This window comes from Pseudoalteromonas sp. P1-26 (assembly GCF_001401795.1).
Classification (GTDB): Bacteria; Pseudomonadota; Gammaproteobacteria; order Enterobacterales; family Alteromonadaceae; genus Pseudoalteromonas.
The window spans coordinates 1-102,888 of sequence record NZ_LKDX01000012.1 but is presented as its reverse complement, the minus strand read 5'-3'; the positions used below and the strand labels follow the sequence as shown (position 1 = coordinate 102,888).

Here is a 102,888-nt window from a genome sequence, read left to right as displayed (position 1 = left end):
GCGAGTTGCGAGTTGCGAGTTGCGAGTTGCGAGTTGCGAGTTGCGAGTTGCGAGTTGCGAGTTGCGAGTTGCGAGTTGCGAGTTGCGAGCAATAGTTTAGGTGCGGCTTTATGCCGCGCCATACACAAAACATAAAATAGTTTCACACTTACCTGTAGCAGCGGCTTTATGCCGCGTCATTTAGTAAAACTATAATGCGGCGTAGACCCGCTGCTACTTTCTAACTTTCCCCTTTCTAACTTTCCCCTCGCTAACTTTACTCTTGCTAACTTTACTCTTGCTAACTTCTTCCCCTGTAAACCCCCTTTACAGTCAAAATGTGAGTAACTCCTTACATACATTTTTCAAATATCGGACATTAATCCAAAAGCAGTTAGTAAAAAATCGGTTTATAGCCAAAATCAGTAACTTGAGTTAGTAAAAAATCGGTTTGTGCCGCTAAAAACCTAGCTTCAGTTAGTAAAATTTTGGTTTGTGAGGATGTTGAGTTGGTAAAAAATCGGTTTATAGCTTGGGTGAGTTAATAAAAAATCGGTTTGTAAATCACAAGATTTTACAAAACAGCATTAAATTGCCGTTTATATGACCTAATTTTAGCCATTCTAGAGGCTGTGCTCTGCCAATAAGCCCTAAATTAAGGCTTATAACACGAAGGTAGTTAAATCCTGATCTAAAATCCTTAGGCTGGTAAATGCGTGATCTGTATTTTTATAAAGCTAGTAAATGGCTGATCCAAGACTTGGTTAAAGAGTGATCCGAGATGCGAGATGCGAACTGCGAGTTGCGAGTTGCGAGTCTGACGGCTGATGGCTGATGGCTGATGGCTGATGGCTGATGGCTGATGGCTGATGGCTGATGGCAACAAATGAAAAAGGGCCCGAAGGCCCCTAACAACATTATTGAATAGCTATAAAGGAAATTACAACTTGGTTAGAACTGGTTCATGGTATTTGCTTCACCACCGGCTTTAAGTGCATTTTCACCAGAGAAGTACTCTTTATGAGTATCACCAATGTTTGAACCTGCTAGGTCTTGGTGTTTCACTGATGCTTGCTCACGGCGGATTTCTTGACGTTGTACGTCGCGAACATACGCTAGCATACCTAGGTCGCCGAAATAGCCTTCTGATAGAATATCAGTGCTTAGCGCCGCTGTATGGTAAGTTGGTAGCGTGATTAGGTGATGGAAGATACCCGCTTCACGTGCACCATCTTTTTGGAAGTTTTGTACAAGTACGTCTGCTGCCGCTGCAAGCTCTGTGTCATCCATTTCTGGCGCCATTAATGCTTTATTGTCATCGATGCTTGGGTAAGCAGATAAGTCTTTACCTTGTTCTTGCCACTCAGCATATACTTGCTCACGGAATTTAAGTGTCCAGTTGAACGACGGTGAGTTGTTGTATACCAGCTTAGCATTTGGTACTTGCTCTTTAACGCGGTTTACAAGCTCAGCGATTTGTTTAACGTTTGGCTTTTCTGTTTCAATCCACAGTAAGTCTGCGCCTGATTGTAAGCTAGTTACACAGTCTAGAACTACGCGGTCTTTCTCTGTGCCTTCACGGAACTGGTATAAACCATTATCTAAACGTGTTGGTTTGCAAAGCTGACCATTCAGCTTCATTGCTGTGTCGCCTTCATTTAAGTCATCTACACTGTTTACTGGTGTTGTTTCAAGGAACGACGTGTATTGGCTAGCAAGGTCGCCAGGTGTTTTAGATACAGGCACTTTTTGAGTAAGGCTTGCACCTAATGAGTCAGTACGAGCAACGATAATACCGTTATCAATACCAAGCTCTAAGAATGCGTAACGAACAGCGTTAATTTTTGCTAGGAAATCTTCATGCGGTACAGTTACTTTACCAGCTTGGTGACCACATTGTTTTGCGTCAGATACTTGGTTCTCGATTTGGATAGCACATGCACCCGCTTCAATCATCTTTTTAGCAAGTAGGTAAGTTGCTTCTTCGTTACCGAAACCCGCATCGATATCAGCAATAATTGGCACAACATGGCTTTCGAAGTTATCGATTTTATTTAGTACTGCTTGAACATCACCGCCGTTTGCTTTCGCTTCGTCTAGGTCTTTGTAAAGGTGGTCAAGTTCACGTGCATCAGCTTGCTTTAAGAAAGTGTAGATTTCTTCGATTAGCGCTGGAACAGATGTTTTTTCATGCATACTTTGGTCAGGTAATGGACCAAACTCAGAGCGAAGTGCCGCAACCATCCAGCCACTAAGGTATACATAGCTGCGTTTAGTTGTTTTGTTATGACGCTTAATTGCCATCATCATTTGCTGTGCAGTGAAACCATGCCAACAACCTAATGATTGTGTGTATTGGCTGTGGTCAGCATCATAGGCTGCCATGTCTGCACGCATAATGTCTGCAGTGTATTGAGCAATGTCTAGACCCGTACGAAAACGGTTTTGTAAGCGCATACGGCTTGCGTATTCAGGGTTGATTGACTGCCACGTTTTGCCTTGTGTTTGACATAAAGTAGCTAGGTTATCGGTTTCGCGTTGATATGTTGTCATAATAAAAATCCTTCGAACGGGTTATCTATTTTTTGTTAGTGAGAGTGGCTACTTGGCGTTTGCTTCGTAGCGCTTAATTCAACATTAGGCGGATTTTTTGGATTTAGTAAATTTATAGTTGTTATTGCCACTATATCTTTAGTGAATGGTAAATAGCCTGCTTATTAGCCTTTTTTACGATATGGTTGAACCATGAATGATCAAATTAAGCTCGTTTAAAGGACATTATTATGACCACTCTCTCACTTAACGGTTTAAGCGTTGATCAACAACTTGCACAGTTTGTTGAACAGCAACTTTTACCTGGAACAGGCATTAGCACAGACACCTTTTGGCAAGGTTTTGCTGATATCGTCAATGAACTAACGCCAATCAATCGTGCGCTTTTAGAAAAACGCGAACAACTACAAGCTAAGATTGATGACTACCATAAGCAGCAGCCGGTATGGGATGCAACTAACTATCAAGCATTCCTTGAAGACATTGGCTACCTCGTTCCTGAGCCAGCTAGCTTCAGCATAGAAACAGACCAAGTAGAGCCTGAAATCGCAAGCACTGCAGGGCCGCAGCTTGTTGTGCCAGTAAGCAATGCACGCTTTGCCTTAAATGCAGCAAATGCTCGCTGGGGCTCTTTGTATGATGCGCTATACGGCACTGATGTGCTGAGTGAAGACGACGGCGCTGAGAAAGGCTCTACATACAACCCTGTACGTGGCTTTAAAGTGATGGCTTATGCCCGCCAGTTCCTCGATAAAGCATTGCCTTTAGCAAATGGCTCACACATCGAAAGCACCAGCTATTCGGTGGTAAATAATGAGCTCTTAATCACACTACGTGACAGCAGTCAGGTTCGTTTAGCAAACCCTGAACAACTTATTGGCTACCAAGGTGAAGCGCAAAACCCAAGCGCTATCTTATTGAAAAATAATGGCTTACATGTAGAACTGCAAATTGACCATCATCACCCAATCGGCCAAGCAGATAAAGCAGGTCTTAAAGATGTACTACTTGAAGCAGCCCTCACTACAATTATGGACTGTGAAGATTCTGTTGCTGCCGTTGATGCCGAAGACAAAGTAAACGTTTATCAAAACTGGCTTGGTTTAATGCAAGGAAATCTTGTAGAAGCATTTAACAAAGGCGGTAAAACCATTGAGCGCCGTTTAGCACAAGACCGCCAATACCAAGCTTTAAGTGGTGAAACAATCACGCTAAAAGGCCGTAGCATGATGTTTGTGCGTAATGTTGGCCACTTAATGACTAACCCAGCTATCCAAGATAGTGAAGGCAATGACGTGTTTGAGGGCATTATGGATGCCATTATCACCAGCACTGCAGCACTTCATGACTTAAAAGGTACAAGCAGCCTTAAAAATTCAACAGCTAATAGCATTAATATTGTTAAACCAAAAATGCATGGCCCAGAAGAAGTGGCATTTACAAATACTCTATTTACGCGTGTGGAGCAGCTGTTAGGCTTACCAGCAAACACCATTAAAATGGGTATTATGGATGAAGAACGCCGTACATCAGCTAACTTAAAAGCCTGTATTTTCGAAGCTAAAAAGCGTGTTGTATTCATCAATACCGGCTTCTTAGACCGCACTGGTGACGAAATTCATACTTCAATGCAAGCAGGTGTAGTACTGCCAAAAGGCGCTATTAAACTTGAGCCTTGGATCAGCGCATACGAAGACCGCAACGTAGATATTGGTCTTGCAACAGGCCTTAGTGGTAAAGCACAGATTGGTAAAGGCATGTGGCCAATGCCAGATAAAATGGCGTTAATGATGGAACAAAAAAGTGGTCACCCGAAAAGTGGTGCAAATACCGCGTGGGTGCCCTCTCCTACTGCTGCAACACTGCATGCTATGCATTATCACGATATTGATGTATTTGCTTGTCAAAAAGCGCTTATGGACCGCAAAGAAGCAAGCCTTACAAGCTTGCTCACTCCGCCGCTTATGAAAGATGCCAGCAGCTTAAGCAAAGAAGATATTCAAGCCGAACTTGATAACAACGCACAGGGTATTTTAGGTTATGTTGTGCGTTGGATTGACCAAGGTATTGGTTGCTCAAAAGTACCAGACATCAACCATGTAGGCTTGATGGAAGACCGTGCCACACTGCGTATTTCAAGCCAGCACATGGCCAACTGGCTATATCATGGCGTTTGTTCTGAAGAGCAAATTAGAAAAACCATGGCACGCATGGCGAAAGTTGTTGATGGTCAAAATGAAGGTGATCCGGCCTACAATAATATGGCTGATTCAGCCGAAACTTTAGCACAAAGCGTTGCTTATCAAGCAGCTTTAGCCCTTGTATTAGAGGGAGTTAAACAACCTAGTGGCTATACTGAACCATTATTGCATGCGTTCCGTATAAAGTATAAGTCGTTAAATTAGCCACTACACAACTCCCCTTCGAGTTTCATGTGTCGTTCATAGCAGCCCTAGGGCTGCTTTTTTTATTAAACTCATAACGACAGTGAATAGCCACCATTCATGGCATAATAAAAATCTATTAAAAAAGGGGCATTTGTTACCAAATGCCCCTTTTTACGTACTAATTTTTTAAAAATTAGTTTTTTACAACCGCATTGTGATAAACGTTTTGCACGTCATCACAGTCATCAAGCATCGAAATAAACTTTTCAAAGTTTGCGATATCATCTGGATCAGTGATGTCAGTATGAACTTGTGGAACAAACGTGATTTCGTCTACTTCAAAGTTAATACCTTCAAATGCTTCTTCAAGAGCAGTTTTTGCTTTGTAGTACTCTGTATGTGGAGCGAAAACTGACACTTTGCCATCTTCTACTTCTACATCCGTTACGTCTACATCAGCCATCATTAGCGCTTCAAGTACAACTTCGTCGTCATCACCTTCAAAGCCTAAAACAGCTAAGTGATCGAACATATGCGCAACGCAACCCGGTGTGCCAATTTTTGAATCTGTTTTAGTGAACGGTAAACGTACATCTTTGATAGTACGGTTAGGGTTATCAGTTAAACAGTCTACAATTACCATACAGTTACCAGGGCCATAGCCTTCGTAACGTGCTGGAGAATAGTCTTCCCCTGCTCCACCGGCTGCTTTTTTGATTGCATTATCGATTACGTGTGCTGGAACTTGGTCTTTTTTTGCACGCTCAATAATACGTTTTAGCGCTTGGTTAACTTCTGGATCTGGTTCGCCATTTTTAGCAACAACGTAGATTTCTTTACCGTACTTAGAATTTACTTTAGTTTTTGCATTGGCTGTTTTAGCCATGGCGTTTTTGCGGACTTCAAATGCTCTGCCCATCTTATGCCTCTATGAATACATTTGATAATTGCCGATATTTTAGCAACTCATGACGACTTGGGCTAGTACTAGGACATTTTGAAAAATAAAAAACTAACAAAATTACTCAGGAAAAATTAAAAACAAGGCTATTTAACATAACACCTTATTTTCTTGGAATGAGTCAACCAAAGTAGGTAGTTCTGAAAAATGATGCATTACATAATCGGCTTGATTAGCATACTCAGGAATTTCATCTGGCGCGTACAAGCAAGCACGCATATTGGCATTATGCGCAGCCTGAATATCAAATAAGTAATCGCCAACATAAAGTAACTCTGATTGATCAAGCTCCCATAATGTCGCAATAGCATTTAAAGCACTTGGATCAGGCTTAGCTGGCGCATCAGAGCGAGTCAGCACAGTTTCTATTGGTAAGGGGTTATTCTTTAATTTAATAGCAGCTGCACGGTCGTAATTACGAGTAACAATCGCCATCGGGATGTTATTTTCTTTCAGCCTAGTAATTGCCTCAGCAACACCTGGCAATAAATGAGCGTGTTGTGCATCTATGAGTTCATGCTGATGAACTATGTTCATCGCTTCTTCACGCATGTAAGGCGAAGGTAATGATGCAATGTAAGCAAGTAAGTCATTCTCAACAGGACAGCCTACCTGCGCTTTGATCAGTGAAAAATCTAACTCTGATGAAACCAAAGTACCATCTAAGTCAAAGATTACACCACGGATATTGTTGTCATGGATAGTCATATAAATCCCTGTATATGAGAATTGGGAAAATTTTGAAGCCCATTAATAAGATAGTTTACGAAATGGGTTAATTAAAGGATCAAAGGATTAAAAAAGGAACTTTTTTAATCCTTTAGGATTGGAATTACTCTGGATTGACCGACTCAAACCTTGCCTCAAGCCAGGTATCATCTTGGCTAAAGGTCAGTGTTTTTACCTTTCCTTTGCCTTCAATATTTACCATATTCACTTGTGCTGGCCATAGGTCACGAAGTGCTCCGTTGCTCATACGAATGCCATGAATTCCCTCAGGTATCGTGACTTCTTGATAAACCCAAAAGAATTTACCATCAACTTGCGCACCCACATCTTTAAGTTCAAGTGGTTTGCCACCTAAAGTTTGTAGAGCAATATGTGACTCAACATAATCAGCAAAACGCTTTTGATCTTCTTTATTACTTAAGATATCAGCATTACCGTCAAACAAATGTTCAACGGCGTGTTCTGTATCATGTAAATAAAAACGATGCATCAGCTCTATGTTGTTAGTCCGTTTGTTAAATAACACGGTAGTCACAGACGCTTTTAACTGGTGCGCCATGCTTGGCGCACTCAGTAATAAAGCAAAAATAATGGCTGCAAAGCGCATTATTGTTGCTCCTGGGCATCTTTATCGTCGTCTTTTTTCAGCTCAGTTTTAATATCTTGCATGATATCGCGGCTAACTTTCGCTTTACTCTTCTCACGTTTGTACACTTCAATGCGTGATGGAATAATGCGACGCGGGTAGTTGTTGTTTTCTACATCAACATCCGCTGTTTCCCAGCGTGGATCGACTGTAACAGACACTAGGTTTTTACCTTTTTCTGTAACAATTAGCTTTTGTACATGCTTGTGGTTACGACGCCAGATTTCAGCCGGAATGTACTGTTCTTCTTTCGTACCATCTTCATAAGTAAGCTCAAGTAAGATAGGCATGACTAAGCCACCTAAGTTTGAGAACTCAAGTACGTAGTAGTTTTTATCTTCTTTGATTGCACGCTCAAACGTTTTACGTTCCCAAGGCTCTAAACCCTTAAGGAATTTGTTATACGCGTTGCGCTCTTTGTTAGTTACTGTGAAACGGTCGTTTTCGTCGTAGAAGTCAGTTACGTCGGGGTTTTCTTCAACCCACAATTTTTTGCCTTCTTCTTTATTCCGTTTTACGAATAACGGCATTGGCTTGTCAGCTTCGATATCACGTAAACGATTAAAGTCGATATCAGGGTTTTTGGTATCTAAACGAAGTTGGTAAACCTTGTCTAGAGAGATATCAACGTGATCTGTAGTGTAGAACCAACCACGCCAGAACCAATCAAGGTCAACACCTGATGCTTCTTCCATAGTGCGGAAGAAATCAGCAGGAGTAGGGCGCTTGTACTTCCAACGCTGTGCATATTCTTTAAATGCAAAGTCGAATAACTCACGGCCAAGGATCACTTCACGTAAAATGTTAAGTGCAGCAGCAGGCTTAGTATAAGCATTAGGGCCTAAACGTAATACGCTGTCTGACTGTGTCATAACCGGCACTTGGTTTTCAGACTTCATGTATGCAACAACATCGCGAGGCTCAACACCCCAAGGAATTGTGTGGTCCCATTCACGACCAGCAACACCATCTAAGAAGCTGTTAAGGCCTTCATCCATCCACGTCCATTGACGTTCATCAGAGTTAACCACCATAGGGAAGTAAATGTGACCTACTTCGTGGATAACAACGCCGATTAAGAAACGCTTTTCTGCTTGTGAGTAAGTACGTGTACCGTCGTCTTGTAGGTCAGTACGCGGGCCATTGAAGGTGATCATTGGATATTCCATACCACCTACAGGACCATTTACAGACTGAGCCACAGGGTAAGGGTAGTCAAACGAGAAGCGAGAATACACTTCCATTGTATGAACAACAGCTTCAGTAGAGTACTTTTTCCACAGGTCGCCACCTTCTTTCGGGTAGAAAGACATCGCCATTACTAACGGCTGATCTTTACCACCTTGATGATAGCCTTTTGCATCCCACATAAATTTACGTGAAGAAGCCCATGCAAAGTCACGTACATTTTCAGCTTTGAAGTGCCATGTTTTTGTTTTGTCTGTGCCTTCTTTCTCGTTTTCTAACGCTTCTTCTTCAGTCACGATGAAAACAGGGCGCTTAGCATCTTCAGCTTGCTCAAGACGCTTACGCTGTGTACTAGTCAGAACGCTGCTTGGGTTATCAAGCTTACCTGTTGCCGATACGATGTGATCAGCAGGTACTGTAATTTCTACATCATAATCACCAAACTCAAGCGTAAACTCACCGCTGCCTAAGAAAGCTTTGTTAGTCCAGGCTTCATAGTCAGTGTATGCAGCAAGACGAGGGAACCACTGCGCTAATAAGAAGATATCGTTACCATCTTCTTCAAAGTGCTCATAACCTGAACGTGCACCAACGGCGTCTTCTTCAACAATGTTAAAGGCGAAGTCCATGCTGAACTCAACGTCTTTACCCGGTTTAAGCGGCTCGTTTAAGTCGATACGCATTAAGGTATCTACTACAGTAACTTTAAGCTCTTTTCCGTCTTCGTCTTTAACATTGGCGATTTGATAACCCAGCTCGTTGTCGGCCATGAATTGCTGACGACGTAACTGACCTAGACTCAATTTAGTTGATTTTGGCTGAGGGTCACCTTGCAATGTTTTACCATTGAAAGTAGATGTCATTTCAGCAATTGAGTCAGATTTAAAGATATTTTGGTCTAGTTGTAACCAAAGATATTTTAAGGTGTGCGGCGAGTTATTTTTGTATTCGATAGTTTGGCTTGCTGTTAAGCGGCGTTTCTTTTCATCAAGCTTTACATCGATGTCGTAGTTTACTTGCTGTTGCCAATAATTTTCAGCGGGTGCCCCTGCGGCACTGCGGTAAACATTTGGGGTTGGGAGTGCTTCATCTAGCTGACGGAACTTGTCAACGAATGAGCCTTTAGTTTGCTCAACAGATGACGCCATCACAGCTGAAGATACTGCTAAAGGCAATACCAAAGCACTCAATTTGAGAACTGCTTTTTTCATTGTTAATCCTGTAATTAATTTGCCAGCGTACCATCGCAAACTGCTAACAAAGTTGCAATAAAATAACGATAAAGTGCGGGATTTTTCGGGTAGTATTCGATGTTTTAATGAAGACCTATTTTTCACAAAAAAATTGCCTTGATTAACACCATGTAAACCCCCTTTACAAAACACTGGTTAATTTTAGTTCAGCACTAATTCATCCCAAAGTATTACAGTTGATAAGTAGATACTCTGCTTAAATTCTAGTTAATGATGAAAGGGTGATTAGATGAAGTTTTATATTGTAAAAAAAGACTCTCGTTTAGCAGCCATTCCTGCTCAAGAATCAATTCTAAACGAGTACAAAGAACGCGGATTTGAATTTGTCGAAGTGATTGCAGCTTGTGATGAGTCAGATGCATTATCTCGCACGAACCCTAGTGTAAATGGGTCTAAAAAGTGGCTAATTTTCCCAACTGCACTGGTAATTTTATCCTTAATTACCATTATTTTTGCAATAAATTAAATTTTGCGACATTTGCTATTGAAATTTACTGCCATTTGTATTTAAAATCGCCCACTTTTTTGATTTTGGGGTCTGCGAAGCATGCATTTTAAACCCCAAAATGTTTGGTAATCAGCATAGAATTCGGTGAGCGTATGGATTTCTATATCCTAAAAAAACAACAAGAACTAATTGCAATTCCAGCGGACGAACAAAATTGTAAACAGTACCTAGATTCAGGGTATTTTTATATAGACAAAGTAGCGGCATGTAATGAAACAAATGCCCTTAAGATTTTACAAGCTAAGCAAACCAAAGCGCTTAAAGTACCTATGATAATGGCATTGTTAGCATTGCCTATGGTGGTTTTTGCTTGGTATAGCTTAAGTTAACAAACCAGGCTGGGCATCTTGGCTCAGCTTAGGTATATTGACGCTCTTAATAAATAATAAGAGCGTTTAATGAAAGTCCTTCATACATCTGATTGGCATTTAGGCCAACAATTCTACGAGCATTCCCGATTCGATGAGCATCAAGCATTTCTAGCTTGGTTAACCGATACGCTTGTGTCAGAACAGATCGACTTACTACTGGTTGCGGGTGACATTTATCATACGGCAACGCCACCTGCCAGCGCAGAAAACCAACTCTACCAATTTATTAAAACCACTAAGCAACATTGCCCCGACTTACACATAGTGATTATTGCTGGCAACCACGATTCAGCAAATCGTATTATGGCAGCAAAACCTTTATTGGCTCAGTTTGATACCCATGTTGTTGGCCGCTTTGATAGCAACGCTCCTCATGAAGTGGTCCTGCCAATCAGCACAAAAAATGGCGATGCGAATGTTGTTGCTATGCCATTTTTACGTAGCAGTGATTTAAGCAGTTATAACCGCCAACAAGAGCAACCGTTAAGTTACAACCAAGCAGTTGCCCTTGCCTACAAAGATGCATTGCAAGCAGCAAGCGAATTACCAAGCGCGCCATTAATTGCCATGGGCCACCTGCATGCAAAAGGTGGAGACATCTCATCTGATTCTGAACGCAATTTAGTCATTGGCGGTGAAGATGCGATATCGGCAAGCATATTTACTGATCAGCCTGATTATGTCGCGCTAGGGCATCTTCATAAAGCTCAGACCGTCGCGAAGAAAGAGACCATTCGCTACAGTGGCACGCCAATGCCGATGTCATTTTCTGAAAGACGCTATCAGCATCAAGTTGTGATAGTAGAGATTAGTGACTCAGGTACATCTGTAAACCCCCTTTACATTCCTAGCTTTTGTAAAGTCATGTTGCTACCAGAAAAAGACTGTGTGCCTCTGAACGAACTCTGTGAGCTTATAAAGCAACTCGATTTAACGGATGAAGATTTAGCGCCCTATCTGCGGGTTAAATTGAGCGCCCACGACACTGACACCACTTTCAGAGAACAAATAGAACAAGCCCTTGAAGGTAAGCAGGTTAAGTTTTGTGGCATTGAAAGAGTACGTCAGCAAAGCAACCAGCAAGACGATGAACAAACCCTATTTGAAGATGTATCGCAGATTGAAGCGCTAAACCCACATTCACTTTTAGAGCAAGCATTTGCAAACAATAAAGATATGGCAGGGCAGGCGGTGCCAAAAGAATTAGAAAGCTTACTAAGCCAAGTGATCGATGAGTTGAATGCAGAGGACCTACTATGAAAATTTTAGCGATTCGTGTTCATCAACTAGCCTCTATCTTAGACGCCGAAGTCGACTTTAGCGCTTCACCATTAAAAGAAGCAGGGTTGTTTGCCATCACCGGTGATACTGGCGCCGGTAAAAGCACATTACTCGATGCCATTTGCTTAGCGCTTTATAATAAAACCGCAAGGTTACGCGGCGATACAGGCAATAAAATTGACTTTAACGGCGACAATATAAAACTCAATGACTCGCGAAACTTATTACGCCGCGGGGCAGGGCAGGGCTATGCCGAAGTCGACTTTATTGGCCAAGATAAACAACAGTACCGAGCAAGGTTAAGCTTTAGCCGAGCGCGTAATAAAGCCGATGGCAAGTTACAACCTGCACAACATAGCCTGCACTCTTTACCTGATGAAACCCTAATCGCTGATAGGAGTGCTGCAGGTAAAGAAATCGAGCGTATTATTGGTTTGAGCTTTGAGCAATTCTCAAGAGCAGTACTTCTTGCGCAACATGAATTCGCGGCATTTTTAAAAGCAACAGGGGATGAGCGTGCGCAACTACTTGAATGCTTAACAGGTACCGATAAATTCAGCCGTATTGGTCAGCGAATTTTTGAACGCCATCGTGAGCAGCTGCAAGCATTAGAACAGTTAAAGTTAAGTTTAAGTAACTATCAGGTTTTAAGCCCTGAACAGGTCGAAACTAAACAAGCAGAACAAAAAGCGCTTGAGGCTAAACTTGCTGAGCTGCAAAAACAAATAAAACAATTTGAACAGTACCAAGGGTGGTATAAGCAAGCATCTCAGCAGCAGCAACAGCTAAACCAAGCTGAGCAAGCAAAGCAAGAATTACAGCAACAAATGCACGCGCTTGCTGAAAAAGCCACCGAAGCGAAACAAGCCCAGCAATGCCTAGAAATAAAAGATAACCGCGAACGCGTCACTTCGATTGCTGCTCAACATGGGCAACTTATTAAAAACCGTGAGCAGCTTTTAAATGTTGACCATGAAACACTGATCAAAGACGCTGAGCAAACACTTGAGAAGCAAACCGCGCAACTAAATCAAGCAAAGCAAGCACAAAAAGCCGCGCAGCCTATTATTAGCCAGGCCCGTGAGTTAGATAAGCAACTTGCCGTATTAAACCAGCAAGCAGCAGCGCAAAAATTACAAGCAGAGAAAGCAAAGCACCATCATCAAGAGCTGACTAATACACTAAATAGCCATAAAGCAGAGCAGCAAAAACAGCTCGATCAACAAGCACAAATAAATAGCTATTTAGAAACACATGCACAATGGCAACCATTAGCAAAAGACTGGTCATTCTTTAAAAGTGAGTTAACCCGCTTTAGCCAGCAACAGCACACAATTAGCCAATCACAGCAAAACATAAAAGCTCTTCAACCTAAGATTGATGAGCAGCAAACAGCCGCGCAGCAGTGTAAAACTCAATACCAAGCCCTTGAGCAAGAAATTAAGCGCCTAAATGAGCAAGATACCGCCTTTAAATCGAGTTTAAACACCCAATCAATGGCGGATATTGATGCGGGGCTTGAGGCGATTAAACACCTGATTGAAAAGCGCCAAGTGTGGCAAACTAATCAGCAGCAGTTAAAAAACTGGCAAACCCAGCTAAACACATTAAGCCAAACTGAGCAGCAACTACAAACGGCATTAAAAGATGCGCAGCAAGGGGCAGAGCAAGCACAGCAGCAGGTTTCGTTTTGTGAGCAAAACTTACAGCAAGTGCAGTTAAGAGCCAGTGAAGGGGTCAGCCAGTTACGTGCCACCTTAAAAGCAGGAGAGCCTTGTGCTGTATGCGGCTCAAAAGAGCACCCCTTTATGCATGAAGAAATGGTTAGTGAGCAATTTAGCCAGCTTATTAACGACTTTACCAACCAGCTAACTAACGCCAAACAGCATTTAAAAGCTCAGCAAGCATTACAGCAAACTAAAAGTAATGAGCTGGCGGCATGCAGCCAGCAGATAAGCTCGTTAAACGGGCAAGTATCAGAACTGAGCGCTCAACAACAGAGCCTCAAAGAAACCATGGCGGCGAATCGTACTGAGCTAAATGATTTAACCGAAGATCAGTTAAACGAGCGTCAGCAACAGCTCAGCTTGCAAAAACAGCAATACTACAAAACCCTCGAGCAGCAACAGCAGCTGCAAAACACGCTTGCGACTAAGCAAGCTGAGTATAATCAGCAAGGGCAAGCGCTACATAGCAAAGAGCAGCAGTTAAACGAATTACAGCAACAGCTGAATAATCAGCAAACACGTTTAAACGAGCTCAATGATGAGCATCAGCAGCTTTATACGACACTGAATCAACAGTTCACTAGTGCACCTTGGTGGCAGGCACTCAATACACAAAGCATTTCTTTAGAGAACATTGCAGAACACGTTGAAGCTTATCAAGCTTCGCTGCAAACGGCAGATGAGCTTAAAACTAGCTTAAAAGCCATTGAGCAGCACCTTGCACATGTAACGCCGCAGCTTAACGAAGCACATACCTCTTTAACTCAGTGCAACGAGCAACTAAGCCAAACTCAAAACGAACTCACGCAGATACAATCAAAGCGCGAGGGCTTATTTAGTGACGCAGCAATATCGGTAGATGAGTTTATTGCAGAGCTTGAAAAGTCGATAGATTCAGCGCAGCAGGCACTGCAACTTGCCCAGACAAACCATAGTAATGCAGTGAAGGCGCGTGACGAACAAGCCATTCAAATCGCCAATATTGAAGAACGTGAAAAAGAGCTCACCGCTGAGCAAGCAGCGCTTAATGAGCGATTTAGCCTGTGGTTTAACGATTTTAAAGCGCAGCACCCAAGCTTGGATGAGCAAGCAGTTAGTCAGCTATTAACGATAAACCACGCTGAAATAAAACAAACTCTGGCAGATTATCACACCGCCGAGAGTAGCTTAAAAGACGCAGAGGCGCTTTTAAAACAACGACAGCAGGCTTTGGCTCAGCATCAAAATGATAAGCCAGCTCTCGGTGAAGATGAGCTGCAATTACAGCTTAATCAAGCCACAGAGCAACAAGTACAAGCGAATAACGCATTATTGCAAGTTGCGACTGAGCTTAAAACCCATCAACAAAATAGCGAAGCGCTGGCTGATAAGCAAAAGCAATTGGTTGAACAGCAAAAAAGCTATGAGCACTGGCATTTACTCAATAAGGTGCTCGGGGATGCCAGCGGTAAAACCATGCGTAATTTAGCGCAAACACAAACTTTAAAAATACTGCTGCACTACGCGAATAGTCACTTACAGACACTAAATAAACGCTACAAATTAACAGCCATAGGGCAAACGCTCGATATCGCAATTATCGATAAAGACATGGCCGATGAGCAGCGCTCTGTTAATACGTTATCGGGCGGCGAGTCATTTTTAGTGTCGTTAGCACTGGCATTAGGGCTTGCTTCGTTGTCGTCGAATAAAGTGCAAATAAACTCTTTGTTTATCGACGAAGGGTTTGGTACGTTGGACAGTGAAACGTTAAGCATCGCGATGGATGCTCTTGATTCACTACAAGCACAAGGCCGCAAAGTAGGGGTTATTTCTCACGTATCAGAAATGACCGAACGTGTTGCCACGCAAGTGCATGTAGCGAAAAAACCAGGTGGTTATTCGACCATCTCAGTTATTTAAAGGATTAGCATGCCAACTTTTAATCACGAAGAAGCAAATCACTACGACGAACGCATTTTGCGCCTAGTTCCAGGTTATGAGCTATTACATCAAGCAACCGCAGCCCAATTAGCAACCACGCTGAGCGATGATGCGTGCATTTTAGTAGTTGGTGCCGGAACTGGTAAAGAAATCATCGAATTAGCGGCGCTAAAACCAAGCTGGCAATTTATTGCTCAAGATATTTCACAAGACATGCTCGATATTGCCGAGCAACAGTTTGGCCAGCATAACATTAGCGATCGCGTAACAGTACACTGCGGTGATATCAAGGACATCGACACTCAATGTGACGCCGCACTGTGTTTACTGGTAATGCACTTTGTTGAAGATAACGGCGATAAAAAAACGCTATTAAAAGCGATTCACAGCAAGCTTAAGAAATCGAGCGACTTATACATTGCCGATTTAATGCGCCCAGAAACCACTTTTGAGCGCGAATCTCAACTACAGCTGTGTACACAGTTAGGTTTAACCGAAGTCGGCGTAGAACGCATGCGCCACAACCTAGAGCACGAGTTTTACCCATTAGACCGAATTCGTTTTGCAGAGTTAATGAATGAAACCCGCTTCAGCACCCCAAAACAGTATTTTAAAGTGCTTGGTTTTGCAGGGTATGTGGTTGGGAGTTAGGAGTAACTAGAGCTGTGAGCTTTCAGCCGTCAGCTCTCAGGTTGAAACCAACAAGTTAGCGAGTTTCAAGGGGAAAGGGGAAAGTTAGCGAGCTACAAGTGGAAAAAGTAAAGTCACATCGCGTAGGCGCGAAATTTATTTCGCACGATGTTTTGTAAGTTAGCTAGAGCAGAGCGAAACCCAACAAGTTAGCGAGCTAAGAGGGCTGTCAGCTTTCAGCCGTCAGCTCTCAGATTGAAACCAACAAGTTAGCGAGCTACGAGGGGAAAGAGTAAAGCTACAACACGTAGGCGTGAAATTTATTTCGCGCGATGGCTTGTAGGTTGGGTAGAGCTCAGCGAAACCCAACAAGTTAGCGAGTTTCAAAGGGAAAGAGTAAAGTTACATCGCGTAGGCGTGAAATTTATTTCGCGCGATTTATGTTATTTAACTCTTTTAACTTGCTGATTTTACAGCTTAATAGTTTAGCAACTAATACCGCTATAATTTGAAATGGAATGAGAAAAAAGCCACCTACGAAGTAGGCTTGGATAAAGTGCTCACTGAATAGTCCTGGCACGATAAAATAGCCCATGAAAACAACATTTAGAAGCAATAGCACTAGAGCTTTTGAATTGGGGAATTTGCCTTTAAACAACAAGGCTATATTGATCACAAATATCAATGGAGTCGTTAAGTAAGTCAATACAAGTATTTCAGTTCCCATTTCCTGTTACCTAACGCTCAACTAAGAAGCAAAAAATAGCTGGCTATAATTGGCGATGAAGAGACACAAGCCAGCGGTTTTGTGTCCTTTTGAGTTACTTGTTAAGTAGCCGATTTCCACTGAGCTACAATGCTTTCATATTTTTTTTCGACCAACTCATTATCATCTGGACAAGAAAACAAGACAACTTGAAGCGCATTATAGGATTTTGGAAACGCTGAAAGTTCTTCCATTATACCCAGTGCTTCGGAGTCTGAGACCTCAGTTTTGTTGATGTATGAAAGAGAAGCAGCTTCAACGATGTCCTGCACTGGGCTGGCAAACGATTGCTTCCAATATTTATATATTTCCATATGCTTTGCTTGATCTAGTTTCTCCGAGGCAGGAACTCTGCATATTTCGTGAAGCACTAGAAAAGGCGCGTCTTCACCTATTTCAATTGATTGATCAATAATTTGCTTCCACTCCCATTCTTGATGGTAAGGAAACTTGCAATCAATACTGTAATAAAATTCTTTGTAGGTCATTTCAATGCCTTACTTTCCTTAGCTACCAAGCTCCAGTAGGGGCTACTTTTAAGCTTGGCTAAACATGTGTTACTGCCCCAACGAACCCGCAAGCGGTTTAAGTAGTTTGTTATATGACAATGCCTAAAGTTGCCTAGTTAAATAAAAAACTAGAAGTATTTCTAAGCCCATAAACAAGACACTCATAATAATGTCAAAAACCTTCCATACTGCGCCACACTTTGAATACTCAATGAGAACTCTTTGCTGATATGACGACGATAGAAAATATAGCCAGCCACGGTAGACCCACTTAAAACTGCTCCCAATTTCAGAAATAAACTCTAGCAATCAACAACTCCTGACACATAAACAGCATAAGTAAAATTTGGAAACTGTTCTTCCTGACATATAACGCCGTGTTAAGCAGCACAAAATCCTTGGCTAAAATTAGCGGTGAAGGAGCGTTAGCCAGGCTTTAGACATCCATTAATTAATGAGCTTTAATATGTACTTTAATCTTTATCTGTGGATAAGTAATAAAGTATTTGGAGATAAATCCATACTCCAATTAACCCAACTATTGAAGCAATGAATACGATAGAATTATCTTCGTAAGTTAGGCAAGCAACGCAAAAAAGTAATGAAGCTATGATCTTATACGTAATTTTAACTTTTACGCTAATTGAGTTTTTAATAGCTAGTTTAGTCTCAACACGTTGCATTAACTTTTTGAACATACTTTTATCTGGCAAGCGCTAAAACCTCCTCACCGTTAAAGTTAACACTTAATTGATTACAACCTTCAGATATTATTTGAACATCGACAAATGAATCTTGAGCTGCACTATACATTTTTGCATCCCAATTTGCTGAAGTTAAACCAGACTTAAGGCCTTTTAAAACTACTAACCCGACTGCTTTAACATTGTTATCATGAGAATGAACAGAGATTTCGCCTTTACTTAAGTCGACTAGCAATTTTGCTGGCTTAGTTGAATGTTTCCAAATACCAGAGATATCGCAGTCAGCTTGAACCTCTGTGGAATAAATTGAGGTTACTAAAAGAGAACTTAAAACTAAGAATCTGAGCATGAATATCCTTTGCATGTAACACCCGATTTGCGGGTGAAAATATGGGCTAAAATTAGTGACAAACGAGCGCAAGCCAAGCGTTCGTATCTATTTCAAGCTTCTTGTTAGGCGCTACTTTGAAAACACACCTTTTAGTAACTTACCATCAGCTAGGTCTATTGTGCATGTATAGCCTGCAAAATTATTTACGACAACCTGATTACCGTTTAAGTCTATACTTGTAAAGTTAACATAAGCATCTGTACTCTGAGTTGTAGGGTTTTCTGCTAGCCATAATACAGAGCCATCTAGATTTATACATTGGAAATTTTGTGCTACGGAATTTTGGGAAAACTCCATGTAGTCGAAAATAACTAAAATGCTCTGGTCTAACTCCTTGGCTTCCAAAATTGAGTATGGCAATTCAACAATATTTCCATTTATCTCGATTCTATTTTTATTAATCTGCATCATAGAGTATGCCTACTCCCCCATAAAGGGAGAAGGTGCTGCGCTATAATTGCGAAGCAGCGCCGTGTTTTTGTCTGAGTGGCCGAAGGAAACAAGTTCATACGGTTGTTATAAGTCACTTAATCCTGATCAAATTTCCATCATCAAACCCGACAGTAACAACAGGAACATGATTAAGAATGTTATCAGCGTTGTCAGCAATAATTTCAGAAATGGACTTTGAAACTAAATCTAATAAAGTTTCCCAACCAAGTTCGCTTGTACCGGGTAGCTCAAGATACCTATATTCTGGTACAAAATCTTCATTACATGCCCAATCATCATCTTCTGGATCGTATTCAAAAGAACCGATCAAATATGCTTGATAAACACTTCCAGTTTGAAACAATCCTATGTTTATTGCCTTAACCTCGGGACGATCACTTATCTGCTTAATCCATGCTTCAATTTCAGACTTCACTGCGATTCCTATGTGACTTTAATAGCGCGCGCTTCGCACATCTTTTTGTCGATATCACGCTCATATACTTAATAAATCTATTATTAACAAATAACGGAATGCATTGCTAACTGTAAATTTTTATTGGTACTAAATATATTCAGAAAGAAAAATGGCTCTACGCTGATTCTGATCATATTTGCAGGGTATGTGGTTGGGAGTTACCGAACCATGAACTATCGCGTGAAATAAGTTTCACACCTACGCGATGTAAAATCGCTGCTACCTCAAAACTCGCTAGCTGATGGTTTTGAATCTGAGAGCTGACGGCTGATAGCTGACAGCTCTTTTAACTCGCTAACTTTACTCTTGAAACTCACTAGCTTGCTGGGTTTCGCTCCGCTCTACCCAACATACGGGCCATAAACCATCGCGCGAAATAAATTTCACGCCTACGCGATGTAACTTTACTCTTTACTCTTGAAACTCGCTAGCTGATGTTTTTGAGTCTGAGAGCTGACGGCTGATAGCTGACAGCTCTTTTAACTCGCTAACTTTACTCTTGAAACTCGCTAACTTCCGAGAACCTAATACCCAGCGGCCTGTCCGTCTTTACGGGTTTCAGATGCGCCGTAATAAACGCCGGTTTTCGGGTCTTTCAATATTGCTTGATAACCACCGTATGGGCCAACGGCGTCTTGTAAGGTGTGACCTTTTTTCATTAACTCACGGCGGGTTTCCATTGAAAAACCTGACTCTAAGCTAACAAAACCGCCGTCTTCCATGATCTCACCGGTTGGCTGCGATGAACCTGTGTGCAGAATACGTGGTGCATCACCAGCTTCTTGCAGGTTCATGCCAAAATCAATCATGTTGATAAGTATTTGAGCGTGCATTTGTGGCTGTGTTGCGCCGCCCATTACGCCATAACTCATATATGGCTTACCATCTTTGGTAACAAACGCAGGAATGATTGTATGGAATGGTCGTTTGCCTGGCTCATATTGGTTCATGTGGCCTTTTTTAAGGGCGAACATTTCGCCACGGTTTTGCAATACAAAACCTAATTTTGCAGGTGTCATACCTGAGCCCATGCCACGGTAATTACTTTGAATAAGCGAAACCATGTTGCCGTCTTTGTCGGCGGTCGTCATATAAATAGTATCGCCTTCTACTGGGCCTGCGTGGTCACGTTTTGCAGCTTTGTTAGGGTCTATCAGTTTGCGTCTTTGGTCAGCATATTGCTGCGAAATAAGTGTTTGTACGGGAATGGTGTTAAATGCTGGATCGGCGTAATACTTTGCACGATCTGCAAACGCGAGTTTTTTCGCTTCAACAAAGGTGTGTACGTATTCAGGGCTATCAAAACCCATTGCTTTGATATCGTAACCTTCAAGAATATTCAGAATTTGCTGTGCAGCAATACCTTGGCCATTTGGTGGCAATTCCCAAAGCGTATATCCTCTATAATCGGCGCTCACAGGCTTAACCCATTCACTATGGTGGGCAGCTAAATCTTCATACGATAAGTAGCCGCCGTTTTCTTTCATATAGCGACCAATTTCTTTAGCAATATCGCCTTTGTAAAAGGCATCGCGGCCGCCTTTGGCAATTTTGCGATAGGTGTTTGCAAGGGCAGGGTTCTTAAAGATTTCCCCTTTTTCTGGCATTGCCCCATCAGGCATATAAACATCTTTAAAGCCTGGGTATTTACCTCGTGCAGCCACACTTTTTTGCATGTAATAAGCAATCAGTTCAGACACAGGGAAGCCATTTTCAGCATAGTCGATAGCTGGTTGGAGTAAGGCTTTCATTGGTGTTTTGCCAAACTTTTTATGTAACTCAAACCAACCATCTACTGCACCAGGTACCGACACAGGCAATGGCCCATAAGCAGGAATGTAGTCACCTTGTGCTTTTAAAGTATCAAAAAACAAGCTTTGTGGTGAACGACCAGAGGCATTTAAACCGTAAAGTTGCTTGCTTTTGTTATCCCAAACAATGGCAAATAAATCGCCACCAATTCCACACCCAGTCGGTTCAACCAGACCAAGCACTGCATTTGCCGCAATAGCTGCATCAATGGCATTACCACCGTCTTTTAATACTTGTAAGCCCACTTGCGTAGCCAACGGCTGTGATGTTGCAACCATACCTGATTGTGCGATGACTTCAGAACGACTAGCAAAGTTATGGCCTGTGATTCGATCGTAAGCTTGAGAGGCGCCTGTTGCGCCTAGGCATACTGCTAGCACTAAGCTTTTAAATAGTGGAGTTGGTTTCATAATTTTTTGCCCTTTTTGTTATTTTTATCACTATAAAAAGCAATTAAAGATGAGGCAATGGCTTTGCGTTCTAGCGCGAAAAATCACGATTGACTTCAAAAATAAGAAAAACAGCGGCTAACTTACCTAAAACCACTCCAATTTAGTAAATAGCAGAACCATTTAAGCACTGCTGTGCAACTGTCAATGTTTCGCCGTGAGAGTGCATATCCTCTGCTACAAACTGATCAACAAGAGAGTCAATCAGGTTTTCTTCCTTCATGGTATCGAGGGCGTGTTGCAGCTTAGTTACCACCTCTGGCGATGTGTTTTTGTTAAGTGCTAAGTAATTACCCACTAAGGCAGGATGCTTTAACTCAAATACCGGCGTGACTTGGTCTGGGCTCATACCTACATTCATCAACTGTGATGAAAGAGTGAGAGAGGAGCCAATCAGCAAGTCATGCTTGCCTTGCTTAAACATTTTTAGCTCTTCAAACTTTTTTGAGTAAGTTAAAAATTGCTGGCCTTCAGCAAGGTTAAAATCAGCAAGAACTGTTTGATAAACATCACCACGAGATACGCCAATGGTGTAGTTTTGCAACGACTGTGTACTTGTCACTTTAATGTCGTTACGGTTATTTAAACGGTATAAACATGAATGCCCAGATACCAAAGGACCAACCCAGTAAAATTGAGTTTCTCGCTTTGCGGTGCGTGAAGTAGAATAAATTCCAGCATTGGGTTGGGCGAGTGTTAGTGACATTGCGCGCTTCCAAGGCAATACACTAAACGTACAGCTCAACTTGGCTCTTTCACACAAAGATTCCATGATTTTGGTGTTAATACCGGTGAGTTGATTGTGCTGCACAAAGTTATAGGGAGGGAATACTTCGGTGTATAAAGTCAATTGTTCAGCACTCGCCATGGCAGTGCTGGCAGTGAATAAACTCACTATTGTTAAATGCTTAAACATCGCTCTTAACTCCAGTTGTTGCAGGTTATTCTGGTTTAACAATTCGACTTAACTGCTTTTGCAGTGTATTTAAACAAAAAGGCTTAATAATAAAACCGTTCACTTTTGCTGTGATCATCTCGCTTACTGTTTGTTTACTGTCTTCGCAGGTTACCATCAATACAGGTAAATCACTTAGGACTGGGTTTTCGCGAATATGATTAAGCAAACATTTGCCATCCATTTTCGGCATATGCAAATCAGTAATCACCAGATCAAAGCAGTGTTTTTCGAGTAAATCAAACGCTTGAGCGCCATCTGTCGCCTCCGTTATATCCTTATATTCAAGCCTACGCAACATGTTTATCAACACGTGGCGCATAAGTGGCATATCGTCGACGACCAATATTTTCATCTAGAGTACTATTAAGTTTTACAGTATTTAAAGCTTAGTTTGCTAACTCAATAACGCAATAAACCAGAAACTAAGAAAAAATATCTGCAACTAGCTGGCTAAGTCGTGCAATTTTAATGTTGCTCAACTGGCGGTAATCAAAATAGGGGCAAACAATCACTTTATCAGATTTACTAATAGCAAATTCATCATCAAGCCATATTAATTGGCAATCCAAAAACCCGTCATTTATAAGCTGCTTAGCATGGGTTCGCCCTGCAATTATATGTAATTGCTCTGGTTTGCCTAATATCGGTGGGCTAAACAGTAATGCAGTTTGGCTATGTACTTGCAGTAGTTGTCCATCGCGAAAGCTCTGCCAATCAGCCGCTCTTTTAGCAAAATCATAACATTCACTTGGTAGTGCAAAAAGTACTTTGCCATACACATTAAAAACTTTGCGCCAACCATTGCCACATGCTTGGTTTATTTCGTTTATTTGGCCGGGTTGCATTGCATGTAAATGGTCAAGTTGTTGCCAAGCAGGCATCGGCGGGCGCTTTTCTAAATAAACAGCGACTTTAAACTCCTCATCACCAAAACCTTGCAGTGGCCCACTATTATCGATACTCATGACTTTTTAGCGAGGATTCTGTCTAAGTTATTTGCAAAGTTTTGGCGGTCAGCTTGGCTTAACGGCGGAGGGCCACCGGCCATTTCAACGCCACTTGAGCGCATTGTTTCCATAAAATCACGAACGTTTAAACGTGAGCGAATATTTTCGGTCGTATATAACTCACCGCGCGGATTAAGCGCTTGTGCGCCTTTTTCGATAACTTCAGCTGCTAAAGGAATATCACCGGTGATCACCAAATCATTTGGCTCGATACGTTTAACGATTTCGTTGTCGGCAATATCAAAACCAGAAGATACCTGTAAACGGCTAATATACTTTGAAGGGGGTACTCGCATCGCATGGTTCGCCACTAATGTGGTAAAGGTTTGCGTGCGCTCTGCGGCACGAAATAATATTTCTTTAATAACGACGGGGCAGGCGTCTGCATCAACCCAAATCTTCATGCTGTTCTCAATCTTTAATTTTAGACATTAATAGTTTACCGTAATTGAACTAAATTAGTGCTATTAACGTATTAATTTGTTTAATTTTTTAGAGGGAGTAAAAACGTGCAAACATCATTAAAGTTAATCGGGGTTTTATGCATCACAGCCATTTTATCTGCGTGTACAGGCGTGCCAGACAACATCAAACCTGTCGATAATTTTGAGTTAAACAAATACACAGGGACCTGGTACGAAATTGCACGTTTAGATCATTCATTTGAACGCGGCCTTGAAGGCATTACCGCTGAATACTCTATTAACCCTGATGGCAGTGTAAAAGTTATCAATAAAGGTTACAGCGCTGAAGATAAAGAATGGCAGCAAGCTGAAGGTAAAGCGAAGTTTGCAGAGCAACAAGACATAGGTCATCTAGAGGTATCATTCTTTGGGCCATTCTATAGCTCATATGTAGTGTTTGAATTAGATAAGCAAGACTATCAATACGCTTATATTACTGGCTATAACAAAGAGTATTTATGGTTTTTGTCGCGCACTCCTAACGTTACAGAACAGCAAATGCAGGACTTTATAAACACAGCAAAACAATATGGTTTTAAAACAGACGAGCTTATTTATGTTGACCATGAGAGCTTGTAAAGGGGCTTTACAACTGTCTTTAAACTATCACGAATGTGCAACACAACTGTAATGGATACTAGGCAAACTTAGCGTCGTTAATTTGAAACAACATGTGATCCCCCAATTTAATCCCCTGCTTGGGTAGGCATTGCCTACCCATTTTTTTTACTATTTGCTCAATTAAGCATTATTGCAAATTGGTATCAGATCAGTTTTTTACTAACTACACTACAAAATCATCACCGAAAAGCCACTCAACAGCAAAACAGACATAGTTAATACACTGACATGCTTTACCCATGAAACAGTAAAACTGTATAAAATCATGAGCATAAGTACACTTAAAGCCATATAACCGCAAAATAGCAATGCGCCGTACCCAGCATCTGACAGCACGCAAAGCACCAAACTTAGTAAAATACTGATCCAGCCGCTGAATAAAAAGCTACTTCGCTGTTTTTCGGTTAATTTCTTTTTAAATACATCACGAAAGTGATTGAATTTTGCAAGAGCAAAACAATTAAACCCAAAAAAGCAGAGACTAAATTGCAGTAACTCCATCATCCTTGTTGCTCCTTTAACAGCTTGTTTTTATTTAATTTAGTCTTATTTGTAGCGGTTTTATGCCTAGGTATTTTTTTGCTTTGTAGTAAAAACAGCAGCCCAGCACAAATAAACGCACTATCAATACCGAATAAGTCCCACTGCTGAGTTAGTAAATATGTGATCCAATTGCCATCTGTTGTCAGCGCATTTACCACAGGTACTAATAAACAAGCAGCAGCGTTAAGCCATGCACAATAGCGCCAATGATGTTTTTCTATAATACTCACAGCCGGAAGCGCAACCGCAAGCCAAGTTAAGAAAAACACGAGTATTTCTTTATCGGCACGCCCAGCTAACTCTAAAGGCAATAAACGATTAGCAATGAAGAACGCTGAAGTTGCTAGCGGTAAGCCCATTAAAGTTATTAAATTAAGACTTTCAACAAGCTTTAAACCAAAGCTTGGTTTTTGCTCTGCTTTGAGCCTCTCGCGTAAGCGCCTTGCCCACATGATGCAGCCTGTAGCTATCATTGCACAGCCAGCTACGCCACAGAAAAAATACAACCAACGCAGCAACGGCTCGGCTAAACGACCGCTATGCAATGCCGTCATTGAGTCATAAAACTGCGCCGAAGCGCTCCAATCTTCCCCAGAACTCGCTTCAAGCTCACCTGTTACACCACTAAATAAGTAGCGTGGTCCGTTATCTACAACCTCTTTGCCAGTTGCCAAATAAACCACTATTTGTGAGGTCGCTGTATTGGCATTTCTAACAAACACGTAGCTAATGTCGGCATTCGGTGACTTAGTATAAATCTGATCTAACACATCTTTGATTGCCACCATAGGGCGCTGCTCTTCACTGGGCTTTGCACGTTTATTAATAGGCAATGCCTCATCAAACAATTGCCTTAAGCCATTTTCATATACAGTCTCGGCAGGATAGGGGAACAGCATAAATATCAGCGTGATAATCCCCGTGTAGGTGATCATGATATGAAATGGCAGTGCCAGCACTGACGAAACATTGTGTGCATCGAGCCAGCTTCGGCTGCCTTTGTTTGCTCTAAAGCTAAACATATCTTTAAAAATACGTTTGTGGATCACGATGCCTGTTATAAGCGCTACCAACATAAATAATGAGGCTAAACAAACAATTATCCGTGCAGTAAATACATCTATGTAATGTAAATCAAAGTGTAAGCGATAGAAAAAGTTACCCCCCTTAGTTTCCCGAGGTTCGGGTAATTGCTCTAAGGTATTAGGGTCTAGATGTGTATAGTTGAAAGGTGCTCGGCGCTGGCCTGGCTGTTTAGGCTCAGCATACCCATAGCTTAAAACAGGGTTACGTGGCTCAGGTAAGTTTATCCGCCAAGATAATGAATTAGGTGCCTGTTGCTGTAATTGCGCAAACACATAATTAATTTGCTCGGCTTGAGACTGAACCCGTTGTGCTTGATGCTGCACATAGTGCGTTTCAGGCTTGGCCCAAATAGTGATTTCATCTTTAAAAAAGCTGATGGTGCCAGCAAAAAAGATTAAGAACAGTAACCAGCATACCAGCAAGCCAACCCAGGTATGAAGCCAAGTCATTGAGCGGAAAAAGCTCTCTTTCATAACCAATCCTTAATCAATGAAAGGGCCAGCAATTGCCCACCAGTTGTTAGTAAAATAGTGATCCAAACAGTCTTTAAAGACTTAACTGCAAACACCCAAATAAATACACAACAGTAAAAAAATACCGATAGAGTCGTGGTTAACAGCACGCTGTCGAGTTTATTAAGTGGTAATAACACAGCTAGTAATGAAATAAGCACACTGGTAAAGGCGTAACCACCAATGATGGCTGCAACGAAACGCAAAAACACAGCAACACGATAAGATAGGCTTACAGAGCGCTTTTTAGCTGTATTTTTAGGGCGATTGGTAGTCACTGCATCTAATGATTGAGAATGCATGATAATCCCTTAAAAAATAACACGAGAAGAAAACCCCGTATTATATCGTCGACAAACAGAAAAGATAGTAGTTATCATTTGCATGCACGTATTAAATAATGAAACACAACCAACTAAATCGATCTGTTAGTAAAATAATGATCTGCTAGCTTTGTTCTGTGCAATATCATATGGTGTTAAGTAAATAAAAAGGGAGCTGCAATGAAAACAATAGGCTTAATCGGTGGCATGAGTTGGGAGTCTACACAAAGTTACTACCAGCTTTTAAATCAAGGTGTTAAAAACAAACTTGGGGGGCTGCATAGTGCCAAGATAGTACTCGTTAGCCTCGATTTTGCCGAAATAGCTGTGCTTCAACAGCAACAAGATTGGCCACAGATGGCCGAGATACTGATTAAAGCCGCTAAGCAAGTTGAAGCCGCTGGCGCTGATTATTTATTAATTTGTACCAACACAATGCATAAACTCGCTGAGCAAGTACAAGCAACTGTTACAATTCCTTTGTTACACATTGCAGATGCAGTTGGTGAAAACCTGATCCAACATAACTTTAAAAAAGTGGCTTTGTTGGGCACCCAGTTCACTATGGAACAAGACTTTTACAAGCAACGCCTAGCTGATAAATTCGCCATAGATGTGTTAATTCCTGATACACAGGGGCGTGAAACAGTGCATCGTGTGATTTATGATGAACTATGTAAAGGCATCATCAGCCCAGAATCTAAAGCTGAGTATTTAACCATTATTGATGATCTAACTCAGCAAGGTGCTGAAGCCATTATTCTTGGTTGCACCGAAATAGCGCTGTTAGTTCAACAATCAGATACATCTGTTCCATTACTTGATAGTACAACACTTCATTGCGCTATGGCGCTTGAGAATAGTTTAAATTAGGAGCACACCATGTCGAACCACCATAGCTTAAATTATGTTGAATTTGCTGCTAAAGATTTAGCCGCAACAAAGGCATTTTTTCATCAGGTTTTTAAGTGGCAATTTACCGACTATGGCCCTGAATACACGGCCTTTAGCGCTGAATCAGCGGGCCTTGATGGCGGTTTTTATCAAGCCCCATTAACTAGCTTAACCAATAATGGCGGCGCGCTACTGGTGCTTTATTCAAATAATATTAAAGAGACTCAAGCACAGGTAGAAAAACACGGCGGCACAATTATTAAGTCCTTGTTTGATTTTCCTGGAGGCTGTCGTTTTCACTTCACAGAGCCAAGTGGTAATGAGTTAGCAGTTTGGTCAAAGCAAGCATAGATCATCTTTTTACTAACTTATGAGTACTCAATCATTATTAGAACAAGTTAGTAAATGCGTGATCTGCGAACCTCATTTACCACTCGGAGCGCGGCCCGTTATTCAGTTTAATCCACAGGCTCGCATTTTAATTGCTGGTCAAGCACCGGGAATTAAAGTACATGAAAGTGGCAAACCTTTTAATGATGCAAGCGGGCAAAGGCTTCGTTCTTGGCTTGGTGTAACAAGCGATGAGTTTTACGATGAGCGCAATTTTGCTATCTTGCCGATGGGCTTTTGTTACCCGGGCAAAGGAAAATCAGGTGATTTACCGCCAAGAAAAGAGTGCGCGATTGCATGGCGTGAAAAGCTCTTAGCGCAACTAAATAATATTGAGCTCACCATTATCTTAGGTAAGTACGCGCAGGCATATCATTTACCCCACACTAAGCAGCTACCCTTAACTGAGTTAGTAAAATCGTGGCGTGAATATTGGCCAAATTACTTGCCACTTCCTCACCCAAGCCCTCGCAATAATATCTGGCTAAAGAAAAATCCGTGGTTTGAGCAACAAGTATTGCCTGAGCTTAGTAGTAAAATACGTGCAATTTTAGCAAGGTAAAAAATGGAAAATAACTTTTTTGCTGAAAACGGCTACTACCATGTAAAGGGCCTTTACACAGAGAGTGAGCTTAGCAAGGTAAGGGCAATTCTCAATAAATTTCATCATCACTGGTTGCAAGAAAACCAATCTTTTTACCAATCCAGAGGGATTAATAGCTCAGGTTTGACTGGTGCTGCATGTTTAAGTATTGAGGAAAAGTTTACTCTTTTTGAGTTTGTCAGCGCCAACACACTATTGAAACAGGTTAAGGGCATTGTTGCTGAGCCCCAGTTTATGAATACTCAACTATTCTTTAACCCTTACAACCCTAAACAGGCAAATTATTGGCATCGCGATATGCAGTATCACTTAGAGCTTGATGCGCAAAAGGCCGCTCTTAGCGGCCCTGAAGTGTTACATTGCCGCGTTGCTTTTGAAGATGAACCGGGAATAGAACTAATACCAGGCAGTCATAAAAACTGGGATTCTGATGAAGAGTTAACAGTTAGATTAGAACAGCAGGGCGCTCGAAATAGTGACTCACTAACTCGTGGTAAAAGTGTAGCACTCAAAAAAGGTGACTTACTCATATTTTCGGCAAATATGATCCATCGGGGCTTGTACGGTATGAATCGTTTTGCCCTAGATATTTTGTACTTTGAACGTCACCCAAGCCTTAATGAATTTGTACAAACTGGATTTTTACCAACTGCACAACAAAAGCAGCATCTAAAAAACGCTATGGTATTCAAGTAAGCATAAAAAAAGCGGCTCACTCGCCGCTTTCTTTATTTGATAGTGCTGTTACTGCAACATTGCGAACAGTTCTTTTAACTGCGGCATATACTGCTTAACTAAGTTAACGTTACTTTCGCTAACATCTGCTGTTGCAGTACTTGCTTTAACACCTTCTAAAGCACCTGCCATTGAGCGAGTACCCGCATCAGATGATGATGCCGTAAGGCTTTGTAAACCACTCATTGCTTGGTTTACACGTTGCTTGTTCTCTTCTGACATACCCGCTTTAAGGTTTTCTAAATACGCCATTGATACCTCTGAGCCAACAGTAACTAACTGCTCTGGCGTGAAACCATATTGTTTGGTAAGGGCTTCGAACTCAGTATAAAGCTCATGCTTTTTGATGTGACCCAGCGCATCCATAACTGACGAACTGTCAACACCATCAGAACTACCTAGCATACCACCAAGGTTTACAGTATCTAACTCAGATTGGCTTTGTGACCAATTAACGACTGCAGGAAGGGCTTTAATGTAACGCTGTAGCTGATTTTCAGAAATATCTTCTGCGAAGCTAGAAAAACTCATCGCAAGTAGGCTCATAGAAATAAATAGTGCTTTCATCGTGATCTCCTTTCTTTCAAAATGGTTAGCAACCGGCGCAAATAGTCGAGCTATTATGTTTAGCCAATTACAAATGTTACAATACCTTTTTTACCATAGCTAACTGAACCTGATGTTAATTATTTCTAATACCGTCACAATTGATGAATGGGAACTCGACTTTAGTGCGATCCGCTCGCAAGGCGCAGGCGGGCAGAACGTCAATAAAGTAGCTACAGCTATTCATCTTCGTTTTGATATTAATCGCTCAAAGTTACCTGACTTTTACAAACAACGTTTACTTAATTTAAATGATTCTCGAATTACAAAAGAGGGCGTTATTGTCATAAAGTCGCAAAGTCATCGCACGCAAGAAATGAACAAAGAAGATGCGCTTAATCGTTTGAAAGAATTAATCATTAATGCAACACAAATACAAAAGAAACGAAGAGCAACAAAACCAAGTAAAAGTTCTCAGAGAAAGCGCATGGACTCTAAAACAAAAAGAGGACAAACAAAAGCATTAAGAAAAAATGTAAAATTCTAACTTTCACATCAGAAGAACGTGTCAAAAATAAGCAGAACTGTAAAGAAGTGTAACTTGTTAACAAAGTTAATTGATGGTTAATCCTGCTGCGTCTATAATAGTAATACAATTTCACTGCTAATTAAGGAGCCGGGTATGGGCCAGAAATCACGCATTGTTGCCGCTGCAATGATAACGCTGTCAGCTTTGCCTATGTCGAGTTTTGCTGTAGATTCATGGCAAGCCGGAAGCGCGTATCCGCAAGGTAGTGAAACCTGTTATAACGAAATTCTTTATAAAGCCAGATGGTGGGCAACCCCAGGAGAAGAGCCGGGCAGTTCACAATGGGGCGCTTGGGTTGCAGATGTCGCCTCAAAAACGTGTGTACAGAGTGTCGTAAAAAAACAAGACGATTTACTTAAGTCTTTACCCACGATTTTCGAACCAAATAACAATAAAAAAGGGAGTTCTGATTAACTCCCTTTTTTAATCTTTAATCAAACGTGTGATGCCTAGTTATTGCAAAGCGATTTAAGATGTGATGCATTATATACACCGCACATAAGCTCAATAGTATGGCCACAGACACCGACGAAAAACGATAGAGCGCACTGTAAACCAGATCTTGCCCCGGCCCTAATGACTGGCCAAACAAAATACCAAATGTGGTGATAATACCAAAGCCAACACCCGGAATACCGCCACCAATTATGTGATAACGACTAAAGATAAAGGTCAAAATCCACAGAATTAACGCAGGAAATATCAAAATATCTGTATGGTTATACAAAAATAACTGTGCCACTAACGCTAAGTTACAACCAATTAAGGTGCCTATCGCGCGCTGCCATGCAGCCATACCTGCCGCTTTCCAGCACAATGAAAACAATATCAGTACCGAGGCCGCTTGAGCAGAGATAGAATCTTGTAAATCAAATACCTGAAATACAACAAATGATAAAGTCGCTACGGTTGAACAAAGTAAGACTTCATGGCGCACACTTTCTTTTGCTTTCTCTGGCATTACCCGACCTTGGCGTGGTGCAACATCAGGGAATAAACCATGCATTAGCATCGAAAACAGCACAGTAACCACAACGGCAACAGCGTTACTAATGATCAGCGGATAAATACTGACACCACCGCCGGTGTAGGTCGAAAAATGCAATTGAATCGACAAGCTCACCACGGTTGTGGCGCCAAATAGAAAGTTAGCACCACGGCTCATTTGATAAAACAAAAAGGCAAAGGCTATAAAGCTCATCATTGTCATTACAACAGGCAAGTGTGCAAACAATCCTTGTACAACCAATACAAATAGCGCACTGAACACCGCGCCTGCGTAAAACTGACGAATAATATGCATGTTAAGCACAGGCACTAAACCAAGCAGTAGCATAGGGTAAACAGTGAAAAAGATGCCATTCGGCCAGTTCATCAATTTTGCCAGTGAAAACCCTAATGCTGAGCCCGTAGCAATGCGTAGCGCTTGGGGTAAGCCATTACCATCGAGTTGCAATACAGACATAACTCACCCAGCCTTAGTAAATGAAGTGCAGAACACTAATGAAGCGAATTTGCATGCTTGCAAACCAGCTGCCAATACTAGAGTCAGGCAGAAGTTGGACAGTTGCACGCGCACCACTTGGAAATTTTGCCAGCATCTGGTGTTCATCTAGCTGAATATGGATACGTTGACGCTGTGCATCTCGTACCCAACGGTTACTGCTTTCAGTGGCACTGAGTAAACCGTTAGCATTAAGCTGGCCATCACTCACACCCGCTTCAAAACTAACAATTTTGCCTGTAAACACTTTGCCCGGTAGCGCATCAAAGCTGACTTTTGCAGTGCTACCAACTTGTACGTGAACTAAAGACTTTTCACGAAAATCAGCCACTAAATCAGCTTTATTAGCAACAATCGCCATTAACGGCTGGCCCTTATTAGCATAAGTACCCGGTGTTACTTGTAAGTTTGCAGTTTTACCGTCGGTATCGGCTTTCACAGTGATGTACGACAGATTTAGTTTCGCTTGTTCAAGCTGGTTTTGAGCATGGCGAAGCGCTAAATTGTCATCCCCTATTTTACCGCGCGCTAATTTAGCCTCGCTGAGCTGTGCTTCAATTGCAGCCACATTCGCTTTGCTTGATTGATAGTTCGCATTGATTGTTTCGTACTCTTGCTCTGAAATAGAACGTTTTTTCAATAGCGACTCACCGCGTTCGAACAGTAATGTTTGCTCATGTAGCTTAGCTTGAGCAGCAGCAAGTTGTGCTTCTATTGCCTTCACACTGCTATCTAAACGTTGGTTTTGTAGTTTTGCATCATCATAAGCAAGTTCAGCTTGTTGAACGGCAAGCTCAAACGGCTCGTCGTTAATCTTAAACAAGGCTTGCTGTTTTTCGACAGCTTGATTGTTGGTCACTAATACGTCAGTCACGCGACCACTTACTTGCGGGGTCACTTGCACGACAGGGTGATAAACACGAGCCTGCGGTGTGACAGGCATATACAAATCGGCAATCACAAAATATAAAAATAAAACAATAAAACCCGCTAAAGAGATTTTAACGTAACGGGCAAACTTTTGATCTGGTGTCATAACGTTACTTATCTCCTGAATAATGACGGATACACTGACGGGCGTTTTGCTCCATCTGAATTAAACCATGCGCCATGGTATCGAGTTGCTCAGTGGTTAAATCAGCATAAAGATGCTGTTTCACATCGGCAATAATCACCTGCAATGTGTCTAACAATTGTAGACCTTGCTCAGTGAAGTACAGACGTTTACTGCGTTTATCTTCAGCATCAGCTTTACGAGCAATAATCTCTTGCTGCTCAAGCTGCTTAATAGTGCGAGTTAGTGAAGGCATTTCAATGCCTAAGCTATTTGCTAACTCTTGTTGCGTACAACCTTGGTTTAGATGAAACAGGTGCATCATCGCGGTCCAGCGAGATTGGGTAAGACCCAAAGGCTCAACCGCCAAAGTGACAGCATCGCGACATAAACGATGCACACGGCCCATACTGCCGCATAATGTTAAATCAAGAGTTTCGTGAAAAGGGGGAGTGGAAGACATGATGCGCTCCATTTACTTAGCATGCTAACTATTTTAATGTAGTTAGCATGCTAAGTAAATATTAGTGCAATTAATAAAATAGATAGCTGTGTTCGATAAAAGCGAACAACTGCAAAAGTTATCTACCTAACCACATTATTTAGCAATTAACTCTTTGATATGGCTTTCATAGAGGTCTAATTTATCAGCTACAAAGCCTGTGTGTTGGAACCTGACTACGCCTTCTTTATCGATTAAAAAGCTGCTCGGCATCCCTTTGAGTTGATATTGCTTGCCAATAACAGCGTCTGGGTCGTAAATAATATTAAAGTTCACTGCAAACTCAGTTAAAAAAGCATCGGCATCACTGCGCTCAACATCAATGTTTACAGCAATTACTTTAAGCCCTTGCTGTTGATACTTGCTCTGCATGGCTATAAACCAAGGAAACGAGCGTCGACACGGGCTGCACCAAGACGCCCAGAAATCGAGTAACACGACTTGCCCTTTGTATTGATTCAATAGTTTAGACAACTGCTGCTGACTTGCAGCTAAAGGTGGGGGGGAAGGGTGCTCTGCCATAGCAGCAGAGCTCGTAATTAAAAGAAATGCAATTAAGGCGTATTTGATCATTGGTAATTTAATAAATTCGCTGGTGAATATTGGTCAGTGAGCACCTTAGTATCCGCTGGCCAATCTTGATTACCCTTAGTATAAAACAAATGCTCGCTGAGTAACTGCAAATCAACATCGTAAGGGGTTAACTTATTTGCGAGTTTGTTGACGCGTTCGGCTAACTGTTGCTGGCTAGGCATAGTCTCGAAGCCAGCTAAAATAATGCGATTAGAGTTTTCATCGGTCACAACATTAACAAAGTCACCAAACACATCGAAGTAAGTTGCCGACTCATGCTGGTACAATTTACTCGATGAAAAAGTATTTGCCGCGACAATTCCGCCATCAGCTAAAACACTTTTTACTTCCGCAAAAAATTCCTTAGTGAGAAGGTGCTCAGGGATATAATCGCCGTTAAAGGCATCAAGAATAATCCAATCGTACTTTTGTTTTTTAAGTGCGGCACGTTTAATAAAAATACGGCCATCTTGCACCTTAGACGTTACGTTATCAGTTTCTACAAAGCTAAAATAATCACGGGCAACTTTTATTACCGCGGGATCAATTTCGACATTTTCGATATGAGCGCTAGGGTAAAGCTCATGAATGGTATTAGAGAGTGAACCTCCCCCTAAACCTATGATCAGTACATTTTGAGGGTTATCAATAAATAGTAAGCTTGCAAACGTCATTTTGGTGTAATTAAACACCAGCTTTTTAGGCTCACTCTTATACATACAACTTTGCGTGCTTTTACGGGTTTTTTCGTTAAATTTTAAACACAGTAAATCGCCAGACTTCTCCACTAAAATATTTCGATAAAGCGAACGCTCTTTATGTATTACTTCGGCTAAGCTGCTAAAAGGCAATGTCATGATCAAACAAAGTGTTAAGACTCTAAACATACAGTACGCTCCTTCGTTTTTATTTGACTAACAGCAATAGCAAGCAAACCAAGCGCGCCTAATACCGCTGCAAAGGTTTTAATGATGTCGTTAACATCAAACGCTAACACCATATAAAAAGAGGTAATAATCGTGCCAAGGGCGCTTCCTAGGGTGCTCACAAAATACAAACCACCGGCAACCTGACCACTTTTTTCATGATCGGTAACCAATAATCGCACTGAGTAAGGTGAGATCATGCCGAGTATTGTTGTAGGGATAAAAAACAACGCCGTTGATGCCAGCAACGAGCCGTAACGACTGTCTTCAATATGGGTGAAAATAAAGGTCATAATTGGCTCAGCAAACAATACTATTGGCACTACCATAATGCTTGCTACAAAGAAAATGAGACCATATTTAGTTAACGAAGGATTGCGGGTTGAGAGCTTACCGCCAAGTAAATAGCCGAAAGATAAGCTCAACATAAATACAGTGATAATACTGCCCCATATATGCACACTGCTACCAAAGTACGGCGCTAAAATTCGCCCGCCTAAAAGCTCAATTCCCATAATACAAAAGCCGCTACTAAAGGCTAAAAAGTAGATAAGCGCATTGATTTTATTCATTAAACACCCGCTGATTTTGTTGTTATTTTACCCATCTTAACCTGATGCAGATAAGGATGCCATGACTGTTTTTTAAGCTGTAAAGGCCGTTGACAAAATATAGTTTTTTTAAAATAAATAATTAAAAAGGCTAGGTTAAAGTACGCATGCTCTGGTATTTTACTGGGAACAAAATAAGCAAGGAAAAATGCAATGGATCAGCAAGTAACGAAGATCAATATAGACAACCCAACAACTTTATTTGGCCTCAAAGTTCGCACCAGCAATATGAAAGAAATGAGTGGGGAAGGTGCCAAAATCGCTGGCTTATGGCAGCAATTTTACACAGACATAGCGCCAAATTTAACGCCATCTAGCCAAGTTTATGGCGTGTATACTCATTATGAATCTGATGTCACAGGAGAGTTTGATGTATTTGCATGTACTGACATGCAAGTCACGTCATCAGAGGTAGAACAAACTACACTCGCTACAGGTAACTATCTTCGCTTTAGCGGCAAAGGTGCAATGCCACAAACCGTTATCGATGTTTGGGGCCAAGTTTGGCAGTACTTTAGTAATGAACAGTGCCCGCATATTCGAGCATATAAAACTGACTATGAGTTTTATAAAAGCAGTGAAGAAGTTGAAGTATTCATTTCAGTTGAATAACGCCAAACCCTATTTTTAGTGTAAAGCCCCATTACAGATAAAGCCGCTTATTGCGGCTTTATCTGTAATGGGGCTTATTGCGGCTTTTTCTTTGCTAAAAGGTATATTAATCTTTGTTGTTATCTTCAAGAATAAGATTCTTTAAAATGGGTCGTACAACGACCAAGATTAAAGTAATGAGTACTATCGCGGCCGTTATTATGCGAACTAATCGGAGAAACCATTCAGTTTGATGAATAGGCCTATTTTCCTTTGCTTCTTGTGATTCAAGTAAGGCACATGCTTGCGGTATTGAACTAAATGTATCTTTATTTGGATAATCAAAGACGAAACCTACTTTAGCAAGTGCTAGCCTTGCTTGGTCTGAATGAAGAACATCAACGTACAAAATATGATTTTTAATATCAGCCTTGTAAGGGATCTCTTCAACGTCCAGTACATCAACTATCTTGACGGCATTGACTAAGCGCATATCTTGTACCAAAGGCCGGTATTCAGGAGCTCGAGACCATATAATTACAAATATAGCGAATACCAAGGATAAGCATAATAACCCCCACAAGGTGTAACGCTTAGGCAGAAACTCTAATATATGCGGCGGTTTATTGCTCATTATGACTTCCAATTCAATAAGTTAACTTTCATAATATAAAAGTTTTGATACGTAAAAAAGTAGTTATATACAAATAACCATCATTTAAGTTACTGTGGTTTAGTAACTTTTAGTCACCAATAAGGATGTTGTTGTGTATAAATTACTACTCTTTGCCAGCCTATTTCTCGCTGTTTTTTCTACCAGCGCAGCGAAAATTATCGATGATGAACACGTCATAAAAGAAACAGACTGCTTTACAGGTATCTTTGCTGACTATGATTCGTGGCATCAATTTATTGCGCAAAAGAATAAACGCAAAGCTAAAAACGAAGAAGCATACTTAAAGCGCATTAAAGCCTTTGAAGAAACCTTTCCACAAGATATGTTCGATAACTTTAAAACAAATTTAACCTGCCATAATTTTAAATATCAGGTCGATGATGTTGAGGTGCTTGGTTATATCATCAAACCTAAAGTCATCAAGAATAAGCTACCTGTGTTAATTTATAACCGCGGCGGTAACGGTAATTTTGGCAGTGTTTATTTTGCTGCAATGATGCGCAATTTATTTCCTTTAGCAGAGCAAGGTTTTGTGGTTATCGGCAGCCAATACCACGGTACATCAGCTAAAAATGATGACTTAGATGAATTTGGTGGCAGAGATGTTAACGACGTACTTGCGCTTATTGATTTTATTCCGCACATAGCAAGTGCAGATGAAAACCGTATTGGTATGTTAGGAGTAAGTAGAGGCGGCATGCAAACCCACCTTGCCATGCAACACACAAACAAGGTTAAAGCCATTGCAACCATTGCGGGGGCGACCGATTTAGTCAAAGAGCTTACGTTTAGACCTAACATGGAAAAAAACGTGTATGTGCGTCGTATTCCCAATTATAAAGAGAACAAACAAGCAGAGCTTGAAGCACGCTCCGTGATGAACTGGGTTGATAAGCTATCGCCTAAAGTGCCCATATTACTTATTCATGGCAGTGACGATAAACGAGTATCGGTCGATAACTCAATTCAATTTGCCAAAGCGCTAGATAAGTATCATATCCCCCATAAACTTGTGGTGTATGAAGGTGATAACCACTTTTTAATGAACCATAAAGAACAACTTGAATCAGAGCTAGTTAATTGGTTTAACACCTATTTGTAACTTTGTTTTGAAAGTAAAAAGGGCTAAATAAGGCCCTTTTCATTACACGCTTCGCTCGATAATCCAATAACTCGCAGCCGCCATTGCCAGCACAGATAATGTAATTCGAATAGCACTATAAAAATAAGTTCTGGCAAGCATTGCTAGCACGGGTACTACGCAAATAACGATCAGCAACTGCACAGTTTCAATACCCAGATTAAATGCAACCAATGCAACGATAATAGCCTGAGTATCAAACCCCATATGGCTCATTTCAATCGCGAATGCTTGCCCATGGATAAGCCCAAAAATAAATGCTATCCACATAGCTGACTGCGAAACAATCGGCCTGATTGCATTCAACGCCGAAACTAAAATAGAGGTCGCTACCAAAATCTCAATTGGCTATGCAGGAAATGAAATATACCCGAGCGTCGTCAGGGCTAACGTTAATGAGTGTCCGAGTGTAAAAAAGGTGACAATTTTAGCTACAGATATAACACATTGGCGCACAGGTGCCACTGATTGCCAGCGCTTATTGGCACTAACAAGAGGGGCTGGCAAAATTAAGCACAGTAAAAACAGCAAGTGATCTATACCGGCTGCAATATGGCTCATACCATTTAAAAACATCAGCTTAAACTGAGACCATGCAGTGATTTTTTCAGGCTCTATGAATAAGGTTTCGCGCTGATAGCGGATCAGGCCTATGGTTGCTATGTCTTGGCTTGCTTTAAGTACTTCATGCATATCGTTGCGATACGAAACATAAATTTTGTGAGTAACAACTCGGTGTAAAATGGCATTGTAATGCAAAGAAAAACCGCTGTTATCAAAATTATCTGGTTTGATAAAGTGCATTTTCATTACCATGAACAGTACGTTATCAAATTCATGAATAGCAAAATCATCAACCTTTTGCGCTGTTAACGGCTGAGAATTTTGTGTTGTGATACTCACATGTGTTTGCATGTAGTCTTGTAAAGCCGAGAAATTAACCTTCTTTAAATCATCATTTTGTGAAGGAAATAGGCTTTCATCAGCTAAACGTAATTGATCGAGGGGTAAATAAATTTCGAGTTCAATCTGTGCTTTATGTGTATCAATAAACACAGCACTCGTTGAAGCAGAATGAGCAAAGGCTTTTGTACAAAAGAGGCTGACCAAAAAGGTCAGCCCAAATAGGAGATTAATTACTGTTTTCATGGCTTATAAATTATTACCATAATCCCAGCTCTTATCCCTGAACATTGTATGGTAATGAGTTTCATCACTGATAATCACCCCATTTTGACACGCCACCTCAATCCAAAGGTTAGGGCCATCAATACGCATATAAGTCCCGGCAACATCCACATCAACACCTGCCGATTCAGTGCCAGCCCAAGCAATATAGGTATCTGCATAAGCAGAACTCGTTACATAGCTAAGCGTTAAGTTTTCAACCACTTCTTCAGGGTAGTCGTTGATCCACTGCTCAATTGCCGCTGTAACCAATGCTTGTTGATCCTGCGTTAAACTTGAAACAAGCAACCCTTTGCGATTATCACCTGTAGGGTAATCAGTTGGTAACGTACCACTTCCATTATCTGGACCTACTAATACATCAGAATAGCTTTCACCGCTTAAGTAGGCTTCTTCAAGTTCTGATTCACTTAACGAATCAAACATAGCAACGAGGGCGTCACCTTCATCAGCAAGTGGAGCATAGCTTGCTGAGTCTATTTCAAAGCTGACTTTAGGTTCAGTACCAATATGGTTTGGCACAGGGTAACCGTCACCATTTAAATAAGTAATGTTATAAGCTAAGTGGTGACCACCTAACTGCAACATCCAGTCACCGCTCACATCTGGGTCGCCAAAAAACGCTAGATAATATTTACCAGATGAGTAAGCAGAACCGCCACCTAGCTCATTTAAGTAATCATCCGCAGCAATAGTACCTAAGAAATCTTGGTAGCCATCATCACTCAGTGCCGCTCTTGCAACCATCATCGCCGCTTCAAGTGATTCATCGTCTAATGCGCCAAGTTCAATACCATTACGACTTACATTGCCCGTCGGTAAGTTTGACCACACAGTTCTTGCTTCAGAGTCTGAGTAATCAAGCTGTAAATCAGCAAGTTCATCTTCATCTAATGTGTCGATTAATGCATTTGCAGCACATACCAGTGATTCAAGGCTGGTATCAAGCTCACAGTCGCCTAAACTGATATCGCTGAAATCACTGACACTAAGTGAGCCTGAACTGCTATCACTACCGCTGCTATCATCGCCACTATCGTCACTTCCGCTGTTATCAGAACCACTGCTATCACTGCTACTATCGCTTGTCGATGTATCTGTATCTGATGACGATGATGAGTCACTGTCACCACAGGCAGCTAAGTTTGCTAATAACGCAAGCACTACCAATGATTGAAAAAAGTTTTTTCCTAATTTCATAACCAAATTCCCTACATGAATTATTGATTAAAAAATTACCATATAGCCAAGATTGAAAAGTGTAGAAAATGTGTAGATCAACAAGCAGATTATGGGGTTTTATTCATGAATTAAGCCCATCTAATGAAGCCTAAGGTCTAGTTTCATACTTTTAAATTGGTGCGAGTTATTTTGTGTTGCTCAATGCGAGTAGCCCAAAAAGTATCGCTTTTTATCTGTAACGGGGGTTTACAGTTTGCATAAAAAAAACCGCAGCTTAACGTCTAAGCTGCGGTTTTTTTAATAAAGCATATTTACTTGTTAAGTAAATGCTTTTCGAAGAAGTTAGCCATCATAGTGTGATAGTGCAGGGTAGTGCCTTTACCTTCTCGTAGGCTGTGAGAACGGTTCGGGTAAGAGAAAAACTCGAACTGTTTATTGTGCTTAACTAATTCGTTAATTAAACGCTCTGAACCTTGGTAGTGTACGTTATCATCTCCGGTACCGTGGATCAGTAGCAACTTACCTTGCAGGTCTTTTGCAAAGGTGATCGGAGACGTGTTGTCGTAACTTTCAGGATCGGTATTTGGGTTACCTGCATAGCGCTCTTGGTAGATAGTATCGTACAAGCGAATATCTGGCACTGGGGCTGAGGCAATCCCAACTTTATATTTATCACCATGGCGGAATAACAAATTAAGCGTTGAACTACCACCACCTGAGTGACCCCATACACCGACACGGTCAGTATCAATGACATCCCAACGTTTTGCCATCGCATCAAGGGCGTCAACTTGGTCAAGTACGGTAATAGAGCCTATTTTTTTGTAGATAGACTTACGCCAATCTCTGCCTTTTGGTGCGCGCGTGCCGCGGTTATCAACTGAGGCAACAATAAAGCCTTGCTGAGTTAGATACGACTTGTATAAGTAACTGTTACCTTCCCAGCGGTCTTGAACTGTTGAACCCCATGGCTCACCATAAACATAGAAAACGATTGGGTATTTTTTACTTTTGTCCATATTCGCTGGGAACATGATGTAGCCATCAAGCTCAACACCATCGCGCGCATTAACCGTAAAGAACTCGTGAGTCGGTAATTGCTCAGTCGCTAATTTCTCTCTTAATGCTGTGTTCTCAACTAAGGTTTTCACATTACTGTGATCGCTTACTTTGATGATCTCTTTCATTGGTGGAGTGCCAAATTTAGAGAAAGTATGCATTGCCCAAGAGGTATCTTTAGACATGTAATAACTGTTTGAACCATCGAATGACTCAGGCGTTACGCGCATCGGTTTAGAGCTGCCATCAAGCGAGGTACGGAATAAATAACGCTGACCGGGATCGTCCGGTGATGCAGTAAAGTACATAACGTTTTTATCTTCGTTGAGCGCTAACATATCAATGATGTCGTACTCGCCTGGTGTTAAATCAACAACCGTTTTGCCATCGCGAGATACACGGTACAAATGACGCCAGCCATCACGCTCACTGTGCCAAATAAAGAACTTACCGTCTTTTGACCAATTTGCTTTATAAAACCACTCAATAAAGGCATCGTCTTTATCTTCAAGAATTTTAGTCAGTTGCTGTTTTTGCCAGTCGAATAACCAAACCTTGTTGTGGCTTTGCGGACGGTTAAGATCTTGGATCATCAAAGATTCACCTGTGCCTGCCCAGCTAATACGTGGAATATAACGATCGCGATTATCACCACCTAGTTCAGCCCAACGGGTTTTCTTGTCATTAAGACTAACCACTCCCACTTTAACCGCTGAGTTCATCTCGCCGGCTTTTGGATACGGGAATTCTTTAAGGGTAGGGTAGAGATCATCGGTGTTATTGATCATGGTGAAGTATTTCACGCCACTGGTATCAAGCTGCCAATAGGCAATTGATTTGTTGTCTGGACTCCAGCGGAAACCATCACGAATGGTAAATTCTTCTTCGTAAACCCAGTCAAAATTACCATTAACAATGGTGTCGTTACCGTCAGTGGTTAAAGCAGTCACAGCCTTGCTGCCCACTTTTTCCATGTAGATGTTGTTATCACGCACGTAAGCTACTTTTGAGCTATCTGGTGAGAACTTAGCAAACATTAGCTTTTTCGCTTCGATGTTTTCGCCACCTAACTGATATAGCGAATCAGTTTCGAGGTTTAAAAGCCAAAAATCACCACGGCTACGTGAGCGCCACACTTGCTCGCCATTGGTAAAAACCATCAGCCATTTACCATCTTTAGACCATTGATAGCTTTCAACGGTGAGTGGCTCTTTATCACCTTTGGGAATTAATTTTTCGTAACTAACAAGTACCTTACGACCCGTCCCATCGGCGTTATAAAACACAATATCATTGCCTTTTACGCCGTGCTCATCGTCTTTAGCTTTGTCGTCTTGGTTGTTTTTATCGCTTTCGCGCTCTTCGAGTACCGTATAACCAGTACCATCATCGAGCCACGTAAAATAGGTGCTACGCTCAGATTTAAAGTCTTTTTCTTTATAAATTTGTTCAAGCGAGAGCGGATTAGCCGTTGCGTTCACTGTTGCTGATGGGGTGCTAGCTTGCTCTGTACTTGAGCATGCCTGCAAACCTAAACCCGCAACCACAGCAAACGCAAGGGTTGATGTTTTTATTAAGTTCATTTTGTTGTTCCTAGGTTTTAACTTACCTAGCGTACCAAAATAAACTTATAAAATCTGAGTCTTTGTCGTGTTATCTGGGGGGTTGAACTTAAACTTAATCGTCCCACAAGAACATACTGGCTTGCTTGTTGGCAATACGTAGTTCGTAGATATCACTACAAGGGCGCATCGCCGCACCATAGCAAACATGTAATGGTAATAAGTGCTCTTCACGAGGATGACTAAAACGCGCCGCAGGGGCCATTTGCCATTCTAATAACTTAACTTGTCGCTGTTTTTCACTCAGCTCAGTATTGCCACACACATCGACTAACCATTGCTCAAAAGCCATATTTTGCGCTTTAATTTCAGCGGTTTCAGGGGTGAAAAATGCGCGCATATTATGAAAAGTAAAGCCAGAACCAATGATCAATAAATTATCGTAATCAAGGTGTTGTAAAGCCTCACCTATCGCTAGGTGTAAGCTTGGCTCAAGGCTTGGATGTAACGACAATTGCACACAAGGTATATCTGCTTTTGGATACATAATCTTCAAAGGCACATACATACCGTGATCAAAGCCACGAGATGGGTTTAATGCGCTATCGATATTAGCTTTTGCCAATGCCTGATGTACTTTTTCGGCAAGGGCAGGTTCACCTGGGCTTGGGTACTCAATACTGTAAGCAGGCTCAGGAAAACCATAGTAATCATAAATTAGCCCAGGAGCAGAGCTCGAAGTGATACTAATTGGGTTCGCTTCCCAGTGTGCACTCACCATCAAAATAGCAGATGGCTTTTTAATTTTTGCGGCAATAGACTGTAAACAAGTGACCATATCGGCATGACTTGGATCGCCAAGTAAAGGCATAGGACCGCCGCCATGTGAAACAAAGAAAACGCGTGGCTTTTGCATAAATGTACTCCTTAAATACGCTAATCACTATAGTGCACGCACAGAGGTACAATAACTAGCCACAAAAACGCACAGCTAGGGTGTGAATTTACACACCACTAGTTTGTAAGTACTAACTTAAATGCCAAGCTACGTTCATGGCAGGGACTTGCCCTTTTAAGCCACCTTCGAGAGGTTCTTTGCACAGTAATGTTAGTTGATAAAAAGCATCGTAGTGCTGATGTAATTCATCGGCGACCACACTAAACGGTGGACCCGAAAACTCACTTTGCTGATATTCAAATACCACCACTAACTGCGTTGCTCTATTGGTTAATTCAAGTAAATGCTGGGTATAGCGAATGCGCACTGGCTTTGGTAACGCAACTAAGGCGGCACGGTCATAAACCGCGTTGATAGTGCCAAGTTCATTCGCGGTAAGTGCAAAAATATCACCCACCCAAACGGTTAGATTTGCGCCTTGGTAACGTAATAGTTCACCGTGTTGGCTAACTTCGGGTTCTAGCTTTAACTCATCAAATAACTGCTTAATGGCAATCTCACTAAGTTCTGCCCCAACAACACGCATACCTTGCGCTAGCAAATAATGAATGTCGTGAGTTTTTCCGCACAGTGGTACAAAAACAGTATCGCCTTGCTGTAAATTCAAGTTAGTAAAATACTGATCTAGATAACGGTTAACGTCTCCTTCATGAAAACCAATTTCGTTATTTTCCCAACGTTGATGCCAATGCTTTGCGTCCATTACATACTCCTAAATAAATTGAATGAATTGAGCTGATAAATATATTCCGACACCAAAAAGTAGGTGAGTTACAGCACTTTTTAAACGGGCTTGGAGTGGGTTTGCGGTTTTCGTAGCCATTATCCCCATCCCTAAAGCGGGCTGCATAACAAAAAATGGCATACATACGCTAGCTAATCCAAATATACATGCAGCGATTAAGGTGGGCTGTTCAAGCCAAGCAATACCGACCAGTAATATAAATAGAAACGAAAATAAAACACCAATAAAGTAGTGTAAACACCACCCAAACACGCACTCAAACTGCTTAACTGGACTAGTTGCTATATTCAGGTGCTTAAACTTTCCATCTAATAAACCCAAGCCCCAACGGCCAACTAAACAAAAGTTTAATGACGGTATCTTAAACACTTTAGCCAGCACAAAAGCATAAAGATCAATGAACAAAGTCGCCGCTATGCCTACAAAAGTTATCACATAAATATCATTAACACTCATAATTAGATGCTCTTAAATGATTTAATAAAAGACATGATATCTAATTGCAAAAATGCTAAAAATAGCAAGATAAACAAACTATGATTGCATAAATGAGAACATGATTGACGATATTGCCCTATTCATACAGATTGTTAAACAAGGCGGCCTACGTAATGCGGCTGAGAGCTTGTCGTTGCCTACCGCAACTGTATCGAGACGCTTGCAACGACTTGAGCAACGCCTAGGCGAACAGCTTTTGAATCGCTCAGCAAGGCAATGTACGTTAACACAAGCAGGAGAGGTATATTTTCAAAGTTATGTTGAATTAATTGAGCAATTTGAACAAACTCACCGCCAGCTTAATGATCAAAAAGCACAATTATCAGGAAAGCTTAAAGTTTTAGCACCTCTGAATATTAGTCATGGTTTCTTAAAGCCGATGTGGCTCGCATTTACTAAACAATACCCTGATATTCAACTTGAGCTATTGCTTAATAATAAACTTGAAGATCTGAGTAAAAGCCAAGCTGATATAGCAATAAGAGTAGGGCCGCAGGCTGATTCTATGCTCCATCAGAAAAAGTTAGGCAGTGTTGATACCTTATTTGTTAGCACTAAAGCATACCTTAATTCGGCATCTGCCATAGAAGAGCCTGCTGATTTAAAACAACATAGGTTAATTGGTACCACGTTGCGAAATAAGTGGCAGCTAACCAATACACAAACGAATGCAACTTATACTCACATGTGCCGATTTGCTAGTACTTTTAACGATACTGGATTTGTAAAATACTTAGTTTGTGATGAGCAAGGTATCGCCTTGTTACCTCGGTTTGAGGTTATAGATGAATTAAAATCTCAGCAGCTAGTTCAAGTACTGCCACACTGGCGAGGAGAAAACCGCGACATTTATGCAATCTGGCCAAGCGCACGTTTACTGAGTAAAAAGGCTGCCTGTTTAAAACAGTTTATAACCGACTATATTGCTGAACAATTATAAAGTCTGCCATTGATATTCCATCTGTTTGGCAGTCAGTAGGGCGTGTTCGTAACTAATAAACTCAGCGACTAACGCTAGGCTCATATCAATGCCAGCAGAAATTCCCCCAGAGCTGGTAAACTTACCATCGGTGATCCAACGAGTATCTGAAATCACATTGAGCTCAGAAAACAAAGCAGCCAACTCTGGTTGATCTTGCCAATGAGTCGTGACATTTTTACCGTTCAAAAGCCCTGTTTTAGCAATCAAAAATGCCCCCGTACAAACAGAGGCAACACGCTTGGTGTTAGTGGCTGTGTGTTTTAACCAAGTAATAACCTCTGCTTTTTCTAGCTCTCGTGTATGGTCGCCACCAACCACAACAAGGAGATCAAGCGAAGGGCAGTCAGCAAAGCTGTAATGGGGGTTTACACTATAACCACCACGGGCAAGTACAGGACTATCACTTTCGGCAATTAAACTCACTTGCCAGTCATTATTCGCTAGGCGCTTGGCTGTACTAAACACCTCAAACGGACCTGAGAAATCGAGAACTTCGGCATCATCATAGATGTAAATTCCAATATTCATACAATTGTTCCTATTATGTGGATTTATTTCTCAAGTAAAAAAACGTACTATGCCATTTTTGCAGTTCGTTAATGACATATTATTAAATTGCGCACTGTATACAAACAAAACTTCAAGGCATTGTTAATGCGTTTTTTTTTATTATTGAGCGTGCTGCTGGTTGGTTGTAAAACAACACAGCAAAGCGTTGCTGAAATTAGTGAAGTGTCGCCGGGCACTATTTATTTTCAGGGCGAAACATCAAAGCAAAATGTTGAAAAGTTCGAACAGTTATTAGTAAATAGCGATCAACAAATCAACACCTTAGTTATTAATAGCCAAGGTGGTGATGTGATGGTGGGTTTACATTTAGGTGGCTTAGTTCATGAATATCAACTCGATGTTGTGGTACACGAGCTTTGTGCATCGTCTTGTGCCAACTATGTACTTACCGCAAGCCCACATGTCCTCGTTGAAGAGCAAGCCGTTATCGGCTGGCATGGGGGCTCATTACAGCCATTATACGTGCCCATGGAGCAACCGCCTGAGGTCGCTAGCTATATAGCAAAATGGCAAGCAGCAGAGCGACAATTCTTCGATATCATTAATGTTGAACAGGCGGTTACTATCATAGGTATGATGCCTGGTATTACAGAGAAACGTGATTCTGCTATTTATAGTTACGACGCTCAAACCCTAAAGCGTTTAGGGTTGCATATTGAGTTTGCTGGTGCGCAAACAGGGATGTCAGCAAGTGGCGAAAAACTAGCGCAGGTTTTCGAACTTGAAGAGTCTGTACTTAACCACTTTTTGATGCTCAACGATATTGTTTCAGCAGAACTTATTAACTAATAAAAAGCCCACATGACGTTGGCTTTTTATTAGTTATGTTGGCTAAGCCAAGAGTGGATTTGTTTAGCACTTCTTGGTGACACTATTTCAGCACGACGTTTTAATTCTTTATGCCACGTCAGATCATTTAAAGCCGCATCACTTAATGGTGCATTTCTATCTGTGTTTTTTAGCACATAATAAGCATCTGCAACATCCGCAAGGCTTACATTGTTATTTACCGCAAAGCGCTTAGACATTGGCGCTAAGGGCATATTCAACGAACTATTAGCCGATAAAGGGATGAAGCTGTCCGCAGGGTATGATGATGCAATACCATCGTTTTTCATCGCTGGCCAAACAGTGTATGTGGAGCCCGGTTTTTGCTGCTCAAGTAATGCAATTACAGAACTAAAAGGCGAAGTTTGATTGTTTATAACTACCGGCTTTTTAAACGTGTGAAATGCACCAAAGAGTAAGATTGCACGGCGATGCTTAGCGACAACATGCTGATTTATTGCCTCTAAATAGCCAGTTTCACGGCTACTTTCTAGCTTTTGCCAATCCTCTTTAGAGAGGGTTTGCCAGTTCATTGCAGGCTCAGCAAGGACAAGACGAACTTTATGTTCACGGGTACTATTAAGCTGTTTTAACTTTAAAACTAATTGCTCATAAACATCATATTGCCATGCCATAAAATACAAGGTGTCGCGCCAAATGTGCCTTACGTCATCAATGCTTATATTCTGTTTGCTCAACAAATATTGATCAGCTAAATCTTGATACCGCGCATTACCAAACTCAACGACAAGATCATCAAGCTGCTGCCAGTTACTAGGCTCATCTAAGTATTTAATAAGCCTAGTAACAACATGCTCGCTGCCATGAACATCACCAATTGCAACGAGTTTATTAGCGTGTAACGCTTTATTAAGTTGGCTGTCGTAATCATAATTTGCAGCTTTGACAGTACTTGCAAAACATACATATGCGAGGACAACAAACCCGATGCGCTTTAAAACCTGCATATTAATCTAACTCTAATTGGGCCTTTTCAACAGTTTCCGCGGGTAACTCTTTTTGAACAGAAACCCCCAACTCTTTGAACTCAGAGGCCTGCTTAATCAAGTTCCCTTTACCACGATACAGCTGAGAAAACGCTTTATCATAGCTTTCTTTGGCGCGGTCTAATTGCTTACCAACCCCTTCCATACTGGTTAGGAAACCATTGAGCTTGTTGTAAAAACGCTCAGCACGGGCGGCAAGCTCTTTTGAGTATTTAGTTTGCTCTTCAAAACGCCACAATTGTTTTACGATGTTCAAGCTAGTCAATAAGGTCGTTGGAGTTGCAACTAAGATATTTTTTTCGATTGCTTGCTGATAGATATCACTCTGGTACTTAAGCGCTTCAACAAATGCTGACTCTATTGGTACAAACATGATCACCACTTCAGGTGAGTTAATACCTGGTAGTCTGTCGTAGGCTTTGCTTGCTAATTCGTTTATACGTGATTGCACCGCAGTGACATGCTCTTTAAGCGCTTGCTGCGCCTCAAGCTCTGTATCGGCATTTACATAGCGTGTATACGCGTTTAAAGAGGTTTTAGCATCGATAACTAAATGACGTTGCTGAGGCAAATACACCACAACATCTGGGCGTAAACGGCCATCTTCGGTGTTAAACGATACTTCTCGCTGATAATCTACTCCAGCACGCAGCCCTGCGCTGTCTAATACATTTTCAAGCATTAACTCCCCCCAATTACCTTGGGTTTTCTTTTGCCCTTGTAATGCGGTGCTCAGCCTATCAGCTTGTTCGGTGATGGCTTGGCTTTTAGCCTGTAAATGCAATAACTCAGTTTTAAGTGCTGCACGCTGCTTTAGATCTTCCACGTGGATCAATTCCATCTTATCGCGAAAGCCTTTTAGCTCACCCTGAACCGGTTTTAAAAGTTGCTCAATACTCTCTTGGTTTAAGGTTTTGAAACGTTGTGATTTTTCTTCAAGGATTTGATTAGCGAGGTTTTCAAACTCTTTTTTGAGTTGCTCTTTGCTTTCTTTGATATGACTAAGCTGCTCTTTAAAATGCAGTTCTTTTTGCTCTATAGTGCTTCGTAAGGTACTTAAATCAACATCGCGCTGATTAAGTGCAGCTTTAGTATCAGCAAGCTCAGCTTCAACTTGACGCCAAAACTGGTTGTATTGTTGTGCTTGCTTTTCTTGTTCTACAAAGCGGGTTTTAAAGTGTTGAGACTCATCACGTTGCTCAGCGTAATCTTGCTGTAACTGCGCAAGCGTAAGTTGGCTTTGTTCAAGTTGCAGCTGCTTTTGTTCTAAATGATTTTGCTGGATTTGCTGACTATTTTGCAGTTCGGTTAACTGATTTTTTAAGCGAATTTTTTGTAAGGCAAAAATAACACCACTTGCAACAGCACCTACAGCAGCACCAAGCACACCACTTTGCCAATTAATCTGTGCAATCAGCTCTGTAATCATAACGAAAACTCAATAACTTAAAGACACATCATCATAACGAATTAGTGCTCAGCAGAGTAGGGGGTTTAGGCATAAAAAAAGCCAGCTCAAAGTGAGCTGGCTCTAACATTACTAAAATTTAGTAACCAAATGGGAAATCAACATAATGCTTATGTAAACTGCAATTTAACAACAAGCATAATAATAGACGCCCCAAAATTTGATTAGTTCAAAAAAACTTTAAAAAAATTTAATTTTTTATCAGAGCAAGCATTTGCTCTTCATCAAATTGAGTAAAACTCATTGATTTTTCAGTAAATAATGCATCAACAAGAGCTTGCTTATGCTGCTGCATTTTAAATACTTTTTGTTCAATTGAGTTAGCCATAATCAATTTATAAACAAACACAGGGTTAGTTTGGCCAATACGGTAGGCACGATCTGTCGCTTGTTTCTCAACAGCAGGGTTCCACCAAGGATCAAAATGAATCACAGTATCGGCTTGAGTTAGGTTTAGCCCTGTACCACCGGCTTTAAGGCTAATTAAGAATACGGATGTATCACCTTGAGTAAACTCTTCGATAACACGGTCGCGGTGTCTTGTTTGCCCGGTAAGCATACTAAAACTGATGCCTAATTCATTTAATCGCTCTGCTATGACATCAAGTGCCATGGTGAATTGACTGAATATAATCACCTTACGACCTTCTCTAAGCATGATAGGCAAATGCTTAGATAACCATTCAAGTTTGGCGCTGCCAGCCTGTGAACTAGGGTCGATCAATTTTGGATGACAACAGATTTGTCTGAGCTTTAATAATGCATCTAAAAAGGCTAGCTTACTTTTTTGTACACCTTGCTGTGCAAATAGGTCGACTAATTTCTGTTCTAAAGATTCAGTTATACCGGTGTAAATTTCCTTTTGTTTGCTCTCAAATTCAAACTCTTTAACTAGCTCAGTCTTCTCTGGGAGCTCTTGCGTTACCTGTGCTTTAGTACGACGCAAGATAAATGGCATGATCAACGACTTAAGTTCATCAGCTCGGGCAACGTCGTTATCACGCTCAATAGGCGTTTGAAAATAGCTCTTAAAATGTGCTTGCGAACCAAGTAAAGAAGGCATTGCAAAGTCGAGCAAAGATTTAAGCTCAAATAAGTTATTTTCTATAGGCGTGCCGCTTAAGCAGAGCTTAAAGTCTGCATTAAGGCGCTTAACCAAGCGTGAAACCTGCGCAGCGTCGTTTTTAATATATTGCGCTTCATCAAGAATGATGTTTTCAAAATACAGCGGCGAATAAAAGGCAATATCACGCTTCAATAGAGGATAAGTTGTTAAAATACAATCTGCTTGCGACAACTGTTGTAATTGGTCGCTGCGCGCAGCACCGAAGACGGTGGTAATTTTTAAGTTACTCGCAAATTTATTAATTTCACTTTGCCAGTTACCAACCAAGCTGGTTGGGCAAACAATTAACGTGGGGCCTGCTTGTGGTGATTGCTTGGCATTAGCTAAAAAGGCAATAACTTGTAGGGTTTTACCTAGCCCCATGTCATCAGCCAAAATACCACCAAGCTGGTGACGCTTTAAAAAGTTAAGCCAATCAACACCGTGTTGTTGATACTCACGCAATTGCACACCCTGGTTTAAGCCTTGAATATCGGACTTTTTAATAAGCTGTTGTGAGCTATTTAATTCCGATAGATAAGCATCTAGAGCATCGTCAACAATATTAACCTTAATTGCTTTTTGCTCGATGAGCTTAGGCAAAAACGACAAAGGCATTAAGATTTCGTCACGGGTTTTAATATGCTCAAAACGTTCACGATAATCATTAAGCTGCATCATCGCGGCCTTTTCAACCACAGCAAAGCGTTTTCCTACAGTAAAGTAATAAAAGCGCTCACTTTGTCGATTAAGCGATTGATAAGTATTGTTATCAGTGACAAACAACTGTTGAGTTTTAACACCAGAGATCACGATTTTACTAACTATCTGATGGCCTTTACCACGCTCAACTTGCAGTGAAAGTTGTTTAAGGACTTTGCCGACAGCTAACTCATCATTAATTTTCCAACCACGTTTTAATAAGTTTGGAATTATTTCAAACTTTAACCAATGTTCATGAATAACTGATTGTTTATTAAAGATAAACTCTGTTTGTAAAGCCCCTTTACATAATTCAAAGCCAAGGTTAGTTAATTCATTTACAACGGTATTTTCTAATGATTGGTTTAGTATTTCAGCTGGCGCCTGGCTTAAATCATACAAAGAGTTTTGATAATTAAACTGCAATCCTAAGCGGATTGTGCCCTCGTCATTATTGATACTGATGACAGGGAATACAGTTCGAGCTAGGCTTTTTTTGCTTTCCTTAAATGCATGAGGGATCACACCTTCACCAAAATTATCATTCAGCTGTTGATAAACGCGGTCAAAGTTCTCTGTGTGAATAGCAGGCATATTGGTAAGTAACGCTATTTCATCAGCCGTTAACGGAGTACGAATTCGGCCTACTTTTAGCTTTTCAGGGTCAAGGTAAGTAGGGGGGGTTGTTTTTAACAATAACCAATTATCTTGCCCAGCAAGCGTCATGCTCAATGACGTTAAGTCTTTGTTTTGTTTCCAATCAAACTCTAACGCTTGCATACTGTCAGCTTTAATTGCTTGGCGCGAACGGCCTAAAAACAAACGCTGGGTGGCAATTAATTGCTGTAGTGCTGCAAAGCCCCATTGACCTTTAAGCTCTAGTTTACCAAGGGCATTCTGAGAACGGATCCAGCTATATAACCGAAAGTCAGATTCTAATAAATCAGTAGGGGTTACAAAACTATTTAATTGCTGCTCGGTAAGATTACGACCAAGAGTATAGTTATGCTCAGCGTCATAATTAGCTATTTTAGGGGTAAGGGTTACAACAGATTTCTCTACATCAAGAACAAATAATAGAACCTGTTTGGCATTGTCATTAGTAACCTGCTTAAGGGTTTTTAGCTCACTAAACCAATCGTTAATGATGTAGTCTTCGCCGTAGTCACCTGAATGTTCAATTTTGAGTTTTAGGAGCACAGCTGCAATATGACGGCATTTAGTTTTAGAACCACAAGTACAATGCGAATCGACCGAAAAACCACTTGGTAATTTACTGATCTCAATATGCTGAGTAAAGGTATTCCCTTCGTTACCAAACATAGATGCATCAATAACGCTAAAATCACTGTTATGTTCTAACCAGTTGATTTGGCCGTTCTGGTGATACTCTTTTGCTTTACTTAACACATGCGGCTTAAATAGCTGTTTGATGAAGCGCTCAGACAGAGGAAACTGAGTTTCTTGCTCTTGTTTGATTTCTTCAAAGATAGCTAATAAGTCATTTTTGGATAAGTTAGCAGACATAACGCTTTTGGCAGTAAAAACAAAAAATAATTCTGCCAGTATATGATCTATCGGCCCAGAGCTAAAGCACTATTGAGCAATATTGGACTGGTTGGAGCTGATAACTTGGTAAAAATCTGCTTTAAAATAAAATCAAAGCTGAAAACTGACATGCTGAGCATTTAACAAACAACAATCGCACAAGATATAAACAGGTTAATAACAAGGCAGGGGCTTTACAGATCAATTTTTTACTAAGCAATCTAATTATGAGAGTAAAAAACCTGTAAAGGGGTTATTAGTTGGTAAAAAACTGATCTGAGAGTGTAATAAGTACCAATTTTACTGGTAATAGATCACTATTTTACTAACGAAAGGGAAGGGGGAGATCACGCTTTTACTAACAGCAAAAGCGTGAGAGATCATTCTTTTACTAACTAATTAAAGCTATTTAATAGCTTAGTTAGCTGCTCTAAGCGTTTGTCTGTCATCACTTTATTATCGATTTTCACAGATAAATCACCGCTTTTAATGTTCCGTTGTACGCTCACAAATTCACTATCAATAAGGGCTTCACGACGGCTTGGCGCTGCTGGCTCAGCAGTTAATAGCTTGGTAATTGCAAGAGCACGTTTATCATCGCTGCTGATTTGCGCTATTTCGCTATCACTACTTACGTCATTTACAAGCTTGGTAAACAGCTGCTCGTCACGCTCTTTGGCACTGATAAGCTTTTTAGCTACTTCACGGCCAACATGATTCGCAGTAGGGTAAAGACTTAAAACCTCAGAAGGTAGATTCTCATACGCTTTGATAGCGTCAGCAATCGCAGTGTGTGATACACCTTCAATTGCCGCAATCTCTCGATAAGAGCCTTTTTTACCATCAGCAATAAGCTCATCACGGGTCTGTTGATATGCTTGACCTAGCTCCCATAGACTTGGGGCAATGTATTGATCAGATGATACAGCAAGAATTTTAGCATCTTGATCTGTGAAATCTTCAGAGCTTAAAACTAAGTAATCAGAGTTACTTAAGATACATGCTTTTCGACGACGAGAACCTGCTAATACAAGCATTTCATCACCTTTATCCCAACATAGGGCAGGGTGCTGGTTACGGCCGTCTTCGGCAATTGCAGGAAGGATATCGGCAACTGACTTTTCATTTAGTAATGATTGTACACGGCGGTTTTTACCATAGACCTTTGTTTTAGCTTCAATTTCTGAGCTTGGAATAACCTTACACACCAAAGTAATTTGACGTGTAGGATCGCTTGGAGCAGGCATACTGATAACATCACCAGCTGAAGCTTGCTCTAGCAAAGCATCTAAACTGCTACTTTCGATAGACGTTGAAAAAGGGTCTAAGCTGGTATCATTTTTACGTTTTTTAGCCATTTTTATTAATTACCTTACTTAGCTGTATTTAGAGACGATTGAGTTGACTGCCAATTAGAACGGATCAGCATTTCAAGTTCATCAACAACATCTTTGATATTTTCTTGCGCACGAAGTAGTGACTCACGACTAGCTAAGCTATCTGACGTTTTTTGATCAAAAATGGTATTAAAAGAAGATGAGCTGGCGGTAATTGCCGAGCTATGATTGATTGGGTAACTCATTACTTGACGACCAAATGCACTACGAACGTCTTTAACGATGTCGCGCTGTGAATGATTCCCTTTAACATAGTTAGTTACTAAGAATTGCATGAAGTCCCAACCTTGGTGGCCAAGGGCAGCAACTGTATGGTAAATCTCGCCTAATCGCTTTAAGTATTTATTGTTTGCATCAAAGTCTACAGCTTCAGGATGAACTGGAATAAGCATCGACGTAGAGGCCATTAATGCATTATAAAACATAAAGTTAAGTGATGGAGCTGTATCAATTAGAATAATATCAAATTGATCTTTTACCGGTTCAATAACTTTTTCGAGCAATTTATGATAGTGACGAGTTTTATCATAACTAGAGCTATCTTTTAATAAAGTTGCAGTTTCATGCTCGAAGTAAAAATCATCCATACCTGAAGGCAAAATACGAATATTAGGTATATGGGTAGGTAAGAAAGAGTTCGATACTAACTCATCCCAGGTTTCGTTTTCATCGAGTTCGATACAGTCACGCATTAAGTCACCCACAGTAATTGGGTCTGGCTCACTAGGTGGGAAAAAGCTTGATGAAGAACCTTGTGGATCAAGGTCAATAATACCAATTCTGTATCGTTTAATATTGGTAGTAGCAAGTGCAGCGGCAATGTTTACCATGCTGGTAGTTTTACCACAACCACCTTTTAACGAGTTAATAACTATAACTTGTAATTTATCATGAACTGTACGGTGATCAGGCTTAATATCCATGATATCAGCCATAGCAAAGATATTTACCAAGGTATAAGCGTAGTGGCCATTTGCACCACGTTTGATATCAAGTGCATCAAAGTCACCATTATCATGACGTCGTTTTAAGGTACGATTATTACAGCCTAATAAGTCAGCGGCTGCTTTTTGCGTATAAGTACGAAGTTCTTTTTCTTCAGACTTTAAATGGGCACGATAATGTTGAATACGTCCTTCTAACGATTTTTCAGCAACTTCTGCTGTCGCTTTTAGTAACCTATAAGTGGCTAGCGCATTATTATTGATAGACATACTTTCTTCCTCAAAGTTATGCTTTAAGTATAATGTCCATTCAAATTGCTGTAAACAAGTATTTAAGGCGACATTCCTTTTATTTATAAGACATTTAATAAAAATTTGTAACTTTACTGATGCTAAGTATAAATAAGTAAGTTTAATATCGGTTAAGTATATAGGTATATAAGGTTAAGATGCTAAAATAGTGAAATATATGTCTGATTTCGTTGAATATTTAGTAAAAAGCCAGATCGTGTTTTTACTTGGTAAAGATCAGATCTTTAATGACTCGCAGATCAGCCAATTACTAAGCAAAAAATGAGCTTTCGACTTATGCACAGTTTAACCACTGCTTTACTCACAAAAATAGTGGTGTAGATCAACTTTTTACTAACTAAATTATAAAGTTATGCACCGAGAGCATGACTAAAATGCACAATAAGTTAGTATGGATCTGATCTATAGTTGGTACAGATCAGATCTATGCTAACTTAAGAGCTGTTTATCCACATGGAGTTTTAAAAAAGCGATTTATGTCGTGTTAAATCGCTTTAAAAAGGTGATTAACACGACATAATTTGAACTGAGTTAGTAAAATCGCGACCTATCAACTATAACTTAGTAAAAATCTGATCTGAAAATCAGCAATTACGAAACAGTTAGTATAAAACTGATCCGAAGAAATAAATTATGATCGGATCAAGTTTATACTAACTTAAACATTTAACTTTTGAAGTTTTATGTGTTGTTATTAACTGTCGAAGAAAAATTGGAAATAAGAACAATGAGCCGAAAGGTCAACATCTCGGTAGATAACTTACCCGATACATTACGCGGGCAGATCCACGGGGTGGAAAGTGCAATAGATAATGAAAGTCTTGCACTATTTACAGACAACAAAGATGTGCGTGTTTCAATTGAAAATGCTGCACATGGTTTGAGAGCTTACTCAAATACATTTAATCATTATGATCTATGGGGACGATTTGTCCGTTCTGGTCATAAGAAGCTTCCGGTTGAAGAAGCACCAAAGAAAACCATCGTTACACGAAAAATCTCTGAAAAAGTAGACGGCATTCTATATGATGGTGAAATCAAAATTACACCTGCGGTAGTAAGCACAAGAAAAGATGGTGAAGATGTTGAATATCTTGTTTGGCCATCTGATCGTGAAGAAAAGGTCGAACGTGCCTTAATTCGTTTAGCCTCTAAAGGGAAAATTGTAAAAATCAATTTTAAGTCTGGTATTCAATACGCAGTTGTTTTTTCAATGAATGAATTAGCACAAGAGCTGAAAGCTGTTGGCCAGTCGATGCCTTATCCGCAAATCAAAGAATCATTAGAAGCATTACAAGGTTCTAAGCTTTCTTTTAAATATTCAGCAACAGATACTCGTAACTCTGATATTGATGACTCATTTTACGAATCGAACATGAACTTTTTATCGTCACTTCATTTTAGTGGCAAAAAAGGTCAGGGTGGTAACGTAAAATGTGTAGCTTGTTTAAATGCCTTCGTTCATAACATGATCGATAATCTTGAATACAAAGGTTACTACTTTAATAGTGCTCAAGAATTAAAACGTGGTTTATCTCGTTGGATGATGCTTCGTTTATATCATTTATGGCGTTATGCGGCACCGGGTAAGACCTACCATTTCCGACTATTATCGATTATGGAAAAATATGGCTCTATTTATTCAACAGACGAAATTACCGAGAATAAATTAAAAGCTTTGCGTCGTGATATGACAACGACAATGAAAGACTTAATTGAGAAAGGTGCAATCTCTGAATATAACATTACCAATGTCAAAGATGACAAAACGGGTAATATTATTGATTACACATATGAGATGCATCCATCTGATCAATTTTGTGATGAGATTCTTACGCTTAATAAGCATAACAAACGAATCGAAATTCAAGGTGGTAAGCGCATTGTTGAAAATGCTGTTTTAATCGATGAAGATAAAATTGAAGAAATAGTAGAAGACTAAATTTTTAAATACTACTAACTATAAAGAAAAGGCCACATATGTGGCCTTTTTAACATAATCAATCTGTTACTTGTTCTAAGTAAAGTCTATCAACTAAGAAATCATATTCTCTTTTTCGAGGATGACTTTCTGGTTTTTGATAATCAGATAATGTTCCAAGTTTTACATCTGGTTCTGGGTTTATCAAAATAAAAGGTAAAGCAGCACTAACATGATATCGGTTTTGAGCTGTATACCTTACATTAACTTGTGGACTAACTCTTGTTGGTCTACGAATTCGTAATTTTTCTTTATCACCTAAACTTGCAACACGACTTTGCTCTTGTGCAACTAGTGCTTGCCAAGAGTGTTGGTCTATCATTCTTGGATTAGAATAACTAGCCGATTTATCGAGCATTGCTAAGGCCATTTTTTTAGTTAGCGTTTTAGTTGCGTGTTTGTGCATCCAAGTAAAACGAACAGAGTAGGGCGATTCAGTTTCAAAGTGGATCTTACGATATGCAGCAAGTGTAATGAGATTAGGCACAGCATTGTGAACCGCTTCAAATCGCGCATCATTATTATCGATAGCTATTACACTATTTTTAAAATCAGCTTTTGCTTTATTTAACTGATTTATCCTTGCAATGAAATGTTGCTTATCGACATCTTTTAAAACTAATAAACCTGGATGTCTTTTTAATACTCGACTACTTAATCCTGTCTTTTTATAAAAATCACCAAATGAATTTAGAATTAACTTATGAGCATCATCACCTTCAATTTTTTGTACACTAATTGAAGAAGGTACTTTCTTTTCGTCGTTTATATCGATATCTGGCAATTGATAATATGATGCCTTATGAAAACCCACTTCCTTTAATTCTTCACAAAACAAATGAGTTAACTCACTTACTAAATCAAACTGACTGCGTATTTCTAATTTTGTACTCATAGGAACACATCTTACTTATTGTTGGTACAATTGTAACTTTATCTCCTGCCGCTTAATAGTAAATTTTCTTTAGCTTGCTGACCTCACCTTTTAGTTCAATAAAGTATGATGTGTTCCTTGTATTCTAGTAGTACAAGTTTTTAATTTGATCAATGTAGGGCTTAAAAAGTATATTTTAAGTATGTAAAGCTGAGGTTACAGTAACGCTTTAACTAGGTAAGATGTGTTCTTAAGCTGTGCGGTAACGAATTAGGTGGTCAAAAAAGTGTAACTGACTGGTTTGAAACAATAAAATATTGAAACCCTAATTGTTAATATCGAAACTATTTATCAAATAACGAAATAATCGTAAATAGCTGAATATTGTCCTTGAACTTAGTACGTGCAATAAGTTAGTTTTCGTTAACGGTCTATGTTAGGAATGAGGAAAGAACATGCAATCGTGGAACCCAGACAGCTGGAGAAAACTGCCGATACTTCAGCAGCCAGAGTACCCAGATCAAGAAGCCCTTAAATCTGTTGAAGGGCAATTAAAAAGCGCACCACCTTTGGTATTTGCCGAAGAGACGCGTAGCTTATACAAACAACTAGAAGCTGTATGTGAAGGTAGAGCCTTCTTATTACAGGGTGGTGATTGTGCAGAGTCATTTAGTGACTTTAATGCCGCAAATATCCGCGATACATTTAAAACACTTTTACAAATGGCCGTTGTTTTAACTTATGGTGGTAAATGCCCTGTAGTTAAAATTGCGCGTATGGCAGGTCAGTACGCTAAGCCTCGCTCATCAGATTACGAAACAATCGATGGTGTTTCATTACCTTCGTACCGAGGCGATATCATCAATAATTTTGAATTCACAGAGCAAGCCCGTGTACCTGATCCACAGCGATTGATGACTGCATATCATCATAGTGCTGCAACGCTAAATTTATTACGCGCATTCGCGCAAGGTGGTTTAGCCGATTTACATCAAGTAAATCGCTGGAACATGGGCTTCGTTGCTGCAAATCCACTTAAAGAGAAATACCAACAGCTAGCTGACAGAATTCAAGATGCTCTTGAATTTATGGAAGTGTGTGGTATCGACTCAACCGTTGCGCCGAGCTTAAAAGAAACAGACTTATTTACATCACACGAAGCGTTGTTATTAGGCTATGAAGAAGCTCTAACACGCCGTGACCACTTATCAGGTGATTGGTACGATTGTTCTGCACACTTTGTCTGGATTGGTGAACGTACACGTCAACTTGATCATGCACACATCGAATTCTTTAAAGGCATTAAAAATCCAATTGGTGTGAAAGTTGGCCCAGGTATGGACCCAGATGAGCTAATCAAACTTATTGATGCCGTTAACCCAGATAACATTCCAGGTCGCTTAACGTTAATTACACGAATGGGCGCTGATGTTCTTCCAGAGAAACTACCGGCACTTGTACGTAAAGTACAACAAGAAGGCCGTAAAGTTATTTGGAGCTCAGATCCAATGCATGGTAATACTGAGAAAGCGAGCTCAGGTTATAAAACACGTAGCTTTAATAATATTCTTCGTGAAATTAGCCAGTTCTTCGCAGTACACAAAGCTGAAGGTTCATACCCAGGTGGTGTTCACCTTGAAATGACTGGCCAGCACGTTACTGAATGTACTGGTGGTGCGTATGGCTTGTCTGATGAAGATTTAGCACAACGCTACCGCACACAGTGCGACCCACGCTTAAATGCGGATCAAGTATTAGAACTAGGTTTCTTAGTTGCTGACTTATTAAAAGACGCTCGTAAGTAACACTAAGTTATCCAAAAAAAGGCTGCACATTGCAGCCTTTTTTAATGTCCGATACTAAAATAAGTTAGTACTTACGTCTTTCAAGTCCAGTATCAGATATAATCTTTGCAGAAATTTCTTCTACTGAATGATGAGTTGAATTTAAAAATTGAATCTTCTGCTTTTTATAAAGCATTTCTACTTCACGCACTTCAATACGACACTGTTTTAAAGACGCATATTTTGAATTTGCCATTCGACGCTGGCGAATATCGGCAAGGCGAACAGGGTCAATCGTTAAACCAAATAGTTTATGTTTGTAAGCTTTTAAACACTCAGGCAGGGAGCCTCTTTCTAAATCATCTTCTGTTAGCGGGTAATTCGCCGCTTTAATACCATATTGTAATGCAAGGTATAAACTAGTCGGTGTTTTACCGCTTCGGCTAACACCCACTAAAATAATGTCGGCTTCAGAGTAGTTTTTAATGTTAGCGCCATCATCATTGGTCAACGCATAGTTAACCGCATCAATACGAAAATCATAACTTTTCTCGTGCATTGAATGCGTTCTATGAACCTTAGGTACCGGCGCAACTTTTAACTCTTGAGAAATTTTATCACTGTATTGAGATAAAAAGTCATAACACACCGCGCAAGACGATTTAATAATTTCACTTAGCTCGTGGTTTACAAAAGTGAAGAACACGAGTGGCTGTTCACCATCACGTTGAGCTGTTGAATTAATCAAGTTTTTAACTTCAGTTGCTTTTTTTTCTGTTTCAACAAAAGGAATTGTTTTGTGATTAAAATCAACAGGAAACATAGATAAGGTCGCATGACCAAAGACTTCAGAGGTGATTGCTGTTCCATCAGAAATATAAAATGCAGTTCTCATATTTAACCTTTTTATTACCTTTATCTGCAAAATAGGGGCTTCACGGTTTACGTGAGGTCTGTTGCCAGTGTAGAATGACTATGACCTTTTTAGAAGGTTTTCTTTCTTAACTCTCACAGTTAGTACTACAATTTGTTTATGGAGAAAGATCCGTGCAAGAATACGTTCTCTGGTATCAAGAGCTTGGTATGCAAGATGTTCCTCGTGTTGGCGGTAAAAACGCTTCACTAGGTGAAATGATCTCTAACCTAGCTAACGCTGGTGTTCAAGTGCCAGGTGGTTTCGCTACAACCGCTGATGCATTCAATGAGTTTCTAGAGCAATCTGGTTTAAACTCAAAAATCCACGATATTTTAGACACATTGGATGTGGATGATGTAAATACACTCGCTAAAGTCGGTGCCGAAATCCGCCAATGGATTATCGATACACCATTCCAACCAAACCTAGACCAAGCCATCCGCGACGCATATAGCCAACTACACGGCGACGCATCACAAGATGTTTCATTTGCAGTTCGCTCATCTGCTACAGCAGAAGACATGCCAGACGCTTCATTCGCAGGACAACAAGAAACGTTTTTAAACGTACGTGGTATTGATTCAGTAATGACTGCAATCAAACACGTGTTTGCCTCACTATTTAATGACCGCGCTATTTCTTACCGTGTTCACCAAGGTTATGACCACCGTGGTGTTGCACTTTCAGCTGGTATCCAACGCATGGTTCGTTCAGATAAAGCAGCTTCAGGTGTTATGTTCAGTATTGATACTGAATCTGGCTTTGAAGATGTTGTATTTGTCACTTCAAGCTATGGCCTAGGTGAAATGGTTGTACAGGGTGCTGTAAACCCAGATGAATTTTATGTTCATAAACCAACTCTTGCTAACGGTAAACCAGCGGTAGTTCGCCGTAACATTGGTTCAAAAGCAATCCAAATGATTTACTCAGCGGATGAATCACATGGTAAGCAAGTTGAAATTGTTGACGTAGATTCGTCACTTTCAAACAAATTCTCAATCACAGATGCTGAAGTTCAAGAACTTGCAAAGCAAGCTGTTATTATTGAAAAGCACTACGGTCGTCCAATGGACATCGAGTGGGCAAAAGACGGCAACGACGGTAAACTTTACATCGTTCAAGCACGTCCAGAAACAGTTCGTTCAAACGAAGATGCTAACGTTATGGAGCGTTTCCAATTAAATGGTACAAGCACAGTTGTTGCTGAAGGCCGTGCAATTGGTCACAAGATTGGTTCAGGTACTGTACGCGTACTAGATTCAATTGATGAAATGGACAAAGTACAACAAGGCGACATTCTAGTTACTGACATGACTGACCCTGACTGGGAGCCAATCATGAAACGTGCCGCTGCGATTGTTACAAACCGTGGTGGTCGTACATGTCACGCGGCAATCATTGCTCGTGAATTAGGTATTCCTGCAGTTGTTGGTTGTGGTAATGCAACTGATTTAATTAAAGCAGGCCAAGATGTAACTGTATCGTGTGCCGAAGGTGACACAGGTTATATCTACGAAGGTATTTTAGATTACGAAGTACTTACTTCACGTGTTGATGAAATGCCAGAGTTACCAATGAAAGTTATGATGAACGTAGGTAACCCTGATCGTGCATTTGACTTTGCACGCTTACCTCATGCAGGTGTTGGCCTTGCGCGTGTTGAATTCGTAATCAACCGTATGATTGGTGTTCACCCTAAAGCACTTCTTAACTTTGATGCTCAATCTGACGAGCTAAAAGCTGAAATCTCAGAAATGATGGCAGGTTATGAATCACCTGTAGAATTCTACATTTCTAAGCTTGTTGAAGGTATTGCAACACTAGGTTGTGCGTTTGCACCTGAGCGTGTAATTGTTCGTATGTCTGACTTTAAGTCAAACGAATATGCAAACCTTGTTGGCGGCCAGCAATATGAGCCGGAAGAAGAAAACCCAATGATTGGTTTCCGTGGTGCAGCACGTTATATCTCTGAAGATTTCCGTGACTGTTTCGCGTTAGAGTGTGAAGCGATTAAACGTGTTCGCAACGAAATGGGTATGACTAATATTGAAATCATGATCCCATTTGTTCGTACGCTTGAAGAAGGTAAGCGCGTTATTGAATTACTTGAAGAACATGGCCTTAAACGAGGCGAAAATGGTCTGAAAGTAATCATGATGTGTGAATTACCATCAAACGCGTTACTTGCAGATGAGTTCTTAGAATATTTTGATGGTTTCTCTATCGGTTCAAACGACTTAACTCAGTTAACATTAGGTCTTGACCGTGACTCAGGTTTAATTGCCCATCTATTTGATGAGCGTAACCCTGCAATCAAGAAACTATTATCAATGGCTATTCAAACTGCTAAAGCAAAAGGCAAATATGTAGGTATTTGTGGTCAAGGTCCTTCAGATCATGAAGACTTTGCAGCTTGGTTAGTTGAGCAGGGCATTGATTCTGTTTCTCTAAACCCTGATACAGTATTAGAAACTTGGTTATATCTTGCTAAGAAATTAGCCGACTAAGTACTTTATTTAATTAAAATAAAGATTCTGATATAAAAAATGCCAGCACTTAGCTGGCATTTTTGTAACTCAATTAGAAATCAGCGAGCAAGTTTTTTATCGATATAAGCACATGACTTAGTCAGAGCCTTTTGGCACAAGGTTAAATAATCACGCGCTTTAGGATAGTAAAAAGATAAACAGAAAAGTCCTGCAATAAAGAAGATCAGCGACGGTCCGGGAATAATGACAAAAACTAAACCCAATAACATGCACAAGGCACCTAAACTGATTAATGCAATTTTTTTCATCTGACTATCTCATTTGCTGCTTTAATACACAGTATAAAAGTATTGCCCCCGAAATCGATAAAAAGAGTGTTACAAACTGTAAAATCTTCAATTTATCTTAGCTATTAGCATGATATAATTTGCAAAATGCCTTAATTTATCACCGTCATGATAGCAACAATAAGCCAACAACAAGCCACCACAGAACTCGTTTCTAATTACTTAGATACAATACAAAAACAAGGTTTTAGTGGTGATACCGATGCAAGCTTTTCTACACGTTTAAGTTTATCGACCGATAACAGCGTTTACCAACAGGTACCTCAAGGTGTCATCTTTCCAAAGTCAGCAAAAGACATACAACTTGCTATGCAAATTGCTTCTCGTGATCCGTTTTTATCACTGACTTTTGGTCCACGCGGAGGCGGTACAGGTACTAATGGACAATCGCTAAGCCCGGGTATAGTTGTTGATTTATCTCGCTACATGCGTGAAATCTTAGAAATCAATATCGAAGAAAACTGGGTGCGCGTGCAAACGGGTGTAATAAAAGACCAATTAAACGACTTTTTGCGTCCTTACGGTTTTTTCTTTGCGCCCGATTTATCAACAAGTAACCGTGCAACAATCGGTGGAATGATAAATACAGATGCATCAGGTCAAGGCTCTTTGGTTTATGGCAAAACAAGTGATCACGTTTTAGGCCTAACAACTTATCTTGTTGATGGCACTGAAATGTCAACAACCCCTATGCCTGTTGAAAAAGCAAAAGTAATTGCTGAACAAAACACGACTGTAGGTAAGTTATATAAAACAGTTCTTGATATTGGCCTTGAGAATCGAGACGCTATTTTAGAAAAATTCCCACGTTTAAACCGTTTTCTAACCGGCTACGATTTAGAACATATTCTTTCTGATGATTTACAAACCTTTGATATGAGCCGATTAATTACTGGTTCTGAAGGTTCATTAGGTATTGTAACTGAAGCAAAACTAAATATTACGCCCATTGCTGAATTTAAAACATTAATAAATATTAAATACGATAGCTTTGATTCTGCACTTCGTCATTCACCATTTCTAGTTGCAGCAAATGCAACTTCTGTAGAAACAGTCGATAGCAAAGTACTTAACCTTGCTCGAGAAGATATCATTTGGCATTCAGTATCGGACTTAATAACCGATGTTGAGAATAAAGATATGCAAGGGCTCAACATGGTTGAGTTTAATGCGGTTTCACCTGAAGACATTAAAGATAAAGTAGACACTCTTTGTAAGCTACTCGATGAATGTGTTGAAAAACAAACTAATGGGGTGATCGGTTATCAGTTAACAAATGACAAAGCTGATATTTTAAAAATTTATGCAATGCGAAAAAAGTCAGTAGGCCTTTTAGGTAATGTAAAAGGCAGTCAAAAACCCTTAGCTTTTGCTGAAGATACTGCAGTGCCACCAGAAAACTTAGCAGATTTTATAGTCGAGTTTCGTGAACTTCTCGATAACCACAACCTTCAATATGGTATGTTTGGCCATGTTGATGCTGGTGTTTTACACGTACGACCTGCACTAGATATGTGTGACCCTGAACAAGAAAAATTGCTTCGCCATATTTCAGATGAAGTCGTTAAACTGACTGCAAAATATGGCGGATTGATGTGGGGAGAGCATGGCAAAGGTTATCGAAGTGAATATGGCCCTGAGTTTTTCGGCGAGCATTTATTTACACAACTTCGAAAAATCAAAGCAGCATTTGATCCAAATAACAGAGTAAACCCAGGTAAAATCTGTACGCCAATTGAAAGTAAAGACTCACTCGTTTCTGTTGATGATCAAAAGCGTGCCTGGTTCGACAAACAAATTTCTATCGATGTTAAAACAGAATTTAATAACTCGATGACCTGTAATGGTAATGGTCTGTGTTTTAACTACGATGAAAAATCACCAATGTGCCCATCTTATAAAGTAACAGGTGACCGCCGATATTCACCAAAAGGTCGCGCAAGTTTAATGCGCGAATGGTTGCGACTTCAAGAGTCTGAAAATATTGATTTACTTAATGTCGAAAAAGAATTAGTTAATGGTGAAGTAATCACTTGGTGGGAGCGCTATCAACATAGTCGCGATAAGAAAAAAGGTGTTTATGACTTCTCTCACGAAGTGAAAGAATCAATGGATGAATGTTTAGCTTGTAAAGCATGTACTACTGCATGTCCAATTAAAGTTGATGTACCAACATTCCGTTCACGCTTTTTAAATTTCTACCACAGTTATTATGCTCGTCCCGCTAAAGATTACTTAGTTGCAGGCATCGAACAAACTGCGCCGGTGATGGCAAAGTTTGCTAAAGTGGTAAATCCAATTGTAAATACAAAGCTTGTTTCAGGTTTAATTAAAAATACCATTGGTTATGTGGATACGCCAAGCTTAAGCGTACCCCAACTTTCTAAACGTATTTCTAAAGATCAGCAATTTAATTTTGAATTACTTAATTCGCTTTCAAAAGAACAACAAGCCGAGTATGTACTAATAGTTCAAGATCCATTCACTAGTTTTTACGAAGCTGAATTAGTAGAAAGCTTTATTAAAGTGATTAAAGCGCTAGGCAAAAAACCAATGCTATTACCGTTCAAACCAAATGGTAAAGCTCAGCATGTAAAAGGTTTTTTAAATGAATTTAAAACAACAGCAAAAAATGCAGCTGAGTTTTTAAATTCACTGAGTGAAATTAACGCTCCTTTAGTTGGGCTCGATGCATCTTTGGTTATGTGTTACAGAGATGAGTATGTATCAATATTAAAAGATGAGCGTGGTGACTTTAAAGTTGAATTAGCTCATGAATGGCTTCAAACGCAAAACTTTAAACAAGTTACTCTTACCACTAAAACGAGTTCGCCATTTAAATTGTTAAGTCATTGTACTGAAACAACAGCCATGCCGAATGCTTCTAAAGTTTGGCAAACCATTTTTGCTGATCTAAATTTACAGCTTGAAACTACCAGTACGGGTTGTTGTGGTATGGCAGGAACGTACGGCCACGAAAAGCAAAACCAAGAAAATTCACGGGCTCTTTATGAAATGAGTTGGCAACCAATTATTTCTGATAATGAACCTGAAACTGTTTTAGCAACTGGCTTTTCTTGTCGTAGCCAAGTGAAACGCTATGAAAAATTTAAACCAAAGCACCCACTGCAATTAATTGCAGAGTTACTTTAATTTTTTTGAAAATTATAAAGGCGCTTAACGCGCCTTTATTTTTGGTAACTTTTTGCGATGGGTTTGGTACTCATGCCATGAATGAAAACACTAAATAAAATGGTTGTTAATGTTACCGTGGCAATTTGTTCTTTGTTTGCAATTGCTGTATCCATCACCATTAAAGTGAAAACAATAGACGCCAAACCTCTTGGACCAAACCAGGCAAATGTAAATTTGTCTTTGAAATTTAGATTAGTAAACATAAGTGAAAGTAGTACTGGCACAATTCTAAAAATCGTCACACTTAATAACGCATAAAAAACAATTGGCCAAGTGATATCATTCACAATCAAGTGACCACATACAAAACCAAATAAACACCAAATTAGTAGCGCAACAAATTCGGCGATATGCTCAGAGTCTTTAACTAATGTTGAACGTATTTTTTTAGGTGCTAAATAATCAAATAAAAGTCCCGCAACAAAAACAGCAATAAAACCACTGCCATGAAAATTTTGTGTTAAAGAGAAAATAGCCATGACTAATCCAATCAATAAAAATGGACTGCTATTATTTGCAAAGTAATGACGTGCTAATGCTATTTTTAAAAGTGGAATAAACACGGCCATCGACACGCCTGCAATAACAAGTGCAACACCTAACTCTCTTGCAAAAACAAGTAAAGTATCAATTGTCGTTACAGCACTTTCTGGATTTTGAGCTAATAAAAGTAAAATTAAAAAGATGGGTACGCAAAGGCCATCGTTCAACCCGCTTTCCGTATTTATTCCTTCGCGAACTTTCTCTGGAACCGATGTGCATTCTAAAATTCCTTTGCTAAGCGCAGCATCCGTTGGTGTTAAAATAATCGCGATCAAGGCAGATTGAAAAAGTGATAACTCAGAAAAGAAAAACAACCCACCAGCTACACCTAACACTAATGTCATCGGCAAAGCTACAAAAAGTAACAGGCTAGGGTACTGATAACTATGTTTTAATACGGGAAGTTTTGATTTGGCGGCATCGGTAAATAAAAAAATACTTAAGGTTAATTCAACCAAAGGTAAAATGTCACTGAGTCCGGCTTCGCCTAACTTAAACTCACTCGGCAAAAAGTAAGACATTGCAATTCCGACCAACACAAAAAACATTGGCCCGGTAATTTCTGTTCGCTCTAATTGCCGAATCGTCAGTGAGTAAAATAATAAAGCTAAACCGACTAACGCCAGTATTGTATATTCCATTAAACTTTCCTTTTTATTCCAGACTTTGCACGTTCTTTGATATTTGTTTGAATATAAATTTGATCTGTCGTAGCAATTTTTGCATGACCTAAATCTTCAGATAAATGTTTTAGCGGTCTTGTTTGAGCATCGTGTGTTGCACCAGTATGCCTTAACCAGTGAGCAGTAGCTGCTTCAAGTTGTTCTGCATCATCTTTAAAGCCGTCTTGTAAAAGAGATTGTTTTGCTAAGTCAAAACTTTGTTGTACCAAACGACGAATTTGACGAACAGTCATTCCCCCTTTGCCACGAATTTTGTGAACTAGCGGCTCAGCTTCATCAACACGGGGCAGGGCAGGTAAACCTCGGTAAAGCCTATAACGTTTTAGATAAGATATAAAATCTTCACTTAAGGTAACATCACGTAATTTGTTACCTTTACCCATAATTCTTAAAAACCAAAAACCATCATTATCTTGCCAAAAATGTGACATAACCGGCGACCACTGAGGGCGCTCGGATAACTCAGAAATTCGTAGATACAATCCTTTTAAGCAAGCGAGAGTGAATAAATTTCTTTCTAAATCAGGTTGTTGCTCACATAAATCTCGAGTAACGCCAAATACATACTCCCATTGAATATCACTGAGTGTATCGGGGATTTTAATTTGCGATTGCACAACTAAGTAAGGGCTATTCTTTTTAACAACCGGTACAAAGTTAGCAAAGGTTTTTTCTTCTAAAATTGCAAACTTATAAAAAACATTGAGCGCCGTAAACATAGCGGCGAGTGTTTGTTGGCTAGCTATATTTTCTTTATTGATGAAAGGGCGCCAATTTGTATTAAGCCGTCTTATGCCTTGTTCATCTTTATAACGCCATTGCACTGAACTTGATAACCAGGCCGAATCTGGTTCTACCATAAAATCAACATAGGCTTCAATATCTTCACGTTTTAGATCAAAAACTGATTTTTCAGCAACTAACCATGACCATAAACAGAACCGCTCAAGCTCATTTCGAAATCGATTAAATGTAGATTCTGATTTTCGGCCATACACATATAAAAACTGATAAAGAAAACCTAAGTCATTTTTTGATTCAGCAACAGTCAATCCAACATGATGTATAAAGTTATCAAGTTCTGGATATTCTGTTGCAAGAGTATCATCTTCAAGATGGGCAATTTGGTAACGCAGTTGTTTAAGTGTATCAACGAGAGCAACGAGCATAATGATGTAATATCTTGTAAAATAACTAGTTATAAGGTTACCATAAAGTCCGATACTGTCTAGTATTGGACTTAATATATCTTTAGTATTTGCAACATTAACTAGATTGCCATACTAATATTCAAGGAATATGTATGAAAAAGTTTATCGCTATTAGTTTAGTTTTAATCACTACAATTTTAACCGGTTGTGCTACAACAGGAAGTGCATCTCCCGATGAAAAACGTGCTTTAGTACAAAGCATGAAAAACAATACATTAAGTGAGCTTTACGCTCAAAAACCTGATGTTAAACAACAAATTGCTAACTCTGCTGGTTATGCGGTTTTTGATAATGCCAATGTAAATGTTGTTTTAGCCAGTTTTGGCGGTGGTTATGGTGTTGTTAAAAATAACCTAACCGGTAAATCAACTTACATGAATATGGGAGAAGCGGGTTTAGGTCTAGGTTTAGGTGTTAAAGACTTTAATGTTGTGATGGTTTTTCATAACCAAGCAGCAGTAAATCGCTTTATTGAACATGGTTGGGCATTCGGTGGAAATGCAGATGCTGCAGCAAAATATGAAGATAAAGGTGGCGCTTTAGTTGCCGAAGCAATTGCAGACCAAGTAACTGTTTACTCTTTAACCGAAAATGGCCTTGCGTTACAAGCGGTACTGAAAGGCACTAAGTTTTGGGTAGATTCTGAGCTAAATTAAGCTATTTAAAACCCTTCTAAAAGTGGGCTAGTTAGCAACCTAACTCCCACTTTTAATTATTTTAACTAATTTAACATAACGTAATTTATGGGTAGTTGTTATATTTTAATCTTTAAGTATAGACTATTAAATTAGCTAGTTTTCTAATCTACACCTCTAATAATTTAATACTTAAAACTTCTGTTCATTTCAAACTTTTGATTTATCTTCGCTATCAGAAATTTCGTATTTCATTCATAAACCACTAATTTTACTTAATATTATTTCTTCACCTTATTATAGTAAGACTTTCGGGTTGGGCCATAAGGCTTAGGCCTCAATACCGCTCACGATTCACATTAGTCTAAACAATAATAACAAGGATTCATCATGAGGAAGTTTTTTCTAATCATCATAATTGGCTACTTCGCATGGGATTATTATGCAGTAAATTATGGGGGTATCTCACCAACACAAACGCTTCAAACAAAAATTATTGATCCCATAAAATCAAATTATAGCCATAATCGAGATATCACAATATCTGATTATGAAAAGCCAGAGTATGAATGTGATGACCGTCAATATTGCAGCCAAATGAACTCTCTAGAAGAAGCGTTATTTTTTACTAAAAATTGCCCTAACACAAAATTAGATCAAAGCCCTGGAGAAGCCCCCTGCCAGAGTGATTTCATATTACGTGATTAGATTGTATAAATCCTTATGTGAAATAGTAGTTTTTTATATACACTAATTTGTTGATTTAACACATGAATCAGCCTAATAAATAAGATGGAAGATAGGTAAGTTTTGACTATACTAAATTAGTAGTAGCTATATGTAGCTTGTTTCTTTTTAGTAAGGAGTTCTCTTGCCGATTCCAGGATATAGTTTAGTTGATTGTATCGACAATAGTGGTTACTTCTTACTGCATAGTGCTAAGTCACTAAAAAACGGTGACTTAGTTCTTATAAAATCACTAAAAGAAGTAAGTAGAGACAAAGATACAATAAACAAGCTCTTACTTGAGCATGCATTTTCAGATAAATTAGACCATCCTAATATTTTAAAACCTATTAATTTCATTAACGAAGATGACTGTACAGCCATCATTTATGAATATTTTCCTGCCAAGCTTCTTTCTAAACTTTTACAAAAAGCCCCTATTTCAGTAAATGAGTTTCTGCCATTAGCTGTTAAGCTGGCAGAAACAGTCAAATATTTGCACTCTAAAAAATTAATTCATAAAGATATTAACCCCCATCACATTTTGATTAGTGATGATTTATGTAGCTTTAAATTATTTGGTTTACATATTGCGACCTCACTTTCGAAGTCTTCACAAAACTTAACTAGCCCAGCAGTTTTAGAGGGTACCCTCGCTTATTTATCACCAGAACAAACCGGGCGTATTAATCGAAAAATAGATTGCCGCAGTGATCTTTATTCTTTAGGCGCCAGTTTTTATGAAATGCTAACTAGTAAACCTCCTTTTAGTGAACAGGATCAACTAGCACTTGTGCACTGTCATATTGCTAAAAAAGTTGTGCCAGTTAATAAAATTAATACAAACATTCCCGATGTTATTGCTGATGTTATTAGTAACCTACTTCAAAAAAATGCAGAAGATCGTTATCAATCAGCTTGGGGGTTAGCTAAAGATTTGCAACTAATTTCAGCTCAGTTTGAGAATGATCCATCTCTCACTAACTTTGAATTACCAAATGTAAACTTCTCAGCATCAGAGCAATTTAATATTCCGCAGAAGTTATATGGTCGTGACAAAGAAATAGATGATTTATTGCAGTCTTTCGAGCGAGTCGCCCAAGGTAGTTGTGAAATCTTTTTAGTATCTGGTTATTCTGGTGTCGGAAAGTCTGCTCTGGTGAAAGAAGTCTATAAACCAATGACTGGAGAATATGGATATTTTAGTTCTGGTAAGTACGATCAGTATCAGAGAAATATCCCTTATTCTGCCATCACTGATGCCTTAAATAAATTTTGTCGTTACATTTTAACAGAACCTAATGATGAATTAATTCTTTGGCGCGATATTTTTAACAACCACCTCACCGATAAAGCAGTATATTTGTGTAATATAATTTCTGACTTAAACCTAATTCTGAAAATTAAAGATGTAGATATACCGAAAAAAAACATAGATAAAAGTCTATTACACAGTTTATTTTTAAGCCTTATGACTGCAATTTGCAGTAGAAACCGCCCTTTAATTTTATTTTTAGATGATATGCAATGGGCTGACTTAGCATCTTTAGAGTTATTAGCATCTTTATTTGATAATGTACAATTACATCATTTATTAATAATACAAGCATTTCGAGATAATGAGGTTGACACCCAACACCCATTCACTAAATTTATCACCGAAATTAAAGATAAAAACGTACCTGTAAACCAGGCTTTTTTGAATAACTTACCACAAGATGTAATAAATACTCTAATCAGTGACACAATAAACACCCCTGAAATAGAATGTATTCCTTTAAGTGAACTAATATTTAAGAAGACATTAGGAAACCCCTTTTTTGTTTTACAATTTACGACAGAGTTATATGAAAAAGGTCTTCTATATCACAACCTAGAAAAAGATTGTTGGTGCTGGGATAAAGAAACTATTTTGGCAGAAAACATCACCGATAATGTTGTTGATTTTATGGCAGAAAAAATTAATGAGCTACCAAATCAAGCCTGTGATTTACTTAAGTATGCTGCAAGTGTTAGTAATACATTCGACACTAATATGTTAGTAGCGCTTTCTGATAATCAATACACAGCCAAGCAGATAATTAATAATTTGATCCCTGCTATCGATAGAGAACTTATTTTAACTCCGCAATCGATTTCACATGTCATTCCTTCACAAGTGGCCGTTGATGAAAATGTGCAATTAAAATTTTTACATGACCGTGTGCAGCAAGCCGCATACTCACTTATCCCTGAAAATGAGCGTCAGCAAGTTCATATTAATATTGCCAGACTGCTTTATCAGTATGCACTTAACAATAACATTCTAGATAAAAGTTTATTTGATCTAGCAAACCAATTTAATAAAGCAATAGAGCTTATATGTAACCCTCTTGAAATAAAGCAAGTTATTGAAGTCAACTATTTAGCTGCAAGAAAAGCGTTTGACTCGGCGGCATATAGCTCCGCTTATAATTATCTTATCTTTGCTAAGAGATTATTAAAAATAGAACATTTTAAAGTTAACTATAGTGTAACGTTTGAGACCTTACTGTTGTTATGTAAAGTAAATTGTATTTTAAATAAATATAATGAATCCGATGAATTTTATACTCTATTACTAAAATATAAACATACAGCTTTAGATCATGCGCGGGTACTGCTGGTGAAAATGGATGATTTCCACCAACAAGGTCTCTATCAAGAAGCGCTAGATACACAATATCTAGCGTTAAAAGTATTAAATCTAACGCCGCCTTCTGAGTTAGAGAACTTAGATGCTCAAATTGTTAACGAGATTACGCTCATAGATACATACCTTGCACAGCATTCTATTGATAGTCTCTATGATTCTAATAACTTAGAAGATGAACAGATTTTATTATTACTCGATATTCTGACCAGCCTTTGGATCACAGCATATTTATTATCTGATGAGGATGTTGTGCAATGGGCATCAGTAAAAATGTGTAGCCTTTGCCTTGAACATGGTAGGTGCGAACAATCTTCCTTTGCTTATATTCTTTATGGTTTTGTTTGTGTTAATCGGCTGAATGAATTCAAAAAAGCGGATGAATTTGGCAAAGTTGCACTAAAAATTGCTGATAACTATCCAAACCTAGCGTTACGCGGCAAAGTGTACTTTATGTATGGCTTAACAATTTGCCATTGGAGTAATCATCTTTCCTTCTCTACTAAAAGCTTTCGGCAAAGCTATCAATTCAGTTGTCAAGCTGGAGATTGGACATACGCAAGCTACGCAGCAGTTAATATTATTTCAAACTTAATAATAGAAGGCCTGCCCTGTGATGACGTTTTAACGGAAGCCAATAAGTACTTAAGTTTTTTAAAAGAAAAAAATGAAGAATCAACTAAAAGCTTTTTCATACCTGGTGCATATGTCCCATTACTGCACTTAATGGGTAAATGTGATAGCCATAATAGCTTTGACTGTGATGTTTTTGATGAACAGGAACACCAACTTTATGCCAAAGACTCACCGATTATTCAAGCTTGGTATTATTATGCAAAAATCAGAGCGCTCTATTTAATTGGCCTATATGACGAAGCTCTAGCAATTATTGACCATATTCATATCATCCCAATGGGTGTGCCAGGACAAATAAAAACACCTGAAGCTTATTTTTATTCGTGTTTAGTTCTGCTCGCTAAACCAGAAACTTATTTAGATTCGAGTAAATATCAGGGCATGTTTAAGCACATGTTTGAACGCTTGAAAACGTGGAGTTACTCGTGTGAAGGTAACTTTCTTCATAAGGTAAAATTGATAGAGGCTGAATTAGCAAGTTTGAATAACCTACCTTTCTATGAGGTATTTGCTCTTTACCATCAAGCAATCGAGCTTGCTAAAGCTACCGATTACAAACTGATTGAGGCATTAGCAAATGAGTTACTCGCAAATTACCTAATGAAGCAAAGTAAACTTGAATATGTCATGCACCACCAGCAAAATTCTCAGACTATATATAATCATTTATCAGTCAATGTAAAAACAGCAAACTCATCTTCAATAAACGATGGAATTTCTATGCTACCCACTAATGCATCTTTAGAAGTGTCGACTAGTTCAATTGCGCTTCATTCTATGATGCAGGCAGCTAATGTACTTTCAGAAGAAATGGTTATAGATAAATTACTGAATAAATTAATTGCCATTGTTATGGAGTTTTCTGGCGCCTCAAAAGTTGCTTTATTACTTAAGAAAAATTCAAAATGGTGGGTAGAAAATATTGGTATTTTGAATAATCAAAATTACCAATTTGAGCCTTCACCTTACGTTAAATCCACTGATATACCTGCTAGTGTTATACGATATGTGATTCGCACACAAAGTATGGCTTTAATTGGTAATGTGTCTGTCGATTCGGTTTTCACCAACGACCCTTACATTGAGAAGCATCAACCAAAATCTATTTTATGCTTACCACTTATCTACAAGAATCGAATCAACAGCATTGTCTATTTAGAGAATGAACTCACTACTGATGCCTTTGGCCAAAACCATTTAGACATGCTCAATTTATTGATTGGTCAAATGGCAATCTCAATCGAAAATTCAGTCCTGTATAGCCAAATGGAAGAAAAGGTCATTGCACGAACTAATGATTTAGAAGAATCACTAAAACAATTAAAACAAACGCAAAATCATTTAGTCGAATCAGAAAAAATGGCTTCATTAGGTCGATTAGTTGCAGGTGTTGCCCATGAACTTAATACCCCTTTAGGTGTGAGTGTCACAGCCTCTTCAAATCTACTTGAATTAATCGAACAACTCCGTATCGCTTTCGAAGCACAAACTCTGACTCGAAAAGATTTTGTCTCTAGTATTACGAATATCAATGAGGCAGGTTCTATTGTTTACCGTAACTTAAATAGAGCAGCCGAACTGGTTGCCAACTTTAAATTAGTCGCTGTTGATACCAGTAACGATGAAGAGCGTGAAATTAATCTAAAAGAATACTTAACAGATTTAGTCAGCAGTTTATCTCCTGCTCTTAAAAAGAGTCATCATACTATCCAAATTGATTGTAGCGATGACTTAGTGATCAAGGTTGACCCTGGTGTTATCGCACATATATTCACCAATCTTATTTTAAACTCTTTAATACATGCTTTTGAAGATACACAAGAAGGTCAGATAACGATTACTGCAGACCTTGAAGGCTCAAAACTTAGAGTTGATTTTCAAGATAATGGTAAAGGCATGACGAAAGAAGTACAGAGTAAGATATTTGAACCCTTCTACACGACTAAACGTGGGGCTGGCGGTAGTGGTCTTGGAATGAATATTGTTTATAACCTTATCGTTCAGAAGCTAAAAGGTACAATCAGTTGTCACTCTGAGGTTGGAAATGGCACTAAATTTACAATTTTTTCTAACCTTTAACCCGCCATCTAGCTTATTTCAGTTAAAAGGTATTAACTTTTTTAACATAAAACCTGAATTTTCCTAGTTCTTTTTCACGAATTTATCGCTAAATTATTTATAAACATTAGTGATCAAATTAACACTACCTCTTTCTGGTTCAGACTGTTTTTACTCCGCTAATTTACTTTCTGAATTTAAAGCTGTACTTGGGTGATTTTAACGTGAAACATAGAATTAATACCGATACCGAAGTTAAATTTTCTGAATCTGATATCCTCCTATCGACTACTGATTTGCAAAGCCATATTACCTATGCCAATGATGAATTTTGCAAAATAGCTGGTTTCACGCTAGACGAAATGGTAGGTAAGCCTCATAACCTTGTTCGCCACTCTGATATGCCGAAACTGGCTTTTGCAGATTTATGGCAACATCTCAAAAATGGTCAATCTTGGATGGGGCCTGTTAAAAATCGCTGTAAAAATGGTGATTATTATTGGGTGAATGCCTTTGTAACACCGATTAAAGATAAAAGTGGTCGTACTTTTGAGTTCCAATCAGTTAGAACTAAACAAAGTGATGAGGTCGTACAAAGAGCGACCGCTGAGTATGCAAAAATAAACAATAATCAAAAATCTCATGCTACAGCAGCTAAGTTCGATGCCACTCTGTACATAAGTGCCCTATTATTCATAAGTTTTTTAGGTTCGCTGGCTTCCGCTTTTAGTTCTGGGTTTGATATTTTTAATTGTCTACCAGTCCTATTTTTAGCATCAGCTAATGGGCTTATGTATTTTTGGCGTCAAAAATATTTAGCGCTTATAAGCAAAGCAAAACAAGTTTTTGATAACCCTTTAATGGCTTATCTGTATTCAGGTACTAATGACCAATCTGGCTTTTTACATCTTGCCCTTGAGATGCAACAAGCTAAATTAAAAGCCGTTGTTGGCCGTGTTAATGATGTGACTATGGGCGTTAATCACAACGCGCAACAATGTGCTGAGTCTGGTCATAACGTGACTGAACTTTTAAATAAACAAACAGATGAAGTCTCACAAATTGTTGTTGCCACAGAGCAAATGACGGCCTCAATCAATGAGCTTTCATCTAGCACAATGCAATCTAATCAAGCTGCTGAAGAGTCAAACCAAGCAACCGAAGAAGGCTCACTTGCGGTCAAGCAAACGATAACTTCAATCAGTGAGCTTGATGAAAAACTCAAAGCAGCGAGTAGCCAAGTAGAAAACTTAATTGAAGGCAATCAACACATTGTGGCAATTTTATCTGAGATAAATGCGATTGCTGATCAAACTAATTTACTTGCTTTAAATGCGGCCATCGAAGCTGCCCGTGCGGGTGATCATGGCCGTGGCTTTGCCGTTGTTGCTGGTGAAGTACGTGCATTAGCCTCACGAACTCAGCAATCTACAGAAGAAATAAACAATGTATTAAATCAGCTCACTCACGCTTCGAAACAAGCACAACTTGCCATGAAAGATGGACTTAATTTGTCGGCTAAAAGTGTTGAGCTTGCACATCAAAGTGGTGATAGTTTAGACCATATTAAAGCTCAGTCTATCAAACTAAGTGAACTCAATAGCATCATAGCGCATGCAATGAACGAACAACTAACAGCAAGCCAAGTTATTGCTACCAACTTAACGTCAGCACAAGACTTTGCTCATGAGTGTACAGAGCTTGGCCATACTTCGCAGCAACTTTGCGAAGCGCTCCTCAGTAAAGTGACAGAGCAAACTTCCTTGATTAATCAGTTTAAGTAGCGAAAGCAATACTATTTAATAAGGTTTATTTTCGGTGTGTGCTTATTAGTACACACCTCATCGAATGCTTCTGCTAGCTGTTCTGTTTCTTTGAATACCTGCTGCCAATATTTAATGCGTGTATCAGCATCAAGTTCTGTAAAGTCTTTACGATCTGGGATTTTGCCATAAGGTAATGAAGCAACAAAGTCAGCTGATGGAGTGATCATCACTACGTTATCATAGTTACTCGGGGTAATTCCACGCTTTAGGCTCTTATCAAACCAACCTGCTTTAGGGCTGTTATTAAAATGCGGATATAAAATAAGCCCGTCATTATGAATACTTAAGTCAAAGTGATAATCGATAATACCGCCATCGCGATACATACCAGGCGGTGTTCCTGTTATATTTTTAATACCCTGCATGACTAATGGAATAGAACCTGAAGCAAGTAACGCATCCGCTAAATTATCTTCGCTTAGCTCAATAGTATGGGTATTAAAGGTATTATTATCGGAAAAAGATAACTGACTATCCGCAGGCTGAAATACATAACGTTCATATTGCTTACTTAACAAGCGTCTATTCATTCGATTGACTAAGTAGCTTTTAGATAACCCCATTAGCTGCATCACTTTATTTTCTGATGCTGTAAAGCCATTCGATTTTGCAACTATAAAGTGGGCTTTAAAAATAGGGTTGTTAATGATTTCGTGAATACCATTTTCAGCAAAAACTGTGCTTAATAACTCTCGCGCTTTTGTTGTTATTTCTTCTGGTTTTGCTTTATTCGATGAATAGCGTGTTTCAGAGTAAGACTTTGCTAATCGAGATATCGCAGCAACAGGGTCATTTTGTGCAAAACAGGCAGATCTAAATGCCCCAGCACTTGACCCTAATAAGTTTAAAGGTGTGGTACGGTCTTTAAAAAATTCACCAAATAGATATTTATCCAAACCAAATAATGTAAACCACTTGGGCCCGCCGCTTGCTCCTAAAAAGGTATTAAACAAATCGGCAGACAGGCCTTGCTCTTGAATTACTTTTGCAGCACTAGGCCCTGCGTAAATATCTATCATGGTCACTTTTCTCGTTATTGTTTTTGATTATTTGCGCCAAATTCCTTGTTCTGTTTGACCTTGAACCTGCACTTTTTCAGAATCAAAACTTGGTTCTTGCCCAGCTTCACGTTGACTATGGTAGTCTTTTGTCACAGATAAGATGGTTGGCGTTAAGCGTATAATAGCGATAACGTTCACCACTGTCATTAAACCTAAAGCAATGTCTGCAAGATCCCACACTTGTTTAATGGTGGCCGATGCACCCCAAATCATCATTGATAAATATAAACAGGTGTAAATTCCACGGCCGAGTTTATTATCTAGTTTAAATAAATGTAGGTTACTTTCTGCGTAGGCATAGTTTGCAACCACAGAAGTAAACGCGAATAAACAAATTGCTGCCGCTACAAAGTAAATGCCACCAGCAGCCATATGCGCTGTCATCGCAGATTGAGTTAAGCGGATCCCTTCCATTTCGCCGCTAATATCAATATCAGCCAATAAAATAATCACCGCCGTACAACTACACAGCACAATGGTATCGAAAAACACCCCTAGCATTTGAATATAGCCTTGAGTGACTGGGTGATTTGGTACGGGTGATGCACAGCCAGATGCATGTGGCACACTCCCCGCTCCGGCTTCATTCGAATATAGCCCTCGCTGAATACCATTTTTAATTGCGGCGCCCATTGCCCCTGCGCCTGCTTCTTGTAAGCCAAAGGCAGAAAGTAAAATATCTTCAATCATCGCAGGCACTTTACCGATATTCAATAAAGTAATAATAATGGCGGCGAGTACAAATAAAATGCCCATAACTGGCACAATGCGTTCAGCAAAGCGGGCAATAGCTTTAAAGCCACCTAAAATAATAGAGCCTGCCAGTATCGTGATCACAATACCTGAATACAATGTTGGAATTTCAAATGCGTAATTGAGGGCATCGGTAATGGTATTCGTTTGCATGGCACTAAACGTAAAGCCATAACCAAGGAACAAGCAAAAGGCAAAACATACCGCTAGCGCTCTGCTTTCCAAGCCTTGCTGAATATAATAAGCAGGCCCGCCCCTAAACTCGCCATTAGCATCCCTAACTTTATAGACTTGACCAAGTACGCTTTCGGCAAAACCTGTGGCCATGCCCAAAATGGCAATCACCCACATCCAAAATATTGCACCGCTGCCCCCTAACGAAATAGCAACGGCAACCCCTGCAAGGTTACCGGTACCTACACGGGCTGAAAGACCAGTACATAAAGCTTGAAATGAACTAATTGAGTTTTTATCGGTGCTGCTACTCGACTTTAATAAGCTAAACATATGGCGAAACTTAACCAATTGAATCGCTTTTAACCTGACCGAAAACCAGATCCCAGCAAACAGAAGAATATAGATAAGAATTTGGCCTTCTCCCCAAAGAAGACCATTGATTGTCGATACAGCACTGTTAAACATGGCAAGCCTTTATTGTTCTTGTAGATAAAAAATCACAAAAAGTGAATAGCTAACCACTTTAACTCTATTTACAAATATCTCAAGTGGGCAATGGGATTAATTGCCCGAGCCTGCTCCCAACTAATTTAGCAGTTGTTGCTGTAAAAAGGCACGACCTGCCGCTAAACCTAATTTGTGATCATAGCGCAGATCTGAATCTGTACTACCCAGTAGCTTACTGCGTAATTTACCACCTGCAAAAATTTGTGTGATACGGGCATCACTTGGCGGGTTGGCAATGAAATCGAGTTCTTCTTGATAAGCTTGTTCGTGTTGAACCAAGTAATCAATGGTTTTAGGGCAATAACCTGATACACAAACTAGTGACTTTAACTTATTTACCCATTCAGATTGTACTTGGAAGTTTTCATCAACAGTTCTAATAACCACAATATCACGAGCACCACGGTTATAAGCTTCTTTCACAGGTAAAGGTGCAGCTAAGCCACCATCTAAATACATATCATGCACTAAATCAGTATTAGAGCTTTGAATAATGGCATCGTTTGCGGCCTTTGTTGTTAACCAAGGTGTTAAGTTAACGCCGTCTTTATATAAAAAGGGTAATGCGCTTGATGCTTTTAACAAGGCCAACCATTGTGTATCTTCACCATTTGGGCTCAAATAATACGGTTTACGGTCAGCCGCGTTTGTGGTTGTGATCAACAGTTCGCGTTTACCTAGGCTTTGTGTTGCTGTTTTAAAATCAAGGGCACGGTTTACCTCTTTGGTTTTATCAAAATACCAATCAAGGTCAACAATGCTTTTACCAAACAGCCCGCGGCCAAGTTGGAAAAAACGTTTATGACGAGAAAGGCCTCTGATCAAACGTTTTGCATAGCCTTTTTGACGCGCTAAATAACTTGTTAAGTTTTGTGAGCCTGCCGATGTGCCAATGAATAAATCGAATGGATCGTAATTATGTTCTAACCACGCATCGAGTACACCTGCGGTAAAAATCCCTCGTTGCCCACCACCCTCAGCGATTAATGCTGTTTTTGTTTGTGGTTCTACTGCGGCAATTGTTTGAGATTTCACGGTGCACCTTCCTAGGGTTATGGTTAATAAATGTATTGTATTAAGTTAATTTCAATCCTTAAAACGGATTATATAAATTGATTTAATCTATAAAACCGTTTAATAAATGAGTGTCAGGGCTTAAGCAATGCGCATAAAAAACTCATTACACGCATTCACTATTTGCCAAACCGTATTAGTGCATGATGCTTGCTAATATTTCCAGCGCATGTTGTCTGTCACTCAATTCATACAGGTCATTTGTAAAAATAAACTCATCAACCTGTAGCGTTTGTTTAATCATACTCAGCTTATGCTTAACGCTCGCTTGACCGCCAACAACAGAAAGCCCTAAAAAGTTTTCTACTTGCATTTTTTCTTGTGCTGTCCACAATCCTTCCATTGTTGCTACAGGCTCTTTAAGCCAAAGTGGCTTGCCGCGCATAAGTGCTAAGATACGTTGTTTCGCTGTTGTTGCTAAAAACTGTGCTTGTTCGTCGGTGTCAGCGGCAACAACAGGTAAACCAAGCATGACGTATGGCTTATCTAATACCTCAGATGGCTGAAATTCTCTGCGATACAATGCTATGGCATCTTCAACAAAGCGTGGCGCAAAATGACCCGCAAATGCATATGGCAAACCTTTTTTTGCCGCAAGTCCAGCACTATAAAGGCTTGAGCCCAGTAACCAGATTGGTACATTTGTATCTTCACCTGGGATTGCGCGTACTGGAGAGTCACCTTTATATGGGCCAAGTAAAGCTTGCAGCTCCGTTACCTCATCATTGAAGTGCTCAGCACGTTGCTCGTCACGGCGTAAAGCACGGCTGGTAATTGGGTCACTACCTGGGGCTCGGCCTAAACCTAAATCAATGCGACCGGGGTATAAACTCTCTAGGGTGCCAAATTGCTCAGCAACCACCAGCGGTGGATGGTTAGGTAACATCACTCCACCTGCACCTACGCGGATATTCTGAGTTTTACCTGCGATATGACCTATCAGTACTGAAGTTGCGGCACACACGATACCGCGCATATTATGATGCTCTGCCATCCAAAACCGATTAAAACCCAGTTTGTCGGCTGTTTGTGCATAGGTAACAGTGTTAGCTAGTGTTTGCGAAACGGTTTCGTGCTCTTTCATTGGGCTCAATTCAAGCAATGAAAAAGGTGTGTTGCTAAGATCTGACATTCGCTCTCCAAAATTTAACTCTTTATAATTAGTTAATGAGAGCGAATGGCTATTTTTCAAATGCTAATTAGGCACGGCTTTGTTGCTGTTTTTCCACCTTTAGGCCATCGGCGTCAATACCACGCTTCCAATAAGCTGATGCAACGATGTGTTCACGGTTAATTTCAAAACTGCTTGTTACTAAACGGCGAATTGCCTTCACCAAGTTTGCTTCTAATGCCATAAACACCATAGGTTGCGTGTTATAGCCAGCACATAAGCGTGTTACTTGGTCGAGTAAATCTGTTTCTGGCTCATCTGTTACTAACCATTCAACACTATGTTGGGTGTGTGCTTTAATTTGTTCAAGCTCAATGATGTCGGCTTTATCAGCAACATGAATAATGACATCGACAGTGGCATCTTGTGGCAGGGCTTGTAAGTAGCCATTGATTGCATTTACAGAGGTTAAATCTGCCAGCATTAAATAATGTGTTTGCGTAAAATCAGTGAGTTTTTTAGGGCCTGGGCCTGCTATACCTACCTCGTCGCCTACACATGCATTTTGTGCCCAGTTGGTTGCCACACCTTGATGTTGGTTAACCACAAAATCGAGGGTAATTGCACCGCTAATGGGGTTGATATCACGAATAGTGTAAGAGCGCATTAATGCTGGGTGCTCAGCGTGTAAATCAAGTTCAACCTTAGATTCACCGGCATGCGGGAGTAATACCTTTACGTACGCACCTTTTGCATCTTGTGGGAAATCGGCAAACTCGTCTGAGCCAACAACAATTCTTTGTAGATGCGGGGAAATACGTGTAGTACTTAATACGTTTGCACGACGAACTTTTCTAGCCATCTTGGTCTCCTAGCTGGTTAAATTGCACAACGCCCCAATAGTTGATATAGTCAACTATACGCTTTTAATTGACTTTGTCAACTAATGCAAACTTGCTTAACTTAGGTGAATCATGCCACAAACCTCTCTTTCTTCAGCTTTATTTACACTGGCACAAAGTTACCGTGTCACTGTACGCGAAGCCATTAATGCCAACGAGCTTGGTCTTAACGCACTGCATGTACGCTGTTTACATATTATTGCCGAAACACAGCACTGTACTGCCAATGATATTGTTGCCAAAACTGGTCGTGATAAAGCACAAATAGCACGCTTAGTAAAAGAGCTTATAAAGCTTGAACTGGTTTCTAAATGTGCCGACGAAAACGATAAGCGCTGTTTAATTTTATCCTTTACTGATCAAGGTAACGCCCTATTCTCGCGTTTAGAAGTTGCAGAGCAAGAGGTTGATGCCAAACTTTGCCACGGTTTAACTGATCAGCAAGTACGTGATTTTATCGCTATTGCCACAACCATGATCGAAAATATCAATCACAACACCCCGTGATCTTATTGGCAAGATAACCACAAACCACTATACTGTACAAACGTACAGTATAGTGGTTTTGTTATGCGTGTTATTCCTATTTATATCGAAGCTGGCGTATGTGGTTTTGAATCACCGGCAGCACAATACAAAGAGCTAGGCTTATCATTAGATCAGCTATTGATTAAACACCCTGATGCAACATTTATTGGTATTGCCTCTGGCGAATCAATGCAAGGTGTGGGGATTTTTGATGGTGACTTATTACTGGTTGATCGCGCCGAAGACGTTAAAAATGGCGATGTCATTGTCGCGAATCTAAATGGTTTATTTGTTTGTAAGCTATTAGATAAACACAATGCCCAGTTATTATCAGCCTCACCTAAATACCCCGCAGTGCAACTACGTCAATCTGATGAATTTCAATTAGAGGGCGTGGTCACTCGCTCAATTCGCTTACATCGCAGTAGTAAAGAGCTATTAGCATGTACGCCTTAGTCGATGCGGTTGCCTTTTATGCCAGCGCCGAAAAAGTATTTGATCCGGCTATTCGTAGTAAACCGGTTGTGGTTCTTACTAACAACGATGGCTGTATTTGTGCTGTGTGCCCTATTGCACGAAAGCTGGCTATTCCAAAATTTCAGCCCTATTTTCAAGTAAAGAAAATACTCGAAGATAACCAAGTGGTGATCCGCTCATCTAACTATGAGCTGTATGCGGATTTAAGCGAGCGGATGATGAACGTGATTGGCCGCTTTTGCGATAATCAGCACATATACTCTATTGATGAATCATTTTTAAACTTTACTGGTTTCAAAAAACTTATTCATGATTGGCATCGCTATGGCCATGATATTCGCCGTACCGTATGGCGCGAAACAAAGCTACCTGTTGGGGTTGGATTTGGCCCAACAGCAACCCTAGCCAAAGCCGCCAATCATGCAGCGAAAAAACTCCCCGGCTTTGATGGCGTTGCAGTGATTGACTCAGAAACTTCACGGGTAGCCATTCTAAAAGCCATGGACGTACAAGATGTTTGGGGCGTTGGTCGGCGTTTAGCTAAAAAACTCAAAGCAATGAATATCAATACGGCCTTTGATTTAGCCGAACAAGAACCACGAAAAATAAAGCGCCTTTTTAGTATTGTATTAGAGCGCACAGTGAACGAGTTACGCGGTAAAAGCTGTTTAGCCTGGGATGAAGTGCGCCAAGACAAAAAAGAGATTTTTTCGACCCGTAGTTTTGGAGAGCGTATCACTGACGCCACCGCGCTGAAAACGGCACTGATCAATCATTGTGTGATTGTAGCAAGAAAACTACGTGCGCAAGGCTCACAGACTCAACGTTTATTAATGTTTGTGGCCAGCTCTCCTCATCAAGATGGCTATTATAAAAAGTCCTATATTTATGAGTTTAGTGTCGCCACCGCCGATAGTTGTGTGTTCGCCAATGCTATTAGTGAGGTATTTGATCATCTCTATAAACCTGGGGTACGATTTTATAAATGTGGTGTAGGTGCTCTTGAGTTATCAAGCCACATATTTCAGCAACCTGATCTATTTCAAGCGCCTATCGATAACCCTAAACTGATGAAGTGTCTTGATAACATTAACACCCGTTATGGCGTGGGTACCCTTGCCATAGCCAGCGAAACTCCTACGACCCGCTGGCATATGAAACGCGCGTACTTATCGCCTCATTACACAACCCGCTGGCATAACCTACCAAAAATACATTGCTAAAAGTCTGCCTGCTTAGCATTTAGTAAACTGCATAAATCCTTAGGGGCCAATGCAATCTCAAGGCCTCGCTTACCAGCTGAAACATACATCACGTCAAAGCTATCTGCAGATTGATGCACATAGGTATTAAGGCGCTTTTTCTGACCTAGCGGGCTCACTCCCCCTAAAATATAACCTGTGGTATTTTCGACTTTTTGTTGTGGAGCCATCTGTACTTTTTTAACCTTTGCCGCCTTTGCCAGCATTTTCAGGTTAACTTGTTGGCTAACTGGCACAATAGCAACCAAAAGCTGGTGGTCAGCATCTTCAAGTACTAAGGTTTTAAATACTTGCTCAGCTGGTAGCTTAAGCTTTTCAACCGCTTCAAGGCCAAACTGTTGTTGCGAAGGCTCATGCTGATAACTAAGCACATCAAAACTAATACCTTTCTTCTTCAGTAAGTTTATAGCCGGCGTCATTGATTTTCCTATAACTAATTAATTAGCAGTCACTTTATAAAACATACCGTGAACAAGGAATATAAGGCAATAGAAAAACCGCTACAAAACACACTAAATAGGCCTAATTCGACTACACTAAAGTAATGAATCCTGGGCTGGGTAACAAGCATGTCTAGACACACAGGGCTCTATCTAGCCAAACAGTTATTTATCATACTCACCCTATTGTATGCAGTGAATTTTGTGTGTAACGAATACCTCGCGTGGAGTGCCTACATGGATTGTCAAAGCAAGTGCTATACGCTTGGCTTAGAAAAAGGCCGAATACAAAACACTACATTTTCAGAGGATGTGACTTTATGTCGTTGTCTTGCTGATACCGACTACTACGTTGTGCTGAACTAAATCTGAAAATACCGACTAGGAATTAGGTAAATTTCACGTATTATTAAATTGATTATAAGTTAAACAAAGGAAAGTACATGTTTTTAGACTACTTTGCACTGGTCATGCTAGTGTTTGTAACGGTAGTAATATTTTATGGTGTTATTGCCATTCACGATATTCCCTACGAAATTGCAAAGAAACGTAATCACCCTCATCAAGATGCCATCCATTATGCAGGCTGGGTTAGTCTATTTACCCTACACGTACTATGGCCGTTTTTATGGGTTTGGGCGACATTATGGCGTGATGACCGCGGCTGGGGTTTTAACCAGATCCAAAAGGAACAAGAAGACTTAGCAGAAAAAGTAGCTAGCCTGACAGCCACAGTGGCAGCGCTACAAGCACAAATAAATGCTCAATCGAATAATAAAGAGAAATAAACTATGGATTTGTTATTAATACTCACTTATACCGCATTGTGCATTGGTATCTTTAAAGTTTTTAAAATCCCACTTAATAAATGGACGGTACCCACCGCGGTACTTGGTGGTGTGGTGCTGATCGGCGCTTTGATCCTGTTAATGAACTATAACCACCCACATTCAAATATGGCCAGCAGTGCCTATGTCACAACACCTATTGTGCCAAATGTACGCGGTACCGTTGAAGAAGTTGCAGTAAAACCAAATCAGCCTGTTAAAAAAGGTGACTTACTGTTTCGCCTAGACGATACCTTATATCGAGCCAAACTAAATCAAGCGATTGCCGCTTTGCAAGATGCAAAACAGTCAGTCCTCGGTTTAGAAGCGGCCTATAAATCAGCACAAGCCAGTGCCCTAATGGCTAAAGCTGAATATGATCGTAGTAAGAAAGAATACGAACGTTATGAAAAAGGCGCAAAAAGCGGTGCTTACTCAAAAGGCCAAGTTGATAATAAATTAGGTGTATACTTAGCAGCGAAGGCAAGTTACGAAGCAGCACAGGCCGAAGAGTTACGTCAAAAACTTGCATTTGAGTCTGAAATAAACGGCGAACAAACTAAAATTGCCGCAGCTCGCGCTAATTTAGAGCAAGCTCAATTTAACTTAGACAGCACAAGCGTTTATGCACCTACCGATGGCTATGTTACACAACTAACATTACGCCCTGGGATGATTGCAGTACCAATGCCACTACGCCCAGTAATGACCTTTGTGCACAAAGAAGATACCGTTTACGTCGCTGCATTTAGACAAAATTCACTATTAAGACTTGAACCAGGCTACAAAGCAGACTTTATCTTTAAAGCTATTCCTGGCAAAACCTTTGCGGGTGAAGTAATCGATGTATTACCAGCTATTGGTGAAGGGCAAGTACAAGCACAAGGTACACTGATGGGCACTGAGTTTTTTGCTCGCCAAGGCCGCGCAATTGTCACCTTAAAAATCACAGACGACATGAGTGAATATCACCTACCACAGGGGACAAGCACAGAAGTCGCTGTTTATTCAGAACACTTCGAGCACGTATCAGTAATGCGTAAAGTATTGATCAGAATGAAAAGTTGGCAAAACTACTTATTCTTAGATCATTAAAGCAGACAATTACCAATAAAAAAGGCGCTTATCAGCGCCTTTTTTACTCTCTAACTAAAGTTACTTAACTAGAGTTACTTAGTTAGGTCATCGAAAAACTTCTTAACACCGTCAAAGAAACCTTTTTCTTTTGGACGGTTTTTAGAGCCATCTTTACCCATGCTTTGCTCAAGTTCTTCAAGCAATTCACGTTGGCGATCATTAAGATTAACCGGCGTTTCAATAACCACTTTACAGATCAAGTCACCTTGAGCGCCACTACGTACAGACTTAACGCCTTTACCACGCATACGGAACATCTTGCCCGTTTGGCTTTCTGATGGGATCTTCAGTTTTGCACGGCCATCCAGTGTCGGAACTTCAATTTCACCGCCCAGGGCTGCTGTTGTAAAGCCAATAGGCACTTCACAATACAGGTTATTACCATCACGTTGGAAAATCGGATGTTCACGTACAGAAACCTGAACGTATAAATCACCTGCTGGTGCTCCATGCATGCCCGCTTCACCTTCGCCCGATAGACGAATACGGTCACCTGTATCAACACCTGCTGGGATCTTAACTGATAAGGTCTTAGTTTTTTCTACGCGACCTTGACCATGACAGCTGTCACATGGATCAGAAATAATTTGACCTGTGCCCTGACACGTAGGACAAGTTTGCTGAACCGCGAAGAAACCTTGGCGCATTTGTACTTGGCCTGCACCATGACAGGTAGTACATGTTTTTGGTTTAGAACCAGCTTTTGCACCGCTACCGTCACATGGCTTACAGCTAACCCAGGTTGGTACTTTAATTTCGACATCTTTACCACGAACAGCCTCTTCAAGGCTTAAGTCCATGTTGTAACGTAAGTCCGAACCACGTTGTTGACGCGATTGACGACGACCACCGCCACCACCAAAGATATCTCCAAACACATCACCGAAAATATCACCAAAATCACCATGACCGCCGCCGAAGCCACCGCCATGACCGCCACCACCTTGTTCAAAGGCTGCATGGCCGTACTGATCATACATTTGACGCTTTTGCGGATCAGTTAGTACTTCGTAGGCATCTTTTACTTCCTTAAATTTAGCTTCAAGGTCTTTATCGCCTGCGGTACGGTCTGGATGATATTTCATCGCTAAGCGCTTATACGCTTTTTTTATGTCTCGTTCGCTGGCATCTTTGCTCACGCCGAGAACTTCATAATAATCGCTTTTTGACATATCTATCACACTACTCTTTTTACTGCAGCTACACTGCGTAAGATAAATCGACTGATACAAATCGTATTATGGTCATAACCATTTAAGAGGATTAGCAACTTATCAATTTACCGTTTATATACATGCAAAAGGCGCGTCAAGCGAAATCGCTGGCGCGCCTCAATCATTTCATCCTAACTTAATTGGCTAAACAAAGCAGCCATTATTGCGTTAGGCAGAAGCGAAACAAGCAATTACTTGTCGTCTTTCACTTCTTCGAACTCTGCATCAACAACATCGTCGTCTTGTTTTGCAGAAGATTGCTCAGCACCTGCATCCGCACCGCCTTGTTGCTGCTGTGCTTTAGCTTGTGCAATTTCCATTAGCTTTTGTGACTTCTCAGCAAGAGCTTGCGTTTTCGCTTCAATCTCTTCTTTGTTATCACCTTTAATCGCCGCTTCTAGCTCTGTAAGTGCAGCTTCGATTGCTTCTTTATCTTCTGCAGGTAATGCATCACCCGCTTCTTCGATTTGCTTACGTGTACCGTGAACCATTGCATCAGCTTGGTTACGAGTTGCTACTAGCTCTTCGAATTTCTTATCTTCTTCAGCGTGCGCTTCAGCATCACGAACCATTTTTTCTACTTCATCGTCGCTTAGACCTGAAGAAGCTTGGATTGTGATCTTCTGCTCTTTACCTGTATCTTTATCTTTAGCAGATACATGTAAGATACCGTCCGCATCTACGTCGAATGTTACTTCGATTTGTGGAGTACCACGTTGTGCTGGGCGAATACCTTCTAGGTTAAATTGACCTAGTGATTTGTTATCGCTTGCACGCTTACGCTCACCTTGTAGTACGTGAATCGTTACCGCTGATTGGTTGTCTTCAGCTGTTGAGAAAACTTGTGATTTCTTAGTAGGAATCGTCGTGTTTTTCTCGATTAGAGCTGTCATTACTTGACCCATAGTCTCGATACCTAGTGATAACGGAGATACGTCAAGTAGTAGTACGTCTTTAACGTCACCAGCTAGTACACCACCTTGAATCGCTGCACCTACTGCAACTGCTTCATCTGGGTTAACATCTTTACGAGGCTCTTTACCAAAGAACTCAGCAACTGTTTTTTGTACTAGAGGCATACGTGTTTGACCACCAACAAGGATGATGTCATTTACGTCGCTTACTGATAAATCAGCATCAGCTAGTGCGCGCTTAAGTGGCTCGATTGACTTAGTTACTAAGTCTTCAACAAGTGACTCAAGTTTTGCACGAGTAACTTTAACGTTCATGTGCTTAGGACCTGTTGCGTCAGCAGTCACGTACGGTAAGTTAACTTCTGTTTGTTGTGCAGAAGAAAGTTCAATTTTCGCTTTTTCAGCAGCTTCTTTAACACGTTGCATTGCAAGTGGGTCAGTTTTAAGGTCGATACCTTGATCTTTCTTAAACTCTTCAACTAAGTAGTTGATAACACGGTTATCGAAATCTTCACCACCTAAGTGAGTGTCACCGTTAGTTGCTAGAACTTCAAATGTGTGCTCGCCTTCAACTTCATCAATCTCGATGATAGAGATATCGAAAGTACCACCACCTAAGTCATATACTGCAACAACGTTTTCACCTTTATTTTTGTCCATGCCGTATGCAAGTGCAGCGGCAGTTGGCTCATTGATGATACGTTTAACTTCAAGACCAGCAATACGACCAGCATCTTTAGTTGCTTGACGTTGTGAATCATTGAAGTATGCAGGTACTGTGATTACGGCTTCAGTAACCGCTTCACCTAGGAAGTCTTCTGCTGTTTTCTTCATTTTTTTCAGCACTTCTGCTGAAATTTGTGGTGCAGCACGTTTCTCGCCACGTGCTTCAACCCATGCATCACCGTTATCAGCTTTTACAATTTTAAAAGGCATGATACCGATATCGCGTTGTACTTCTTCGTCTTCAAAACGACGACCAATTAGACGCTTGATTGCAAATAATGTGTTAGTTGGGTTAGTTACTGCTTGGCGTTTTGCAGGTTGACCAACTAATGTTTCACCGTCTTGCGTATATGCAATGATCGATGGTGTTGTGCGATCGCCTTCCGCGTTTTCGATAACGCGTGCTTTATCACCGTCTAGTACTGCTACACAAGAGTTAGTAGTACCTAAATCGATTCCAATAATTCTACCCATGAATCTTCTCCAACTTCAAAATTCGTTAAAACGTTCGATGACTAGTAGATAGGGGTGCAGGAAACTGAATTCAACTGTAAAAATGAAAAAAAATTACTTTTTTTTGAAATATTTTCGAAATGGACGTTTTTTCCACAAAAAGCGCTGTTTTCTCAGCCTGCTTGCAGGATAAACAAACTGGTCTGATGACTTTGGCTATGCTATAACAAACACCATAACAATAAATGTTAAGGAAAATTATGCATTTTGAACAATTACTCGCCATGGCAACTGAACTAGGCAAAGACAAAACAAAAGTAATGCAGTTTCCAGAAAACTGGTGCCAAGGCCGCACAGCGTTTGGTGGATTATCTGCAGCTTTATTATATCAAGCTATACGTCAGCATATCGATAGCTCTCGCCGCTTACTATCTTTAAGCACTAACTTTGTTGGCCCGTTAATCGCTGACAATGATTTTTCAATCGACGTTGAAGTCTTACGTGAAGGCAAAAACAGTGCGCAGGTACTAGCAAAAGTGATTCAAAATGGCGATGTTTGTGTTATTACACAAGCCTGTTTTGGGGCTGAGCGTCAGTCCAATGTTCGTGTAGATGTAACTAAAACTATGCAGCTAAAACCGGTTGATGAGCGTTTCATCCTACCTTATAAAGAAGGCGTGATGCCGGCATTTTTTCAACATGTGGCACTGTGTTTACAAGACGGTAATATGCCATTCTCTGGAGCAGACACCTCACATTTAGGTGGTTGGATGAAATTCAAACATGTACCAGAGCAAATGACTGAAGCCCACATCATCGCCCTAACAGATGCATGGCCACCAACCTTATTACAAATGTATAAGCAACCCGCACCTGCAAGTAGCATGTCGTGGTACATAGAATTTGTTGAAGAGCCTGCAATTGCCCATGATGCTTGGATTGGCTACGAAGCGGTTACACACCATAGTAAGGATGGCTATGGGCTAGAAGATGGCTGCATTTGGAGTGAAGACGGTAAGCTAATTGCGCTGAGCCGCCAAACCGTCGCGTTATTCGCGTAACTCAGGCTTTGAAAGTTGCGCGTACTCAGTACCATCAAGGCGAATAATTGCTTGGTACTGGCCTGACTCAATGATCTCACCAAGACCCAAATTAAACGTGTTTTTTAACGTTTTACTGTAAAAAAACGCAGGTCTTGGTGCTTCTTTAAAAATTGCATGCACAATAAAAGGTTTAACCTCAGCGCTTTGTTTGTATTTTTCTAGATAGTATAAAAACACTCGGCGCTCTAGGATAATTACATCGACCCAGCCTTTCATAAGGTGATCAACTTGCGCTTCTTGGTTAACTACTTCTTCGTAAGAACGCAAAATGTTAGTAACCGATTTAAAAGGCGCTTCAATGAAATTAGTCGCATTTTGAAAGGCAAGCACGCTTTTACCTGCTAAATCGTAGATACTACTAATCTTAAGATCTTTATCAGCAAGGCTAACCGCCACATTTTGATAGCGGAGAAGTTCATCGCTCTTATATACATGTGAAGTAAGTACAGGTGGAAAGTTCAGCGCAATATCAACCTTGCCCTGCATAAGTTGCTGCTCAGCACGCTTATTAGACATGTAATGGATATCGATATTAGAAATGCCTTGCGATTTGAAAGCAGCTTTCAATATTTCGAGTTGAATGCCACTGTTAGTGTCTTCTATAACATAAGGAGGTAAAGAGGCGCTTGCAGCAACAACAATGGTTTTTTGCGTATTTGGCTCAGATAAACACTCACCTTTAACACTAACAAACAACATTAAAAGGATAAATAATTGCTTCACTGCTCACCTTAAAGAATTAAATGTATTAAAAAGCGTAATCGCTTTGTACAAATATTAGCTTATATTAAACAAAGGTGCATTTGAATTTATACACTATTTGATGCAAACTTAACTAAGTTCTTGTTTAAGAGACCCAAAGTTTGCAAACAGCCTGTCCTAGCTGCGATCTTGTCATTGAGATCCCACACTTAAGTGCAAAACAAGTGGCAATATGCCCTCATTGCAATACAAAGCTTTCGGCATCGCAAGCTAACCAAGATAGTATGGTGGTCGCACTAAGTTTAAGTGCTATTGTTATGCTACTGAGTAGTATGTTTTATCCATTCCTGTCTTTTACCAGTAGTGGTATTACCCAAACAATCACCTTACCCGATGCCGCTCGTATTCTCTTTAATTACGACAACGACTTTTTAGGTTTGTTCATCGACACCAGTATTATTGGTCTGCCCCTTCTTTTATTAGTACTCATAATTCCACTACATCTAGGCTTACTAAAAGCGTTACCATATCAATGGGGAAAAAGACTGTTAAAAACCACCTTTGTGTTAGAACCTTGGATCATGTCAGAGATTTTTTTAATTGGCGTGATGGTCAGTATGGTAAAAATCATGTCGATGGCCGATATTGAATTTGGTGTAAGCTTTTGGGCCTATAGCGCTTTTGTTATTTGTTATGTGGCAGCCACAGCAAAATTAAATAAGCACACCTTATGGCAACAATTAAAAGAACCTGAATACATAGAGCAAACAAAGCCAAACACGCGTGCTATTGATCAAGGATTAAGAGCATGTCATGTTTGTGGGCAACTGTGTGCGACCGAAATCTGTTCACGCTGCGACTCTAAAACTTACACTCGTAATCCTTTTAGTGTGCAAAAAGCCGCAGCGTGGTTATTAACCTCAGTGGCCTGTTATATTCCAGCCAATGTCTATCCTATTATGTACACCACAAGCCTTGGCGATGAAACTCCATCAACTATTATTGGTGGCGTAATGATTTTATGGAATAGTGGTTCGTACCCTATCGCAATGATCATCTTTTTAGCGAGTGTGGTTGTTCCCCTTGCCAAAGCGCTAATATTAAGTTTTTTATGCTTTATGGTGATGAGGCCAGCAAACAGACAAACTAAAAGCTATACACGTATCTATCAATTGACTGAATTTATTGGTAAATGGTCAATGATCGATGTATTTGTTGTGGCGATTCTAGTAGCCTTAGTGCAACTCGGAAACTTAATGTCAGTAACACCTGGCATTGGCACAATATTTTTTACAACCATGGTTATTTGCCAGATGTTGGCAGCCCATGCGTTTGATCCACGTTTATTGTGGGATAACCCAGATAACTTAAGTACTGCGAAACAAGAGACCTTGGCATGAGCGAAACCGCTAAAATAAAAACAGCGCCAAATATATCAGCAATCTGGATCATTCCAGTTATTGCCTTATTAATCGGCGCATGGATGTTGTACCAGTATCAAGCAAATAAAGGCACCACCATTTTTATCAAAATGCCTCATGCAGAAGGTATTGTGGCCGGTAAAACGGAAATAAAAGTACGTAGCGTGAAGATTGGCCAAATCGACCATGTTCGTTTATCAGATAAACAAAATAGCGTTATCGCACGGGCGCAAATCGATAAACATTACGACGATTTACTCACAGATGATGCGAAAATTTGGGTGGTAAAACCACGGATTGACGATACCGGCATAAGCGGCATGAGTACCCTACTCTCTGGTGTGTATTTAGAATTTGCACCGGGAGAGAGTAAAAAGCTGGCCGAAAGATTTGAGCTACAAGATGAACCGGCTCTAATTGGTAAAGATGTAAAAGGTGGGCGCTTCACCCTATTAAGTTATAACGCAGAAGTGCTTGATGTGAGTACCGGTATTTACTTTAAAGATTACAAAATTGGCCAAATAGAAACCGCCACCTTTGATTGGAAGAATCAAGCGATGAAATATGGCATTTTTATCAATGAGCCATATCAAAACTTGATCACCTTAAACTCTATTTTCTGGGTAAACTCAGGCATCGAAATAGACCTCTCTGCAGATGGTATTAATGTTAATACAGGCTCGTTAAGTAAATTGCTAAAAGGCGGTATTTCTGTTGGTATTCCTGAGCAACAAGCGCCCGGTGAAGTTGCCAGTAACGGCCATAGTTTTTCTTTAAGTAATAGCTACAAAGCCGCCTTAGAAGAACGCTTTTACGATTTTGACTACTACTTAATCGACTTTGAGCAATCAATTCGCGGCTTACGCGCTGGCGCTCCTGTCGAATACCGAGGTATGCGCATCGGTAGTGTAGTTGAAGCACCTGCAAGTGTGATAATAGATGGTAAGCCTGCACACTTTAGAACCGATAACACCGCAGTACCTGCCCTGATAAAAATTGAGTATGGGCGCCTCTACCACGACAGTGCAGCAGCACGCGAGTTTTGGTATTCGAGTTTAGATGGCTGGATCAAAAATGGTCTTCGAGCCTCTTTAAAGCCAGGTAACTTACTCACTGGTGCGGTGTATGTTGACTTAGATATTTACGATAACGCAGAACCCGCCGAGTTAAAGACGATAGCTGAATATACCGTATTCCCGAGTGTATCAAGCGGTATTACAGTCATAGCCGACCAAGTCTCTGATGTATTGAATAAAGTAAATAACCTTAAAATTGAAGATAGCTTAGCACAAATGCAGACCACCTTTGCCGAGTACCAAGCGCTTGCTCATGACATGAGAGAGCTACTAAATAAGCAAGATACACAAGACTTACCGGGTGATATTAATCGCAACTTTGCAGAAATGACTAAGAGCATGCAACAGTTCGATAAAACAATGAAACAATTTGAAAAAACTATGGCAAGTTATGAGCAAGGCTCAACATTCCACCAGCAGTTGCAAACAACTTTATCTGAATTTAAACGTTTAAGTGAAGAGCTGCAGCCACTCACACGAGGTTTAAACCAGCAACCTAATATGTTGATCTTTGATAAAGAGCTACCAGCAGACCCAACGCCGAGGAAACAATAATGAACTATAAACTCTGTGCTTCAGTTGCATCAGCGCTATTACTTTCGGCCTGCAGTCAAACGTCATTCTCGACTATTGAGTATTATCAATTTTCGCAGCCAATTATTGCAATGCAGCGCTTAGCTGAGAATACACAAGCTCAGCTCAGAATTAATACCGTACAGCTACGTGGTGCGCTTAATAATCGTGGTATTGCTATGGTTCTCAACAACAACCGAGTCAATGCTGCTAACTACCATTTATGGAGCGAATCACCCGATTTAATGTTAACCGCCAGTGCCCATCAACAGCTTTACACTGAACTTGATAATTGGATGGTAATAAAAGGTTTACCGGTGATAACCGATTTAGATCAGCAAAGCTTTTATGAATTAGAATATGAGCTACATCACTTCAACGGCGATGAGCAAGGCAATGCCAACATTGCAGGGCTTTGGCGTTTGTACTATACAAACCCTGAATCTGGCCGAAAGTTAAAGGCGGTCAATTACTTTAATGAGCTTACACCACTACAAGACAGTGATTACGAAGGGCTTGTCGCAACACTTGAGTCAACGTGGCTAAAGGTCAACAAACAGGTTGCAAACGAAGTATCAAAGCTTGCTCTTTAATAAGAGTTTTAGAGGCTGATTGTCATCGTTAATGATGACATCGCCTATGAACTCAAAGCCAAGTTTCTGTAACACCTTTTGTGAGCCAATATTTGTTGGTGAGGTTATTGCAGCAAGTACACCAAGCTCTAATACGTGTTTTTTTACCATCAATAACCTAGCAGCAGATGTAATAATACCCTTACCTTCATAGTTAGCTAACAAGGCAAATCCTAAATCGGGGATAGCTAACGCATCGCGCTGAAAGAGCCCCACCATTCCAACCGGTGTATCATCAGCTAAACAAACAATATAACTGCCAAAGCCAAATTGCTGGTGGCTATTTATAAACGTTTGTTGAATATAATGCTCAGCTTGTGCGGGCGTATTTATATTTTTATTACCGATATGCTCCAAAAATGTTGCTTGGTTCAAAAGCTCAACGATAAAAGTCGCATCATCAGGCTGCCCGGCACGTAAGTATATATCTAACATTTATTAAAACACCTTACTAACGACATCATTGGTAAAATTAAGGCAGTCTAAAACACGCTCTTTTTGTACTTTAGATAACTCGTCAATATCGAAATAGCCATACTCAGTGTGCTCATTACTCAACATTATCTCAGCGTCATCAGCTATATAAGCACGAAAAATAAACGCATGAGAGTTAAATGCTGTGTGATAATAAACGCCACTTAAATAAGCGATATCTACATCACAGTTAAGCTCTTCTTGGCATTCACGAAGCAACGCTTGATGAATGGTTTCACCTTTATCTAAAGCTCCACCAGGTAGCCCCCAACTTTTTTGACCGTAATCAGCTTTTAGTAATAACACCTGACCTTGGTTATTGGTGATAACCGCATGGCTACTGAGTCTGTAAGTATCTGAAAAAGCCATAACCCATTTGCTCAATTAATAAAAAGTGACGTTATTGATGAGTGTAAAGTAATTATCACTCCAATAAAAATTGTTATTGACTAAATTAATACTCAGGGTTATTTCTCCTAAGCTTCCTTTTCGAAAAAAAAGCCCAAGCAATTGCTTGGGCTTTTGTTTATCAACTATAAAGTTACTTTTGCAATTTAATGCCTTTGTAATACGTCTCTAAGTTTTCAACTTTTGTTTGGTTTTTAAGATCAGCAAATGGCTTATCTGCAAACTTACTACCACGCATTTGAATGTTTAAACGCGCAGCTTCATTGTTTAGCATCGTTTTCTTGTAGTAATCTTTTAGATCAGCCAATGTCACTTTTTCAACTTCAGCGATAAGCTTTTCTTTAGAGTCAAAGTTGAAGTTTTCACGGTACCAATCAGAAATAAGCGGTGACATTTCATCACTTAAATTCTTAGGTTGCTCTTTTAAAGACACAAGCGTTGCATTTTTAAGTTGTGCAAATGTTTCTTCTGTCATGTTATCAAGCTCAACAGCGTATTGCTTTTTGAACTCATCAAAACGCGCTTGCATCTCTTTAGGGCCTTTAACCGGTGTTTGAATATATAGGCCCAATGCAGAGTAATCTTCAATAGGACGCGCTAACGCACCAACCGCATAAGCTAATTGCTCTTCAGTACGTAACTTATCAAACGCTACAGTTCTAAAGTGGCTTTGTAAGATTTGTGCCTGCGCTTTTTGCTTATAGCCAGGTGTTGGGTGTACAACCATATCAATGATTGCTACATCCGCTACATCAATATCTTTTTGTAATACGATACGCTCACCAGGTTGAGGTAACCAGGCTTTACTTCTGGCAAACTCCGTCGCTTTATGACCTTTTGGTAAAATAGCGGTTAGTTTACTCGCAATAGATTCAACATCGTTTTGGTTATAGTTACCAAACGTGAATACACGTAAATCATTTTCAGCAAGTGTTGATAGTTTAATAGCCGCAAAATCTGCAAGGGTTAGTGCATCTGCCGCTGGAATCAAGGTTTCTGTATCAAATTTACCACTGCGAGTAAGCTTAGAGTACTCACCGAATGCTTGATAGAATGGGAACTGCTTTTGCTGATTTAGTAAGTCACGCTTAAAACGATCGATTGCTTGGGCAAAACCTTCTTCAGACACATCTAACGTTAGATTTTCAAGGGCCTGAGCTAAAAGTACATCTTGTTTATCAGTGAAACCACTAAGCGATAACACAAGGCCATTACTTGGCTGTAACCCTAAACTCATACCTGCAACAGCGGCTTCTGTGCTTAATTTACTTTGTTGTAAGTTATAAAGATCAGCCCAAATTGAGTAAAGAACCTGTGATTTTACATTCTCAAGGGCATCTGGCGTATTAATGTAAACTTCAACAAGACCTTTAGGCTGCTCAGCAAACTGCTGACTTGCTTGACGCCAAACTTTAACGCCCTGCTTATCAAATACCAGTTCAGGATGCGCTTGTTGTTTAAACTCAGCTGTTTTAATTGCAAAGCTTTCAGGTAATAAGCGGTTTACTGTTGGTAATGCTAACGCGTATTCACTTGGTTTATTCCAGCTTGCAACTTCTGACTCACTGATATCTTCAATACGATATTTACCATCGTAAAAATGCAGCTGTGAATCTGTCTCTTCTTGTTTTGAAATATACCAAATACGTAAAGTATCTTCGTTTAATTGCGAAAGGACATTTTGCACCGCATCTGCATCAAACTTTGCATAATAATAAGGTGCGTTAATTGCGTTGTTCACAGGGAACTTTTGCATGCTATCAGTTAAGTTACTTACATAACCAAACTCATCTCCTTTTTCGAGGAATTGAAACGAATTGTTTAACGATGTACGAATTTCATTAAAGTATTTGCTATCAACACCCTGATCTTTGATAAGTGCAATATATTGCATAACCATAGCAACAATTTCTTCGCGGTTTTGCATGCCGGCATCAGTCAATTCAATATCAACTGTTAAGCTTCCGTAGTTCCCATATTGCGTTGGTGAAGCAGAAGACGATAAACCTGATACCCAACCTTTATCACGTAGTATTTGTGCTGGGCTGCCTTGCATTTCGTTACTTAAAAGGTATGAAACAAAACGATTTGGTTTAACCGCAAACTGTGAACTGTTATCAGCAATTGTGAACTCTAACTGTAGTTGTTTTACATCTTCATTTGGTGAGTAGTAAACACGCTTTCCGCCAGCAACAGAAAAGTCTAACTTATCAGTCACCGTTGGTTTTTCGATTTTTTTGTTTTCAATATCAGCAAAATACTGTTTAGCTTTTGCTTCCATTTCAGCCAGTGGACGATTTGAGATCATCGCCACTTTCATAATGTTCGATGAATAATATTTGTTATAGAAAGCAACGGTTTCTTTATGCAGATTGCTGCCTTCTTTGTCACCTAAAGTTTCTAGGTTACCAATTAAGAAACGGTTTGCAGGGTGTGAGCCCATCATTTGACGTGCCAATTTAAATTGGCCAAAAAAGTCCATTTCACGACGCATTGACCACTCTGCGTTTACCGCATTTTTTTCTTTGTCTGTGTATTCAGGGTAAAGCTTTGGTGATTTAAAGAAATCAGCAAAGCGGTCAAGTGCTTCGTCGTAGGCATCATTGTTTACTTTGAACATGTAGTTTGTGATATCTAACCAGGTGTAAGCGTTATGTGCGCCACCATTTTTGGTCATGAAATCACTGTAACCTTTAGTGTCTGGGTAGCGGTCTGTACCAAGGAACAGCATATGCTCTAGGTAGTGCGCCATGCCTTGTTGCGACATAGGGTCGTGCAATAAACCAACGCCTACACTCAAAGCAGCAGCTGATTTTTCAGCACTAGGATCTGAAATCAAAATTACATCAATTTCGTTATCTAGTTTTAATGTTTTGTACTCACGGGTGTCGTTTGGGCTGATAACTAACGAGTCAGGAATAAGGTTAGTATTAGCTGCAGGAGGCGTTGTGGTAGAAGTAGAAGAACAACCAGCTAACACTGCAAAAGCGATTGCACTGAGTCCCATTATTTTTTTCATTATTTTGTATCCATTAGAAATTGAATAAATTTTTATTTATCATGTGTTTTCGAGCGCCGCAATTCAATGCTTTTCAGCTAAGTTACAGCAAAACTTTGTAACACATTGTGAAAATGCAATACTTACGGTTAAGATTAATAGCAATAACTATAACAAAGGATGAGCTATGGAAAAGTGGCTAATTGTAGCAATGTTCACTCAGGTCTTTCTGACTTTTGCAGTCATGTACATTATGGGTAAGCGTCGTTTTCGTGCTGCAAAACAAAAAACCATCGAGATGAAAGACTTCTTAACAATGGAGCTTGAAAAGGCTGGGGATAATGTTCGCGTGGCAGATCGTAACTTTATCAATCAATTCGAAATGCCTGTGCTGTTTTTTATTGCGTGTTTAACAGCTCTGCAAGTCAATGCTGTTGGTACTGTATTTGTTGCCCTTGCTTGGGTTTATGTTGCATTAAGAATTATTCATAGCGTAATACACTTAACTTCAAACACCTTGAAGGCGCGCTATTATAGTTTCGTTATCAGTAGCTTTATAATGCTAATAATGTGGGTGCTGATTTTAGTTAGAATTTTCTAATAATCATCAATACAAAGAAATAAGGCGCTTTTTAGCGCCTTATATATATACCCAAGCCACCTCAAGATGCAGAATTCAGCGTTTCACAGGAGCTTAATATCAAGGCGTTACTTTGCAAGAATGGCATCCCCTTTTAAGAAGTAACAACGATGAGAGTAAGTGCCTGTGAAGCGCCCAAAG

The 102,888-nt window shown here is 40.0% G+C and carries 89 protein-coding genes and 1 pseudogene; 36 read left to right on the top strand and 54 right to left on the bottom strand.

Going from position 1 to position 102,888, the window contains the following annotated elements:
- Nucleotides 1-930: 930 nt before the first annotated feature.
- Entirely contained in the window at nucleotides 931-2,532 is a 1,602-nt protein-coding gene (locus AN394_RS08595; protein ID WP_054563156.1) for an isocitrate lyase, read from the bottom strand.
- Nucleotides 2,533-2,762: 230 nt separating this feature from the next.
- Between AN394_RS08595 and AN394_RS08590 the strand changes: the two genes are divergently transcribed.
- Nucleotides 2,763-4,937 (top strand): malate synthase G, encoded by a 2,175-nt coding sequence (locus tag AN394_RS08590; RefSeq protein WP_055021254.1) that lies wholly within the window; start codon nucleotides 2,763-2,765, stop codon nucleotides 4,935-4,937.
- 175 nt (nucleotides 4,938-5,112) lie between these two features.
- On the opposite strand, the gene AN394_RS08585 is transcribed toward AN394_RS08590, so the two are convergent.
- The 4 genes from AN394_RS08585 to AN394_RS08570 form a co-directional block, all read right to left on the bottom strand.
- A complete protein-coding gene (locus AN394_RS08585) occupies nucleotides 5,113-5,838 on the bottom strand; it encodes a YebC/PmpR family DNA-binding transcriptional regulator (protein ID WP_054563154.1) in 726 nt (241 codons plus the stop codon).
- A gap of 132 nt (nucleotides 5,839-5,970) precedes the next feature.
- Entirely contained in the window at nucleotides 5,971-6,588 is a 618-nt protein-coding gene (locus tag AN394_RS08580) for an HAD family hydrolase (RefSeq protein WP_055021253.1), read from the bottom strand.
- 124 nt (nucleotides 6,589-6,712) lie between these two features.
- Nucleotides 6,713-7,216: a DUF6702 family protein gene (locus AN394_RS08575; RefSeq protein WP_055021252.1), complete on the bottom strand. Its 504-nt coding sequence runs from the start codon at nucleotides 7,214-7,216 to the stop codon at nucleotides 6,713-6,715.
- Complete coding sequence (locus AN394_RS08570; RefSeq protein ID WP_055021251.1) at nucleotides 7,216-9,654, bottom strand: M1 family metallopeptidase; 2,439 nt, start codon at nucleotides 9,652-9,654, stop codon at nucleotides 7,216-7,218. Before AN394_RS08570 ends, AN394_RS08575 begins: the two co-directional genes overlap by 1 nt.
- Before the next feature lie 271 nt (nucleotides 9,655-9,925).
- Here AN394_RS08570 and AN394_RS08565 point away from each other — a divergent pair, with 271 nt between their 5' ends.
- The 5 genes from AN394_RS08565 (at nucleotide 9,926) to AN394_RS08545 (ending at nucleotide 16,157) form a co-directional block, all read left to right on the top strand.
- Entirely contained in the window at nucleotides 9,926-10,162 is a 237-nt protein-coding gene (locus tag AN394_RS08565; RefSeq protein WP_055021250.1) for a hypothetical protein, read from the top strand.
- Nucleotides 10,163-10,296: 134 nt separating this feature from the next.
- Nucleotides 10,297-10,533: a hypothetical protein gene (locus AN394_RS08560; protein ID WP_054553375.1), complete on the top strand. Its 237-nt coding sequence runs from the start codon at nucleotides 10,297-10,299 to the stop codon at nucleotides 10,531-10,533.
- Between the two features lie 69 nt (nucleotides 10,534-10,602).
- A complete protein-coding gene (locus AN394_RS08555; protein ID WP_055021249.1) occupies nucleotides 10,603-11,835 on the top strand; it encodes an exonuclease SbcCD subunit D C-terminal domain-containing protein in 1,233 nt (410 codons plus the stop codon).
- A complete protein-coding gene (locus tag AN394_RS08550; protein WP_055021248.1) occupies nucleotides 11,832-15,485 on the top strand; it encodes an SbcC/MukB-like Walker B domain-containing protein in 3,654 nt (1,217 codons plus the stop codon). The genes AN394_RS08555 and AN394_RS08550 overlap by 4 nt, the downstream gene beginning before the upstream one ends.
- Before the next feature lie 9 nt (nucleotides 15,486-15,494).
- Complete coding sequence (locus tag AN394_RS08545) at nucleotides 15,495-16,157, top strand: class I SAM-dependent methyltransferase (RefSeq protein WP_054563147.1); 663 nt, start codon at nucleotides 15,495-15,497, stop codon at nucleotides 16,155-16,157.
- An 807-nt stretch (nucleotides 16,158-16,964) separates the two neighbouring features.
- Here AN394_RS08545 and AN394_RS08535 read toward each other — a convergent pair.
- The 9 genes from AN394_RS08535 to AN394_RS08490 all read right to left on the bottom strand — a co-directional run bounded on the left by AN394_RS08535 (nucleotide 16,965) and on the right by AN394_RS08490 (nucleotide 24,046).
- Nucleotides 16,965-17,390: a hypothetical protein gene (locus AN394_RS08535; RefSeq protein ID WP_055021246.1), complete on the bottom strand. Its 426-nt coding sequence runs from the start codon at nucleotides 17,388-17,390 to the stop codon at nucleotides 16,965-16,967.
- Between the two features lie 723 nt (nucleotides 17,391-18,113).
- Complete coding sequence (locus AN394_RS08525) at nucleotides 18,114-18,464, bottom strand: hypothetical protein (protein WP_055021244.1); 351 nt, start codon at nucleotides 18,462-18,464, stop codon at nucleotides 18,114-18,116.
- 111 nt (nucleotides 18,465-18,575) lie between these two features.
- Nucleotides 18,576-18,917: a hypothetical protein gene (locus AN394_RS08520; RefSeq protein WP_055021243.1), complete on the bottom strand. Its 342-nt coding sequence runs from the start codon at nucleotides 18,915-18,917 to the stop codon at nucleotides 18,576-18,578.
- A 112-nt stretch (nucleotides 18,918-19,029) separates the two neighbouring features.
- Nucleotides 19,030-19,374, bottom strand: a complete 345-nt coding sequence (locus tag AN394_RS08515; protein WP_055021242.1) for a hypothetical protein — start codon at nucleotides 19,372-19,374, stop codon at nucleotides 19,030-19,032.
- A gap of 566 nt (nucleotides 19,375-19,940) precedes the next feature.
- Nucleotides 19,941-21,638, bottom strand: a complete 1,698-nt coding sequence (gene ggt / locus AN394_RS08510; RefSeq protein WP_082422963.1) for a gamma-glutamyltransferase — start codon at nucleotides 21,636-21,638, stop codon at nucleotides 19,941-19,943.
- Nucleotides 21,639-21,780: 142 nt separating this feature from the next.
- On the bottom strand, nucleotides 21,781-22,593 hold the full coding sequence (locus AN394_RS08505; RefSeq protein ID WP_150114722.1) for an ABC transporter substrate-binding protein: 813 nt from the start codon (nucleotides 22,591-22,593) through the stop codon (nucleotides 21,781-21,783).
- Nucleotides 22,594-22,618: 25 nt separating this feature from the next.
- The gene (locus tag AN394_RS08500; RefSeq protein ID WP_055021240.1) at nucleotides 22,619-22,987 is read right to left on the bottom strand and encodes a response regulator; all 369 of its coding nucleotides are present in this window, start codon (nucleotides 22,985-22,987) and stop codon (nucleotides 22,619-22,621) included.
- Nucleotides 22,988-23,057: 70 nt separating this feature from the next.
- Complete coding sequence (locus tag AN394_RS08495; RefSeq protein ID WP_055021239.1) at nucleotides 23,058-23,600, bottom strand: DUF6942 family protein; 543 nt, start codon at nucleotides 23,598-23,600, stop codon at nucleotides 23,058-23,060.
- Complete coding sequence (locus tag AN394_RS08490) at nucleotides 23,597-24,046, bottom strand: YaiI/YqxD family protein (RefSeq protein WP_054563136.1); 450 nt, start codon at nucleotides 24,044-24,046, stop codon at nucleotides 23,597-23,599. Before AN394_RS08490 ends, AN394_RS08495 begins: the two co-directional genes overlap by 4 nt.
- A 105-nt stretch (nucleotides 24,047-24,151) precedes the next feature.
- On the opposite strand from AN394_RS08490, the gene AN394_RS08485 reads away from it, so the two are divergent.
- A complete protein-coding gene (locus AN394_RS08485; protein WP_054563135.1) occupies nucleotides 24,152-24,685 on the top strand; it encodes a lipocalin family protein in 534 nt (177 codons plus the stop codon).
- Nucleotides 24,686-24,895: 210 nt separating this feature from the next.
- Here the strand turns inward: AN394_RS08485 and AN394_RS08480 are convergent, their stop codons facing one another.
- The 3 genes from AN394_RS08480 to AN394_RS08470 are packed head-to-tail and all read right to left on the bottom strand — an operon-like array spanning nucleotide 24,896 to nucleotide 27,170.
- Nucleotides 24,896-25,231, bottom strand: coding sequence for a DUF3325 domain-containing protein (locus tag AN394_RS08480; protein WP_054563134.1), 336 nt, complete (start codon nucleotides 25,229-25,231; stop codon nucleotides 24,896-24,898).
- Nucleotides 25,228-26,829: a PepSY domain-containing protein gene (locus AN394_RS08475; RefSeq protein ID WP_054563133.1), complete on the bottom strand. Its 1,602-nt coding sequence runs from the start codon at nucleotides 26,827-26,829 to the stop codon at nucleotides 25,228-25,230. Before AN394_RS08475 ends, AN394_RS08480 begins: the two co-directional genes overlap by 4 nt.
- Entirely contained in the window at nucleotides 26,826-27,170 is a 345-nt protein-coding gene (locus AN394_RS08470; protein WP_206004023.1) for a hypothetical protein, read from the bottom strand. The genes AN394_RS08475 and AN394_RS08470 overlap by 4 nt, the downstream gene beginning before the upstream one ends.
- A 201-nt stretch (nucleotides 27,171-27,371) precedes the next feature.
- Between AN394_RS08470 and AN394_RS08465 the strand changes: the two genes are divergently transcribed.
- Genes AN394_RS08465 through AN394_RS08450 form a run of 4 tightly spaced genes read left to right on the top strand, consistent with a single transcriptional unit; the run spans nucleotide 27,372 to nucleotide 29,775 of the window.
- Nucleotides 27,372-28,064, top strand: a complete 693-nt coding sequence (locus AN394_RS08465) for an aspartate/glutamate racemase family protein (RefSeq protein WP_054563132.1) — start codon at nucleotides 27,372-27,374, stop codon at nucleotides 28,062-28,064.
- Nucleotides 28,065-28,073: 9 nt separating this feature from the next.
- The gene (locus AN394_RS08460; RefSeq protein ID WP_054563131.1) at nucleotides 28,074-28,436 is read left to right on the top strand and encodes a VOC family protein; all 363 of its coding nucleotides are present in this window, start codon (nucleotides 28,074-28,076) and stop codon (nucleotides 28,434-28,436) included.
- Between the two features lie 19 nt (nucleotides 28,437-28,455).
- Nucleotides 28,456-29,037, top strand: coding sequence for a uracil-DNA glycosylase family protein (locus AN394_RS08455; RefSeq protein ID WP_054563130.1), 582 nt, complete (start codon nucleotides 28,456-28,458; stop codon nucleotides 29,035-29,037).
- A gap of 3 nt (nucleotides 29,038-29,040) precedes the next feature.
- The gene (locus AN394_RS08450) at nucleotides 29,041-29,775 is read left to right on the top strand and encodes a phytanoyl-CoA dioxygenase family protein (RefSeq protein ID WP_054563129.1); all 735 of its coding nucleotides are present in this window, start codon (nucleotides 29,041-29,043) and stop codon (nucleotides 29,773-29,775) included.
- A 48-nt stretch (nucleotides 29,776-29,823) separates the two neighbouring features.
- Here the strand turns inward: AN394_RS08450 and AN394_RS08445 are convergent, their stop codons facing one another.
- Nucleotides 29,824-30,381, bottom strand: coding sequence for a hypothetical protein (locus AN394_RS08445; RefSeq protein WP_054563128.1), 558 nt, complete (start codon nucleotides 30,379-30,381; stop codon nucleotides 29,824-29,826).
- A gap of 112 nt (nucleotides 30,382-30,493) precedes the next feature.
- On the opposite strand from AN394_RS08445, the gene arfB reads away from it, so the two are divergent.
- Nucleotides 30,494-30,907, top strand: coding sequence for an alternative ribosome rescue aminoacyl-tRNA hydrolase ArfB (gene arfB, locus AN394_RS08440; protein ID WP_054563127.1), 414 nt, complete (start codon nucleotides 30,494-30,496; stop codon nucleotides 30,905-30,907).
- 135 nt (nucleotides 30,908-31,042) lie between these two features.
- Nucleotides 31,043-31,363, top strand: coding sequence for a hypothetical protein (locus tag AN394_RS08435; protein WP_054563126.1), 321 nt, complete (start codon nucleotides 31,043-31,045; stop codon nucleotides 31,361-31,363).
- 16 nt (nucleotides 31,364-31,379) lie between these two features.
- Here AN394_RS08435 and AN394_RS08430 read toward each other — a convergent pair whose 3' ends face one another.
- The 6 genes from AN394_RS08430 to AN394_RS08405 form a co-directional block, all read right to left on the bottom strand.
- A complete protein-coding gene (locus AN394_RS08430) occupies nucleotides 31,380-32,414 on the bottom strand; it encodes a DUF2955 domain-containing protein (RefSeq protein ID WP_055021238.1) in 1,035 nt (344 codons plus the stop codon).
- Between the two features lie 13 nt (nucleotides 32,415-32,427).
- Nucleotides 32,428-33,489 (bottom strand): HlyD family secretion protein, encoded by a 1,062-nt coding sequence (locus AN394_RS08425; RefSeq protein ID WP_055021237.1) that lies wholly within the window; start codon nucleotides 33,487-33,489, stop codon nucleotides 32,428-32,430.
- Nucleotides 33,490-33,493: 4 nt separating this feature from the next.
- The gene (locus AN394_RS08420; RefSeq protein ID WP_054553355.1) at nucleotides 33,494-33,970 is read right to left on the bottom strand and encodes a MarR family winged helix-turn-helix transcriptional regulator; all 477 of its coding nucleotides are present in this window, start codon (nucleotides 33,968-33,970) and stop codon (nucleotides 33,494-33,496) included.
- Nucleotides 33,971-34,105: 135 nt separating this feature from the next.
- On the bottom strand, nucleotides 34,106-34,531 hold the full coding sequence (locus tag AN394_RS08415; protein WP_055021257.1) for a TlpA disulfide reductase family protein: 426 nt from the start codon (nucleotides 34,529-34,531) through the stop codon (nucleotides 34,106-34,108).
- A 47-nt stretch (nucleotides 34,532-34,578) separates the two neighbouring features.
- The gene (locus AN394_RS08410; protein ID WP_054563123.1) at nucleotides 34,579-35,469 is read right to left on the bottom strand and encodes a spermidine synthase; all 891 of its coding nucleotides are present in this window, start codon (nucleotides 35,467-35,469) and stop codon (nucleotides 34,579-34,581) included.
- Entirely contained in the window at nucleotides 35,454-36,080 is a 627-nt protein-coding gene (locus tag AN394_RS08405; protein WP_054563122.1) for a fused MFS/spermidine synthase, read from the bottom strand. The genes AN394_RS08410 and AN394_RS08405 overlap by 16 nt, the downstream gene beginning before the upstream one ends.
- A 192-nt stretch (nucleotides 36,081-36,272) precedes the next feature.
- Between AN394_RS08405 and AN394_RS08400 the strand changes: the two genes are divergently transcribed.
- Entirely contained in the window at nucleotides 36,273-36,731 is a 459-nt protein-coding gene (locus AN394_RS08400) for a GyrI-like domain-containing protein (RefSeq protein ID WP_054563121.1), read from the top strand.
- 106 nt (nucleotides 36,732-36,837) lie between these two features.
- On the opposite strand, the gene AN394_RS08395 is transcribed toward AN394_RS08400, so the two are convergent.
- Nucleotides 36,838-37,344 carry a hypothetical protein gene (locus AN394_RS08395; RefSeq protein ID WP_054563120.1) on the bottom strand — a complete coding sequence of 169 codons (507 nt, stop codon included), beginning with the start codon at nucleotides 37,342-37,344 and terminating at the stop codon, nucleotides 36,838-36,840.
- A 133-nt stretch (nucleotides 37,345-37,477) separates the two neighbouring features.
- Between AN394_RS08395 and AN394_RS08390 the strand changes: the two genes are divergently transcribed.
- Nucleotides 37,478-38,488: a S9 family peptidase gene (locus AN394_RS08390; RefSeq protein WP_055021236.1), complete on the top strand. Its 1,011-nt coding sequence runs from the start codon at nucleotides 37,478-37,480 to the stop codon at nucleotides 38,486-38,488.
- Between the two features lie 42 nt (nucleotides 38,489-38,530).
- Here the strand turns inward: AN394_RS08390 and AN394_RS22285 are convergent.
- From AN394_RS22285 to AN394_RS08355, 6 genes and pseudogenes are all read right to left on the bottom strand, one after another.
- Nucleotides 38,531-39,331, bottom strand: a pseudogene (locus tag AN394_RS22285) (HupE/UreJ family protein).
- A 348-nt stretch (nucleotides 39,332-39,679) separates the two neighbouring features.
- Nucleotides 39,680-40,915 carry a DUF3500 domain-containing protein gene (locus tag AN394_RS08375; protein WP_054563117.1) on the bottom strand — a complete coding sequence of 412 codons (1,236 nt, stop codon included), beginning with the start codon at nucleotides 40,913-40,915 and terminating at the stop codon, nucleotides 39,680-39,682.
- A gap of 293 nt (nucleotides 40,916-41,208) precedes the next feature.
- Nucleotides 41,209-43,539 (bottom strand): S9 family peptidase, encoded by a 2,331-nt coding sequence (locus AN394_RS08370; RefSeq protein WP_055021233.1) that lies wholly within the window; start codon nucleotides 43,537-43,539, stop codon nucleotides 41,209-41,211.
- Between the two features lie 94 nt (nucleotides 43,540-43,633).
- Nucleotides 43,634-44,434 carry a class III extradiol ring-cleavage dioxygenase gene (locus tag AN394_RS08365; protein WP_055021232.1) on the bottom strand — a complete coding sequence of 267 codons (801 nt, stop codon included), beginning with the start codon at nucleotides 44,432-44,434 and terminating at the stop codon, nucleotides 43,634-43,636.
- A 112-nt stretch (nucleotides 44,435-44,546) separates the two neighbouring features.
- The gene (gene tmpT / locus AN394_RS08360; protein ID WP_055021231.1) at nucleotides 44,547-45,179 is read right to left on the bottom strand and encodes a thiopurine S-methyltransferase; all 633 of its coding nucleotides are present in this window, start codon (nucleotides 45,177-45,179) and stop codon (nucleotides 44,547-44,549) included.
- A 9-nt stretch (nucleotides 45,180-45,188) separates the two neighbouring features.
- Nucleotides 45,189-45,677: a DUF2938 domain-containing protein gene (locus AN394_RS08355; RefSeq protein ID WP_055021230.1), complete on the bottom strand. Its 489-nt coding sequence runs from the start codon at nucleotides 45,675-45,677 to the stop codon at nucleotides 45,189-45,191.
- A gap of 100 nt (nucleotides 45,678-45,777) precedes the next feature.
- On the opposite strand from AN394_RS08355, the gene AN394_RS08350 reads away from it, so the two are divergent.
- Nucleotides 45,778-46,659, top strand: a complete 882-nt coding sequence (locus AN394_RS08350; RefSeq protein ID WP_055021229.1) for a LysR family transcriptional regulator — start codon at nucleotides 45,778-45,780, stop codon at nucleotides 46,657-46,659.
- On the opposite strand, the gene AN394_RS08345 is transcribed toward AN394_RS08350, so the two are convergent.
- Entirely contained in the window at nucleotides 46,654-47,229 is a 576-nt protein-coding gene (locus tag AN394_RS08345) for a DJ-1/PfpI family protein (RefSeq protein WP_055021228.1), read from the bottom strand. The two genes, AN394_RS08350 and AN394_RS08345, sit on opposite strands and share 6 nt — an antisense overlap.
- A 126-nt stretch (nucleotides 47,230-47,355) precedes the next feature.
- On the opposite strand from AN394_RS08345, the gene AN394_RS08340 reads away from it, so the two are divergent.
- The gene (locus tag AN394_RS08340; protein WP_055021227.1) at nucleotides 47,356-48,060 is read left to right on the top strand and encodes a hypothetical protein; all 705 of its coding nucleotides are present in this window, start codon (nucleotides 47,356-47,358) and stop codon (nucleotides 48,058-48,060) included.
- Between the two features lie 29 nt (nucleotides 48,061-48,089).
- Here the strand turns inward: AN394_RS08340 and AN394_RS08335 are convergent, their stop codons facing one another.
- The 5 genes from AN394_RS08335 to AN394_RS08315 form a co-directional block, all read right to left on the bottom strand.
- On the bottom strand, nucleotides 48,090-49,067 hold the full coding sequence (locus AN394_RS08335) for a hypothetical protein (protein ID WP_055021226.1): 978 nt from the start codon (nucleotides 49,065-49,067) through the stop codon (nucleotides 48,090-48,092).
- Between the two features lies 1 nt (nucleotide 49,068).
- The gene (gene rmuC / locus AN394_RS08330) at nucleotides 49,069-50,535 is read right to left on the bottom strand and encodes a DNA recombination protein RmuC (protein WP_055021225.1); all 1,467 of its coding nucleotides are present in this window, start codon (nucleotides 50,533-50,535) and stop codon (nucleotides 49,069-49,071) included.
- Nucleotides 50,536-50,764: 229 nt separating this feature from the next.
- Nucleotides 50,765-53,908, bottom strand: a complete 3,144-nt coding sequence (locus AN394_RS08325; protein ID WP_055021224.1) for a DEAD/DEAH box helicase — start codon at nucleotides 53,906-53,908, stop codon at nucleotides 50,765-50,767.
- 416 nt (nucleotides 53,909-54,324) lie between these two features.
- Entirely contained in the window at nucleotides 54,325-55,287 is a 963-nt protein-coding gene (locus AN394_RS08320) for a hypothetical protein (RefSeq protein WP_054563106.1), read from the bottom strand.
- A gap of 14 nt (nucleotides 55,288-55,301) precedes the next feature.
- Nucleotides 55,302-56,540 (bottom strand): AAA family ATPase, encoded by a 1,239-nt coding sequence (locus tag AN394_RS08315; protein WP_054563105.1) that lies wholly within the window; start codon nucleotides 56,538-56,540, stop codon nucleotides 55,302-55,304.
- Between the two features lie 769 nt (nucleotides 56,541-57,309).
- Between AN394_RS08315 and AN394_RS08310 the strand changes: the two genes are divergently transcribed.
- Nucleotides 57,310-58,524, top strand: coding sequence for a hypothetical protein (locus AN394_RS08310; RefSeq protein ID WP_054563104.1), 1,215 nt, complete (start codon nucleotides 57,310-57,312; stop codon nucleotides 58,522-58,524).
- Nucleotides 58,525-58,582: 58 nt separating this feature from the next.
- On the opposite strand, the gene AN394_RS08305 is transcribed toward AN394_RS08310, so the two are convergent.
- Nucleotides 58,583-59,458: a DNA replication terminus site-binding protein gene (locus AN394_RS08305; RefSeq protein WP_054563103.1), complete on the bottom strand. Its 876-nt coding sequence runs from the start codon at nucleotides 59,456-59,458 to the stop codon at nucleotides 58,583-58,585.
- A 434-nt stretch (nucleotides 59,459-59,892) separates the two neighbouring features.
- Here AN394_RS08305 and AN394_RS08300 point away from each other — a divergent pair, with 434 nt between their 5' ends.
- Nucleotides 59,893-61,242 carry a class II 3-deoxy-7-phosphoheptulonate synthase gene (locus AN394_RS08300; RefSeq protein ID WP_054563102.1) on the top strand — a complete coding sequence of 450 codons (1,350 nt, stop codon included), beginning with the start codon at nucleotides 59,893-59,895 and terminating at the stop codon, nucleotides 61,240-61,242.
- A gap of 64 nt (nucleotides 61,243-61,306) precedes the next feature.
- Here AN394_RS08300 and AN394_RS08295 read toward each other — a convergent pair whose 3' ends face one another.
- Complete coding sequence (locus tag AN394_RS08295) at nucleotides 61,307-62,116, bottom strand: pyruvate, water dikinase regulatory protein (RefSeq protein ID WP_054563101.1); 810 nt, start codon at nucleotides 62,114-62,116, stop codon at nucleotides 61,307-61,309.
- Nucleotides 62,117-62,268: 152 nt separating this feature from the next.
- On the opposite strand from AN394_RS08295, the gene ppsA reads away from it, so the two are divergent.
- Nucleotides 62,269-64,644 carry a phosphoenolpyruvate synthase gene (ppsA, locus tag AN394_RS08290; RefSeq protein WP_054553332.1) on the top strand — a complete coding sequence of 792 codons (2,376 nt, stop codon included), beginning with the start codon at nucleotides 62,269-62,271 and terminating at the stop codon, nucleotides 64,642-64,644.
- 80 nt (nucleotides 64,645-64,724) lie between these two features.
- Here ppsA and AN394_RS08285 read toward each other — a convergent pair whose 3' ends face one another.
- Entirely contained in the window at nucleotides 64,725-64,934 is a 210-nt protein-coding gene (locus AN394_RS08285) for a PGPGW domain-containing protein (RefSeq protein WP_054553331.1), read from the bottom strand.
- A 147-nt stretch (nucleotides 64,935-65,081) separates the two neighbouring features.
- Between AN394_RS08285 and AN394_RS08280 the strand changes: the two genes are divergently transcribed.
- Nucleotides 65,082-68,126, top strand: a complete 3,045-nt coding sequence (locus AN394_RS08280) for an FAD-binding and (Fe-S)-binding domain-containing protein (protein ID WP_055021223.1) — start codon at nucleotides 65,082-65,084, stop codon at nucleotides 68,124-68,126.
- 35 nt (nucleotides 68,127-68,161) lie between these two features.
- On the opposite strand, the gene AN394_RS08275 is transcribed toward AN394_RS08280, so the two are convergent.
- Together AN394_RS08275 and AN394_RS08270 are read right to left on the bottom strand one after the other, a co-directional pair.
- A complete protein-coding gene (locus AN394_RS08275) occupies nucleotides 68,162-69,352 on the bottom strand; it encodes a sodium:proton antiporter (protein ID WP_054563098.1) in 1,191 nt (396 codons plus the stop codon).
- On the bottom strand, nucleotides 69,352-70,563 hold the full coding sequence (locus tag AN394_RS08270; protein ID WP_054563097.1) for a tyrosine-type recombinase/integrase: 1,212 nt from the start codon (nucleotides 70,561-70,563) through the stop codon (nucleotides 69,352-69,354). Before AN394_RS08270 ends, AN394_RS08275 begins: the two co-directional genes overlap by 1 nt.
- 134 nt (nucleotides 70,564-70,697) lie before the next feature.
- On the opposite strand from AN394_RS08270, the gene AN394_RS08265 reads away from it, so the two are divergent.
- From AN394_RS08265 to AN394_RS08250, 4 genes are all read left to right on the top strand, one after another.
- On the top strand, nucleotides 70,698-71,261 hold the full coding sequence (locus AN394_RS08265; protein ID WP_054553327.1) for a YSC84-related protein: 564 nt from the start codon (nucleotides 70,698-70,700) through the stop codon (nucleotides 71,259-71,261).
- A gap of 369 nt (nucleotides 71,262-71,630) precedes the next feature.
- Nucleotides 71,631-71,948 carry a hypothetical protein gene (locus AN394_RS22510; protein ID WP_055021222.1) on the top strand — a complete coding sequence of 106 codons (318 nt, stop codon included), beginning with the start codon at nucleotides 71,631-71,633 and terminating at the stop codon, nucleotides 71,946-71,948.
- A 163-nt stretch (nucleotides 71,949-72,111) separates the two neighbouring features.
- Nucleotides 72,112-77,352 carry an AAA family ATPase gene (locus tag AN394_RS08255; protein WP_055021221.1) on the top strand — a complete coding sequence of 1,747 codons (5,241 nt, stop codon included), beginning with the start codon at nucleotides 72,112-72,114 and terminating at the stop codon, nucleotides 77,350-77,352.
- A gap of 203 nt (nucleotides 77,353-77,555) precedes the next feature.
- Complete coding sequence (locus AN394_RS08250; protein ID WP_055021256.1) at nucleotides 77,556-79,115, top strand: methyl-accepting chemotaxis protein; 1,560 nt, start codon at nucleotides 77,556-77,558, stop codon at nucleotides 79,113-79,115.
- 11 nt (nucleotides 79,116-79,126) lie between these two features.
- On the opposite strand, the gene AN394_RS08245 is transcribed toward AN394_RS08250, so the two are convergent.
- The 5 genes from AN394_RS08245 to AN394_RS08225 all read right to left on the bottom strand — a co-directional run bounded on the left by AN394_RS08245 (nucleotide 79,127) and on the right by AN394_RS08225 (nucleotide 84,702).
- Nucleotides 79,127-80,176, bottom strand: coding sequence for a patatin-like phospholipase family protein (locus AN394_RS08245; protein ID WP_055021220.1), 1,050 nt, complete (start codon nucleotides 80,174-80,176; stop codon nucleotides 79,127-79,129).
- Nucleotides 80,177-80,203: 27 nt separating this feature from the next.
- On the bottom strand, nucleotides 80,204-81,613 hold the full coding sequence (locus AN394_RS08240) for a sodium:alanine symporter family protein (protein ID WP_054563092.1): 1,410 nt from the start codon (nucleotides 81,611-81,613) through the stop codon (nucleotides 80,204-80,206).
- Between the two features lie 120 nt (nucleotides 81,614-81,733).
- Nucleotides 81,734-82,690: a patatin family protein gene (locus AN394_RS08235; protein ID WP_055021219.1), complete on the bottom strand. Its 957-nt coding sequence runs from the start codon at nucleotides 82,688-82,690 to the stop codon at nucleotides 81,734-81,736.
- Nucleotides 82,691-82,865: 175 nt separating this feature from the next.
- Complete coding sequence (locus AN394_RS08230) at nucleotides 82,866-83,861, bottom strand: LLM class flavin-dependent oxidoreductase (RefSeq protein WP_055021218.1); 996 nt, start codon at nucleotides 83,859-83,861, stop codon at nucleotides 82,866-82,868.
- Between the two features lie 67 nt (nucleotides 83,862-83,928).
- The gene (locus tag AN394_RS08225; RefSeq protein WP_055021217.1) at nucleotides 83,929-84,702 is read right to left on the bottom strand and encodes a siderophore-interacting protein; all 774 of its coding nucleotides are present in this window, start codon (nucleotides 84,700-84,702) and stop codon (nucleotides 83,929-83,931) included.
- A 112-nt stretch (nucleotides 84,703-84,814) separates the two neighbouring features.
- Between AN394_RS08225 and AN394_RS08220 the strand changes: the two genes are divergently transcribed.
- The 3 genes from AN394_RS08220 to AN394_RS08210 all read left to right on the top strand — a co-directional run bounded on the left by AN394_RS08220 (nucleotide 84,815) and on the right by AN394_RS08210 (nucleotide 86,970).
- Complete coding sequence (locus AN394_RS08220; protein WP_054563088.1) at nucleotides 84,815-85,249, top strand: MarR family winged helix-turn-helix transcriptional regulator; 435 nt, start codon at nucleotides 84,815-84,817, stop codon at nucleotides 85,247-85,249.
- A gap of 63 nt (nucleotides 85,250-85,312) precedes the next feature.
- A complete protein-coding gene (locus AN394_RS08215; protein WP_054552219.1) occupies nucleotides 85,313-85,726 on the top strand; it encodes a LexA family transcriptional regulator in 414 nt (137 codons plus the stop codon).
- A complete protein-coding gene (locus tag AN394_RS08210) occupies nucleotides 85,714-86,970 on the top strand; it encodes a Y-family DNA polymerase (protein ID WP_054563087.1) in 1,257 nt (418 codons plus the stop codon). The genes AN394_RS08215 and AN394_RS08210 overlap by 13 nt, the downstream gene beginning before the upstream one ends.
- Here AN394_RS08210 and ybaK read toward each other — a convergent pair.
- Nucleotides 86,967-87,428 (bottom strand): Cys-tRNA(Pro) deacylase, encoded by a 462-nt coding sequence (gene ybaK / locus AN394_RS08205; protein ID WP_054563086.1) that lies wholly within the window; start codon nucleotides 87,426-87,428, stop codon nucleotides 86,967-86,969. The two genes, AN394_RS08210 and ybaK, sit on opposite strands and share 4 nt — an antisense overlap.
- A gap of 150 nt (nucleotides 87,429-87,578) precedes the next feature.
- Between ybaK and AN394_RS21900 the strand changes: the two genes are divergently transcribed.
- From AN394_RS21900 to AN394_RS08195, 3 genes are all read left to right on the top strand, one after another.
- Complete coding sequence (locus AN394_RS21900; protein WP_152968921.1) at nucleotides 87,579-87,815, top strand: hypothetical protein; 237 nt, start codon at nucleotides 87,579-87,581, stop codon at nucleotides 87,813-87,815.
- A gap of 77 nt (nucleotides 87,816-87,892) precedes the next feature.
- Nucleotides 87,893-88,237, top strand: a complete 345-nt coding sequence (locus tag AN394_RS08200) for a DUF3302 domain-containing protein (protein WP_054552213.1) — start codon at nucleotides 87,893-87,895, stop codon at nucleotides 88,235-88,237.
- A gap of 3 nt (nucleotides 88,238-88,240) precedes the next feature.
- Nucleotides 88,241-89,371 (top strand): HlyD family secretion protein, encoded by a 1,131-nt coding sequence (locus AN394_RS08195; protein WP_054563085.1) that lies wholly within the window; start codon nucleotides 88,241-88,243, stop codon nucleotides 89,369-89,371.
- 74 nt (nucleotides 89,372-89,445) lie between these two features.
- Here the strand turns inward: AN394_RS08195 and dnaJ are convergent, their stop codons facing one another.
- The gene (gene dnaJ, locus AN394_RS08190; RefSeq protein ID WP_054563084.1) at nucleotides 89,446-90,585 is read right to left on the bottom strand and encodes a molecular chaperone DnaJ; all 1,140 of its coding nucleotides are present in this window, start codon (nucleotides 90,583-90,585) and stop codon (nucleotides 89,446-89,448) included.
- A gap of 233 nt (nucleotides 90,586-90,818) precedes the next feature.
- Nucleotides 90,819-92,741, bottom strand: coding sequence for a molecular chaperone DnaK (gene dnaK, locus AN394_RS08185; RefSeq protein ID WP_055021216.1), 1,923 nt, complete (start codon nucleotides 92,739-92,741; stop codon nucleotides 90,819-90,821).
- A 239-nt stretch (nucleotides 92,742-92,980) separates the two neighbouring features.
- Between dnaK and AN394_RS08180 the strand changes: the two genes are divergently transcribed.
- Nucleotides 92,981-93,781 (top strand): thioesterase family protein, encoded by an 801-nt coding sequence (locus tag AN394_RS08180; protein WP_055021215.1) that lies wholly within the window; start codon nucleotides 92,981-92,983, stop codon nucleotides 93,779-93,781.
- On the opposite strand, the gene AN394_RS08175 is transcribed toward AN394_RS08180, so the two are convergent.
- On the bottom strand, nucleotides 93,770-94,546 hold the full coding sequence (locus AN394_RS08175) for an ABC transporter substrate-binding protein (protein WP_235576247.1): 777 nt from the start codon (nucleotides 94,544-94,546) through the stop codon (nucleotides 93,770-93,772). The genes AN394_RS08180 and AN394_RS08175 overlap by 12 nt on opposite strands.
- Nucleotides 94,547-94,686: 140 nt before the next feature.
- Between AN394_RS08175 and AN394_RS08170 the strand changes: the two genes are divergently transcribed.
- The 3 genes from AN394_RS08170 to AN394_RS08160 are packed head-to-tail and all read left to right on the top strand — an operon-like array spanning nucleotide 94,687 to nucleotide 98,188.
- Entirely contained in the window at nucleotides 94,687-95,925 is a 1,239-nt protein-coding gene (locus AN394_RS08170) for a PqiA/YebS family transporter subunit (protein ID WP_055021214.1), read from the top strand.
- Entirely contained in the window at nucleotides 95,922-97,577 is a 1,656-nt protein-coding gene (pqiB, locus tag AN394_RS08165; RefSeq protein ID WP_055021213.1) for an intermembrane transport protein PqiB, read from the top strand. Before AN394_RS08170 ends, pqiB begins: the two co-directional genes overlap by 4 nt.
- On the top strand, nucleotides 97,577-98,188 hold the full coding sequence (locus tag AN394_RS08160) for a membrane integrity-associated transporter subunit PqiC (RefSeq protein WP_055021212.1): 612 nt from the start codon (nucleotides 97,577-97,579) through the stop codon (nucleotides 98,186-98,188). The genes pqiB and AN394_RS08160 overlap by 1 nt, the downstream gene beginning before the upstream one ends.
- Here AN394_RS08160 and AN394_RS08155 read toward each other — a convergent pair.
- From AN394_RS08155 to AN394_RS08145, 3 genes are all read right to left on the bottom strand, one after another.
- The gene (locus tag AN394_RS08155; RefSeq protein WP_055021211.1) at nucleotides 98,171-98,662 is read right to left on the bottom strand and encodes a GNAT family N-acetyltransferase; all 492 of its coding nucleotides are present in this window, start codon (nucleotides 98,660-98,662) and stop codon (nucleotides 98,171-98,173) included. The genes AN394_RS08160 and AN394_RS08155 overlap by 18 nt on opposite strands.
- A gap of 3 nt (nucleotides 98,663-98,665) precedes the next feature.
- Nucleotides 98,666-99,070, bottom strand: coding sequence for an NUDIX hydrolase (locus AN394_RS08150; RefSeq protein WP_054563077.1), 405 nt, complete (start codon nucleotides 99,068-99,070; stop codon nucleotides 98,666-98,668).
- A 172-nt stretch (nucleotides 99,071-99,242) separates the two neighbouring features.
- Entirely contained in the window at nucleotides 99,243-102,128 is a 2,886-nt protein-coding gene (locus tag AN394_RS08145) for an insulinase family protein (protein ID WP_055021210.1), read from the bottom strand.
- 166 nt (nucleotides 102,129-102,294) lie between these two features.
- Here AN394_RS08145 and AN394_RS08140 point away from each other — a divergent pair, with 166 nt between their 5' ends.
- Nucleotides 102,295-102,708, top strand: a complete 414-nt coding sequence (locus AN394_RS08140) for an MAPEG family protein (RefSeq protein ID WP_054563074.1) — start codon at nucleotides 102,295-102,297, stop codon at nucleotides 102,706-102,708.
- Nucleotides 102,709-102,888 lie beyond the last annotated feature (180 nt).

Bases quoted from the DNA above. Each gene is read 5' to 3' on its own strand.
- AN394_RS08435 (WP_054563126.1), top strand. From the start codon at position 31,043: ATGGGCCAGAAATCACGCATTGTTGCCGCTGCAATGATAACGCTGTCA.
- AN394_RS08215 (WP_054552219.1), top strand. From the start codon at position 85,313: ATGCGTGTTATTCCTATTTATATCGAAGCTGGCGTATGTGGTTTTGAA.
- AN394_RS08375 (WP_054563117.1), bottom strand. From the start codon at position 40,915: ATGAAATTAGGAAAAAACTTTTTTCAATCATTGGTAGTGCTTGCGTTA.
- AN394_RS08555 (WP_055021249.1), top strand. From the start codon at position 10,603: ATGAAAGTCCTTCATACATCTGATTGGCATTTAGGCCAACAATTCTAC.
- dnaJ (WP_054563084.1), bottom strand. From the start codon at position 90,585: ATGTCAAAAAGCGATTATTATGAAGTTCTCGGCGTGAGCAAAGATGCC.
- AN394_RS08150 (WP_054563077.1), bottom strand. From the start codon at position 99,070: ATGGCTTTTTCAGATACTTACAGACTCAGTAGCCATGCGGTTATCACC.
- AN394_RS08430 (WP_055021238.1), bottom strand. From the start codon at position 32,414: ATGTCTGTATTGCAACTCGATGGTAATGGCTTACCCCAAGCGCTACGC.
- AN394_RS08355 (WP_055021230.1), bottom strand. From the start codon at position 45,677: ATGAGTGTTAATGATATTTATGTGATAACTTTTGTAGGCATAGCGGCG.
- AN394_RS08470 (WP_206004023.1), bottom strand. From the start codon at position 27,170: ATGCATTCTCAATCATTAGATGCAGTGACTACCAATCGCCCTAAAAAT.
- AN394_RS08280 (WP_055021223.1), top strand. From the start codon at position 65,082: ATGATAGCAACAATAAGCCAACAACAAGCCACCACAGAACTCGTTTCT.
- AN394_RS08595 (WP_054563156.1), bottom strand. From the start codon at position 2,532: ATGACAACATATCAACGCGAAACCGATAACCTAGCTACTTTATGTCAA.
- AN394_RS22510 (WP_055021222.1), top strand. From the start codon at position 71,631: ATGAGGAAGTTTTTTCTAATCATCATAATTGGCTACTTCGCATGGGAT.
- AN394_RS08140 (WP_054563074.1), top strand. From the start codon at position 102,295: ATGGAAAAGTGGCTAATTGTAGCAATGTTCACTCAGGTCTTTCTGACT.
- pqiB (WP_055021213.1), top strand. From the start codon at position 95,922: ATGAGCGAAACCGCTAAAATAAAAACAGCGCCAAATATATCAGCAATC.
- AN394_RS08535 (WP_055021246.1), bottom strand. From the start codon at position 17,390: ATGACCTACAAAGAATTTTATTACAGTATTGATTGCAAGTTTCCTTAC.
- AN394_RS08365 (WP_055021232.1), bottom strand. From the start codon at position 44,434: ATGCAAAAGCCACGCGTTTTCTTTGTTTCACATGGCGGCGGTCCTATG.
- AN394_RS08340 (WP_055021227.1), top strand. From the start codon at position 47,356: ATGCGTTTTTTTTTATTATTGAGCGTGCTGCTGGTTGGTTGTAAAACA.
- AN394_RS08465 (WP_054563132.1), top strand. From the start codon at position 27,372: ATGAAAACAATAGGCTTAATCGGTGGCATGAGTTGGGAGTCTACACAA.
- AN394_RS08395 (WP_054563120.1), bottom strand. From the start codon at position 37,344: ATGAGCAATAAACCGCCGCATATATTAGAGTTTCTGCCTAAGCGTTAC.
- AN394_RS08300 (WP_054563102.1), top strand. From the start codon at position 59,893: ATGCAATCGTGGAACCCAGACAGCTGGAGAAAACTGCCGATACTTCAG.
- dnaK (WP_055021216.1), bottom strand. From the start codon at position 92,741: ATGGGTAGAATTATTGGAATCGATTTAGGTACTACTAACTCTTGTGTA.
- AN394_RS08405 (WP_054563122.1), bottom strand. From the start codon at position 36,080: ATGAATAAAATCAATGCGCTTATCTACTTTTTAGCCTTTAGTAGCGGC.
- AN394_RS08345 (WP_055021228.1), bottom strand. From the start codon at position 47,229: ATGAATATTGGAATTTACATCTATGATGATGCCGAAGTTCTCGATTTC.
- AN394_RS08505 (WP_150114722.1), bottom strand. From the start codon at position 22,593: ATGTTTAAGCATTTAACAATAGTGAGTTTATTCACTGCCAGCACTGCC.
- AN394_RS08310 (WP_054563104.1), top strand. From the start codon at position 57,310: ATGAGCCGAAAGGTCAACATCTCGGTAGATAACTTACCCGATACATTA.
- rmuC (WP_055021225.1), bottom strand. From the start codon at position 50,535: ATGATTACAGAGCTGATTGCACAGATTAATTGGCAAAGTGGTGTGCTT.
- AN394_RS08475 (WP_054563133.1), bottom strand. From the start codon at position 26,829: ATGAAAGAGAGCTTTTTCCGCTCAATGACTTGGCTTCATACCTGGGTT.
- AN394_RS08420 (WP_054553355.1), bottom strand. From the start codon at position 33,970: ATGTCTTCCACTCCCCCTTTTCACGAAACTCTTGATTTAACATTATGC.
- AN394_RS08200 (WP_054552213.1), top strand. From the start codon at position 87,893: ATGTTTTTAGACTACTTTGCACTGGTCATGCTAGTGTTTGTAACGGTA.
- AN394_RS08590 (WP_055021254.1), top strand. From the start codon at position 2,763: ATGACCACTCTCTCACTTAACGGTTTAAGCGTTGATCAACAACTTGCA.
- AN394_RS08210 (WP_054563087.1), top strand. From the start codon at position 85,714: ATGTACGCCTTAGTCGATGCGGTTGCCTTTTATGCCAGCGCCGAAAAA.
- AN394_RS08245 (WP_055021220.1), bottom strand. From the start codon at position 80,176: ATGATAGATATTTACGCAGGGCCTAGTGCTGCAAAAGTAATTCAAGAG.
- AN394_RS08520 (WP_055021243.1), bottom strand. From the start codon at position 18,917: ATGATGCAGATTAATAAAAATAGAATCGAGATAAATGGAAATATTGTT.
- AN394_RS08370 (WP_055021233.1), bottom strand. From the start codon at position 43,539: ATGAACTTAATAAAAACATCAACCCTTGCGTTTGCTGTGGTTGCGGGT.
- AN394_RS08335 (WP_055021226.1), bottom strand. From the start codon at position 49,067: ATGCAGGTTTTAAAGCGCATCGGGTTTGTTGTCCTCGCATATGTATGT.
- arfB (WP_054563127.1), top strand. From the start codon at position 30,494: ATGTTAATTATTTCTAATACCGTCACAATTGATGAATGGGAACTCGAC.
- AN394_RS08265 (WP_054553327.1), top strand. From the start codon at position 70,698: ATGAAAAAGTTTATCGCTATTAGTTTAGTTTTAATCACTACAATTTTA.
- AN394_RS08295 (WP_054563101.1), bottom strand. From the start codon at position 62,116: ATGAGAACTGCATTTTATATTTCTGATGGAACAGCAATCACCTCTGAA.
- AN394_RS08455 (WP_054563130.1), top strand. From the start codon at position 28,456: ATGAGTACTCAATCATTATTAGAACAAGTTAGTAAATGCGTGATCTGC.
- AN394_RS08525 (WP_055021244.1), bottom strand. From the start codon at position 18,464: ATGCTCAGATTCTTAGTTTTAAGTTCTCTTTTAGTAACCTCAATTTAT.
- AN394_RS08410 (WP_054563123.1), bottom strand. From the start codon at position 35,469: ATGTTTAGAGTCTTAACACTTTGTTTGATCATGACATTGCCTTTTAGC.
- AN394_RS08320 (WP_054563106.1), bottom strand. From the start codon at position 55,287: ATGGCTAAAAAACGTAAAAATGATACCAGCTTAGACCCTTTTTCAACG.
- AN394_RS08350 (WP_055021229.1), top strand. From the start codon at position 45,778: ATGATTGACGATATTGCCCTATTCATACAGATTGTTAAACAAGGCGGC.
- AN394_RS08560 (WP_054553375.1), top strand. From the start codon at position 10,297: ATGGATTTCTATATCCTAAAAAAACAACAAGAACTAATTGCAATTCCA.
- AN394_RS08575 (WP_055021252.1), bottom strand. From the start codon at position 7,216: ATGCGCTTTGCAGCCATTATTTTTGCTTTATTACTGAGTGCGCCAAGC.
- AN394_RS08240 (WP_054563092.1), bottom strand. From the start codon at position 81,613: ATGTTTAACAGTGCTGTATCGACAATCAATGGTCTTCTTTGGGGAGAA.
- ggt (WP_082422963.1), bottom strand. From the start codon at position 21,638: ATGAAACCAACTCCACTATTTAAAAGCTTAGTGCTAGCAGTATGCCTA.
- AN394_RS08570 (WP_055021251.1), bottom strand. From the start codon at position 9,654: ATGAAAAAAGCAGTTCTCAAATTGAGTGCTTTGGTATTGCCTTTAGCA.
- AN394_RS08285 (WP_054553331.1), bottom strand. From the start codon at position 64,934: ATGAAAAAAATTGCATTAATCAGTTTAGGTGCCTTGTGCATGTTATTG.
- AN394_RS08460 (WP_054563131.1), top strand. From the start codon at position 28,074: ATGTCGAACCACCATAGCTTAAATTATGTTGAATTTGCTGCTAAAGAT.
- AN394_RS08145 (WP_055021210.1), bottom strand. From the start codon at position 102,128: ATGAAAAAAATAATGGGACTCAGTGCAATCGCTTTTGCAGTGTTAGCT.
- AN394_RS08585 (WP_054563154.1), bottom strand. From the start codon at position 5,838: ATGGGCAGAGCATTTGAAGTCCGCAAAAACGCCATGGCTAAAACAGCC.
- AN394_RS08270 (WP_054563097.1), bottom strand. From the start codon at position 70,563: ATGCTCGTTGCTCTCGTTGATACACTTAAACAACTGCGTTACCAAATT.
- AN394_RS08220 (WP_054563088.1), top strand. From the start codon at position 84,815: ATGCCACAAACCTCTCTTTCTTCAGCTTTATTTACACTGGCACAAAGT.
- AN394_RS08325 (WP_055021224.1), bottom strand. From the start codon at position 53,908: ATGTCTGCTAACTTATCCAAAAATGACTTATTAGCTATCTTTGAAGAA.
- ybaK (WP_054563086.1), bottom strand. From the start codon at position 87,428: ATGACGCCGGCTATAAACTTACTGAAGAAGAAAGGTATTAGTTTTGAT.
- AN394_RS08400 (WP_054563121.1), top strand. From the start codon at position 36,273: ATGGATCAGCAAGTAACGAAGATCAATATAGACAACCCAACAACTTTA.
- AN394_RS08580 (WP_055021253.1), bottom strand. From the start codon at position 6,588: ATGACTATCCATGACAACAATATCCGTGGTGTAATCTTTGACTTAGAT.
- AN394_RS08160 (WP_055021212.1), top strand. From the start codon at position 97,577: ATGAACTATAAACTCTGTGCTTCAGTTGCATCAGCGCTATTACTTTCG.
- AN394_RS08225 (WP_055021217.1), bottom strand. From the start codon at position 84,702: ATGGCTAGAAAAGTTCGTCGTGCAAACGTATTAAGTACTACACGTATT.
- AN394_RS08550 (WP_055021248.1), top strand. From the start codon at position 11,832: ATGAAAATTTTAGCGATTCGTGTTCATCAACTAGCCTCTATCTTAGAC.
- AN394_RS08500 (WP_055021240.1), bottom strand. From the start codon at position 22,987: ATGAAAATATTGGTCGTCGACGATATGCCACTTATGCGCCACGTGTTG.
- AN394_RS08230 (WP_055021218.1), bottom strand. From the start codon at position 83,861: ATGTCAGATCTTAGCAACACACCTTTTTCATTGCTTGAATTGAGCCCA.
- AN394_RS08495 (WP_055021239.1), bottom strand. From the start codon at position 23,600: ATGAGTATCGATAATAGTGGGCCACTGCAAGGTTTTGGTGATGAGGAG.
- AN394_RS08480 (WP_054563134.1), bottom strand. From the start codon at position 25,231: ATGATGGAGTTACTGCAATTTAGTCTCTGCTTTTTTGGGTTTAATTGT.
- AN394_RS08425 (WP_055021237.1), bottom strand. From the start codon at position 33,489: ATGACACCAGATCAAAAGTTTGCCCGTTACGTTAAAATCTCTTTAGCG.
- tmpT (WP_055021231.1), bottom strand. From the start codon at position 45,179: ATGGACGCAAAGCATTGGCATCAACGTTGGGAAAATAACGAAATTGGT.
- AN394_RS08155 (WP_055021211.1), bottom strand. From the start codon at position 98,662: ATGTTAGATATATACTTACGTGCCGGGCAGCCTGATGATGCGACTTTT.
- AN394_RS08305 (WP_054563103.1), bottom strand. From the start codon at position 59,458: ATGAGTACAAAATTAGAAATACGCAGTCAGTTTGATTTAGTAAGTGAG.
- AN394_RS08565 (WP_055021250.1), top strand. From the start codon at position 9,926: ATGAAGTTTTATATTGTAAAAAAAGACTCTCGTTTAGCAGCCATTCCT.
- AN394_RS08545 (WP_054563147.1), top strand. From the start codon at position 15,495: ATGCCAACTTTTAATCACGAAGAAGCAAATCACTACGACGAACGCATT.
- AN394_RS08490 (WP_054563136.1), bottom strand. From the start codon at position 24,046: ATGAAGATTTGGGTTGATGCAGACGCCTGCCCCGTCGTTATTAAAGAA.
- AN394_RS08315 (WP_054563105.1), bottom strand. From the start codon at position 56,540: ATGTCTATCAATAATAATGCGCTAGCCACTTATAGGTTACTAAAAGCG.
- AN394_RS08445 (WP_054563128.1), bottom strand. From the start codon at position 30,381: ATGAAAGCACTATTTATTTCTATGAGCCTACTTGCGATGAGTTTTTCT.
- AN394_RS08415 (WP_055021257.1), bottom strand. From the start codon at position 34,531: ATGGCAGAGCACCCTTCCCCCCCACCTTTAGCTGCAAGTCAGCAGCAG.
- AN394_RS08180 (WP_055021215.1), top strand. From the start codon at position 92,981: ATGCATTTTGAACAATTACTCGCCATGGCAACTGAACTAGGCAAAGAC.
- AN394_RS08195 (WP_054563085.1), top strand. From the start codon at position 88,241: ATGGATTTGTTATTAATACTCACTTATACCGCATTGTGCATTGGTATC.
- AN394_RS08450 (WP_054563129.1), top strand. From the start codon at position 29,041: ATGGAAAATAACTTTTTTGCTGAAAACGGCTACTACCATGTAAAGGGC.
- AN394_RS21900 (WP_152968921.1), top strand. From the start codon at position 87,579: ATGTCTAGACACACAGGGCTCTATCTAGCCAAACAGTTATTTATCATA.
- AN394_RS08275 (WP_054563098.1), bottom strand. From the start codon at position 69,352: ATGGAATATACAATACTGGCGTTAGTCGGTTTAGCTTTATTATTTTAC.